This is a genomic window from Leptolyngbya sp. FACHB-261 (assembly GCF_014696065.1).
Taxonomy (GTDB): domain Bacteria; phylum Cyanobacteriota; class Cyanobacteriia; order FACHB-261; family FACHB-261; genus FACHB-261.
In genome coordinates this window covers 1-115343 of record NZ_JACJPL010000027.1, presented here as the reverse complement: position 1 = coordinate 115343, position 115343 = coordinate 1, and the positions used below count along the sequence as shown (strand labels likewise).

Genomic DNA, 115343 nt, shown 5'->3' with positions numbered 1-115343 from the left:
ACGACTGGCAGATCGGCGGTGTTAGCACACAGGCGCACGACTGGATTGCAAAGGTCGCTCTGTTGCAGGTCTGTGGCCATGCCCAGCATTTGCAAATAGTCATTCACGACCCAAACTGCCAGGGTGTTCAGACGAACCTGCTCTGCTTTTTCCGATGTGGGTTGCTGTGCCGCAAATTGCTGAGCTGTACGACGAGCTGTCTGTGTAATCGGCAAGGATATTCCGTCAAGATTTCCATTTGTCCTGTTAGCCATACTGGGCCTACCACTCTGCTATAGATATCCTTGCAATTCACCAAATTTACGCAGACGCGGCAAACATTGCCGTTGATAAAAGCTGCTCAACGTGGGAATTGGCAAGTTGAATTCTATAGATAGATCCTTCCAACTGGTTTCTGGAGGCAAGCGCCGTAGGATCAAGACTTGGCAATTCACTCGAGGGTGCCCCTGAATGTGGGTGCGGCGTAGTTCATCAGTGGCATCGTACTCAGCCCAGCGCTGGGTCGCTTCCAGAATCGGTGGAATATCAGCAGGCGCCTCTAACAGATCCAACGGATCGAGCAGATCGTCAGCGTCACCGTGACTACTCGCTTGCGTTCTGCGGGCTTGCTCAGTCTGGATCCGGTAATCTTGCAGCCGACGTTTGAGGTAAGCGTTCAGCCAGGTGCTAATACTGCTGCGGTTGGGGTCATAGGCTTCGCCAGTGGTGGCCTCACAGAGGTTGCGGCAGAAGTATAACCAGGTTTGTTGCAAGGCATCTTCGTAGTAGGGGGCGTACTCCTTCCAGAGCTTGCCCGACCGGAGCACAAGCCGAATGAGCTGGGTTAAACCTCGGCTGCGCTTCAGGCTGCCTGGTTTTTCTTGACAGGTTGTGATTACGAGTTGATGGAGTCGTGCCTCTAATTCATCCATAGCTGCCCGATGCCCCTAGGTGGTAATGTCGCTTCCCTGCGATCCGCGAGTGTTCAAGAACTTTAAAGCTCTGTGGGCTACTGCGCAAATCTCTCGCAAATCTTTGGGGCGAACCCATAAGTTGCTGATTTTGCGCTGGTCCTTCAGGCACTTCAGCAAGCAGCTTTGTCTTACTTTGTCTTAAAAGCTGCCAGCTCCCGAACCCTTATTCTTAAATTCTTATTGTTGAACCTTTAGATGAATTCGTGGATAAGTTTTTAGATAAGTTATTGGTTCTTTTCTCGGATAGCCTCTACACTTCAGGACACTTTTCAGGAAACGCTTCAGCACGGATCTAGCCCTGATAGGGTGCTAGATATGCGGTGTCTAAATTACGCCAGACTTGGGCCAGAATTAGGCCAGAATCCGACCCGCTTGTACATGCATCACTTGGGCGCTGGTTAGCCACTGGGCGTCAAAAGAACCGAGGTGTGTAGTTGTAATAATCGTTTGCACCCGGTCTTGAATGGCATCCAGCAGTTGGTTCTGACGGCGCAGATCAAGTTCTGCCAGCACATCATCAAGCAGCAACAAAGGTGGTTCACCAACTACTGCTTCAATCAGTTCCAGCTCTGCTAATTTCAACGCTAAAACCAGAGTTCGCTGTTGGCCTTGGGAGCCATAGGCCCGTGCAGGCGTTTCATTAATCGTCAGCGTGACCTCATCGCGGTGAGGACCAACTAAGCTAGTGCCCCTAGCCCATTCAGCCTCGGCTTTGGATTGCATCTCGTCCAGAAAAGCCTGTTGCACAACGACAGGATCGTCCAAGTTGAGCTCCGGTTGGCTGTGCAAGATCCGGGGTGTATATTGCACGGTTAGGGCTTCGCTTTGGCCACTGATCGAAGCATGCCAACGACAGGCCAGCGGCGCCAGGCGGGTCAGTAAGCGGGCCCGACGGCGGGTAACACGAGCCCCTGTTGTTGCCAACTGTGCATCCCATAACACGAGCTGTGAGCGGTCGGTTTCGCCCTGTCGTAGCAGGGCGTTGCGCTGGCGTAAGGCCTGAGCATACTGCTGCAAAATGTGCGCGTAGATGGGCTCCAGTTGCACCAAAACTGTATCTAACCAAACGCGACGACCCTCAGGGCCACCGCGCACCAAGTCGAGGTCCAGGCTAGAGAACAAAACCGCATTCAGATTGCCGAGAAAGTCGAGCTGACGGCGTAAGGTTTCACCATTGAGACGGGCTGTGCGCCGCCCATTGCTGCGCAAGATCAGCCCTAACTCCATGGCACTGCCCAAACGCTCAAGCTCTGCCTGTAGTTGTGCAGCTTCCTCTTCCTGACGCACCAAATCCCGATCCCGGGTGCAACGGTGGGAGCGCAAGGTCGCCAGCAATTCCACTGCCTCTAAGAGGTTGGACTTGCCCTGGGCATTGTCACCTACCAAAACCGTCTTGGGTGCAAAGAAGCGCACTGCCTGGTCTTGGTAGTTGCGAAACTGTCTCAGATGCAGCGACTTAAGGTACACCCAACTGCTGGATACTCGCTAGAACTGAGGCCAATTGATCATCCCCTGAACGACAAGTGGCTGCTTAAGACACTGGTACCAACACATGACACCGACACAGACCGTGATTTTACCAGTGTTGGAGTGGCCGCGTTGAGATGCAGGCAGGGTGGGTGACTCTGCTGCTATTTGCGTAGTTGTACTGAAACCGCTGTCATTAATGTCGCGCTAACTTTAGGCTCTGTTCTCATCAAGATATTGTGAAAGCTGTGGTTCTACGGATAAGACCTCCGTGCAATCACTGTAGCCTGGGTTTATAAGACACATGAAACAGTTCCGTATGTGTCTCGGTAATGACTACCCTTTGTGCACGATTAGAGGCCAAATGTACACTCACCGTGAGAGGTCTGCAGGATTCACGCTGATCGAGTTGCTGGTGGTTATTCTAATAACCGGGATTTTGGGGGCGCTAGTTCTACCAACCCTTCTAGGGCAGGTAACTCGGGCTCGTACCGCTGAGGCTCTAACGATTATGGGGGCTGTGCGTAAGGGACAAGAAATCCATTGGACTGAGAACTCCACTTACATTGCCGCTGGTGGTGTGCTTGCCAATGGCGAAACTCAGGTGGAGGACGGCAACTCCCAGGGTATTGTTCTGCAAGATGGCTGTAGCCAAACGGGGTTGTCACGGTTAGAAACTGGCCCCCGTGCTATGTGTGAGCGCTGGAAAATTGCTACCCATCCGACTGCTGACCCCACCAAGCTCAAGATCGCAATTGAAGGCAGAGCTGGAATGCCCACTGAGTTCTTGGGAGTCTACTTCGATGGCGGGTTAACCAGCAGTGACCTGTACATCGATCGCAATCCTAATCGCTAGGATTAAGCCTCAGGTCTCAGGCAACGAGTGCCGCAAACACGGTGAGTTATGCTCCCTGAACTGAGGCAGAACTTGGGCGTTGCAGTGGCGTTGCAGTGGCGTTGCAGAGGTGTCCGAAATCAGACTGTTTGAGCGTAGACTTCCAGTGACTGACCCGGACTCCAGTAATAAAACTTAGCGCTGAGTGATTAGGCTTAGCTGCACTAGGGGGGATCCCAGCGAGAGTTATCAAGCCCAGGCTATCTCTGTAGATGGATAGGACTGTTGTGCCTATAGGTAGACAGCAGACCCAGGTGAGGTCAATAGGATAGGGGCATAGCGATTTTGTTTAGGAGTATTAAGCAATGGCTACTGAATCCCCGATAAAGTCGGCTACCCCTACCACCGACGCCGCCAATATCGTTTCCTACGACCGCAACGCTTTCCTGTTTGGCTGGACTCCCCAAGCTGAAATCTGGAATGGCCGTTTCGCCATGATTGGCTTTGTTGCCTATCTGCTGTGGGATATTGCCGGTTACAGCGTAGTTCAGGATGTGTTGAACGTTGCTGATCAGCCCATCGCCATCCCTCCCGCTTTAATCATCGGTATTGTGGGTCTTCTGGCTGGTATTGGCGTCGCTATTCGTCTGAAGTTTGCAGCGGAAAACGCCTAAGACATAGCCAAAACAGCCTGAGCTGATTTAGCTTCTAATTCAACTTTCTAGGCTTGGCGTCTTTTGCCTTCAGCGTGCTTCAAACGTTTAAATTCTACATTTGCGTGTTGGCGCTGGAACTCAACCCTGAAATTCAGCAACTGGCTTCGCCGTACGGTGGTGACTTCTATTAACTAACGACGGTCAACCAACCAAGCAACCAACAAAACATTATTTAGAGGAACTGGGACATGACTCTCAAAACTGCTGACGTTACTCCTGCAATTGATCCCCTAGATCCAACTCATAGCCGCAACGAGTGGCGCTGGGGCTGGACACCTCAAACTGAAATTTGGAACTCTCGCTTTGCCATGGTTGGCTTTGTAGCCTACCTGCTGTGGGATTTGGCTGGTTATAGTGTTGTGCGCGATGTGCTCAACCTGATGAGCTACTCTTCCCCAGTTAGCTAAGCCCCAATTAGCTAAGCTAACTTTGCTCGGTTGAATTTGCTTGATTGAACTAGCCTCTTGAACTAGTTCGTGAACTCATTAATCTATTGAGACATTTTGAATAAGCGGCCTTGGAGATTTCCAGGGTCGCTTGTTTTTATGGTCTGCGTTCTTTGTCGCCTTTAAGGTTTGCCTGTGTTGGCCTGGGAGCTGGCGCCGACTGCCGTAAAATCCAAACAGTCAAAGTGGGGGAGCCATGAGTCATTCAAGTGATTGGAGCCACTCCTGGGGGAGAGAAGAGAGTCGGCCGCTGCTTTTTTGGTCACTGCTTTTTTGGCCACTGCTTTTGCTGGGCTTATCTGGTTGCCGTTCTGCTACTGCTCCGGATGCCCCAAACTCTGCCGCTGTAAGTTCTGCCACCCCTGGAATGACTGCAGCACCCACCGCTGTTATTCAGATCGCCAAAGACTATTTGCAAAAAGAAGAGGGGTTAGTCCAGGTGCCTGAGGTGGTTGAAAGTAACGCCGCTGCCTGGAATACTGCCGATCTTTGCCAAACACCAACTCCCACAGAGCCCGGCTACGCGATTCGGTTCAAAGCGGAAGCCAGCACCTATCAGGTCCACACCAACCAGGACGGCAGTCAGATTCAGATTTGTCAGGCGGAGCTCGATAGCCTCAGCAGCGCTGCCTACACTGGGCCGGGCTACAAGGTTGATTATCCTGTGGGCTGGCAGGTATTGGATGAGGGATTAGCGCCAGGCCAGCTCAGCCGAGTACGCTTTTTGCCTGGAGACGCTCCTGCTGACCCCTCGGCGGCAAGTTTATTTTTTCTGATTGAGCGGCAAGCCCAGGCTGAGCCTGAGGCAGCAGCACAGGCGACTTTAACGGCTCTAAAGAAAACGGCTGACTCTGTGCAAGATGTTCAGCTAGAAACCCCCAAGGCGGATACCAAGGGGCCAAGGGTAATTCAGACGCTAGTTTTAACGCAATCAGGACAGTCCTACCGTGTGCGCAGTGTTTATGTCAGGGGTGGCAGCAAGTCTTACCGGTTGACCTATCAAGCCCCAAGCAACGACCAGCGCTTTGACGAAGCGTTTGACCAGTTCGTTAATAGCTTTGCACCGATCAGCAAGCCGTAGAGGCAATAATGCTCTATCCCAAAAGACTGTCTCAACAAGTCTGTCCCAGCAAGCGGCTAAATCTTTCTGAAGCGGGGTGAATTCAATTGCGGATCCTCCTAAGGACACTTGCTTGGGTTAGCACTTCCTGATTTCTACTAAGAGAGATACAGCGCAAGACACAGCCAAAGAAGTGGCCAACGATTGAATATGCTCAGACTGATCCGCTCTCAGCTACTGCAATCCGGTATTGCAGTGCTGACCGTTGGGCTAGCGCTGTTGCTGACGCTGCTGCTCCAACGCCTGCTGGACCTGACCACATTTGCTCTGTTCTATACAGCTGTTGCGGTCTCGACTGGGTACGGCGGCTTAAGATCGGCCTTGCTAGCAATTGGGTTGTCAACGCTGGCAACGCTTTGTTTTGTCGTTGCCCCTGATGCCGGGCTAGCTGGCCTCAGCCAGTTGCGTTTGACTGACTGGGTTCGTTTGGGCTTATTTGTGCTGGTGACGTTGCTGCTGAGCTTGCTCAATGCCCGGGCTCGCAGGGGCCAACAGCGCTCACAGGCCAGTTTGAAATCACTGCAGTTAAGTGAAGAACGCTATCGCCGCATTATTGACACTGCTTATGAAGGAATCTGGGCTTTTGACGCTCAGGGATACACCGAGTATGTCAATCAACGCTTGGCTCAGATGTTGGGCTACCGCGTCGAAGAAATGCTGGGCCGCTCGATCTTTGACTTTATGGATGAGGCAGTTCAGCCTCAAGCACAACGCAATCTAAAACGCCGTCAGCAGGGCATCAGGGAGCAATTTGATTTTCGCTATCGTCACAAAGACGGCTCTGATTTTTGGGCGATTGTTTCTTCCAATCCGATCCTCAGCAGTAGCGGTGAGTTTTTAGGCGTACTGGCCATGCTCACTGATGTCACCGAGCGTAAGCAGGCTGAGGATGCGCTAAGGGCTAGTGAAGCCCGTTTTCGGTGCGTAGTGGAGTCCAACATTATTGGCATCAACTTTTCGGATTCTAAGGGTTATATCACTGACGCCAACGACGCCTTCCTCGCCATCGTGGGCTATAGCCGTGCAGAACTGTGTTCTGGCAAAGTGCAGTGGGCCGCAATCACGCCCCAAGAACATCTGCAACTAGATGAGCGAGCCCAACGAGAAATAGAGCGCACGGGGGCATTCAGACCCTTTGAGAAAGAGTTTGTCCGTAAGGATGGTAGCCGGGTACCGGTGCTAATTGGCGGTGCCCGTTTAGAAACCTCATCGAGCCTCACAGTTTGCTTTACTTTGAACCTGACCGAACGCAAACGGGCTGAAACTGCTTTGCGGGAAAGTCAGAAACTATTCCAGAACTTCATGAGCAATATCCCTGCTACCGCTTTCATCAAGGATGAAGCAGGGCGTTATCTCTATGTCAATCGTCTGGCTGAGCATTTGTTCAACCGACCGGCAGGAGAATGGCTGGGCAAAACAGATTTTGACTTTTTTCCGAGTGAAACCGCACAGCAAGTTCGGGACAACGACCTAGCAGCCCTGGCTGGAGAACAAGCGATTGAGCGCTTAGAAACTTCGCGCAGTGAGGACGGTGAGCATTACTGGCTGTCTTTCAAATTTCCAATGCAAGATGCTCTAGGGCGGCGCTTGCTGGCCGGTACCTCGATCAACATCACCCAACAAAAGCGGGCCGAAGCCGAACGCGAGCACTTACTGAAGCAATGGCAAGACGAACGCCGTTTACTGCAAGCGGTGTTGCAGCAGATGCCAGCTGGCGTGATGCTTGCTGAAGCCCCCTCGGGCAGGCTGATTTTGGGTAATGACCAGGTCGAGCAGATTTGGCGACGTTCGTTTCTAGCCGCCACAGGGGTCGAGCAATATTCGGTCTACCCGGGCTTTCATGACGATGGGCAGCCCTATCACCCCGACGAGTGGCCACTGAGCCGTTCCATTCAGAGAGGCGAGGTGGTGCTTGGCGAGGAGATCACGATTCTGCGTGGGGACGGCACCTACGCAACCCTGCATGTGAATTCAGCTCCCATCCGGGACCAGGAAGGGCAAATCGTTGCAGGGGTCGTGACGTTCTACGACATCAGCGAACGCAAGCAGATTGAGCAAGCCTTGCAACGGGTGCAGGCCGAGTTAGAACAGCGAGTCGAAGCGCGAACGGCTGAGCTGCAGACCGTTAACACCAGCCTGGAGCAGCGAATTGCCGAGCAAATACGAGCAGAGCAAGCCCTGCGCCGCAGTGAAGAACGCTTCCGCAGTTACTTTGAACTGCCGCTGATTGGCATTGCAATCACCTCCCTGGAGAAGGGCTGGATCGAGGTGAATGACAAACTGTGCGAGTTTTTCGGTTATTCCCGCTCCGAACTCATGCGGATGACCTGGGTGGAACTGACGCATCCTGAAGACATGGAAGCCGATGTCGCCCAGTTCAATCGGGTTTTGAGCGGCGAGCAGGAAGGCTACTCAATCGATAAACGATTCATTCGCAAAGATGGCACCGCGGTTTACGCCAGCATCTCTACGCGCTGTCTGCGCAATCTTGACGGTTCCATTGATTACTTCGTTGCCCTAGTTCAAGATATTACCCAGCGCAAAGCGGCTGAGGCTGAAATTCAAACCCTCAACGCCCAATTGGAGCAACGCATCAACGAGCGCACCGCCCAACTTGAAGCCGCCAATCAGCAAAAAGATCAACTACTGGTGCGTGAGCAAGCCGCCCGTCGAGAAGCAGAAGCCGCCAATCGCTTGAAGGATGAATTTCTCTCGGTGCTCTCCCACGAAATTCGCACGCCTCTGAATGGCATGTTGGGCTGGGCGCAACTGTTGCGTCGCGGCAGGCTGAATCCTGATACCACTGCCCGCGCGCTGGAAACGATCGAACGCAATGCTCGGGCGCAAGCTCAATTGATCGACGACTTGCTCGACGTCTCACGCATTATTCAGGGCCAGCTCCGCTTGGAGATTCAGCCCTGCAATTTAAGTTCGGTTTTAGAAACAGCCATTGAAACCATTCGCCCCACAGCAGAAGCCAAACAAATTACCCTGAGTTATCAACGTCAAGCAGAAGTCCTTCTGGTCCGAGGCGACGCTAGCCGCTTACAACAGGTCGTGTGGAATCTGCTCTCTAATGCCGTAAAGTTCACGCCCCAAGGTGGGTGGGTTGAGGTCCGGTTAGGGCGTTTGGCCTCGCAAGTGCAGATTCAGGTTCAAGACACTGGCATTGGCATCCCAAGCGAGTTCTTGCCGTTCGTCTTCGACCGCTTTCGACAGGCGGATAGTGCCACAACTCGTAACCACGGCGGTTTGGGCTTGGGGTTAGCAATTGTCCGCCACTTGGTCGAACTTCACGGCGGTACCGTTGCGGTCGATAGCGCAGGGCCGGGTCAGGGGACAACTTTTAGCGTACAACTGCCATGCCTGGCCACAACACAGCCAGCGCAGCTAGCTCAACCTGAGCCTGAGCTTAGTCTTAGCTATGACAAAGCCCCTTCCTTGAGCGGCTTGCGAGTATTAGTAGTCGACGATGAAGCCGATGCCCGAGACTTGCTGGTTACAGCCTTAACGGTGAATGGCGCTGAGGTGATAGCTGCTGCTTCTGTCGTTGAAGCGCTATCTGCTCTGAAGCGAGTTCCCCCTGACATCTTACTTAGCGATATTGGCATGCCCAATGAAGATGGCTATGCCCTAATTCACAAGGTACGGGCTCTGGAGTTGGGCCAGGGCGGTAAAATCCCAGCAGTAGCTCTAACTGCTTACACCCGTAAACAAGATCGAGAACGCGCTTTGCAGGCTGGTTTTCAAAGTCATTTGGCCAAACCCGTCAACCCTACTGAGCTCGTTGAGCTAATCGCCAGTCTGACCGGACGTGCAACTAGCCAACATTGAGCGGGTTGTCAGCATCCATCACAAAGCCGTGGACTAGAACACTTCTCCAGGGGGAAGGCAAACGGTAGAATGACGAAAAACAGTAGCGTCAGCGCTTTAGGGATTTCTTGTAGATCATTCTACGACCCGCGTACCTTCTGCTATCTCAAGAGGCATTGTCGATAGTCATGAGTGTAGTTAGCCAAATTCTTCTTCAAGCAGACGATGAACTCCGTTATCCGACGCTGGATGAACTCCAGAACATCCGGGACTTCCTAGTCACTGGCAGTCAGCGCATTCGCATTGCGTCTACTCTGGCTGAAAACGAGAGCAAGATTGTCAAGCAGGCTAGCGGTGAACTCTGGAAAAAACGCCCAGATTTCATCTCGCCAGGTGGCAACGCCTACGGCGAACGGCAGCGAGCTCTCTGCTTGCGCGACTACGGTTGGTACATGCGCCTGATCACCTACGGCGTGCTGGCTGGCGACAAGGGACCGATTGAAAAGATCGGTTTGATCGGCGTACGCGAAATGTACAACTCTCTGGGTGTACCAGTACCCGGTATGGTTGAAGCGATTCGCTGTCTAAAACAGGCGTCATTGGCGCTGTTGAGCGAAGAAGATGCGGTCGCAACAGCTCCCTACTTCGACTACATTATTCAGTCGATGTCTTAGGGCTGACGTCTTAAGGCAACTGTGCTCTGAGGCAGTTCCAACCCTGTTTCCTGGCGTAGTTCTCGGCCCCACTGGCTGGAGTGCCATTGACAGACTTTGAGTTTGTTAGGGTGCTTCGGGTGAGTGGGGCTATTCCGTGTTTATTCCCTGACTCAAGTTCATAAACCGAATCCACAGCTCAAATTTAAGCGCAACTTCAGAGGCTTCACTTTTGCCCGCAGTTGCGCTTGCGCTTGCGATTGAGCGTGATAGACTGACTGCAAAAATTGCACAAAACCAATACGCAATTTGTGGGGAGATGTGTCATGGCCAGAAATTGGCAGACTGCAACGATATCAGCAGCAACCATGCTGCCTTTGGCATTAGCTCCCCTGCTGTTATCCAGCGCGACTGAGCCACTTCTAGCGCAAACCACCTTTTATCCTGGCACTGAGAATCTAGCGCCGCCTGCTTCTGCTTCTCCCTACAGCACGCCCTACGCACCTCTGCCCAGCGTCGTGGGAGCCTATCGAGTTTTTGTCTCTGGCTCTGACCCGTTAACGCTACAACAGGTTCGGCAAATCCGGCCAGATGCTTTCATTGACCGCCGCAGCTTTCCTGCCGTGATTCAAGCAGGGCGTTTTGCGCAGCAATCCAATGCCTTTGTTTTGCGTGACCAGTTGCAGCGGCAGGGGCTCACAGCTCAGATCGACAACGCTAGCGCCGCCACCACAACTCTGTCGGTGCCCTCCCTGCCACTTGAAACTCTGCCCAACGATCCTGGCCCTGGCATCCCGATAGGCCCTAGCGGGAATACCGCCAACACGAGCATTCCCGCTACACCCTTAGCCTTGGGTAGCTCCGATTCCAGCTTTGCGCCACTGACGTCAGGCAACGAAATAGAAATCAGCCGCCTGGGTGCCGGCGCTGGCGCTGGCGCTGGGGTTGCTACTCCTAGCAGTTTGTATTCGACCAACCCGCCCCTATCCAGTAACGTCCTGCCCACCGAAGCCTACTATTCTTCCACACGCGCTCCTGGTCCTTCGCCCACGTCTGTGAGCCTGCCCGTGCTCAGTGAGCCTTCAACACCGCCGCCTCGCTCTCCCAATCGCTACGTTACGGCAGTTCCGACAGGCTCGGTTGATACCCTGGCACGGGTGCGACGCGCCTATCCTCGGGCTTGCTTCCAAACTTCTCGGTTGGGCACCTTCATCCAGGTTGCAGATTCCGGTAGTCGTCGGGATGTCGAATTGGTCAAAGACTACTTACGTGCCCAAAATGTCGATGCCCGAGTAATCTACTACCGGCAAGAATCTGCACCGCCTCCGCTTACAGGTCCCCAGGCTGACAATGCCTGTCCGGGTGCCGTGGTCCGCCGCTCTCGCTAGCTAGTTTCTAGTTAGAGGCTTCTAATACTTCTTCTAAGCCTGTTCTAAGCCTAAGGCGCCTAATACTCGCCTAATGATGGTGTTTAATACTGGGGCACTGAAGCATCAACCCGTTGGGAGTAGGCAGCAATGCCCCCAGCCAGGTTTTGCACGTTAGTAAAGCCCTGGCTGGCTAGCCAGTAGCACATCTGAGCAGAGCGCATACCGTGATGGCACATCACAATCGTCTCGCGCGCTGGGTCCAGATGGTTTTGAATCTGACCTGACCACTCAGCAAACTGACTCAGCGGCAGATTAATGAAGCCGTCCAGTTGGGCCAGCTCTAACTCTCCAGGCTCCCGCACATCAACTAACTGAGGTAGTTGGGACTCCTGCCCAGTAGCAGAGCTATCGGCAGCATAACGCTGGGCAAATTCTTCGACACTGATTTCACGAATGGAATCGGCAGACATGGGGGCACCAGGGCTTAAGACAAGCTAGAGACAAGACAATCAAGAACTATTAAAAACTACGCTAGCTCGAATCCCTGTCCAATCCTTGGTTGGCTCCCTGCTTGACTTGGGCTAATGCTGGTTAGGTAGGTTCTCGCCCTGCGCGTCAAGCTGAGCGCTGGCTGGCTCAGAGTAGCTGGGCTCAGACTGCTCAGGCTCGTGCGTACCTGGCTCCGGAATGTCTGCTGGACGCGATTTTTGATCTAGAAATTGCTTGAGTCCCGCTTGCCGATTGTGCATAAAACGGTTCCAGAAGCCCGGAGTTGAATTATCGGTGGTCTTGAGCAGAGACCAAATCTCCAACGCCATCTGGTTGTATAGGGACTGGTCCGCCTGCCGTAGGGCTCCCACTGCTTCATCGGTTGGCTTGACCATTCGTGTTGACCCGGAAGAGACGTTGGGGAGCTGTGTATTGACCTGTAGATTGGCCTGTGGGCTGGCCTCAGGCCTGCTTGTGCTGGGTTGCTGCGTCATACATAAAGGGCGGCAGACAAAGAGCCAAGTGGAACCCTCAAGCGGAGTCCACTCCAAGATTGTGACCGCTTCAGGCTGCTTTCGCACGCTGACTTGGCAAATTGTCCGGCTGGCACTTTATCCGATTGACATCAGTCGCGGCTAGTTGATGACTGGCTCGAACCTGTTTCAGCTGAGGTTGAGCTGCTAAGCGCCAAAGATGACGACAGGAGCCCTAGAAAAACCAATTCTGCTCGTTTTTCAGATAGGCTCTAGGTTGGCATCCGTTCTCCGTGGGCCAACCTCTGTGCTGTCTTGAGCTTGCCGCGATGAAGTTAAGCGCCCCTAATCGTCGCACCATTTACCTAGCAATTGCTGCTGTTGTCTTGGTGCTGCTGCTGATCAGTAGCAGTGGTATCTACTGGCTGCTCAACCGCAGCCCTCTAGCCCTGCGCACCGGGGTAAAAACCGCTCCCCTAGCAGCCAGTTTGGTGTCTCGTCAGGCTCCTGCGGTGGTTTCGCTCTTGGTGAATCCTGACCGACTGCAACAACTGCGCCAGTTCTCAATCAAGCCCAGCGAACGCAGCCGCAGCCAACGGGAATGGCAACGTTTACGAGCCCAGCTGATTGGTCCCAAGCTGAACTATGACCGCGATGTCCGCCCCTGGCTGGGTGATGAGCTAACAGTCGCGGTGACGACCCCAGATATCGACCGTGACACTAACAATGGCAAACAGCCTGGTTATCTGTTGGCCTTGACCACTCAAGCCGCAGATCGCAGCCGTGAGTTTTTGCAATTGTTCTGGCAGCAACGGGCCGTAGGCGGTTCTGAACTGGTATTTGAGCAGTATCAGGGCGTACCGGTAATCTATGAGCAGACTGGCACCGAGCTTGAGCCTGGCTTAACTACCGCAGTTGTGGGTGAGCGCTTCGTGCTATTCGCCAACCATCCCAAGGTGCTGCGGGCCGCGATCAACAACCTGCAGGTTCCTGAGTTGGCACTCACTGGTCTAGAAAGCTACCAGCAGGCGGTGAACAATCTGGAGCGGGGGCGTGTTGCTCTGGCCTTTTTAAACCTGCCAGAGTTAGCAGGCTGGGCGAGCAACAACGGCATTCTGCCTAGTCTTGAGGAGGCCTCGCTGAAAGATTGGGCCGGTGGCATTGGCGTGGGCTTGGGGATCGAAGCTCCGGGCCTTCTGGCTGAAAGCGTGCTAGTTGCCCCTGGACTCAAGGACACTCTGGTGAGTGCAACGCCCAAACTGTCTGAGCCGCCGCCTGTACTAAATTACCTGCCCTCCAATAGCTTGCTTGCCCTGGCCGGCAGCGACCTCAATCAGCTCTGGCAATCGGTTTCGACGGAGCTGGCTCCGGTTCAAGGAGATGACGTACTCAACCGTTGGGTGACGAATTTAGAAGAGAGAACGGGGCTGGACCTGCCTCAAGACATTTTTGCCTGGGTCACGTCAGACTATGCTCTGGGACTGCTGCCGAGCCGTGCTGATAACCAGCCGGACTTTGTGTTTGCTGCTCGTCGAACTGACCCGGTTGCGGTGCAAGAAGCCCTAACTCGCTTAGACGGTCTAGCGCTTAATCGAGCTAAGCTCACTGTCGGTCAACTGGAACTGGGAGATCAGAACGTTACAGTCTGGACGCGCCTAGTGAGTGTGCCAGTGCCGCAGAAGAACAGCAAGCGTAAGGACAACAGTGAGCCCCTCTCCGACCCGGTCGTGCTACAGGCTCCTGTGGTCGGTGTTCACGCTGAACTGGGAGACTATGTTCTATTTAGTAGCTCTGTGGAGGCAATGGATCTGGCTCTGCGGGCGTCTCAATTCGCCTTGGTCAGCACGCCTGCGTTCCGAGAAGCTGTTGCTGCCTTGCCCCAACCCAATGACGGCTACTTGTACGTGAACTGGCAGGCCGATTTACCATTGCTGGAGTCTCGCTTTCCCGTGGTTGCTGCCCTCCATAAGGTCGTTGCTCCCCTGCTAGACCCTCTGCAAACGCTGGCATTGTCGAGTTATGGGGGACCTGCTGGTGTTCGCCGAGCCCAGACTTTCATTGCCCTAGATTAAGCGCAAGGTTAAGAGTGGCTGACTGCGACAGTGCTGTAGGAGATTGCCGTTGTCAGCAGAAGCCGTGAGAAAAGCTAGGTTTTAACGAAAACAGGCGGGTAAACCAAGTTTGCTGGTAATACCCGCCTCATTTATTGCATCCGTTTTGGACCCGTTTGGATTGAATGACCGAGGCTGGGCCTAGGAGTGCGTTTTGGCTACTCTTCAGTTACTCGGTCTACTAGATTTCGTACTTTGCTCACCGTTGATTCTAAGGCGCTGGTTTTAGGAACTTCTTTACCGTCGAGACTAGTGATGCGCTTGTAAGGCTCGGGGAGCTTTTCAGGATCCTGACCTGCATCTACTTTTTGTAGGTAAGTCTCTTCTCGCACACCTGAGTTTTGGCTGTAGCCATCGTAGGCTCGCTCCACCTTTTCACCCGCACTCAAGGACTGACCCGGAGTTTCTGCTGCATAGCCAGGCTGCAAGAATAGAAATAGACCAGATAGTTGGATGAGGCTGATCAGAGCAATCATCAAAACCTTCTGGCGGAAAATTTGTTCAAAGGTCAGTAAAAGCTGTTGCATTAGGTTGACTCCTAGGTTCACCATTCTTGCCACGAAATCTTTAGCTAAGAGCAAGTAGTAGGATGCTCTGTGGGTGGTCTGTTATGGATAACAAACTGCAAGCATCCTACGGGTCTAGGTTTGGTGACACCTCTGTCAGAGGAAATATTCGACCAGTCCTGAAGGTTCACCTCGTAATCAAGAGTCAAGAGCCAAAATCCTAGATTGATAACCAGACTGGTTAGTGAGATGCCTAACCGGGTGATGCCTGTCTTTGCCAAACTTTTGAAATTTGGATGCTAGCCGTCCTGATGGGAGTTGTCCTCCTAGAAGGAAGGAATGGTAGATGCACCCTGATTCACCCCCAGAGTCCTTGGACTTTCGGGGGGTTTTTATTTTTTGGCGCTGATATTGGGCACTTTAAGTGGGTTGGCCGCTGTAGGAGACATGGACTCCTGTTGTGCCACCGTCGCGTCCCCTAGAAACTGAGGCGCAACCGGTCCTCAAAGAAATCGGCCTGCCGTTGTTGAGTTTCCGGACGAGATGGTCCTTCCTAGAAGGAATGAGTGGTAGATGCACCCTGATTCACCCCCAGAAACCCTTCCCGGGTCTCCGGGGGGTTTTTGTTTCTGCGGTTAACTATCATGGGAGTAGTAACAGAAGACACAGTTGACACACCAGGGTACTCAGGCAAAGATGAGGACAAGTAACAATTTATTAATGCCCCCATCATTTCAAAGGCAGGCGCCCTGAATGTCCTTCGAGTTTTTGACTTTAGAAACCATCCAGGAACTTGCTCAGCAATATGGCTACTGGACTGTCTTCTGCGGCATTCTACTAGAAAATGCTGGAATTCCCGTTCCTGGCGAAACAATTACGCTAGTGGGTGGCTTCCTAGCCGGTAACGGTGATCTCAATTACTGGCTGGTGATGCTTAGCGCCACGGCTGGTGCCATTCTGGGTGATAACGTCGGCTACTGGTTGGGAGCCTGGGGCGGCTGGCCGCTGCTGGTCAAAGTTGGTCGGGTCTTTAAGTTGGGGCCTGAAGAACTGGAAAAAGCCCGCACTAAATTCAACGAAAATGCCGACCAAGCCGTCTTCTTTGGTCGGTTTGTTGCGTTACTGCGGATTTTTGCTGGACCGATGGCCGGCATTGCCCAGATGCCCTACCGTCGCTTCCTCGTGTTTAACGCCGCTGGTGCGTTGGTGTGGGGAGCACTAACGGTAAGTCTGGCTTACTTCGTGGGCGCACTGGTGCCCTTAGAGAAGCTGGTGGCTTGGAGTGCGCAACTTGGTGGCTTGATTCTGTTGCTGGTGGTCGGTTGGCTCGCTGTTTCGCGCTGGCGCCAGCACCTAGCTCAGACAGGTTCCGGAGAACCTTTGCCTTGATATGTCTGCTCTAATGTGGCTGAAAGCCCTGCCCAGCTTCAAACACGCCTGCTAAAATGAGGAATGACTCAAATCACCGTAGGCGAAAACGAAGGAATTGAATCTGCCCTCCGCAGGTTCAAGCGCAAAATCCTCAAAGCGGGCTTGTTTGCTGATATCAAGCGCACCCGTCACTTTGAAACCCCTGCTGAGAAGCGCAGACGCAAGGCCAAAAACGCCCAGCGACGAAGTAGAGCAGGTCGCGGCTAGCTACATGCAGCCACCCAAAACTGAATACCCAGGCGCAGGTGGTCCGCGAGTCATTCGGTTGGGCCACTTCTTTGCGCTGTCTTGACTGCCTGTGTCAGGTTTGACCTAGAAGCTTCGGGGTCTGTTTGACACAGCGTCGTTATCCTCCGCTCAGGTAATCAAGATGGCCCAGAACACTTCGATTTCAGTCTAAAAAACTGTTTTGAAAACCTTCCTTGGATGTGCAAATCGGTGACTTGGGCCAGGTGAATTGCCAGATGAATTTGGCCGGTTGAGATTGAGAAGTTCGTGGCTAAAAACCAGAAGCTAATTTCGGTAAGACTGTGTAGAAACGCAATAGTCAATCTGTTAGGATGTGATGCTTCAAAATTAGGGATCGTCGGACTTTGACGCTCCTGCCTAGAGAAGTTTCTCGTCGAAGTAGAGTTCTAGAAAGAGGTCTGATTCCGAGGGTTTGGACCTCCTAGAATGCCTGCTCGGCTTCTGGAGATTAGCTTTAGGAAAAATTTGAAGACTCCAGTTGTCTTTGCTCACCCAATGCTGCTGCGCATTGGCGCTCAGGGAGCGCTAGGGTGATGGGTAGGGTAGACGCAGACAAGCGAGCTGACGCATGACACTGATGCAAGTCTGGGGGGCGCTGGTTTTACTAATTGGCTGTCCCCTTCTAGGGGGGATCCCTGCAGCAGCCTGGGCCGTGAGACTGTGTAGCGGCAAGAAGTTGCGCAAATTAGGCACGGGTAACGTCAGTGTGTCGGCAGCTTTCTACCACGGCGGCACCTTGCCTGGAGTCCTGACCGTCTTAGCAGAGGCATTTAAGGGAGTGGGTGCCGTGCTCCTAGCTCGGGCTTTCGGGCTTGACCCCACCTGGGAGTTGCTGGCTTTAATTGCCTTAGTCATGGGGCGCTACTGGCTGGGTCAGGGGGGAGGCATCACTAATGTGGTTTGGGGTTATGTGGCTTATGACTGGCGAGTAGCCCTACTCACGACCGTGATTGGCGGCATCGGCTTCACCTTAGTGCGTGAGCGCACCTCAGGACGTCTGCTGGTGCTGGTACTATTTCCGTTGCTAACGGCTTTGCTGGCTCACCCTAGCTCGGAAGTTCTGGCAGCGGCGGCTCTAGCAGGCTTAATCTATTGGCTTTATCAACGTCTTCCTGACGATCTGGACTTGCAAGCAAACAACAGTCAGCCCGACTCTAGCCGGATCTTTCGTTTCTTCCAGGCTAGCCGCGCTCTACAGACCTTGGATCAGCCTCTAGAGGCCAAGAAGGTAGGAGCAAAAGCGGCTCGATTATCTGAGCTGAAGCGTCAGGGCTATGCCGTGCCGATGGGCTGGGTGCTTGCTCCTGGTGATGACGTGGAAATGTTGGTGGAGTACTTGCAGCCCACCGTACAGTCACCCCTGGTGGTGCGCTCCTCAGCGGTTGGTGAAGACTCTGAATCTGCCTCGGCAGCTGGTCAGTACGAAAGCATCCTCAACGTCACCAACCGGCAGGAATTGCGGGAAGCGGTGGCTCGTTGTTTAGCTTCTTACCACCAGCCTGAAGCCATGCGCTACCGCCAAGATCTCGGGGTTGCTGAGGAGAGCATGGCCCTGCTGGTGCAACAGCAGGTGCGCGGTCAGTTCTCCGGGGTCGCCTTCAGTCGCGATCCTGTAGATGGTAGGGACGGCGTAGCGATCGAGACTTTACCGGGTGGTGCAGCCCAGGTAGTTTCAGGCCAGGTAACTCCCCTGCGCTATCGAGTGTTTAAAGGCGAGGTCCAGAGCAGTCAAACCGCTACACCTCCAACAATTCAGGAACCTTCTACTGAGCTGTTGCAACAAGTAGCTCAGCTAGCCCAGGCATTAGAGTCTCAAGCCTCTGGTGTGCCGCAGGACATTGAGTGGACTTGGGATGGTCAGCAACTCTGGGTCTTACAAGCGCGCCCCGTGACGACACTGCTGCCGATCTGGACTCGTCGTATTGCCGCTGAAGTCATTCCAGGTCTGATCCGACCTCTAACCTGGTCTGTGAACCGACCCCTCACCTGTGGAGTTTGGGGCGAGCTATTCACGTTGGTTTTGGCAGAACGAGCGCAAGGACTGGATTTTAACGAAACGGCTACACTGCACCGCTCGCAGGCTTACTTCAACGTCACGCTCTTAGGGCAGTTGTTTCAGCGCATGGGGCTGCCAGCTGAGAGCCTGGAGTTTCTCACCCGCAGTTCGGGCTCCGCTTCCTTCGGCCGTCCACCTCTGGGTTCTACGCTCAGAAATGTACCAGGTCTGCTGCGTCTAGTGAGCCGCGAGCTGGCTCTAGTGCGTGACTTCAAGCGGGATGACCGCCGTTTATTCATACCCACTTTGGAGCAATTAGAGCAAGCTCGTCCGCAAACAGCTCAGGTCTGGCTAGCGCAAGTCGAGCAAATTCTGGTCGTGCTGCAGCGAGCCACTTACTACAGCATCCTGGCCCCCTTGAGTTTGGCGCTCCGCTGCAAGCTCCTGCGCATCCCTGATAACCAGCTGAGCGGTGACCAAACGCCAGAGGTCATGGCGTTGCGAGAGTTATCCCAGTTAGCCGCTGAGATTCGCAACTTGGCTGTGGTCTCTGAGGCGTTAACTGAGAATCTCAGTGCTCAGAAGCTCTGGGCTCGTTTGCAGCACAACCCCGAGGGACAAGCGGTTTTGCGCCAGTTTGATGCTTTTCTGAATCGCTATGGCTATCTCAGCGAAGTGGGCACTGATATCGCAGTACCTACTTGGCGTGAGCAGCCAGAACCCCTGCGTCAACTTCTCCTCAGCGCGGTTCGCAATCCAGCCCCTACACCCACTGGCTCTACATCTTCGCCAAAATCAGGCTCCTGGCTATGGCAAACGGGTCAGGTTCGTTCGCAGCTAAAGGGTCGGATCACTGAGGTTTATAGCCGTCTGCTGGCCCACCTGCGGGCCTGTTTCGTAGCCATAGAAGCTCAGTGGCTCAGCGAGGGGCGTTTGGCGCAAGCGGGGGACATTTTCTTCCTGACTCTAGAAGAAGTTCGAGCCGCAGTACGGGCGGCAGACTCAGATTTGACCGCACGGGTGGCGGAGCGCCGTCAGCAATTCAAGCAGGATGCCCATTTCACCCCACCCAATTTGGTCTATGGCAACACGGTTCCAATGCCCGACCTAGAGGCTTCGCGCCAACCCCTTGAGAGCCAGGGAACAGTGCTTCGGGGCATTGGGGCCAGCGCTGGACAGTTTACGGGCACAGTCCGAGTGCTGCGCAATCTAAGCGAGGCAATGGAAGTGAGCGTGAGTCGCGAAACCGTCCTTGTGGTGCCCTATACCGACTCCGGCTGGGCTCCTTTGCTGGCACAGGCAGGTGCCTTAATCGCAGAAGTGGGGGGGCGCCTCTCCCACGGTGCAATTGTGGCTCGCGAGTATCGCATTCCAGCCGTAATGGACATCGCCGGAGCAACGCAGCGCCTCCGAGATGGACAGCAAGTGCGCGTGGATGGCACCAGTGGCACTGTAGAGCTGCTCTAGGAAGAGGTTCTAGTTTTGAGGCTGACTCTGTTCTGCTGCCCTTAGATGCACTCAAACTTGCCTCCAGTCTTTAGAAGGCAAGTTTAGTTTTTGCAAAGTGTCTCAGACTAGGGCACAGGCACCTGGAGCAACTAGGGCTTCCAGATGATTTCGCCTTTCTCTGGGTTCACTAGATGGGCCAAGGACTGCTTGATTTGAGCATCGTAGACATCCCACTTCAAGCTGGCATATTTCGGATTGTCGTTACTCCCCGCCAAGAAGCCTGTCGGAATCTCAAAACCACCGGCTTGAGAACGGCCTCCTCCAAAGAAGCGGCCCTGTGTGTCTTGCCCGAACGCCTCTTTGATAAATTCGTCGGGGTCGAGCGTGATTTTATCAGTGCGCAGCGAGCCCATTACGACTTCCACAGCATCGCCCTCATCGTGGACAATGCCATAAACAACAGCTGTGTGGACGTTCTCCTCGGTGAGCAGGAAATCAGCGGCTTGGGGAATGGCATCCCGGTCGTCGTAGCGCAGGTAGCCTACGCCCGAAACTGAGAAGTTGTTGTGGAGTACCCGATTTTTCAATGCCCGCTCTATCACATCCATCACCCGCTTGGAGCGACGGGATTGCAGAACAGCGTTGAGCAGTTGGGCATCGTAGAAGCGACTGAGATAGGCAGCGGCAGCAAAATCAGCCTCTTGAGCCAACATCAGTTGGTTGGTTTCGGAGCGCAGACCGTGCATCAAGGCCGTTGCACACTTGGTGTGCTCACTGATGCTGCTGTTGAGGTCTAGTAAACCTAGCTGGAGGTACTGGGCGAAGATTGTAGCGGTTGCACGACTGCTTGGGCGAATGTCAGTGAACTCTGCTTCGACTTCGTTCTGGAGGGCATGGTGGTCAACAATCACCACTGCTGGCAGCCCTGCCTGTTTGATCAAAGGCGTAATTTGGCTGGTAGTGCCCTGGTTATCTAGGAACACACAACCTTGGTAGGTCGATAGGTCTCGGTTGCGGTTGACCTGAAGATTCCAGCGCTGAACGGGCAAGCCAGTCAGCTTGACTAGCGCGATGTTTTCCTGGTGGCTAACGGTACCAGCGTAAACCAGGTCGCACTTGATATCGAATTGCTCTGCAATCAGCTGGTAAGCCCAAGCACAGGAAAGCGCATCGGGGTCTGGAAAATCCTGTAACACAACTAGATGTCGGTCACCCTGGTGCTGCTCTAGCGTGCGGCGTAGCTGATCGACCCGCAAGTGTTCCTGCTTGACATCAGGCTTGCGAATTGCTCTGCCATTGCTCACGCTAGCGACTGTATCGTGAGTCGCTGTTGGCAGGGAATTCTCAAGAACTGAGCTTTGCAAGTCTACTTCAGGGTCGTGGATAAGCGTTGCAGTTTGAAATAAGTGATCAGAGGGCATATAGAAACAACAGGGAAACCGAAGGAGAATACCCTTGGTTATTCAATTCTCGCAAGAAAACCGATCGAAGTGTGTATCTGGAGGTGGAGAAGCTGACTGTAGCACTGCTGACCTCTAATTGCGTTAATTGCCTTAGAGAACATGCGTTAGAGAACGCCTGCACAAAGCACGGATTAGAACGCAAAACCCCCCGCGCTCATCCTGCTGCCGGGGGGTCCATACCAATCACGTACTTGCGCCACTCTTGATGCACACCGCTTCGTAAGTGTTTAGTCACCTCGAAGTAGAGACCACTATGCGGCCTTCGCGGCGACGTCAACAGAGGCATATTGGCCTCCTTGGGCGTGCGGCTGCCTTTCTTGACATTGCAGCGCACACAAGCCGTGACCACGTTCTCCCAGACATCGCCACCGCCACGTGAGCGGGGAATGACATGGTCTAGGGTCAAATCGTCCCCGGTATAGCTGCAATACTGACAGGTGTGGCTATCGCGGTGTAAAAGATTGCGCCGGGTTAGGGGAATTTCCTTGTAGGGCACCCGCACATAGGCGCGCAAGCGAATTACGGTCGGAATCGGAAACTCAGGGTAGACGTACTTGCCATTGTGCTCAACCTGCTCTGCCTTACCTTTAATCAGCAAGACCACGGCTCGACGCCAATTCGTGATGTTTAACGGTTCGTAAGAGGCGTTCAGAACCAGGACCTTGCCCATAAATACTTCACAGGTACTTTATTCAGGTCAGGCATTGCTACAGATGCTAGCACAGCACCTTCTGTACCTGGGATCTGTTTCTTTTTCTTTCATCCAAAACTGGCCCTTAAAACTGGCATCTTGGGCCGTATCACTTGGGCTCAAGCTGCTCAATGACTTGACGAATGCGGCTGGCTTCAGCGGTCCGCTTTTGCTTACTCAATAAGACATAAGCTCTGGCGTAGGCTTGTCGTGCCCGAGGCCGATCCTGGAGCGACAGGCTCACTGTCCCCAGTAGAGTTAAAGCTGCAGCAGATTCAGGCTGTACTCTGGTTAGAGTTTCCAGCAGTCTAGCGGCTTGAGCGAACTGTCCCTGACGGCTCAGAACTACGCTGTAGCCCAGCAGCAAGCCTGGATGTTTCGGGGAGCGGGCCAAACCTGCTTGCAATAACTTGCTGGCTTCGTCGAGCTGGTTACGGCTGTACAAAATACTGGCTCGGCGAGCAGTCAGATTAATCCAATCGTCAAGGTCTTTGTCCTCTAGAGGCGGCGTAGTCAGGTCCGGCGCAGCTTCCAGGTCTTCGGCGACTTTGTAATCCGTTTTGTCTTTTGTGATGTCTAGCTGCTGCAACCGTTGTTGTTCGTGCAGCGCTTGCACCAATACTTCTTTGCTGACCCAGTGATGGTTATGAATAATCGTTGCCAAATGCTGCTGGGTCTCCTGCTGTTCTTGAAGAGCCAGACGCAATTGAGCAAAGCTCAAATAGCCACTAGAAACCAAAATTTGGCCCAGCAAATGCTGAGGACGGTCCAGGACCAACAGCAAATCCGCATAAGAAAGCCATCCGGCGTAGATACACACTTCACCCAGCTTGAGACCCAGGATTTTTTGCTCCTGTAGCGCCATTGCTAGTTGCTCTTCGGTGATCAATTTGCGGTTGACTAAACGAGCGCCAATTTTTTGGGATTCATCATTGGGTAAAGTCTCCACATCGCCTTCGCGTTTGCGAATGGGACGTTGCAGAGCTTCGACCATGCTGGAGAACCAGGTGAGCAAGCGCTTTCCCTGTCCTGGCCTGTTTGGTTCTAGCAGCGCAGGAGTTGGATCGTCCGTTTTTCCTTCGCTTTTCTGAGCTTCGCTTTCAGGGGCTGACTCATTAACTGGATTGGGAGGCTGAATCAAGACCTCAATGCGTTCAACCAGTCGCCCAATGTGAGCCTCGTCTCGACTGACCATGTCCAGAGCACCGAAGCGCAGAGCCATCAATCGCCGTGCATCTTTGGGATTAGTCAGCTGATCGACTAGCAGCAGAATATTCAGTGATGGATGAAGTGCTAGACACTCCTTGCAAAAAATGTAGGGGTTGGCTACTCCTGCCAGCCGGTCGAGGATTAACAATCGCGATGGATACACCTGAAGAAGTCCCAGCAGTTGGTCGGCCCTGCTGACCAAAATGGGCCGGTAACCGCGACGAACCAGTTCGCTCTCTAGGGTCCGCTGAATTGCTCCTGGTGGCATGGCCAACAAGATATTGACCGTGCGATCGACTGAAGGAATCGGCAGGTTGTAGTTTAGCGGTCGCTTGACTGCTTCAGCAAACCAGTCGCCCTCTGGCACAAAATTCGGATCGGGTGCACCTGAATACTTCATACTCAGCTAGGCTTAAAAGCAGGATTTCCAAGGCTCAAACACCTTGTTTGAAAAGCTTCTAGATTACTAAAGCTCTTAGAACACAGGGGGCCATCACCCAAACGCATCAGAAGGGAACCAATATGGAGCCTGATGCGTGGGAGTCTGGCACAAGAAACGGGTGATGGACAACGGGTAGAGCACTTACAGCCAAGCCGAGCAACCGATCAGTGCGGCTGATGCTCTTAGGTAGTCAATGAACGCTCCAGTTCGCATTTACCGTGGGGTCCCTGCTCCGCAGTGGTGTTAGCTGAGACTTAACTAACAGATGGCGTAGCGAATCTGAGATGCACCTCTGTTTGGCCATTGGCCTGCTTCCAGACCCAGCGAGCAATGCAGCCACCCGCCCGCTTCAAAAAGTAAACCGGGCCGGCTAATTGCTTTCAAGCCTACGTGTTTTATACGTGATTTTTAGAGTTTTGCATACTAGTAGGTCGTTAATGACACAGCCTACGGCCAAAATCAACCAGTGCTGACACAGTGAAACTCCTAAGTCGGTTTCCGAGTGTCACAATAGACGGTGCCTTCTGGTGCTGAACGCCTGCCTCAATTCTTTCCTCTATTGCTATGCCGCGTAGAACTGACATCCACAAAATCCTGCTGCTCGGCTCTGGCCCGATTGTGATCGGCCAGGCTTGCGAATTTGACTACTCTGGCAATCAGGCGTGCAAGGCTCTGCGCGAAGAAGGCTATGAGGTGGTTTTAATCAACTCGAATCCGGCCACGATCATGACCGATCCGGCCACCGCTGACCGTACCTATATTGAACCGCTCACACCCGAGATGGTGGCCAAGGTGATTGAGCTGGAGCGTCCAGATGCTCTCTTGCCCACGATGGGCGGACAGACTGCTCTGAATCTGGCAGTTGCCTTGGCTAAGAATGGCACGTTGGAGCGCTACGGCGTGGAACTGATCGGTGCCAAGCTCTCAGCCATTGAAATGGGCGAGGACCGCAAGCTGTTCAAGGAAGCAATGGAGCGCATTGGCGTGGGGGTCTGTCCCTCAGGGCTCGCCAGCACCATGGCGGAGGCGCAAGAGGTCGCTCAAACTATCGGCACTTATCCCCTGATCATCCGCCCTGCTTTCACGATGGGTGGAACCGGCGGCGGCATTGCCTATAACCGCTCTGAGTTTGAGGAAATCGCTGCTGCTGGCTTAGATGCCAGCCCGATGAGCCAAATTCTGGTCGAACAGTCCCTACTAGGTTGGAAAGAATACGAGCTGGAGGTGATGCGCGATCTTGCGGACAATGTCGTGATCGTTTGCTCAATCGAAAACCTAGATCCGATGGGAGTGCACACCGGCGACTCGATCACCGTTGCCCCGGCTCAGACTCTGACCGATAAGGAATATCAGCGTCTGCGCGATTACTCGATCCGCATCATCCGTGAAATCGGTGTGGAAACCGGGGGCTCCAACATTCAGTTCGCTGTGAACCCAGTCGATGGTGAAGTGATCGTCATCGAGATGAATCCTCGGGTGTCGCGCAGCTCGGCCTTAGCGTCCAAAGCAACCGGCTTCCCGATTGCCAAGTTTGCGGCCAAGCTAGCCGTAGGCTATACCCTGGACGAGATTCCTAACGACATTACTAAGAAGACGCCTGCTAGCTTCGAACCCAGCATCGACTACGTCGTCACCAAGATTCCGCGCTTTGCCTTTGAGAAATTCCCCGGCTCGGAAGCAGTATTGACCACCCAAATGAAATCGGTGGGCGAGGCGATGGCAATTGGGCGTACCTTCTGTGAGTCCTTCCAAAAAGCCTTGCGTTCGCTAGAAACTGGGCGCTTTGGTTTTGGCTGTGACCGTAGCGAGAAAATCCCCAGCTTGGAGCAGTTACGCTCCGGTTTGCGCACGCCCAATCCTGAACGCATCTTCATCGTGCGCCACGCCTTAATGATGGGCATGGATCCATCGGACATTTATGAGCTGACTGGCATTGACCCCTGGTTCTTAGACAAGTTTCAGGAAATTATCGCCACTGAGAAATCGCTGAAGAAAAGCCTTCAAGAAATCGATTTCGACCAGATGCGCGAAGTCAAACGCCTCGGCTTTAGTGACCGTCAGATCGCCTTTGCCACTAAGTCCAGCGAAGATGAAGTGCGGCAATACCGCAAGAGCCTGGGCGTGATACCCAGCTACAAGACGGTTGACACTTGCGCTGCTGAGTTTGAAGCGTTAACCCCCTACCACTATTCCACCTACGAAGATGAGTCCGAGGTTCGGCCCTCGACCAAGCGCAAGGTGATGATTCTGGGAGGTGGTCCCAACCGCATTGGGCAAGGCATTGAGTTTGACTACTGCTGCTGCCATGCGTCCTACGCCTTGCGCGAGGATGGCTTCGAAACCATCATGGTCAATTCCAACCCAGAAACGGTTTCTACTGACTACGACACTAGCGACCGGCTGTACTTTGAACCGCTGACCAAAGAAGACGTTCTCAACATCATTGAGGCGGAGCAGCCTGAGGGGCTGATTGTGCAGTTCGGCGGTCAAACTCCGCTCAAACTGGCCCTGCCCTTGCAGAGATACTTGGACGCCAAGAAACAGGGGCAGGAGAACGATGACTCTAACCCTCAATCCTCCACCCCCGAAACCCGGATCTGGGGTACCTCGCCTGACTCGATTGACATTGCCGAAGACCGAGAGCGCTTTGAGGCGATTCTACGCGAGCTAGAGATTGTGCAGCCTGCCAATGGCCTGGCTCGTACCTACGATGAAGCTCTGCGAGTAGCCCAACGCATTGGCTATCCCGTAGTGGTGCGCCCGAGCTATGTGTTGGGGGGCCGTGCGATGGAGATTGTCTACTCTGATGCTGAGTTAGATCGCTACATGACCTATGCGGTTCAGGTGGAGCCAGAGCACCCAATCCTGATTGACAAATTCCTGGAAAACGCGATCGAGGTGGATGTTGACGCGATTGCCGATGCAACTGGGCAAGTAGTGATCGGCGGCGTTATGGAGCACATCGAGCAGGCTGGCATCCACTCGGGAGATTCAGCCTGTGCTCTACCTGCCTACTCACTGACTCAGCCGGTCCTAGATACGATTCGCGAATGGACGGTGCGGCTGGCGAAGCGCTTGAAGGTGTTGGGGCTGATGAACATCCAATTCGCTGTGCAGGGTGACCAGGTGTATATCCTGGAGGCCAACCCTCGCGCCTCGCGTACCGTGCCGTTTGTCAGCAAAGCGATTGGGCTGCCCTTAGCCCGTCTGGCAGCACTGATTATGTCGGGTAAAACCCTGGCTGAGCTGAACTTTACTCAAGAGATTATCCCGGCTCATATTGCAGTCAAAGAAGCAGTTTTGCCCTTTGCCAAATTTCCAGGTACCGACACTTTATTAGGGCCGGAGATGCGCTCGACTGGGGAAGTCATGGGCATCGATAGCGATTTCGGACGGGCTTTTGCCAAATCTCAGCTGGGTGCGGGCCAAACGCTACCGGTAGAAGGTACGGTTTTTGTCTCAGTCAACGACCGAGATAAACCGCTGGCAGTTGGTGTAGTCAAAGACTTTCTAGAACTGGGTTTTCGGGTGGTGTGCACGGAGGGAACCCAGAAGTATTTGCAGAGCCAGGGGTTAGAGGTCTTGCAAGTGCTCAAGCTGCATGAGGGACGGCCCCACGTGCTCGACTGGATGAAGAACGCCTGGATTCAGTTGATTATCAACACCCCCTCTGGTGAAGAGGCGCGGCTGGATGGCCGGTTGATTCGTCGTACGGCGCTTACCTATAAGATCCCAATTGTGACCACTATGGCTGGAGCTAGGGCAACGGCGGCAGGAATTCGAGCCATTCAAAGTGGCGAACTGGAGGTCAAAGCACTGCAAGATTATGCTGTTAAAGGCTCTTAGAAGGGCTCAGAAAGCTAACCCTGCGTAATTCTTTGACACTTAACTGGCAATTAAAGCATAGGGGATGAGCTGAGATGACGATTGATCGTTAGCTCTAATTCAACTAAGTCGTAGGGCTTGCTGAGATAGTCATCAAAGCCAGCCCTTAGAATCCGCTCTCGGTCACCGACCATAGCCATTGCTGTCAAAGCGATGACAGGGATAGTGGCCGTTTGCGGGTTTTGTTTTAAACGATCGACCACTGCCAAGCCGTCCATGCCTGGCATGGCAACGTCTAGCAGGATCAAAGCAGGCCGATGCTGCTGGCTCAATTCCAGCGCTGTATGGCCATTGTCAGCACTGATGCAGATGTAGCCCAACAATTCCAAAATGTGGATGCTCAGCAGCCGATTGTCCTCGTCATCATCCACTACTAAGACCAACGACTGCTCACTCACAGTTTGTTTAGGGATAGTGACAAGAGATTGGAAGTCCATGCGCGGCTCATGCTCTACTCGGGAAATCAACGGTTGGTGGAGGCAACCTTGAGGCAACGAGGCATTCCCTGAGCGGCAAAGTGTGGCGCTGTCAGCGGACGGGCTCGACTTATTCTGCTTCAACCTATTTCGGCTTCCGATTACACTCTCAGGAAGACACTCTACCCAAACTGGTGAAGCAACTATCGATGCGGCTGTAAAGTCCTTGCAGTGTAACAATACTGCCAGATTACAATAGCTTTTGCAACAGTTTTGCAATGAAATGTGGTAGTTAATTCATAATACATTCACCTGATCCATTGAGCCATTGAGATGACTCGGTAGCGCTGCTTGGGGTGTCACCCGCATCATAATCTCCTATCAAACAAGTATTTAATGACACAGTTTCAGGAGAGATTTCTAAACAGGTAAGGTCGCAGAGTCATACAGAAGCTACGTGCTTAAGCCTGGGTCTTAACCATTAGGTCCGAGGTTAAGCGGGCTGTCAGGCAATTACGAAAGTAATTATTAGAAACTAAGGCTTACCCCTCTGAGTTTAGGCTCAGCGCTGTATGCGTCTGCCTTTGAGCTATTACTCTAATAGAATTGCCACCACCTAGCGATAACTTTGGCTACGCTGCGTTAACTCTTCTGTCGGTCAGAAGTAACCACTACTACATAACTTTAGGCTGATTAATAGCTAAGGTCGGTAAGCCCGCTAAGCCCGTTGGGCTCCTAGCACTTAGGCTGGTATCAGGCTTGGTATTAGGCTCATAGCGACAATGACCTGAAATTGACTTTCACTAAGATCGCGATATAATACTTTACAAATGGATGTACATATGTTTCTCTGGTGAGATGCAGTCCTCTGCTTAAATGCATATGCAACCCCTTCCGCCTCCGGTGCCATAGCCTATGCAACCGCCCCCTACCCGTGGCCAACTTGAACGGGCCCTAACCCAACGCATCCAGGCACTCTATCGCAGCCAGCTAGAGCACACTCCCAGTAAAGTGATCTGCAATATTTTTGATGAGAAAATTGCGATCATTCTCGAAGACTCACTAACTAAGCCTGAGCAGATCTTGGCTAGTGCAGGCAAAGAGCAACTAGCGGAGCAGGTTCACGAAGACTTGGATGAAGCATTGCAACCGGAGCTAAAGTTGCTGATTGAGGAAGTCGTTGGTGTATCGGTTGTTGATCTTCTCAGCAAGGCAACTTTAGAGACAGGACGCACAGGAACAATCGCCATTCTTTCGGCTCCTCCCCAAGTGCGAGGCAGTTGATTCATTAGTCGCGAATGAAGTCTAACTTGTGGTTGAGGTAAGTTTCAGACAACTCTTCCTCATCCTTCAATAGAGGTAATTTCTGTATAACTGATTACTACCTCTAGTAAGAGCTTACGATTCTCAAAAAAGACTTAAGATTCTAGGGATCTGTCTCGTTTGAATGTATTTGATTGAACCCCCAGAAGGAAGGACGCTCAGGAGCACCCCGTGGGAAACTATGTCATCTTTGCCAACCCGAGAGCAACTAGAAAGTCTCCTAGCACAGCGTGTTCAGATCTTTTACCAAAAGTATCTGGAGCATTGCCCTAGCAATGTGTTCTGCAATCTCTTTGAGGACAAAGTTGCAATTGTTCTAGAAAACTCACTGACGCCATCGACTCAGTTATTAGCTGATGCAGGTCAACAGGAACTAGCCAAAAAGGTTCGCAATGATGTGCAAAAAGCATTGGAGCCTCAATTTAAAGCAGTCATTGAAGAGGTCTTGGGAGTACCCGTCATCGATTTGCTGAGCAACGCCACATTGGAGACAGGGCGCACCGCTACAATTGTGGTTCTAGCTCAGCCCCCTCAAGTTCAATTGGGTTAGCCTTGACCTCTATTTGAGCGCGCTATTTGAGAGTCAAGTAGCCTTGACGACCTGAGTGTATTGGCTGGAGTTGGCAGTTGATGACTGCCTCCAAATCGTCCAGGCTATAAGGCTTACTGAGATAGTCACTACACCCCGCTTTGAGGGCTTTCTCCCGATCGCCAACCATTGCCATTGCAGTCAACGCGACAACGGGGAGGTGAGCTGTCTTCGGGTTGTGCCGCAGCCGTTGCACTACCTCTAATCCATGTAGGTCAGGCAAAATCAGATCCAGCAGAATTAGAGCCGGCTGATACTGCTGGGTTAGCGATAGAGCTGCTTGTCCAGTTGTGACGCCAATGTAGGAATAACCAAAGACCTCTAGTGCCTGAGTGCTTAACAGCAGGTTATCTTCCTCATCTTCCACCACTAGAATCAACGGCTGTCCTGCAACAATCTGCCGGATGGACTTAGAGACATGCAGATTCATGTTGCGTTCCTCTTAGGAAGTCCTAGGTGGTCAAAAACATGCTTCAAGCAGTCAACGAGGCGGTTCGCTGGCGGTCGGACAAGCACCAGCGAGATTCGGCTCGTGTCCCCTGCTGCTGAGTTAGCCTCTCGATCTCGCCTTGTGGCAAACCCGGAGAGGACCAACGAGCCAGTGGCAGTTGAGCTGCTCGATGCTACTCGAACTTCTCAGAACTTTAACAAAAATTTTAGATTTGAGGCAAGAGCTGAAGGCTTGAAGCCCTAAAAGCCGGTGCTGGTGGAGAGGGTAGGCCTCAGATACTATCGGTGATACTGGTGAAATTGAAAGCTTTGACCCGTACACCGGGCACGACATTGTTGTCAAACCGCTGAGCTTGACTAACGGCATCTACTGCTTGCAACATCTCGGGCAAGCTCTGGTTGAAACGCAGATTCTTGATTGGGTAAACAATCTTGCCATTTTCGATCCAGAAGGTGCCATCACGGGTCATTCCTGTGACGACCAGGGTGCGGGGATTGACGTAGCGTACATACCAAGCCCGGCTGATCAGAATTGCCCGCTCTGTCTGGGCAATCAAGTCGTTTAGGCTCTGATCACTCCCCGTCATAACCAGGGGTGCCAAAGGACCGGTGGCTTCAACGCCTTGTTGCTGTGCCCAGTAGCGGCTGTAGGCCAAAGTGACTGGTACGCCAGCCTCAATAAACGCCAGACGGTCAGCTTTGAGACCATCATCCTGTAAGAAGAAGTGACCGAGCTGAAGTAAGGGGTGAGCAGGGTCGCGATAAACCTGGACCAAAGGGCTGAATAAAGGCTCCCTGACCCGGCTACCCACGGGTTTTCCCTGGTCATCGGTTCGGGACATAAACGAGCGCCCCTCGTCTGCTGCTCGCCCATCTAGATTCCAAGCCACCCAAGGTAGCAAGGAGCTAAAGGCTGCTGGATCAAGAATGACTGGGTATTGACCCGGCGACAATTCGCGAGGTTGACGCGATTGTAGGGAGCGCTCAATCAGTTGTTCGGTTAACTCGGTGATTGGTAACTGGTCGAGTGCAAAAGCGGTTCGAGTTCCCCAACTGGAGCCGGAGCCGGTTGCTGTGCGTGCTGTAAAGCTAAACTCAGCCAGCGTTGTTCGATCGCAGGCGCGTAAACCGCGGCTATTACCAATTGCACGCAAACGGGCTTCTGTACTCAGGGTTCCAGAACCGTCAACCCCAGCTTGATTGCTTAAAGCGGTGACCTGTTGCACCCATTCGCCGCGTACTAGAGGCGAAGAACTAGCAGTAGCTGCATCGAAAGCTGGCACTGCGGCATTGTAGGTTTGCGGTTCTAACAACGGCACAAACTCTGGATCTTCGGGAGCCACTTGAGCCAGCTCTTCAGACCGCCTCAAGGTTGCTCGAAGGGTATCCGGATCTAAATCTGTGGTAGAAGCTGTAGCGCTGCGATGACCAAAGAGGCTGGTAACGCTAAGAGTTAGCTTGGTTTCGCTAATATTTTGGGTCATTTGATTGCTGGAGAAGCGACTGAGGGCCGAATCGCCGCCCGTCAACTTCACCACTACTGCCTCGGCTTGTGATTGGGCAATAACTGCTTCGATTAGGGACAGTGCTTGATCTTCTGTCGGTAAGCTCTGAGCGGAATCAATTGCAATAACCATTGCTGTGTTCTCCCCCTTCAAACTGGGCCAGGTCCAGATAGAAATTTATAGAAAATAGCTTGATGAATTTTTCTAGAAAATTTTTGCTTAAACTAACGAGCATTTTGAGCGCAAAAAAGCATCATCTTATCTAAGAGTGGCTAACTAGTTTGAGCTGAAACTTATGCAAATAATCACCCGAATATCATAGACCCTTCAGATAAAGGGCACAGCTCTTCACCGGTTTAATCCTCAGTAGTCTGTGTGAAATTTAAGGGTGTAAACGTTAGAAAAAGTGTAGAAAATTCATCTAATTTAATAGAATATTCTGCTTCTAGGCCAATGTTAATGCTGGATATCAGACATCCCCTCTGCGATGGATGTTTAAGCCGCAGACAAGGGATAGCCTCCTAACGAAACCGAGCGCCTCATTGCAGCTTTGCGGAGGAGTCATTTGCATATCGCCTCTGCACTTTCTGCTGACCATTCCTTGAGCGAAACTATTGTTGCCCCTGGTATTGCCCCCCAGTTGCGCGCAGAGACGAAGCTGCACCGTTGGTTTGAATCCTGGGTAGAACAAGCACCCGAAGCTGTGGCCGTGCGGTTTGAAGGTGGGCCCTTTGATCATGAGCAACTCAGCTATCAGGAATTAAATAGGCGCGCCAATCAACTAGCCCATTACCTACAACAGCTAGGAGTTGGACCAGAGGTACTCGTTGGTCTCTGCCTTGAACCGTCTGTCCAGATGATCGTGGCTTTACTAGCCATTCTCAAAGCAGGGGGTGCCTATGTACCGCTCGATCCCAGCTACCCTCAAGAGCGTTTGAAATTCATGCTTGAGGATGCGCGAGTGCCTCTCTTACTCACGCAGCAGCACTTGAAGCATTTACCAATATGTGAAGCGCAGGCAGCAGGCAGAGCGCAGGTTGTTTGTTTAGATTCTGACTGGCAGGCCATCGCGCAGCAGAGCAACCAAAACCTCACTTTCAATGAGGCTAACGAAACAACTGCCAATCTCGCCTATGTAATTTACACCTCGGGTTCAACGGGTAAACCCAAGGGTGTTCTGGTGCAGCATCAGGGTTTGAGCAATTTGATTCAAGCTCAGGCGAAAACTTTTCAGGTGCAACCGGGTGACCGGGTTCTGCAATTCGCCTCTCTGAGCTTTGACGCCTCAATCTTTGAAGTCGCAATGGCCCTGACCGCAGGCGCGGCACTTTACCTAGCGCCAAAACATACTCTGTTACCTGGGCCTGACTTGGCGCAGCGATTGCGAACTTGGGAGATCACCCATGTAACTCTGCCGCCCGCCGTCCTGTCGCGGCTCAGCGCAGCCGAGTTACCAGCTCTCAAAACCGTGATCGTGGCTGGAGAAGCCTGCTCTGAGGCAATCGCCGAGCGCTGGTCTATTGGACGTCGGCTGTTCAATGCTTATGGCCCGACCGAAGCAACTGTTTGGTCAACTGTTGCTGTTGTGCCAAATGGCGGCAAGCCACCGCTGGGGCAAGCTATCGCCAAGGTCAAAGTATATGTGCTGGATGAGCAGTTGCAGCCGGTACCGGTAGGCATGCCAGGGGAACTGTGCATCGCTGGAACCAGCCTCGCTCGCGGTTACCTCAACCGCCCTGACCTCACAGCAGAGCGCTTCGTTCCCCACCCCTTCAGCCAGGAGCCGGGCGACCGTCTGTATAGAACTGGTGATTTAGCTTGCTACCAGCCAGATGGCAGCCTGCAATTCCTCGGTCGGCTGGATCAGCAAGTGAAGCTGCGGGGCTATCGGATTGAGACGGGCGAGCTAGAGAGCCTTCTCCTGCAAAACTTAGGGGAGCAGGCAGGGCAAGGGGCAGGGCAACGGTCAGCCGTGCGAGAGGCCGCCGTGCTGCTGCGCGAAGACCAGCCCGGTCAGCCGCAGTTGGTGGCCTACTTGAGCTTGCACCTCGACCCGCTCAGCCAGAATCAGGACCAGAGCCAGGCGCAGCTACAGCAGTGGCAGCAGTTGTACGAGCAGGTCTACGAGCAGGCACAAGCCAGCCCCCTCACCCCAGCGACAGAATCAGAGCACAACTTCATCGGCTGGAACAGCAGCAGTGGCGAGGCCATTCCCCTGCCTCAGATGCAGCAGTGGCTGGAAGACCGAGTGGAGCGGTTGCGTCAGCACAAGCTGGAGCGAGTGTTGGAGCTCGGCTGCGGCACCGGTCTGCTGCTGTTCGAGCTAGCGCCGCAGAGCCGAGAGTATTGGGGGACGGACTTCTCGCAGCAGAGCCTGGAGTACGTGCAGCAGCGGTTGGGGCTGCGAGGGCTGAAGCAAGTGAAGTTGCTGAACCGGCTAGCGCACGAGTTCGAGGGGATAGAGGCAGGGCGCTTTGATGCTGTGATTCTCAACTCGGTGGTGCAGCACTTCCCCAGCCAGGAGTATCTGCTGGAGGTGCTGTCAGGAGCGGTGGCAGCGACAGCCGAGGGAGGGGTGGTGTTTGTGGGAGATGTGAGGAGCCTGCCACTGCTGGAGGCTTTTCAGTCGTGGGTGCAGTTGGAGCAAGCGCCAGCCTCAATGAGCCGAGAGCAGTTGCAGCAGCGAGTGGAACGGGAGGTGTTTGAGGAAGCGGAGCTGTTGGTAGACCCAGACTTGTTTAGTTGGTTGGGTGAGCAGTGGGAGCGGGTGGAGCGAGTGGAGGTGCAGCTAGAGCGGGGGTGGCATCACAACGAGCTGAGCCAGTTCCGCTACGATGTGCTGCTACACATTGGCAGCCGAAGGAATAGCTCTGTCGAAATCGAATGGCAGCAGTGGACTGAAGCAGGGCCCAGCCCATTGGCTGTGCGGCAGCAGTTAACCGAAGGACAGCTAACGCAGTTGGTCATCAGAGGTGTTGCTAACGCGCGCGTTGCCGCTGCTGTTCGGACGGCAGACTGGCTAGCTGCTAAAAAGGGACCCAGGACAGTTGGACAGATGCGAGAGACCCTGCAAAAGCTGCGCCAGTCTGGGGTGGAGCCGGAGGTTTGGTGGGAACTGGGCGAGGAGTTGGGCTACCAGGTGCAGGTGAGCTGGACAGCGGATCGAGTTGATGGCAGTTACGATGTGCTCTTTGTAAGCCAAGCGCTGGATCCGGTATGTATCTCAGCTCCAGCAAGAAGCGAGCAAAAGAGATACACAAACAATCCCTTGCAAGGCAAGCTGAGCCGCGAGGTCGTGCGGCAGTTGCAGCAGCGACTAGCAGAGCAAGTGCCAAAGTACATGCTGCCAAGTAGCTGGTTGGTACTGGCGACCCTGCCGCTGACGGCAAATGGCAAGATCGATCGCCGGGCTTTGCCTGCACCTGAGCGCTCAGAACTACCAGAGAAAGGGGCAGCCAGAGTCCCTGAGAGTGAATTAGAAGCTGTCCTGGTGCAGTTGTGGGCAGAGGTGCTAGGCCAAGGTCAAGTAGGCATCCACGACAATTTCTTTGCTCTGGGCGGACATTCGCTACTAGCAACACAGCTAATCTCGCGTCTGCGGGATGTGCTTCAGGTCGAGATACCGCTACAGGCTTTGTTTGAGGCTCCCAGTGCAGCGGCTTTGGCTGAACACATCGAAACAGTCGGGTGGGCCACCAACGGTTTATCACCCATGAGCTTCTCGTTGGCTGAGCGAGAGGAAGTGGAATTTTGAAACAGGAAAAGGGAAATGACCCAGTTTCTTTCTAAGCATTCCTTCTCAGCTTTAGGGAACGGTTCGGAGTTGCTCGACTCAGTTGAGCGTCAGGAAGAAGTATTTGTTTTTCCTGCTTCATTTGCTCAACAGCGCCTGTGGTTTCTCAATCAAGTTGCGCCTGGCAATCCCTTCTACAACATGCCTGCTGCACTGCGCTTGAGCGGTTCACTAAATGTTGCTGCCCTGCATCAGGTGTTCAATGAAATTGTGCGCCGTCATGAAGTGCTGCGCACAAGCTTTACTTTGGTAAACGAGCAATTGATGCAGGTGGTTGCGCCAGAGGTGAATCTACCCCTGCCAGTCATTGATTTACAATCGTTGAATTCCAACGAGCAAGAGGTCCAATGCCAAGAGCTAGCTGCGGCTGAAGCACAATCTTCCTTTGATCTCACTCAAGGCCCTTTGTTGCGCTTGAAGCTGTTGCGATTAGGAGAGACAGAACACCTACTTTTACTGACCCTGCATCATATTGTTTCCGATGAATGGTCAATTGGTGTGCTGGTTCAGGAGCTAGAAATTCTTTATACTGCCTTTGCGAATCAGCAAGCCTCGCCTCTACCCGAATTACCTCTGCAATACGCTGATTTTGCCTGCTGGCAACGGCAGTGGTTGCAGGGCGAAATCCTGGACGATCAGCTGACCTATTGGCGACAACAACTCAGCGGTCTTTCGGCCCTCAACCTGCCTACCGATCGGCCCCGTCCGGCTACACAGACCCATCGTGGGGCTTCAGAAATCTTAGATTTGCCTCAGGATTTAACAGCGGCTTTAGAAGCGCTATCACAGAAGGGTGGGGTGACCCTGTTCATGACCCTGCTGGCTGCATTTCAGATCCTGCTATATCGCTACACGCAACAGAGTGACGTAGCTGTCGGCTGCCCCATTGCTAATCGCAATCGCAGTGAGATTGAAGGACTCATTGGCTTCTTCGTCAATAGCCTAGTGCTGCGAGTAGACCTTGCGGGTAATCCTAGCTTTGAGGCGTTGTTGGAGCGAGTGCGGGAGGTAGCATTAGGGGCCTATGCCCACCAGGACTTACCGTTTGAGAAGCTAGTGGAGGAGTTGCAGCCGGAGCGGGATCTAAGCCGTAACCCGCTGTTTCAAGTGGTATTTGCGCTGCAGAATGCGCCCATGCAAGCCCTGAAATTGCCAGGTTTAACTCTAAGTCCTCTACCGCTAGAAGTGAGGACAGTTCGCTTCGATCTAGAGTTTCTTTGGGAAGGCTCAGAGGCGCTAAGCGGGCTTTGGGGTAGACCCTCAGAGGGGCTGAGGGGCATGTTGATTTACAGCACTGATCTCTTCGACGCCAGCACTATCCGCCGCTTATTACAAAACTTTAAAACTCTGCTGGAGAGTATCGTTGCTAATCCGCAACAACGCTTGCTGGAATTATCACTACTGACACTAGCTGAACAGCAACAAATTCTAATTGAATGGAATAACACACAGACTGATTATCCCCAAGAAAGTTGTGTTCATCATTTATTCGAAGCCCAGGTTGCACGCACTCCTGACGCAGTAGCTGTTGCTTTTGAGGATGGACAACTTACCTACCAAGAACTGAATTGTAGGGTTAACCAATTAGCTCACTACCTACAACGTCTAGGCGTTGCTCCAGAAGTGCCAGTTGGCCTTTGCCTAGAGCAATCAATGCAGATGGTGATTGGGTTATTGGCCATCCTCAAAGCAGGTGGTACCTATTTGCCCTTGGATCCTAGCTATCCGCAAGAGCGCTTGAAGTTTATGCTTCAAGATGCTCGGCCGTCTGTACTACTCACCCAAAACCGCTGGCTTGAATATCTGGGCAGACCTGAGGCTTTAGTCATCTGCTTAGACAACTGCACAGCGATCGCCCAACAGGATAATGGCAACCTGCTCAGCTCTGTTACGGCTCACAATCTTGCCTACATTCTCTACACTTCTGGCTCCACAGGACAGCCTAAAGGAGTGGCGATTGCTCATCAGGCGATCACTCGTCTGGTGTTGAATAGCAATTACATTCAGCTCAAAGCTTCTGACAGGGTAGTTCAAGCTGCGAATACCTCTTTTGATGCAGCAATTTTCGAGATTTGGGCTGCGTTGCTGCATGGAGCTCAGCTCATTGGTTTGCGTAGGGAAACGCTTCTCTCACCTCAAACTTTTGCAGCTCAAATTCGTCAACGGCAAATCAGTGTCCTGTTCTTGACAACCGCTTTATTTAAGCAGCTTGCAAGTATCGTGCCTGAGGCTTTTGCTTCGGTCCGCTGTTTGCTTTTTGGCGGTGAGGTGACTGATTCTAGCTGGATGCAGTCAGTATTAGAGAGTGGCTCACCTCAGCAGCTATTGCATCTTTACGGGCCAACCGAAGGCACAACTTTTTCGTCCTGGTACAAGCTGCCTGAGTCCTTATCAGGCGCTAGCTCCATACCCATTGGTCAGCCTGTTGCCAACACCCAAATTTATATTCTCGATACTCAACTGCAACTGGTTCCTATTGGAATTCCAGGAGAAGTTTACATCGGGGGTGATGGCCTGGCTCGTGGCTATCTGAATCAACCTGAGCTGACGGCCGCCTGTTTTATTCCCAATCCGTTTAGCTCAGTGCCGGGAGCCCGTCTCTACAGAACTGGCGATTTGGCCCGCTGCCAACCAGATGGCAATCTGGAGTTTCTAGGTCGCCTGGACACCCAGGTTAAGGTGCGGGGATTCCGCGTAGAGCCAGCAGAAATTGAGGCAGTTTTAGCTCAACATCCAGAGGTACAGGCGGTGGTTGTCATGCTTCGCGGAGACACCTCTAAAAGCAAACAACTAGTTGCTTATCTTGTGCCAAATACTGTGTCAAAACAGGGACAGACTTTAACCTACCCAAACCTACGTCATTGGCTCAAGGAAAAACTGCCGGAATACATGCTTCCCTCAGCCTTAGTGGTGCTGGAGGCGTTGCCGCTAACACCGAATGGCAAAGTAGACCGTCGTGTTCTACCAGCACCTGCATCTCGCCAGGAAAGGCAGAGCGAGTATGTTGCCCCTCGCACGGCAATTGAGGTGATATTAGTCAACCTCTGGGCAGAAGTTTTAGAACAGAAACAAATTGGTATCTATGACAATTTTTTCGAGTTAGGGGGGCATTCACTGCTAGCAACTCAACTGATCTCGCGGGTGCGCAATGCGCTTGGCGTAGAAGTGCCGGTTCTCACTTTATTCGAGGCACCCAGTGTTGCCGGTCTAGCGAATTATGTCGAGACAGTGGGATGGGCCTTCAGAGGAGGTCAGCCTGATGAGGCAGTGGCAAAGACTGCGACCGAGGCTCGGGAGGAGATAGAGTTTTGAAGACCGTTGAATTTTTAACTTACCTGCGCAGTTTAGATGTGCAAATTCTGGTTGAGGGCGAGCGGTTACGTTGCAATGCGCCTGAGGGTGTTCTCACGCCACAGCTTCGAGCTGAGTTAGGTGCTCGCAAAGCTGAAATCATTGCATTTATTAGTAATGCTAGCGTTGATTTAAATGCGACCTCTCTTAGCTCGAAGGTTGACCGGCGTGGCAAAAATCTGCCGCTTTCTTTTGCGCAACAACGGCTGTGGTTCCTCAACCAGTTAGCACCAGGCAATGCCTTTTACAATATGCCTGCCGCTGTGCGTTTAACTGGCTTACTGAACCGCTCTGCATTAGCAAAAACATTTAGCGAAATCGCGCGTCGCCACGAGTCTTTGCGGACTACCTTTGCGTTGCAAGCGGGGCAACCCATTCAAGTCATTTCTGATAACTGGAATGTGCCTTTACCGGTGATCGATTTGCAGCAATTACCGGCTCTTGAGCAGGAAACTGAGGTCCAAAAATTAGCTGCCGCAGACGCACAACGCCCATTTGATTTGGTTCAGGGACCACTGTTTCGAGCCGCCCTGTTACAGCTCAAGGCAACAGAGCATGTGCTGTTGCTGAACATGCATCATATTGTCTCGGATGGCTGGTCATTCGGGGTGCTTATCCGTGAGTTGGCGACCTTATATCCAGCCTTTGCGGACCAGCAAGCCTCACCTTTACCGGAATTACCCCTTCAATATGCTGACTTTGCCTGTTGGCAACGGCAGTGGTTGCACGGTGAAGTTCTAGACAATCAGTTGGCCTATTGGCGACAACAATTAGATAATCTGCCTGCCCTGAATCTACCGGCCGATCGGCCACGTCCAGCTGTTCAGAGTTATCAAGGCGCAACTCAGGCGATAGAACTATCCCAGAGCTTAACTATTGCTTTAGAGGCGCTATCGCAGAAAGCGGGGGTGACTCTGTTCATGACCCTGCTGGCTGCATTTCAGATCCTGCTATATCGCTACACGCAACAGAGTGACGTTGCTGTCGGTTGCCCCATTGCTAATCGCAATCGCAGTGAGATTGAAGGACTCATTGGCTTCTTCGTCAATAGCCTAGTGCTGCGAGTGGACCTTGCGGGTAATCCTAGCTTTGAGGCGTTGTTGGAGCGAGTGCGGGAGGTAGCATTAGGGGCCTATGCCCACCAGGACTTACCGTTTGAGAAGTTGGTGGAGGAGTTGCAGCCGGAGCGGGATCTAAGCCGTAACCCGCTGTTTCAAGTGGTATTTGCGCTACAGAATGCGCCCATGCAAGCTCTGAAATTGCCAGGTCTAACCCTCAGTCCAATTCAGCCCCAGACAGATACAACTCGCTTCGATTTAGAACTGCATTTGTGGGAGCGCTCCGAGGGATTCAATGGCTTATGGGGAGAGGATTGGCAAGGGCTAAGGGGCATGTTGGTCTACAGTACCGATCTGTTCGATGCCAGCACTATTACTCGGCTAATCGGCCACTTTCAAACCTTATTGCTGGGTATTGTCACCGATCCGCAACAACGTCTTTTGGATCTGCCTCTGTTAACGGCCACCGAGCGGCAGCAACTGCTGGTCGAATGGAACAATACACAGAAAAACTATCTCCAAAATGACTGCGTTCACTGCTTATTCGAGGCGCAGGCTAGGCGCACTCCTGAAGCAATTGCAGTTGCCAGTCAAAATCGCTCTCTAACCTATCAGCAACTCAATAATCAGAGTAATCAAATTGCCCATTATCTACAGGGCTTGGGCGTTGGTCCAGAGAGCTTAGTGGGCATCTGTATGGATCGCTCCTTAGAAATGGTTGCTGTCTGGCTCGGGGTTCTCAAAGCAGGTGGGGCCTATGTGCCTCTTGACCCAACTCATCCTGAAAAGCGTCTAAATTCTATGCTTCAGGATGCCCAGGTTGCTGTCTTGCTCACGCAGGATCGCTGGGCTGAAACCTTCGCCAAACTATTGACTGAACCGGCTAAACAGCCGGTAAAAGTGATTAATTTGGATCTAGATTGGAGCATGATCACACAGCAGAGTGAAGCAAATCCTGCGAGTTCTATCACTCTCGATAATCTTGCTTACGTCATCTACACTTCTGGCTCAACGGGTCAGCCTAAAGGGGTTGAGGTTTGCCACCAAGGCTTGTTAAATCTAGTCTCTTGGCACCAGCAAACTTTTGCTGTTTCGCCTCACGACCGAGCCACTCAGTTAGCTGGAACAGCGTTTGATGCCTGCGCCTGGGAAATCTGGCCTTATCTTGCAGCTGGAGCCAGCATTTACTTGCCGGATCAGGAAACTCGTCTGTCACCAGAGAAATTGCGCGATTGGCTACTAGATAATGCCATTACCATTAGCTTCTTGCCGACTCCTTTGGCAGAACAAATGCTGACTTTAGCTTGGCCTGAGCAAGCTGCTTTGCGAACGTTGCTAACCGGCGGCGACAAACTGCATCAATATCCTCAAGTTCGCCAACCTTTTGCCTTGATCAATAACTACGGCCCTACTGAAAATACCGTAGTGACAACCTCGGGTTTAGTTCCTGTTAGTGAGATGGCCTCTGCCAACCCTTCGCTAAGCCCTTCATTAGGTCATCCCATTAGCAATGTTGAGGTGTATGTGCTGGATGAGCAGTTGCAGCCAGTCCCCATAGGCGTGCCAGGAGAATTGTGCATCGCAGGGTCTGGCCTCGCTCGTGGCTACCTTAACCGCCCCGACCTCACAGCAGAGCGCTTTGTCCCTCACCCCTTCAGCCGCTCACCCGGCGCTCGCCTCTATCGCAGCGGCGACTGCTGTTGCTACCAGCCAGATGGCAGCCTGCAATTCCTCGGTCGGCTGGATCAGCAAGTGAAGCTGCGGGGCTATCGGATTGAGACGGGTGAACTGGAGAGCCTTCTCCTGCAAAATTTAGGGGAGCAGGCAGGGCAAGGGGCAGGGCAAGGGTCAGCCGTGCGAGAGGCCGCTGTACTGCTGCGCGAAGACCAGCCCGGTCAGCCGCAGTTGGTGGCCTACTTGAGCTTGCACCTCGACCCGCTCAACCAGAATCAGGACCAGAGCCAGGCGCAACTCCAGCAGTGGCAGCAGTTGTACGAGCAGGTCTACGAGCAGGCACAAGCCAGCCCCCTCACCCCAGCGACAGAATCAGAGCACAACTTCATCGGCTGGAACAGCAGCAGTGGCGAGACCATTCCCCTGGCTCAGATGCAGCAGTGGCTGGAAGACCGAGTGGAGCGGTTGCGTCAGCACAAGCTGGAGCGAGTGTTGGAGCTCGGCTGCGGCACCGGTCTGCTGCTGTTCGAGCTAGCGCCGCAGAGCCGAGAGTATTGGGGGACGGACTTCTCGCAGCAGAGCCTGGAGTACGTGCAGCAGCGGTTGGAGCTGCGAGGGCTGGAGCAAGTGAAGTTGCTGAACCGGCTAGCGCACGAGTTCGAGGGGATAGAGGCAGGGCGCTTTGATGCTGTGATTCTCAACTCCGTAGTGCAGTATTTCCCCAGCCAGGAGTATCTGCTGGAGGTGCTGTCAGGAGCAGTGGCAGCGACAGCCGAGGGAGGGATAGTGTTTGTGGGCGATGTGAGGAGCCTGCCACTGCTGGAGGCTTTTCAGTCGTGGGTGCAGTTGGAGCAAGCGCCAGCCTCAATGAGCCGAGAGCAGTTGCAGCAGCGAGTGGAACGGGAGGTGTTTGAGGAAGCGGAGCTGTTGGTAGACCCAGACTTGTTTAGTTGGTTGGGTGAGCAGTGGGAGCGGGTGGAGCGAGTGGAGGTGCAGCTAGAGCGGGGATGGCATCACAACGAGCTGAGCCAGTTCCGCTATGATGTGCTGCTGCATATCGGCACTCCGGCTAAGGCAAGTCCCCCTGCTGACGCAGGCCCCATATGGCAAGAGTGGGCGCAGCAGCAGTTGACTCTGGAGCAAGTGCGTCAGCAGTTGGTGCAGTCACTGCCCCAAGTTGCAATTCGAGGGGTGCCGAACGCCCGAGTCTTGGCAGCGGTGCAGGTGGCTACCTGGCTAGCGAGTGCCCAGGGACCGGCAACTGCTGGGCAGATGCGCGAGGCCGTGCAGAGATTGCGGGGGCAAGGCATAGAGCCGCAGGTCTGGTGGGATTTGGGCAAGGAACTGGGCTACGAGGTACAGGTGAGCTGGGCGGCTGGGCAAGATGGCAGTTATGACGTGATCTTGGTGAAGCAGGGCGTGAATCCGGTTTGGCCCACGCTAGTATCTACAGCTTTAGGGCCGCAAAGGAGATACACGAACAATCCTTTGCAAGGCAAACTGAGCCGGGCAGTGGTGCGTCAGGTGCAGCAGCAATTGGCCGAGCGCGTGCCGGAGTACATGCTGCCGACCGAGTGGGTGGTGCTGAAGAAGCTACCGTTGAACGCCAATGGCAAAGTGAACCGGGCAGCTTTGCCTAGGCCGGAAAGTGGGCTGACAGGCAGAGCTGGGACAGCGCAAGGGCCAAGAAGCGAACTGGAAACAGTGTTAGTTCAGTTGTGGGCAGAGGTTTTGGGGCGAGGACAGGTGGGCATCCACGACAATTTCTTTGCGCTGGGAGGGCATTCGCTACTAGCAACACAGTTAGTGTCTCGGTTGCGGGATGCTCTACAGGTGGAGCTTCCTCTGCTCACGTTATTTGAGGCTCCAACCATCGCACAGTTATCCCAGGAAATCGAGTCTCTTAAAAACAGTGCTGTGATCAGCCAAACGCCAGCTCTAGTGCCTGTTTCTCGGGAGGCTCGTCGTATGAAACTGTCCTCCCTGCAAGAAAGCAAACATCAATGATTGGGGATAGCTTGGCAGTTTCTGAGTCAGAAGCGGAGGTTTTCGTATTTCCAGCCTCATTTGCACAACAACGGTTGTGGTTTCTTGATCAACTAGTTCCCAATCATCCCTTTTATAATGTCCCTGCTGCAATTCGTCTGGTAGGCACCCTAAATCAAAGGGCCTTGAAGCAAACCTTTAACGAAATCGTGCGTCGGCATGAAGTGCTGCGCACAACTTTCGTGCCGGTAAAGGGCCAGTTGATGCAAGTAATTGCGCCCAGCTTGAGCCTGCCCTTGCCAGTGATTGATCTGCGGCGGTTGCCAAGAGCTGAACGCGAGGTAGAAGCTCAACATTTAGCCACACAGGAAGGCCAACGACCCTTTCAGCTAGCTCAAGGCCCCTTGTTACGAGTCACCCTATTGCAACTCGACGAGGCCGATCAGGTGCTGCTGCTGAACATGCACCACATTGTTGCTGATGGCTGGTCCAGTGGCATTTTAATCCGAGAACTAACGGCTCTCTATACAGCCTTTGTGCGTGGGCAATCGTCGCCTTTGCCGGAGCTACCCCTGCAATATGCTGACTTCGCCGATTGGCAACACCAATGGTTACAAGGTGAGATTTTAGAGCAACAGCTAGTCTACTGGCGCCAGCAATTGCAGGGTGTTTCCAGGTTGAACCTGCCGACTGATCGACCTCGGCCATCGGCCCCCAGTTATCAGGGTGAACAGCAGTGGCTGATTCTGCCCAAGTCGTTGAGCCAAGCCTTAGAAGCCCTTTCCCAGAGGATGGGCGTGACACTGTTCATGACTCTGCTGGCTGCATTCCAGGTTTTGCTCTGCCGCTATTCAGGGCAGGAAGATATTGCAGTTGGTTCACCAATTGCCAACCGCAATCGCAGTGAAATTGAGGGGTTGATTGGCTTCTTTGCCAACAGTTTAGTGCTACGGCTTCACCTTGCTGGCAATCCTAGTTTTGAGGAATTGTTGGGACGTGTGCGAGAAGTCACTTTAGGGGCCTACACGCACCAAGATTTGCCATTTGAAAAGCTGGTAGAAGCATTGCAGCCAGAGCGCGATCTGAGCAGCAACCCCTTGTTTCAGGTGGTGTTTGCTCTGCAAAACGCACCCCTGGAAGGTTTAGATTTACTGGATCTCAAGCTAAGTCCCTTCTCGTTTGAGAATAAGACAGCACGATTTGACTTGGAATTGCATTTGTGGGATTACCCTGAGGGGCTGAGGGGTAAAATTGTTTACAGCACTGACCTGTTTGAAGCCAGCACAATCAGCAGACTTCTGGGCCATTTTCAAGTCCTGTTGGAAGGGATTGTTCGCGACCCTAAACAGCGCTTATTGAGTTTGCCGATTCTGACACTAGCTGAACAACAAATCCTACTGGGCTGGAATCAGACTCAGGCAAATTACCATAAGGAAACCTGTGTTCGTTGCTGTATTCATCAGGTGTTTGAGGCCCAAGTAGACCGAGCACCTAATGCCACAGCTTTGCTGTCTAAAAATGGGCCGTTGACCTATCGAGAATTGAACCACCGTGCTAACCGATTGGCTCACTATTTGCAGCAGCTTGGCGTTGGGCCTGATGTTCTGGTTGGCCTATATCTGGAACGTTCTGTACAGGCTGTCGTGGCGCTGCTTGCCATTCTTAAGGCTGGAGGAGCCTATGTTCCCCTTGACCCCACTTATCCTCAAGCGCGTTTGGAATTCATGCTCCAGGATGCAGAAGTGTCTATCCTGCTCACACAGGAACACTTACTGAGACGATTGCCAGAGTATTCGGGCCAGGCGGTCTGTTTGGATCTTCTGGAGTCAAAACTTACTCTGCAGATTCAGGAAAATCCGACCAGCCCAGTGACAGGCAACAACCTGGCTTACCTCATTTACACCTCTGGTTCGACCGGCAGACCCAAGGGAGTTTTGATTCAACACCAGGGGCTTTGTAATCTAGCAAAAGCGCAAATTCAATTCAATCTACAACCCCACCATCGGATTCTACAGTTTGCTTCCCTCAGCTTTGACGCCTCTGTTTTTGAGCTGGTAATGGCTCTATGCTCAGGGGCAACATTGTGTTTGCCTGCACCAGAAACCCTGAGGGACATTGCTGGTTTAACGGAATGCTTGCAAGCCTGGCGAATTACCAACCTGACGGCACCACCAGCACTGTTGTCAGTGCTACCAGCCGAAGACTTACCGATGCTTCAGACTGTAGTATCTGCTGGTGAAGCCTGTTCTGCTCAATTGGCGCAACAATGGTCCCTCGGTCGTGAGTTTTTCAATGCCTATGGACCAACTGAGGCGACGGTTTGGGCTGCAATTGAGCAATTCAATGACCAATCCAATAATCAACTGAGTAATGACACTACCCCTACTCTAGGGCGACCGATTGCTAACACAGAAATCTATGTTCTGAATGCTCAATTGCAGCCTGTACCCATTGGCGTGACTGGTGATCTATACATTGGTGGCGAGGGGCTGGCCCGTGGCTATCTCAATCGGCCTGATTTGACGGCTGAACGATTCCTACCTCATCCCTTCAGCTCAAAACCAGGTGCACGGCTCTACAAGACAGGTGATTTGGCTCGCTATCAAGCCGATGGCCGTTTGGTGTTTTTGGGGCGAGTGGATCAGCAGGTCAAACTGCGAGGATATCGAATTGAGCTAGGGGAGATTGAAACTCGGCTCAACCAGCATCCGAAGGTACAACAGGCTATTGTGGTTGCCTGTGAAGAAAATTCAGGTAGACGCTTAATAGCCTATATTGTCTTGCAACCTGGACAAGAACTGAACAAGGCAGAGTTGCAGGCTTGGTCAAGAAAGATGCTGCCAGTTTACATGCTGCCATCTGCGTTTGTGTTCCTATCAACATTGCCTCTAACATCTGCTGGCAAAATAGACCGTCAGGCGTTGAGCGTAGCGAATCCGGCTCGGTTTGAATCAGAAAAAAACTGGGTTGCTCCTCGCACGCCAACCGAAGCAAAACTCACACAGATTTGGGCTGAAGTCCTTAAAATTGAGCGGATTAGCGTTCGAGATAACTTCTTTGAGTTAGGGGGAGATTCCCTCACGGCAATGCGCTTGATCGCGCAAGTGAATCAACAATTTGAGCAGCCGCTTTCTCTATCGACGTTTTTTCTAAAACCAACGGTTGAAGAGCTAGCAAAGGCCGTCACTCAAGCTGGCCCATCAACTTGGTCGCCGCTTGTTCCTCTGCAAGCTGAGGGTGCGCAATCTGAAGGTGCCAAGCCGCCCTTCTTCTGTGTGCATCCAGTACTAGGGATGATTTTTCCTTACTACGAACTATCGCTTCATCTAGGCAAAAAACAGCCCTTCTATGGTTTGCAACCCCTCGGTCTAAGCGGGGAGACGCCGCAGTCCCGGATTGAGGATATGGCAAGCTATTACATCGAAGCCTTGCGTAAAATTCAGCCCCAGGGCCCCTATTATCTGGGAGGATACTCGTTTGGTGGCTTGGTTGCTTTTGAAATGGCTCAACAGTTTTGGAGGCAGGGGCAGCAAGTTGCTCTGCTCGCTCTGTTAGATACGCCAGTACCAGCAAAACGGAATCAACCGGGTGTTTTTCAGGTTTTCAAATTCTTGTTCGCCACAGTAGCGCCCTTTGCCTGGCGGTTTCTTCTAGACTATTTGCACCTGATCAGGGCACCCGGCAAAAAGCAAAAATCTAAGGCCAACCTCATACCCAATGAGTCCAAGCGTCGTATCCTGAACGAGCTGACTATTGCCCCGATGCTGAAGGTGTTTCGGGCAAATAGTCAAGCTGCGCTCGCTTACCAACCCCAGGTCTATCCAGGCCGAATCGCTTTATTTAGAACCAGTGACCAAGACCCACAAGCAAGGCGGGATCCTACCCTGGGGTGGGGGCAATTAGCCTTGGAAGGTGTGAAAGTTTATTCAGTCCCAGGCAACCACCTGTCTCTGTTGAGAAAGCCTCAGGTTCAGGTTCTGGCTCAACAGCTCCAGGAATGCCTTGAGAAGGCTCAGCTAGAGCCTTGAATGAGAATTTGCTAAATAAGTTTGTTAGGTAAAGTTTTCTATGGCTGAGCCATTACTGGTAGTTGATGTTCAATCCGGTTTCATCAACGACTTTACACACCACATTCCACAGCGGATTGCCTGTTTGCTAGAGCGGCATCAGCATGAGCCCGTTCTGTTTACGCGGTTCGTCAACCGGGTTGATGGCCCTTACTACCGCCTGCTGAATTGGCAGGGTTGCGAATCTGAGCCGGAGACGCGTTTGGCTACAGAGCTTGAACCTTTTATCAAACCAGATTTTGTCTTTGCTAAATCCGGAGTTTGTGGCATTCCAGACGAGCTTTGCCGCTATCTGCAAGAACAGCATTTTGAGCGAATCTTTGTCGCTGGGATCGACACAGATATGTGTGTGCTAAAGATCGCGATGGATTTGTTTGATATTGGCATTGAGCCCGTTGTCTTGACTGATTGCTGCGCCAGTACTGCTGGTTTACAAGCCCATCTTGCCGGTTTAGCCGTGTTGAGCCGCAACATAGGGGCTAAACGGCTGCGGGAGGCTGGGGTTGGTGATGGCACCCTAGCTGCTCCTGATTAATTAAATGTTGGCTCACTCAGAAACACAGGTTTGAAGATATAGATTTAACAGGGTAAATTCAGAGATACAGATTTAGAGGCAAGGAGTCAAAGGAGAACGAATGAGCTTGAACGATCAGGAAGACAACACGGTTTACAAAGTGGTAGTCAATCACGAAGAACAATACTCGATTTGGCCAGTTGAACGGAAAAACCCACTGGGTTGGCGAGATGTCGGCAAGCGTGGCTTAAAGGCCGAGTGTTTGGCTCACATCAAAGAAGTCTGGACTGACATGCGGCCTCTGAGTTTGCGCAAACAGATGGAAGAAACATCTCAAGGCTAAAATCTAGCCTTGAGATGGACCTTGCGGTTTCTACATTCCTTCTAGCCTGTAGCTCCCAGGATGTGGCCTGCTCGTTAGGAAAAGGTTCATGTCAAGTTCAGGCTCTGACTCTAATTTCACCGCTAATTCTGTTTGGCATTCGCCACCTGCCAAGCTAACGCTGTCGGCATCTGAGGTTCATGTTTGGTGTGCTTCGCTGGAACAATCCGCCTCGCAGATCCAGCGATTCAAGCAAACCCTTTCCGTTGACGAGTTAAAGAGAGCTGAGCGCTTTCATTTTGAGCAGCATCGACAGCACTTCATTGCTGGACGGGGTTTGCTCAGAACGATTTTGAGCCGCTATCTGGCACTTGAACCAGGTCAGTTGCAATTCACCTACGGTCCTCGTGGTAAACCGGCTTTAACGGCTCACAGTGAAGAGATTCAGTTCAACCTATCCCATGCCCAAGGGTTGGCTTTGTATGCGATAACCCGGCAGCGTGAACTGGGCATTGACCTCGAAGGTGCGCGTCCCATTGCTCAGGTGGTGCAACTGGCTCAACGCTTCTTTTCGCCGCAGGAATATGCCGTTATTCAGTCTCTTCCAGGGGAGCAACAACAGGCAGCATTTCTGCGCGGTTGGACTTGCAAAGAAGCTTATCTCAAGGCAATCGGGGATGGTTTGGCTTTTCCCTTGGACCAAGTGGAAGTCAATTTGTGGCCTCAAGAACCAGCAGAGCTAGTCCGAATTGCAGGCAGCGTGGAAGCGGCTCAGAACTGGTCGCTGCAAGAATTGCCTATGCCAACTGGTTATGCTGCTGCTCTGGTAGTGAAAGGAGATGGCTGCTCTCTAACTTGCTGGAGATGGCCAGAAGCAGCAGATCTGTAATGGTGGGATCGCTGGGCTAGATGGCTCAACATTCGCCAGTAGAGATGTCAGTTGATGCCACTTATTCGCAACTCTGAAACCAAGGTAGAAACGATAGCGGTAGGTTTCGAATTTGCAGAAGGCCCAGTTTGGCATCCGGACGGTTTTTTGCTATTCAGTGATACGTCTGCTGACACAATCTATCGCTGGCTTCCCGAGGGCAAAATAGAGATCTTTCGCTGTCCTGCGGGTTATCCCAATGGCAATACCTGGGACCGTCAGGGGCGATTAGTGACTGCGCAGCATGACCGCAGACTAACGCGCACTGAACCAGATGGCATGGTTGTTACTTTAGCCTCGCATTACGAGGGCAAGAAGCTCAATAGCCCCAATGACGTTTTGGTGAAATCGGATGGCAGCATTTATTTCACCGATCCACCCTATGGCATTCTTGAAGGCTCAGCGGTGGAGCCGCAACCTGAAGAGCTTGGCTTTTATGGCGTTTACCATTTGGCAGATGATGGAACTCTGACTCTGCTGATTGCCGATTTGATGCGTCCTAATGGACTGGTCTTTACGCCTGATGAACAAAAGTTGTATGTGAGTGATTCACAGGAGGGCAATGTCTGGGTCTTTGAAGTTAGGCCGGATGGTACTGTGACTAATGGCAGTATTTTTGCCGACCTGAAACTGCCCGATCAGGAGCCGCTTGCCGATGGTTTGGCAGTAGATTCTCAAGGCAATCTTTACGCTACTGGACCTGAGGGAATTTGGATTTTTTCGCCTGCTGGTGAGCTGCTGGATAAGATTCTCTTACCTGAGAATTGCAGCAATGTAGCTTGGGGAGATAGCGATTACAAGACGCTCTATATCACCACCTACTCTAGTCTCTATCGCATTCGGCTTAATATTCCAGGTCTACCGGTATGGCCAATGGCTAATTAACAATTTCCAGCTCTCTCAAGCAGTGAGCGTTGTGCTAGATGCTAAAAGATAGGATGGCTACACCCACAGAGCTTGTTTTCGCAGCTTGGTACCTGTTGGTATTAAATTTGCGCAGGCAAACTCTGCCAGTGTAGCCCAGTGGTGTTAGGTAACTAGTGGTGTTGGGTAGTTAATACCCTCGACCTCTTATTCTGCTTGAGCTTTTTCGATTGACTTACCGGCTTTGGCTAAAGCTTTGCCAATCTTTTGCAGTTCGCCTTTGCTACCCCGTTGAGCATCAGAGGCGGCTTCTACTGTTTGCTCACCGATCTGCTTGAGCACTTCGGCAATGGCAGAGGCATCAGACTTTTTGGGCTTCAACAGTTTCTTGAGTTCTTTGAGGCCGTTAGCGATTTCTTTGAGGTTTTCGTCTTCTGACTTGTGCAGAGCAGAATGCCACTGGTCAATAACATTGATGGCTGCCTCGGCTTCTAAGCTAGTTAAGTCGCCTTCAACAGCTTCTAGTAGCTCATCGAGGTTTGGACCACTATGATCTTGCTCTTTGCCTTTGCTGGCGGCTGAGTCCTTATGGTCTGCATGGTCTGCTTTTTTATGGGTCGCTGGATGAGCTTCTTCTTTGTGAGGCGCTTCTGATTTGTGGAGCGATTGACCGGCTTTAGTGAGGGCCTTGCCCACTTTCTGGAGCTGGTCTTGGGTGCCTTCTTCGGCTTCTGAAGCGGCGCCTGCGGTTTCCTGACCTAGTTGTGAGAGGACATCGCCAATATCAGCAGCTTCGGCCTCGCCACTGCTCAGCAGTTTTTTGAGTTCTTTGAGACCGTTGGCGATCTGCTTCAAGTCTTTGTCTTTGAACTGACTGAGGACTTCGGTCCACTGGTCAATACTGGCAATCGCGGTGTCTGCATCTACATCAGTGAGGTTGCCTTGGACGGTCTTCAGCAGAGTGTCGAGGTCTGGAATCTCAGAAATCTCTAGCTGGTGGTTGTCCTGCTTGGATGCTGTTTTGTGGTCGTTTTTATGGTCGTTGGCGGCAGTGTTGTGCTTCTTCTTTTCGTTTTCAGTTGTCATGGGTTAATCCTTTTTTGCGCTTTGTAACGGGCACGGCTGTTAGATTAGAAAACTAAAAATGGTTTTTCCTCTGCCACAGGCTAGAGGGAAAATATTGATAAGTTTGCAACAAGATTTGAGCTGTGTGTTTAAACACAGCCGCGCTGGTACTTAGTCAAGCTAGCTCAAAAAAGCATCGGCAAGAATTCCTATCGTTGTCTTTTGCTTAGCAGCATCGGAACTTGAATTCTGAGAGGGATTTGTGTCGATGTTTATCGTGTTTGGCTAGCTGTTCTGGGTTAACTAGTTGGAACTGACTGCAAGGCTCGCTGAATCAGTTGAGGCGTCAAGTTGCAGAGGGTGACGGAGCGTCCAGCGTCGGTGAGCACACGCTGGCGTTCGGTGTAGTGGCAGCCTTCAGGAGGCAGCAGTAGGCGGGTAACTTCAGGCTCTTTGAGGTTGCACTGAAGGACAAGCAGGGAGAGTGGGACGCTGGCTTTGAGGCTGCGAGGGTCGATGTAGTTGGCGATGACGAGGAGCAGGAGTTTGGAGGGTGAGGAGAGATTGAGGCTGCGAGTGATGTAGTCCCAGAATATTAGTCGGGTTTATGACGGGTTCATTGCAGGTAAGCGATGGTGTCGGCAGCGTAGGTGAAGCGTTGGGTTTCGGCTTTGAGGAGTTGGCCGAGTTCTTTCAGGGTTTGATGGGTTGGGCTGTTGCGAATGGCTTGGACGTAGGCTTCAAGCCAGTGGATGAGGTTGCGGTAACTAATGAACTGGCCGCCGCGATCTTTGCGATGGACAAAGAGGACGTTGGCCCATTGTTCGAAGCGCAAAATACAGTCTTGGATAATGCCTAAATAGGTGGCGAGATAGCTGAGGGAGATCTCGAATTGGCGGAGATTGATTAGGTGCAGAAGATGGCGCATGGGAGAGGAGAATTGGCAAAGGAATTGCTTATGTTTGCGGGTATGCTGCACCGGGCAGGGAGACCCTGCCCCTACGAAATTGATCGTTGAAATTGGGGACCTCAAAATGCAGTGTGTGGGTAGGGGCAGGGTTTCCCCGCCCTGATGGGAGAATGGGAATTGTTAGGGGCTAATTGCTTGTGTTTGCGGGTATGTTGCATTGGGCAGGGAAACCCTGCCCCTACGGAATTGGTCATTGAAAATTGAGGGGTTTACAATTCACGGTCGTGGGTAGGGGCAGGGTTTCCCTGCCCTACCTTCGGGCCGCCAAAGAGTTAGCCACCCCGGAGAGGTTTGCATAGCAAGCCGGGGTGGCTAAGTAGGTGTTAAAATCACCTGTCAGCCGCCGGACTGCCTCTGTCGCAGTTTGGGGGTTAGCTATCTAGAAGTTGGTTTAGCTTCTAGGTAGCGCTTAAGTTGTTCGGGGCTTTTTGAATAAGCAAGTCCTCCTAAGTTGTTGATTGAATCAAGGTATCAGAAGCAATGGCGCTGTGCAATACCTAAAGAAATAGCATAACAAGCAGCCTCTAACTTTAATGGAAGATTGGGCATGAGCAGAGCTATTGCTACTCGCCCCGCTCAAGCCTCCCAGTCTTCGATTCGCAGCTGTGAAATACGGCTGAATTCGCGTGTGTTGTGAGTGACCAGAGTTACGTTGTGGGCAAGTGCAATTGCAGCAATCTGCAAATCTAGTGGGCCAATGGGCAGACCCAATGCCTCCAAGTGTGAGCGGACACGACCATACTCTTGGGCTGCTTCCTGGTTAAAAGGCAGGCTAACAAAGCGACTGAAGAATTCGTCCAGCACTGCTAAATTGCTTTCTAGACGTGAGCCTTTGTAGGCTCCATAGTAAAGTTCTGCCTTCACAATCTCGCAGAGAACAATATCCTGGGGCGTCAGCAACGCTAACTTTTGCACAATCGGTGAGCTGCGACGGGTGAGATAGCCAATGCAAGCATTGGTGTCTAACAGGTAGGTCACACAAGCTCATCCCGTTGCTCAAACTCCCCCTGCTCACCACGAGTTAGAGGTTCCCCTTGCCAAGCGCCTGCGGTTCTTTCAAAGAAACCCGGGGGCCAACCTCGGTCTTCAGGTGTCTCAGTTTGTGGGGCAGAAGTGGGGGAATCTAGAAGCACAATGACCTCTGCGGTTGCCCCAGCTGGAAGTTCTAGCGAACGAATCTCGATGACGCCGCCGGGCTGTATGACAACCTTTTGCCGCAATCCATTTAGCATGGCGTTTCCTTTTCCCTGGATACCTCTGTTCCAGTATCAGTCACACGCAGCAGCTCATGAATCTTCTGCTGGCTTAGGCTTACCCAGTTCGCAATGCGCACAGCTTCGCCTAAAACTTTGGCCGATAGCCCTGGCTCAAGCTTTTCAAATGCAGGTGTCCAAGTCTCTACAGTAGACAGAAAAACATTAAGCTCTCGTGGCCTCATTGTGGCGAACGCTTCCGCGAATCTCATCGCTTGGGCCAGCGCTGTAGCGATGTCACTAAATACCCCTGCGCTGTTACTGGGCTCAATGCCTAGAGCGACTTGCTGAGCTTGGCGAACCTGCCCCACTTGAGCCATTGCCGTAGCAAGCTCCCTTAATGCCTCTGCCCGCCTGTAACTGCGTTTAATACCTCGAGCCACTTGCCGAGCTTGGTTGAAGACATCTGCCGCCTGCTGCGGTTGCCCAGCTTGAGCCATTGCTACAGCGACCCGACTTAATGCCCGTGCCCGGTCGGTACTGACCTCAATGCCTAGAGCGACTTGCTGAGCTTGGCTAAACTGTCCAGCTTGAGCCATTGCTGTAGCCAGCTGACTTAATACCCCTGCCCGGGATTTACCGGACTTAATGCCTAAAGCGACTTGCTGAGCTTGGCTAAAGACATCTGCTGCCTGCTGTGGTTGCCCAGCTTGAGCTAGTGCTGTAGCGAGGTCCCTTAATGCCCCTGCCTGGTCTTCACTGCGCTTAATGCCTAGAGCGACTTGCTGAGCTTGGCTAAACAGCCCGGCTTGAGCCATTGCTGTAGCCAGCTGACTTAATACCCCTGCCTGGTTGTGATTGGGCTCAATGCCTAGAGCGACTTGCTGAGCTTGGCTAAAGACATCTGCTGCCTGCTGCGGTTGCCCAGCTTGAGCCATTGCTGTAGCGAGATCCCTTAATGCCCATCCCCGGTGGGTACTGTCCTTAATGGCTAGAGCTACTGGTTCTGCTTCTTTTAGCAGGTTAGGGTTGTGCGCTCCTTTCTGCCAAAGCCCCTGGTAAACCGTCATCAAGCTCACAAATCTGCTTTTTGCATCTGGTCGCAGCCGGGCATGGCTGAGGGCCTCTGCTTCTCGTCCCAGCCAGACCAGCGTTTTTAAAGCAGCATCTGTGTGAGGGCTGACGCGTTGCTGTACCGCCTGCCGTGCCGTGTACAGTTGGCTGAGCGTTAGGAGTTGATCGGGCTCTAGTGGATCAGTAAAGCTGCTAATTGCCAGTTCCAGGTCAGCAACATAAGCACTCTCTCCAGCGCAAGCTACGAGCTTAGCCTCCATCCAATCAGCTGACTCAGTGAGCAACCGGTAAAGCTCCTCGTTTCGTCCTGCTGCTTTAAGGTGAGCGGCCAGATGCTCAAAGAAATAACCATCATTGGGGCCAGAAGACCAGCTATCCTCACACTTTGCCCAATAAGCATTTAGTAAACGGTTATGCAATGCAAGCAAGTCACTCACTTGCTTACGCACATAATTCCGTTGAAGGTTTTGCAGGCTTAATTTCCCTTGCTCGTTTCTCTGTAACAGTGACCGCTTCACCAGTCGGTTTATGACAGCCTGAGTGCCATGCTGATCCAGCCCTTCGGGTGCCCAAAACGTCTGCAAGACTGCTTCAGGAATCAACGTGTCTTCAGGAAAGACGGCAAAGTCTAAATAGCGTGCCCTGTCTTCTGGCTCTAGTGCGTCAACGCTAACTTGAATGCTCATCTACTGGCAGGACCCGGTGGCTTAAGCGTCAGTGTACTCACTGACCACCTGTCCATCCCTAGCCCAACAGATCAGGGCCTTTTTTGCACCCAAAGGCATCAACGCCTGTTGCTCAGAGGAGCGCCCTTCCCAATTAGACATCGACATTTCTTGATCAGGCTCTGCCCTTTCCTAAACAGGCATTGACCCTTATTTTTATGGGTCGTACCCCTCCACGGAGGGGTCACACCCTTCCGAGCTATGGGTCGCACCCTTCCACGGAGGGGTTGCACCCTTCCCGGTTAAGCACCTAACCCTTCCGCGGAGGGGTCAAGCCCTAGTTTGCCTAGCACCCAACCCCTTGCCGGAGGGGTACGACCCTTTCCCGGAGGGGTCTGGTGCATCCGGCAGAAGGGTCTGCCCCTTCCTCGCTAAGCATCTGCGCTTCCAGACCAGCCCTCGGCCCTCAGTCTGCCTGACCTGCTGCCCACTGACTCAGCTCTGCTGCCGTTCGTTTACCTGCCAGCGTTTCCGCCAGCGCCAAGCCCAACACTGAGGCAAACTTGAAGCCGTGGCCGGAGAAGCCAGTCATCAACCAAGCGTTGCCTACGGGCTCAAGAATAAACTGCTCGTTCGCCTCCACCGTGTAGAAGCAGGTGCGGGTGCTCTGGAGGCGATAGCGGTCAAAGTCTTTGAGCCGATGCCGACCCTGCTCAAACATGGCTTGGGCTTCCGCCGCAGTCGGTATGCGTTCGCAATCTGGGTCGCCAGCCAGCGTAAAGCAGTGGTTGCCCAGCTTCAGCCCTGTCCCCAAAACCGGCGGCACCAGATAGAGCCCAGACTGGGGGTCAATATCCAGCACCATTGGCATTGCAGCCCAGGCAGAAGCCAGCTCCGCCGGTGGCTCCAGGTAAACCACCACTTGGCGCGAAGGCGTCACCCGCTTAGCTAGATCCGGTAGCAGCCGACTGACCCAAGGCCCTGCCGCAATCACCAGCCTGTCGGCTCCCACCACTGAGCCATCCGCTAGAACCAGCCGCGCCCGCTCCGGGTCCAACTCCCACACTGCCTGATGCGAATGCAGAGCTACGCCCTGCCGCGCTAAGTGCTGAGCCAGCGCCGCAACAATCCGTTCTGCCAGCAGCACCCCGCCACTCTGAAGATGAAAAGCACGGCTCACACCATCCAGCTCTAGCAGCGGAAAGGCCTGTCTCACCTGGTCAGGGCTGAGCCAGGACACCGGCAGACCTAGTTGCTCCATCGTGGCGGCGGACTCTGCTGCCCACTGCTCAGCATTGCTCACCAGAACCAGCGTGCCCGTGGTTGCATAGAGCCCCTTGCCTGGATCCCTTTCGCCTAGGTCGTTTGCACCTTCTAGATCAGCCCACAGCTGCTCCCAAGCCTGGTAAGCCTCAGCCACCATACGCGTATAGCCCCGCTCGCTGCCGTAGGGAAAGCGGATCAGGCGGTGCTGGTCAACTGAGGAGCCCAAAGGGTTAGGAATCGAGCCTTGCTCATAAACCTCAACTTGGTGCCCGTGGCAATGTAGAGCCCAGGCTGCTGCCAGACCCATGATGCCAGCCCCAACAACAATGACCTTCACTACACCTCTCCCTTCACTGGCCCGCTCCCTTTAGGGCCGCTCAAAGACTCCAGATAGATTCCAGCCCTGTTCTGATTAGACTACTCTCAGCTCGAACCCGCTCACTTGCCAATCAGCTCCGCTCGAATCTAGCCCTGTCCCAATGATTTGGCCCACTCGTCTGCAAACCGTCTGCCTATGACCAGCACTTCTTACCCCCAGTTCGCGGCTGAATTGCGGCAAACCATCCGTCACCAAGAAGATGAGCAGTCCTTAAACGAGGGCTGCCGTTCGCGCTTCTGGTTGCAGGACCGCAAGACAGAGCGGGTGGTGCTGTTCTTTCATGGCTTCACCGCCTGCCCTGAGCAATTCGATTCTGTGGGACCAGCCTTGTACGACCTGGGCTACAACGTGGTTGCACCCTTGCAGCCTGGTCACGGTTGCCAGGGCGATTGGGGAGCCGACCAGCCACCGCCTTTGTCCGATCTCATTGAGCCCTATCTGGAGTTTGCAGAGCACTGGCTCCGGCAGGCCCAGGCCTTGGGCGAGCAGGTGATTGTGTCGGGCCTCTCCAGTGGCGGTACGCTAGCAGCCTGGCTCGCCTTCACCCACGCGGCTGAGGTGGAGCGGGCCATGCTCTACGCGCCCTATCTGGGCTCCAGCCCCAAGGTGCTCAATTGGGCGATCGAAGCCGCCAAACCCCTAGATCATCTGATTTACCTGCCCTGGCTTAAGGCTCCAGATACAGTCACTCAGCATGGTTACCCCGGCTTTCGCCTCTCGGCTCTGCAAATCTTTCTAGATTTAGGCCGTGAAGTGTTGCAATTGGCCCAGACCCAACGCGGTGCCCCCTTGCTGCTAGTCTCCAGTGAAAGCGACTGGTCCGCCAGCAATAGCGAGCATCAGGCTTTGTTTGAGAATGCAGTGCAAGCACAGCCCCACAGTTGGTATGCCTGCTTCGACCAGAAGCTCAAAGTGCCGCACACAATGATGCGCGAAGTCGATGGCAATGACTATGAGTACTTGCTGATTAGCCTGACACGCGCCTACCTGCAAAGCGATTTCACCAGCCAGGAATTACAGCAATTAGCAGCCGAAGTGAAGCAGGGACGCAGCCTTGAGCAAGTGCTTGCAGAGCGAGGTTGGCTAAAGCGTTTGACCCCAGATTTGCCAGTTGTTCTACAGCAGTTATCTCTTGATCCACAAGCACAGTCATAGCCCGGCGAGAGACAAAACAACTCAAGGCTGTGATACCGCTAACAGCAATAGAGTTGAGCCTTGAGTTAATCATTTCTACTGCAAACTCAACAGCCAAAATAGGGTCATTAAAAGTAGCTACTAAAAGCTAGTTCCCCTGCACAGCCAACCCTAAAGATCCGCAATTCAATCTACCCAAAATAAACGCAAAACCCCTGTAGGGACAAGGTCTTGCCTTGTCCCTACCCCAATAGAATCTTGCCTTGTCCTTCTAATTGGCTAGCACAGAAATCAAACTCCAATCCTGCTAACAGGTGAGGGCGATCTTTAACCCCCCTTCCTATCGTGGAAGCAGATGACCCAAAAGCTAACCTTCAAGTCCCAGGAGAAACTCCTGCGGCTTGCCAAAAGCCAAGGCTGGGACATTTGCTGCGGTTGCGCTGGGTGCATTTTATTCTTGCGAGATTTATTACCATGACTTCGCACACGGGGACTGACACACTAGAGGCGCTGGAGCAGCGTCTAGGTCAACTGGTTGACGATTGCCACTGTCGCCAAATGCAAGCAATCAGCGCGACCCGCCAGGAGATGCTGATGCAACTCACAGCCTTAAGTAGCGACATCCGCAAACTCAACGCAACCCTCAGTACCCTGACGTTTCTGTTGAGTGAGTCTAGTAAGCCAGATGGCTAACAGGCGCTACCCATTGACCCCTCCCGACCTCCCCTTAACAAGGGGAGGTCGGGAGGGGTAGGGTTTTGGTTGAGCGGGTCTAGTCGGGTTGCCTCCTCGACTCTTCCAACGCTCGCCGCAGCTCCTCCTCGGAATTGGGCATCCAGTTCTGACCACGCAGACGCCGCAACATCTCTAGCGCCTCTAACCGTGATTGCCCAGTATTGGCTTCATGACGACGCCAGAAGGCATCCCACCAGCCGCGCGGCTCTTGCTTCGGGCCTTCGTACTCGGTGGGGCGGCTTGTCTCCCCGCCCGTGACCAAACTGCCCACATAGTCAGCATCGGCATAGACTCGCGCAATCTGCCGCTGAATCTCCCGCATATCCTGCTCAGCCACCACACCATTGCTGGTGGCCTTATAAAACTGCACCGTTACCCGCACCGGGAACTGAGGATCCCGCTCGATCTCCAAGTTGTCAATCTCAGTGAATGGCCCCTCTACTGCACCGTGACCAATCACGGCTGCTTCCACATCGCTGCGTCGCCGTTGGGGTGCCATCTCGGCAGTAGCGGCGCCCATGGGTGCGGCCATCGGCATCGGCGTTCGCATCGGCTGTTTCTGCTTCAGAGGCACCTGAATTAGCATCACCATATTCAAGCCCTCCTGCCCTGCAGCAGTCACTACCGGTGATTGAGGCGTCGGACGGTTGCCCGCTCCGGTCGTGCTAAAGTCGCTCTCGCGCTGCCCCGTCAAACTGGCCCGTTCGCCGTTCTGATTGAAGAACAAGCGCTGTCCCCAGGTTCGCCCCGCCTCAAAGTTGTCGCGCTGATTGTCGATCACTGTGACGCTGGTGCCTTCCCGCGTTGCCAAAATTGTTAAGACCGCTGGGTCCCCTGAATAAGACTGGTAGTTGAACAGGACCGGGTTAAACTGCGCCTTGCCGCCACTGGGAATCGGCAGAAAACAAGCCTGAGCACTGACCAACGCGTGCGTATCTCGCTCCGCCAGCAGCGAATTCCGTGACCCCCGCCAGGAGTTTGGCTGACTCAAATAGCGCCGGGGATTGCCCAAGAACTGCCGCAGCGACACCCGCTCCAGCGACCGGCCTTTCTCATTACCCACCAGCAGAAAGAAGCGATCTAAGGGCACATCCGCCGACTCATCCGAGAAGTTGGGATGACGAATCACCGGCATCAGGCTCAGCTCGTATTGCCCCGTCTGCGGATTGCGCTGCTGCACCTGAATCGTCATATCGCTGATATTTGGCCCCACCGCCGAGTTCTTATAGCGCCCAGTATCCTCCCAGGTGAGGTCTAGAACACGCAGACCAAAGCTCTGGGCTAGCTTCTGCGCCGCCTGGTCCCGGACCATACCAACGGTTTGGCTAACCACCTGCTGGTAGCGCCGATAGGCTTCAGGCGTCAAGGGCTGCTCGCGAGCCGGTTGTGAGCTTGGCATGGGTTCAGGGGTTACAGGAACAGCAATAGCCTCGGGAGTTCGAAAAGTTAACAGGGTATAAGCCGCCAGCAAGCCTAGAGGCATAACGCAAGCCAAGACTGGCACAACCGTTCGCATGTTTCCTACTCCCAAAGCTTCAAAGGCCAACATAGAAGGCGTTCAGCAACCTTCACTTGGTTAGACCGTAGCGCCTGGGAAGAGTTCTACACCCTAAGGTTTCAGTTTTTGTAACGGTTCCAGAGCCCTTGATAGAGCCCTTCCCCCTTGCCTGCAACCCAATGCACGTAGGGGCTTGGCATTGCCAAGCCCCCAGCACCTCTCAAGGTAGTCACTAGGCGAAGCTAGCGAGTCGCCTCAGCTTTCTGCAAGCGCCGCCGTCTAGACCAGGCAACTCCCAAGCCAACTAAGCCCGGAGCCAACCCCGGTACTGGAATCGCAGGAACATCAGAGCCAGCAACGATGTTATCTGACTCGACATAGCCGAAGAAGTCACCACGGCCCGATGCAAGAGAAAGAAACCCATTCCCGTTGACTGGAGAAGCAAAAAGGCTGCCAAAGCTGGTCGGTTCCTGATCTACACCAAAGATAAACTGCGAAACTGCGTCACCTCGGAAAAATGCCCGTACCAGATCCGTACCGCCAGTCCCCGCACCTATATCCACTGAAGAACTAGGATCAAGAGTGCTTAGGTCAAAGTTGAAGGGGTTATCGCCGATAGATAAATTAAAGGCTGTGATGACCTTACTTTGGGGTATTCCATCTAAAAGCTGGTCAGTATCGTAGCTATAGGTTCCTTGAATCAGGCTACCCAGCTTGATTCCCTCAGGGAGTTGGGGAAGTCCTTCAACCCGAGTCACTGTTCCTGAAATCCTGCCGCTGATGAGCGCAGCTTGAGCCGGAATTCCAACTGCCGCTGCTAGCACTAGGCTGCTAACAGCAACCTGCAATGCGTGATTGAAAGAGAACATCTTGCCTCTGTTAAGTCCGATTTAAGCAGGTGAAACTAAGAAACCTTGGTAGTGCCCTGCTCTTGGCGTTGCTGTTTACGCCAACCTGCGATTGCCAAGCCAATTAAGCCCGTTGCTAAGCCCGGTGCAGGGATTGCGGGGACATCAGGGACATCTGGAACATTCGGGCCAGCAACTATGTTGTTTGACTCGATATAGCCAAAAAGCTCGAACAGCTCAGGGATTCGCGGACCTGACTCGAGGTAAAGAAATCCGCTTTCCCTAGATGCAGATGCAGTCAGGCCGCCAAAACCAATGAGACCAGGATAGTAAAAGAAAGCCCCCGCTTCGAGTAGTCCAAAAGTTACTCTGAGCAGATCGCTTCCGTCATGCCCTGCCCCTGGGTCCACAGAACCTTCCCCACCGTAGGAAAAGCCATCCATGCTAAAGCGGAACGGATTATCGCCAATGGATAGGTCAAACGCTGTGATTCGCTTACCAGAGGAGTCAGCGAGAATTTCCGTGTCGTAGCTGTAGCTGCCTCTGATTGGGCTACCGAGCTTAACCGTTTCGGGAACATAACCTCCGATCAAGCGAGTTACTGTCCCCGAAATCTTGCCACTGATAATGGCTGCCTGAGCTGGGACACCAGCCGTTGCTACCAGTAAGAAACTGCCAACAGCAGCTAGTAGGACAGGTTTTAAAGAAAACATTTTGGCTTCCACTGCTGTTGGTTCAAGAAACTTTGATAATGCCTTGGTTGCTTGGCGTTGTTTACGCCAAGCAACCATTCCCTGTTGGTTTAGGAAACTTCGATAGTGTCTTGATTCTGGCGTTGTTTACGCCAAGCAGCCATGCCCAAGCCAACTAAACCGGGCATTAAGGCAGGTGCAGGGATGGCAGGCGTAGAACCATCAGGGCGAGCAACTATGTTGTCCGACTCGATATAGCCATAGTATTCAAGGTCATCATATCGACCTGCCATGAGAGAAAAAATTCCGTCACCCTCAGTTGCAGATGCTCTCAGGGAGCCATAACCAATAGGACCAGGAAACCCAAAGAAGGTCCCAGCTTCGTCGTTTCGAAAATCTACGCTGAGCAGATCGCTTCCACCAGACCCTGCGCCTAGAAGGACCACTCCCATCACGCTGCTCAAGTCAAAGCGGAAGGGATTATCGCCAATGGATAGGTCAAACGCTGTGAGTGATGCGCGACCCCATGCTCCAGCTGATTCAGAGTCGTAACTATAGCTGCCTCTGATCGGGCTACCGAGCTGAACCGTTTGGGGAACATAACCTCCGATCAGCTGAGTCACGGTTCCCGAAATCTTGCCGCTGATGATTGCAGCTTGAGCCGGAATTCCAGCCGTTACAGTCAACAAAACGCTAACGGCCGCAGCCTGGGCTGCGTGCTTGAGATTAAACATTTTTGTGTGCCTCTAGTGGTTCAGAAAATCCTGGCTGAGTTTGCGGTATGAAGCGCCGCTTGAGCCAGAGCTGTAACCGTAGATGCTGAATTTAATTGGATCTAGATTGGATCTAGACACTAGGGTTTGCAGCCCTAGCTTGAGGTTGTCCGGAAAAGTGCGCCTAAAACCTCGCTTCCCCTAGCTTGGAGTTGAGCGACTCCAAGCCAGGAAAAGCTAACAACTGTTTCTGAAAAGAGACGAGCCATAGGCCGCTAAAACGATTCAGGATTTCTCTGCTGACCGCAAGTGCTCTCAACGCTTTCCGGTCGCCAGCCCTCCCAGAAGTTCATCCACCTCAAGGTGAGCTTGCCTTCACAAGGTGTATTGCTGCCTGTGCGCTGATAGCGAATGGGATAAGTGATGCTGCCCCTGCCTCGACTAGGCTTACCCAAGTTGTAGGAAGTGGGTCTGTAGGAACTAGGCTTACCTAAGCTATATGGGTCCACGCGCTCTCTGAACAAGAATTGGCCCGTATTGGCCCAGCTTCGAATCAGCAAAGGCGGACGGCCATAGTACGAGAAACCCGCACAGAAGCCAGTAAACAGCAGCATCAGCACCAGCAGCGCTATGCGGTTGCGGCGAACCTCTGCGCGTGGACAAAGACCCTGAGGCACTGAGTCTGCATCCACGACCAAGGTACTTGCGAGATAATCACCCAGGCGCTGACGTTTAGGCGAGCGTGCCATCACCAGAGCCCCTAGAGCAAACCAATAATCGACTGGGCGCAGCAGATTCCGTCCCAAAGCCCCCAGCCAACGGACGCGCCGACCCGACAGATCAACCACCCGTAAGCGCACAGCCCACTTGCCTAAGGTCGCGCCAAAGAGCGCCTCCTGCAACATGAAGTAGGTCACTAACAGCAATAGCTGCCAGGGCCAGTCCAGCTGAACCGAACTGGAAAACCAAGCAGCACCGCCGACTGTAGCTGCCCAGGGCGAACCCTGGGTGAACCGTTCAACACCAAAGACATTCCCCACCACGATTCGCAGCAAGTTGAGAACTGCGGCATCAATGACAAACGCACCGAACCGCCGACCGAGAACCTGCACATTGGGCTGCACCCTTGTTTGTGTCTGCATCACCCACCATTCCCTGAACTGGGCTACCTGCTGATCCGTTGCGCTGGGGCAAGCTCACAAAACAAGCGAGGGCTGATAAGAGACCGGCAACAGACTGACACTAGAAGGCCCGCTAGAGCTATCTGACCTCTTTATCTAGGCGGCAGTGAGCAATGCCCCTAATCCAATTCCCGTCGTCCCTCCAAAGCCCGTATGAGGGTCACTTCGTCGGCATATTCCAAATCGCCGCCCATTGGTACACCAGAAGCAATGCGGGTGACGCGAGTGAAAGGCTTAATCAACTTGCCGACATAGAGAGTGGTAGTGTCGCCTTCAACGCTAGGACTAATTGCCAGAATGACCTCTTCAACCGAGTTCTTGCTGACTCGATGCACGAGTTCGTTGATATGCAACTGTTCAGGACCAATGCCATCCATTGGCGACAGCACCCCGCCCAGCACGTGGTATTGCCCTCGGAACTCGCGGGTGCGTTCAATGGCAATCAAATCCCGGGAGTCGGCGACCACACAGAGCACGTGCGAGTCCCGGTTACTGGCGCGGCAGATTTCGCAGGGGTTCTGGGCAGATAAGTGAAAGCAGGTGGTACATAAGCCCACTTGCTCACGGGCTTCTAACAAAGCCTGAGCCAGAGTTTCGACTTCAGCCGCTGGGCGTTTCAATAGATGTAAGGCCAAGCGCTGAGCCGTCTTGGGACCAATGCCAGGCAGACGTTGGAGCTGTTCGATCAGGCGGGCTAGAGGGCGAGTGTAAACCATGAATCGCAAAAGGACTGGTTGAGAGTCTATCGCAGCGGGCTAGGGTTGTGAGGAGAAAACAGAAACGGGGTGCCCTTTAATCTCTGCCGCAGTCAGCTGGGTGTCTGCCGCAATGAAGTGGGCAGGCTAGGCCCAGGCAAACCCCTTTGATCTCAGAAGCAAAGGCCAGCCAGAAGCAAAGGTCATAAGTAGAAGAAGATGAGGGCAATGCTCCATTGCCGAAGGCCTATGAGCGACCATCTACCGACTCAAGATCAGACTGCTCCGCACCACACAGACCAGTTGACAGAAGGCGATAGCGGTTTGGACTCGCTTCAAGCAGGTTTCCAAGCCGATGGGGATGTATCTCTAGCTCAGACAGAACAGCCTGCCCCAGAGCTGTGGGCGAAACGGGATCTTGATCCTAGCTCACTGCTGTCTGGAGCGAAGCGCCGTCTAGCTTGGCTCGACAGCTTCAAGCGCCGCAGCCGTTTGCTGATTGCGGTGATTGAACCGGGCACCTGGGCCGTTCGCTATGCCAATGACTACTTCTGTCAGTTTACGGGATTGGAAGTTCTGGCTCCCAGTCAGGGTGTAAAAACCCGCTTAGTCGATCTGTTGCATGAGTTAGATGGTCGCCCCGCGCATGATCTTTATCTGCGGCACATTCTCTATCTGATTCTGCGGGATGTGTATCAGGTAGAGCTGTCGGAGTTGCGCCCCTTCGAGGAGCCCCTAGTCGCCTCTGTCTCCAGTCCCCTCTACCCCGAGCCGCGTCTAGTAGAGTTTTGGCTGCACCCGGACGAGCTGAAGATTTCCCAGTCAGAGGCGCCTGTGCCGGAGTTGGGCGCTTGGGATCCTAAACGCATGCCCCTGGGTGAACTAGAGGAAAAGCTGCGGGATCCGGAGCAACTGCATGCCTTTGCGCGTCACCTGCATCTAGAGCGCTATCGGTTTGGGCGCATTCAGGGATCGATTTTGTTTGAAGGATCCGATGTGACGGTGCGCGAAACGATTCGGCGCATCAACCAGTTGTTGATTGACCGGGATTCGATTCTGCACCCCGAAAAGTTTCAGCAGCTCAACCAGTTGATGCGTGCGTTGTTTCGCGCCAGCAACAGCATTATTCTCAGTGCCGAAGGCGATCAGGCAAAGCTGTTCAGGCACGCCGATCAGCAATTAGAGGTTACCGCCCACTCCATGCGAGCTTTGCAGGGCTCTCAGTTCGTGCGCGCCCTAGAAGCCAATCAGGTTTGGACTGTGACCGACTTGGCGTTGGATTGCCAGACTGACTGCGAGCGGCAACTGCTAGAGCAGGGGGTGCATTCGCTGCTGTTGATTCCGCTGGTTGTGCCTGCGGCGGAGTCGGGGACAGGGCATCGACAGGTTCTGGGCTTGGTAGGTCTGACCAGTGACCGGCCTAACCACTTCGACCGGGTCGATTGTCGCCATGCCAAACAGCTGATTCCTTCGTTTATCACAGCAGTCAGTCAAGCGATTCGGCAGCGCTTCAGCAACATTCACCCGGCTGTAGAGTGGCGCTTTTTACAGGAGTCAGAGCGACGCACCTGGGGGCTGCCACCGGAGCCGATTGTCTTCTCCAATGTCTATCCGCTTTACGGCATCTCCGATATCCGGGGCTCTTCGCAGGAGCGCAACCGGGCGATCCAGGCCGACTTGCTGCACCAATTCAAGTTGGGGCTTAAGGTTCTAGATACAGTGTGTGCAGCTCAAGAAACGGCGTTTGGCGAACAACTACGCCTAGACCTGCTAGACCATCTGGAGAAGCTGCGGGCTGGCGTCACAGTTGATGTTGAGGTCACTGCTGCCCATTACTTAAGCCACCAGCTAGAAGCCCATTTCGACTACTTCAGTCGCTGTAGCGCTGCGGCCCGCACTGCGGTCGAGACTTACCGCTCAGCCTGTGCCAATGAGCATCAGGCGGTTTATGTAGCGCGGGCTCACTACGACCAAGCAGTTAACGAGATCAATCATTTGCTGCGGGACGTTTGGGAGCGTTGGCAGCAACGCATGCAGCACATTACGCCCCATTACTGTGATGTCCAGATCACAGATGGCATCGACCACATGATCTATGCCGGGGCTGCAATTGACCAGCAGTTCTGTCAGTTCCATTTGCATAGTCTGCGCTACGAGCAATTGCGAGCCATGTGCGACTGTGCGCGGGCGACTTTGGAGATCCGCAATACTAATGCCGAGATGGGGGTAGCCCATTTGGTGCTGGTGCAAGATTCAACGGTAGAGATTTACCACAACGAAAAAGCCGAGCGTCTGTTCGATGTGCGTGGCACCCACGATACGCGCTACGAAATTGTCAAAAAGCGCATCGAAAAAGCCGTAGCTGAACACACACAGATGCGAATTACGCAGCCGGGAATGCTGACCCTGGTTTACTCCACGGATGAAGAGCAGCAGGAGTACCAGGGATATCTGCGTTATCTCATGCGCGAAGGCTGGATTGAGCCTTTGATTGAGTCTGGTAATATCGAGCCCCTCCAAGGCGTTAGCGGTTTAAGATTTGCGCGTGCCAAGGTATTACCGGCGCCTTAACGTCTGTTTTCGCGTCTCCAGCCAACGCTTGTGCTCACACCTTGTGCTTAAAGGTACAAACCCAGACCCGAGAGCGGTGTTCAATCGTTGCCTGTAGTTGGGGTACACGGGGCTTGCAGCATGAGCGGCTTGGGTGGCTTAAATAAATCGCCGGATGGCGTCGTGATTGGTTTAGTGCAGTTGCAGTTGCCAGTAGTGGCAACGCCAGAGGATCTGGTCACTCAAACCGGGCGTATCTGCGACATGGTCGCCAAGGCGCGGCGTAACCTACCGAGCATGGACCTGGTGGTGTTTCCAGAGTATTCGCTGCACGGGCTGTCGATGGACACCAACCCAGAGAGTATGTGTCGGCTGGACGGGCCTGAGGTTGCTGCTTTTCAAGCCGCCTGCCGCCAGCACAAGATCTGGGGCTGCTTTTCGCTGATGGAATATAACCCCAACGGCAATCCCTACAACAGCGGCATCATTATTGACGACACGGGCGAAATCCAGCTCTACTACCGCAAACTGCATCCCTGGGTGCCAGTTGAGCCCTGGGAGCCCGGAAACCTGGGCATTCCAGTCTGCAAAGGTCCCAATGGCAGCACCTTGGCCCTGATCATCTGCCACGACGGCATGTTCCCAGAGATGGCACGGGAATGTGCCTACAAAGGAGCAGACATCATGCTCCGCACCGCCGGTTACACTGCCCCTATCCGTCACGCCTGGAATATTACCAACCAGGCCAATGCCTTCTGCAATTTGATCTATACCGCCTCGGTTTGCATGTGCGGCAGTGATGGCACCTTTAACTCGATGGGCGAGGGCACAATCATCAACTTTGATGGCACACCCCTAGTCACGGGCAATAGTTTGGCCGACGAAATCATCACTGGGGAAGTACGGCCCAAACTGGTGCAGGAGGCGCGGCGTCTGTGGGGCGTCGAGAACAATCCTTACCAGTTCGGACACCGGGGCTATGTCGCTGTCCAGGGTGGCGCGCAGGATTGCCCCTATACCTACATGCAAGATCTAGTCAAAGGAGAATATCGTTTGCCTTGGGAAGAGGAAGTTCTACACAAGGACGGTACATCCTGTGGCTTCCCTGCCCCCACTCGCACCTATAAGGGTTAAGGGTGGGCTAGTAGAGGCTAGTAGCTACCCATTTCCAGCAACTGTTGGCGGCGGACTAAGGGGGAGATCAGGGCATGGAAGCGCCAAGTGAGAATGGTTCCAGCTGAAGCAAGCCCAAGGACTAAACCCCACCAGAAACCAACGCCGCCAAGGTTGAATTGGATGCCTAGCAGGTAACCACTAGTAAGACCCACGCACCAGTAGGTGAAGATGGCAATCACCATGGGGATGTGAGTATCTTTCAGACCTCGTAAGGCGCCAGTGGCAATGATTTGCACCGCATCAAATATCTGAAAGACTGCCCCCACTCTGAGTAGGGCAATCGCAATTTGCGTGACCTGAAAGTTATCGGGATTGCCAATATCAAGATACAGACCAACAATGTTGGCAGGGCAAAGCCAGAACAATAGGGTCATACAGCCCATAAACGCTATGCCCATGCCCAAGGCAACATAGCCTGCCAAACGACTGCGGCTGGCATCACCGCCACCTAAGGTTTGACTCACTCGTACGGCTGTAGCCCGAGCGATGCCGCTGGGAACCATGAACGTCACTGCTGCGGTTTGCAGGGCAATTTGGTGGGCCGCCAAGACATCGGTGCCCAAGTAGCCCATAAAGAAACCGGTAATCGTAAACAGACCTGTTTCTGCCGCTGTCACTACACCGCTGGGCCAGCCCAACCGCAGAATTTCGCGCAGCATCGGCCACCGCAACCGTTGCAGATGTTGAAACAAGCCATAGGCTTTTAAGTCTGGTCGGCGCATCACGTAAATGGCTAGAGTGGCAAACATAGCCCAGTAAGACAGGGTACTGCCCCAACCAATGCCTGCCAGACCCAAGGCGGGCAAACCGAATTTGCCAAACATCAAGACATAGTTAGCGGCAACATTAAGCAGCACGCCAGCAACTGTGATGATCAGAATCGATTGAGGCCGTGATAGGGCCGCCACAATATTGCTCAAGATTGCAAAGGCAATTGCAGGCAAAAAGCCGCAGGCAATCGCCTGCAAATAGGTTTCCGCCAAGGCCACAATCTTGGCATCTTGACCCAATAGCCGTAGCACTGGCCCCATGTTCCAGAGCAGCAGGATGGCCGGAATCGCCAGAACTAGCAGAAGCCACAAAGACTGGGAAGCCACTCGACCAACCTCTGCTGGCTGCTGAGCCCCGTGCGCCTCGGCTACCAAAGGGGTCACGGCTGTCGTCACACCCACACAGGCATACAGCAGCCAGGTAAAGACAATGGAGCCCAGAGCTCCCCCCGCCAAAACCTCGCTGCCTAACAATCCCATCATGACTGTGTCCGTGAAGCCTGTGGCGACTTCGGCCAGTCTGGCTCCAACCAAGGGAACTGCGAGTGTGAGGCAGGCCTGCACCTCAGCGGTTAATTGTAGTTTTGAGATAGCACGACCCATAGAAATTCTCGACTTCGAGGCTGAAACAGGAAATACAGATTATCAGGCCAGGCTCAACCTGTATTGGGAAGCCTTATTGAGAAACTGATTGGGAGAGGCACTGAGAGAGGCCAGTTCTAGCTCCCAGAGGGTAGGAGGTGAACTTATTATTCTGCTGACCTAAAGCCTGATCTACCTGAGCTAGTCCGATCTGAAAGTGCAGAGCGTTCAGCTAAACAGCTTGCGGCGAATCTGTCGCCAGGCCAAGAATGCTGCAACTACCATCAACACTAACAGCCAAAGAATTTGCAGTGGCCAAAGCAACGCCAGACCGTAGGGCCAACGCATTAGATCGACTACTGGTGAAAGTGGCAGCAGGGATGCGATTGTGCGCAATACCCAGGGCAGATTTTCGCGAGGAAAATAGGTGCCACACAGCGTAAACATGGGCACAATCAGCATGAAAATCGGCACATTAACCTGGTCAATAGTTTGCACCAACCCTGCTGTTAACAATCCCATCGCGCTAAATAGAAGTGCGCCCAGCATCAACAACGGCAGCGCAACCAGCAGCCCTGACCAAGGATAAAACCCCAACAGGACCGTTACGACACCGGTGATCAAAGCAGCAATCATGCCCCGCGTTGCGGCCCACAGCCAGTCCCCCACAAAGACATCACTAAAGCTCAGTGGAGCCGTCAGCAATGCCTGCCAAGTTCGTTGGAAGTTGAGCCGAATAAAACTGCCATAGGCACCTTCAAAGAAGGCTTGAAATAAAACCCCAACCGCAATCATGCCAGGGGCAATAAATTGCAGATAGGTCAAAGATTGACCGTGATAATTTAGCTTACCGACAATCGGCGTCAGGCCGTAGCCAAAGGCGATGAGATACAGCAATGGTTCAGAAACTGGCGGCAGAAAATTGACCAGCCAGGTATTTTGATAAACCTTGGCATGTCGCCGCCAAACTGAATAAACTCCCCAGGGAGAAATGGACCATTTCATTACAGTAGTGCCCCTGTGAGTCGTAAAAAAACGTCTTCTAAGTTGGCCCGGCGACGATTCAAGCGCGTTGGTTGCTCCTGATCAATCTGGTTAAGCAAGGCTTGAGCATTTCTCTCTGGCAGCACAATGAGATAACCATTACTGAAGGGCCGGGACCAACTGCCTGCTGCCTCTGCGAGCTGTTTGAGGAGTTCTATAGAAACTCCCTCAACTTCCACCACTTCACGCCCAATAATGCGATCAATCAATTCTTGTGGTGTTCCTTGGTCCACGACTTCACCCTGTTGGACGAGCATGAGGTGATCGCACAGGCGTTCAGCCTCGTCCATGTAGTGCGTGGTCAACAGTAAACCGCAACCTGATAGCTTGAGTTGCGTGACCAGTTTCCAAAAGTCTTGCCGGGCATCTGGGTCCAGCCCTGTGGTCGGTTCATCGAGAAACACGATTTCCGGTTGGTTGAGCAGGGCTCTAGCCAGAACCAGGCGTCGCTTGAGGCCTCCAGACAATTCCTCGACGCGGCTTTGTTCTCGCCCCTCCAAGCCCACTAGATGCAAGACCTCTGCCGCTCGGCGTCGGGCAGGTAGCCCAGTCAGCCGGTAGTGGCGGGCGAAGTAAATCAAATTGTCCAGAACACTGAAATCCGGATCAAGGTTGTCGTCCTGCGTGACAATGCCCATATGCTGCCGTGCTTGTGGTCCTTGGGTTTGCACATCCCAATTGCCCAATCGCACAAACCCACTGCTGGGGATGACCATGCCATACAGCATCCCCAACGTGGTGCTTTTACCGGCTCCGTTGGGTCCTAACAACCCCAGCACTTGACCTGGCTCTAGGACGAGGTTGATGTCTCGCACCACCTCGGACGTGCCGTATCTTTTTGATAAGCTGTGAGCCCTTAGTTGCATGTACCGTTCAACTCCTGTCCACCCCGATAACTCCAGCTTGGCATGAGGTCCTGTTCTGACCCAACTCAGACACCGAGTTTGAGGCCGTCGGGTTTGTAGTATTGAAATACTACATTGGGGTTACAGGAGCGTCAAGCCCACCATTGGTTCAGTCCCGACTAAGTTGTTCAGTCCTGACTAGGCATTTGTAAGCATTTGCAAGGCAGGCTCACGGCCTGGATCCCGCAGAGAAGTCAGTAAAAGAAAAATCCAGCAAAAAAGAGACGTGGTTCACCACGTCTCTCGCTCCAATGACTATCAAGATTTATAGAACTTACGTCAATATCTAGAGCTTATAAAGTTATTGATTTGCTCGTTGAAATTGCTGAGGTTCCACCACATCTGCCACATCTGTTCTCTTACCGTCACGCTTCATCGCTTTATCAAACACTGTTTTAAGGCCATAGCCTGCTAGGCCAACGACGGCGCCAGCGGAGACTATTGAAGCGGCCCCGTAGCTAACTACAATTCCTGCAGCTGCCAGGGAAACTCCGCCGACCGTTGCTGATACCCCAGCGCCACTAACAGCGCCTGCTGCGGTTGCACCTAAGCCAGAAAGCTTACCTTTTTGCAAGTCAGCCATGACTTGCTTTGCACCGTAGACACTGAGCCCCACAACGGCGCCAGCGATGGCTAGAGGAGTCATGCTTAAGCCAACAGCTGTGGTCGCGGTTACAAGGCTGATACTGCCGACTGTGATGGTAGAAAGTCCTGCACCTGCAACGGCTCCAACGCCAGCAGCTACTGCGACATCTTGGACATCTTGAAGAGAATTGGTTTGATTGGCTGGCTGTTGGTTGTTCATGATCTTTAGGAGCGAATGTGGCGCTAAAACTTGCTTGTTATTCATTGCTACCACAGCCTTAAAAACGAAGTCAGCGGTTTTTTGCTGTCTTCATTGAATTATTATTGATGACCCTGCTACGCCCCTGTTTTCGCGAATAATGATGTTGGTATTGTGAGGCGAATTCAAACTTGGTGAAAGGTTAAAAAACGACAGACAAATTGCACGTAATTCTACGGAATTCAAGACAGTATGTTGAAATTACGGCCGCAAAAATTAGGCTATAGGTATGAGATTTAGACGCTGGAATTCAGTGCTTTTGCGCTTGGTTGTCCTAGCAAAGGCTGAGGTTTGCTAGGTTCAGTCCGTACTGCTGCGGATGATGGTCTTTAGAAACCTCAGAAACAGGAGATACTAGAGAGAAAGCAACTTAACTGTCCGAGCCATGGCACCCGACACAAACTCTACCCCAGCCCCCACAGCAGTGGTCTCCAAGATGGAGGCTCCCAAGAGTGGCCTGCCGGTCACGATCATTACTGGCTTCCTAGGCAGTGGTAAGACAACACTGCTCAACCACATCCTCACCAACCAGGAGGGGTTGAAGACGGCTGTGCTGGTTAATGAGTTTGGTGAGATCGGCATCGACAACGAGCTGCTAGTGACAACTGGCGATGACATGGTAGAGCTGAACAACGGCTGCGTCTGCTGCACGATCAACAATGACCTGCGAGAAGCGGTCTATAAGGTGCTTGAACGTGAGGAGCGCGTAGATTATCTGGTGGTGGAAACCACAGGCCTAGCGGATCCACTCCCGGTGGCAATGACTTTCTTAGGAACTGAGCTGCGGGATCTGACTCGGTTGGACTCGATTGTGACCGTGGTTGATGCGGCCAACTTCAGCCTAGATTTGTTCAATAGTGAGGCGGCCCTGAGTCAGATCAACTACGGCGATATCCTGCTACTGAACAAAGCAGACCTCGTGGATGAGGCAGACCTCGACCTGCTGGAAGTGCGGGTTCGTGAAATGAAGCCAGGAGCGCGAATCTTGCGCACCACCAACTCTGAAGTTCCTCTGCCTCTCATCCTAAGTGTGGGGCTGTTTCAGTCAGATCAATATTTTGATGACCAGGCTAATACGCAGACCAACAGCCAGGCTGAGGAGCATGGTCACGACCATGACCATGGGCACGAACACGAACATGCCCATGACCACGCGCACTGCGACCATGAACACGGACATTGCGATCACGACGATCATGACCATCATCACCATTCCAATCACTTAGAGAATGATGGTTTTACCTCGCTCTCATTCGAGACTGATAAGCCGTTGGGTGTTAAGCAGTTCCAGACTTTTCTGGATCGACAGTTACCAGATAGTGTCTTCCGTGCTAAGGGGATTCTTTGGTTTGCAGAAAGCCCTCACCGCCACGTTTTTCACCTCAGTGGCAAGCGGTTCTCGCTAGATGACACGGAATGGAAAGGACCCAGGAAAAATCAGCTGGTTTTAATTGGTCAGAACTTGGATCACGATGCGTTACGCGAACAGCTCAATGCTTGCATTAGTGAGGTTGCGCCTGTTCGCCCCAAAGCTAAAGGCTTTGGGCGCTAGAAATCAAGCGCAGTTAGGTTGACAAGTCTTGGCTAATTGATAGTGGGGCAGGAGTTTCTGCCCCGCTTTTTCGGCTGATTTTTTGCTCTGGTTACTTGCTCGAGATTCGGCAGTTGTCTCAGCTTTTAAGGCAGGTCAGTAGCGAATACGTCTCTCCTTAGCATGGCTTAGCATCTCTGTCTTGAGTCAGGTTCAGCCCCATCTGTTCGCTACTAACTTTTTAACCAGGTAGCAGTAGTTGCTGGCGTCATTTAAGACGGTATGTAACTGCTGAACCCGTTTGAAATTTGGCCTGACTTTGGAGCTTTTTATGACATTCACCAATGCCTCTGAAAACCTTGACCCAACTGTAGAAAGCATTCAGCGTCTCAACGCAGATGATCAACTAGCCCTACTATGGTTTTTCTACACCGATATTAAGGACAAGCTAAGACCAGGAAATGCTATTGATACGGGGATGGATCTGGCTAATGCCTTGATCCACCAAGTGCAGCAGTTATCTGCTGATGAACAGCTTCAAGCCCAGCGGGATGTTGTAAACCGCACCGACAACCAAATTAGCCGTACCTATGGTTCTTTCAGTGCCAGTGCTAAGTTAGCATTCTGGTATCGGCTCAGCCAAGAAATTGAGCAAGGGACTGTGGTGCCAGTGCCAGCTAATTACAAGTTACCTGATGAGGCTCAGAACCTATTCGATACTTTCAAGTCTCTAGACTTTGAAGAACAAATTGCTTTGGTGCGTAAGGCTGTATTTCCAATGGGAACTCAGCCTCGCGAGGGGGTTATATAGCTAGGTTAGTCACTAACGCTTAACGTTCTGCAAGAGCTAGGAAAAAGGATAAGTTGTGCCGTGTCTGTAGAGAGCAGTCACGGTCTTTATTTGGCTAAAATTAGCTTTGAAAATGGAGCTTCTGCAAGTGCTGTTTCTAATGAGGACACGGCTAGGATAGACAGTTAGTTAAACTGTTGAACTTGAATTGCTGTCTCTACAGTTCTAGAACTAGCACTTAACGACAGAAGTTGACGAAGAACGCCCTTCTTTTCTACTAGAAAAGAAGGGCGATAGTTTCTTAAGGAATACTTATATTGAGTTCAGGAACCTACCACTTAATTGTTCAGCAAATGCCACGCCTGAAGATTGCGTTGGTCGACATCACTAACATCAGTAGATTCAGATGTCTCTTCAATCGTTCGACTGGAAGCCATAATTAATTTGTTTGAGCTTATGAAATAGGTTACAGCCTGAGCCACCTTGACAAAGAGATTGGCGTCGCTGGCATTACGCTCTACTTTTGATTCAATTGCGATGAACACAGGCGGGGTTTGAACTCGTATGTCCTTAGCTTAGAGCACTGCACGATAAACCACAGTGCTAAAACTACTGAATGAGTTCGATTTCTGCTCAGTATTACTACGTAGCTTGTGAGACTAAACTCTTGCTTGGTTTTTATACCTCTACCGCTATCTGTGTCCCTAAGGCTCAGGTTTTAGGTTGGAGGGGAGTTGGTTGATATAAGCTGTGGTTTCGAGGGTGAGCTGGCCCTGAGTGACCGTCATAGCGTGAAGATTGAGTACCATGTCGTCTAAGTGGATGGTGCGCAGGTTGAGCAATTCGTCGATTTTGTCCAGTAGAGCTCCGGTCAGATTCAGGGGTAAATTCTGACCCTTAAGGGACTGAATCTGCTCGACTTGGGTACTTTGTCCCTGAGGCGTTAACTTTAGAAGACCCTTGAAAGCCAAGAAGTGAGACTGCTCAGCCCCACAAAGCCGAACAGCGGCCTCAACGGCCATGCGGTTTTCCGCCAGTAGCTGCATTTGGACCTGTTCTATTTCTAGAGTTAGATCTTGGTCTTGAAGGGTGAGGGGGAAATTCTGTAACTGCTCGCGTAGATAGGCAGAGTTTAGAGCGTGGTTGAGGTCTGCTTCCGTTATAACGACGTGACCCACAGCAGCCGTTGCATGTCGCAGTTCCAGCTTGCCCAGCAGTGCTGAGAGCGGGTTAATGGCAACTTCGCCAGTTTGGAAGTCTATTTTTTCTATGCGTAGGTCTTGTGATGTTACCAAGCCTTCGCCACTAATTGACACTGAGGCAACTTGTCCTTGGACAGCCTTGAGCAGGTCGGTCCGGACTTCGACATCTAAGTGCTCAGCGTCGTTTAGCTGATTGGCAAGGCCCAACTCCACAGCCTTGCTAATCGCTTGCTCCTCTGGTTTTGGCTGATCTTGAGACACCCTAACCATCCTAAAATTTGTATCCAGAATCACTTTAGCGAGAGTGGTTGGGCCTGGAATCCTCAGGATGATAGAGGTAGCGAATAGCGACTTAACAGTGCCATAGATGGTGAATTGCCTAGGCACTCGATCAGGCCAGCATAGGGCGGGTAGTGCTCCTAGGATGAGATTCAACCTGATAGTGATAGTGTTCAGTCGCTGCACTGAGTTTGCGGCTTCCACGGTATCGTCTAAGTTGTTCCTGTTGTGTTGGCGGGTGAGGGGGGGGAGCTTGAGCGGTGAAAGTAGTGAGATCTTGAAGATTCTTGATCAGTACGAAGCAGAACTCATAGCAGATTGGCTGCAGCAACAACCGGTTCGCAGACAGCGTAATCTGATGTCCGTAGGAGAGATACGGGAGCAATGTACAGAGTTTCTCACCCTGCTGCGTGAGACCTTGCGTCGCAGCAATCACCCTGACCCTCAGTCCGCCGAGTGGCAGGGTATTCGTACCTTGTTAGAAAGTATTTCGAGAACCTGGAGTCAACAGGGCTGCACGTCCGCCGAGACAATCGCTTTCGTGTTCTCTCTCAAGAAGCCTCTGCTTGCTCGTTTGCATCAGGAATTAGAGTCCAACCCTGAGACCTTACTGGCTGAAACTTGGGCTATCGATGAGCTTCTCGATCAGTTCGGACTTTGGGCTGCTGAAGTTCATCAGAAGGTGCGTGAGGCAGTTATCAGTCGTCAGCAGGAGGAGTTGCTGGAACTCTCAACGCCAGTCGTAAAACTATGGGATGGGGTTTTAGCCCTGCCAGTGATCGGCACCCTAGATAGCACGCGGACTCAGAGCGTGATGGAGTCCCTCTTGCAGACCATCGTGGAGACTGGTTCCCAGGTTGCGATTATTGACATCACAGGGGTTCCCACCGTGGATACACTCACCGCTCAAAATCTGCTTAAGACAGTCGCGGCAGCCCGCTTAATGGGAGCCGAGTGCATTCTCAGTGGAATCCGGCCTCAAATCGCTCAAACCATCGTTTATCTGGGGATTGACTTGACCGATGTGGTGACCAAAGCCACCCTGGCAGATGCCTTTGAGCTAGCCCTACAGCGTCTGGGGCTCAAGGTGAGTAGTGCCCAGATTAAGTCTTGAGCTGAGAGGATGTCATGGAACGGATTCCCATACTTGAGATGGGCGAGTTTCTCCTGGTCACCATCCAGGTAGACATGCACGATCAACTAGCAACTACGCTACAGGATGACTTAACCGATCGAATTGTCCAAGCTAGCGCCCGAGGTGTGCTGATTGATATTACTAGTCTGGACATTGTTGATTCCTTTATCGGCCGCATCTTAAGCAACATTGCCCTGATGTCACGGGTTCTGGATGCTCAAACGGTGGTCGTAGGTATGCAGCCCGCTGTTGCCATTACCTTAGTGGAGTTAGGTCTTTCCTTAACTGGGGTTCGAACTGCCTTAAATGTCGAAAAGGGAATAGCCCTCTTACGGGCGTCATTGGGGCCGCTCTAAAGAGCGTGTCGACGAGCATGTATGAGCCTGGGACTATCAGTATTCGCTCCACTGCAGACATTGTTCTAGTGCGCCAAACTGTGCGCGCTTGCACAGTGAAGTTGGGGCTTAAGCTGGTAGACCAAACTAAAATAGTGACAGCGGCCAGCGAGTTAGCCCGTAACACACTAGAGCATGGCGGCGGCGGTAGCCTACACCTAGAAACCCTAGAAGAAGGGACCCGACGAGGTCTGCGACTGACCTTCATCGATCAGGGACCAGGCATTGCCAATGTCGAGTTAGCGCTACAGGACGGTTACACCACTGGCCACGGTATGGGCATGGGGTTAGGGGGGGCTAGACGGCTAGCGAGCGAGTTTGAAATTGACTCTAAGCCCGGTAAAGGCACGCGGGTGTCAATCACAAAATGGAAGTGATGATGAGCCAGACGATTGCGCTGCCGATCACGGAATCTAGCCAAACTAGCGCTGCCCGGCGAACAGCGCTGGCTCTGGCTACCAGCCTGGGCTTCGATGCCACTGAACGGGAGAGAGTGGCGATTGTTGCAACTGAGATGGCTCAGAATTTAGTGAAGTTTGCCACTCATGGGGAATTGCTCTTGCAGCCCTTGAGCCGCGATAAGACTACGGGTCTGGAACTCTTAGCGTTGGACCGGGGGCCAGGCATGCGAGATCTCACTGAGTGTTTGCAAGATGGCTTCTCCACAGTGGGAACCTCGGGCAATGGTTTGGGAGCAATCAATCGCCTCTCAACTTTTTTTGATTGGTATTCCCTCCCTCAAGTTGGCACGGCTCTGCTATCTCAGTTCTGGCCCAAGCCATTACTGGGACAGCAGTTGGCAGGTTTAGAATGTAGCGCGGTCTGCTTGCCGATGGCCGGTGAGGAGAGCAGCGGCGATGCTTGGGCAGTGGAGCACCGCTTAGGTCGTAGCCTGTTCCTGGTTGTGGATGGCTTAGGGCATGGCTTAGCAGCAGCTCAAGCGGCTACCGCCGCAGTCAAGCTGTTTCACGAGCAGACGGACTTGAGCCCGAAGGCATTTCTGGAAGCCGCTCATCCGGTATTGCGCAGCACCCGGGGTGCCGCTATCGCCGTAGCTGAGGTGGATCTGCAGGAGCGAGTAGTACGCTTTGCGGGGGTTGGCAATATTGCCGGTACAATCCTCTCACCCCATAAAAACTGCGGTCTAGTCTCCCACCACGGGACCGTAGGATACGAGATGCACAGGGTTCAGGAATTCGTCTATCCCTGGCCAGCAGGGGCACTTTTAGTGATGCATTCTGATGGGCTAACCGCTCGTTGGCAGCTCGAGCGTTATGTAGGCCTAGTCGCTCGCCACCCTAGCTTGGTAGCTGGCGTGTTATATCGAGATTTCAGCCGGGGCCGCGATGATGTAGCTGTTCTGGTAGCCCGAGCAATGGCTAATGAGGAGCTTGCACCGTGGAACCTGTGATTCTCACGCTCAAGGTGCGCTGTGAACAGGATGTCGTGCTGGCCCGTCAGCGGGCGCGTCAGCTCGCTCAACTGTTGGGGTTCGCGCTTCAAGATCAAACCCGTATTGCGACTGCTGTCTCTGAGATCGCTCGCAATGCCTTCCAGTATGCGGGCACTGGCAAAGTGGAGTTTCAGGTGCGGGACGGCTCCCCAGCCAGCTTTGTGACCACGGTGCAAGACCAAGGACCTGGTATTGTTGATGTGCAGGCAATTCTGGAGGGGCGTTTTGCTTCTCCGGCAAGCGTAGGGGCAGGGGCAGGTTTAGGGATTAGCGGCACTCAGCGGTTAATGGATCAGTTCCAGATTGAATCTGCGCCTGGCCAGGGGACAACTGTGCGCTTCGGGAAAGCCTTGCCCCAACCAGGGACCTATCCCAGCAGGCAGCAACTCGCCCGTATCACTGAGGCGTTGGCTCGTTGTGCGCCAGAGAGCCCCTTGGAGGAGATCCAGCGGCAGAACCGGGAGCTCTTGCACACGCTGGAGGAGCTACAACGGCAGCAGACCGAGCTAGCTCAGCTCAACCGCGAGCTGGAAGATACCAACCGTGGTGTGGTTGCCCTCTACGCTGAATTAGACGATCGAGCTGATTATTTGCAGCGGGCGAGTGAGCTGAAGTCTCACTTCCTCTCCAATATGAGTCATGAGTTCCGCACGCCCCTAAACGCGATTCTGAGTTTGTCGCAGCTATTGCTGGAGCGTAGCGATGGTGAACTGACGTCTGAACAAGAGAAGCAAGTTACCTTCGTTAGCCAGTCGGCCCAGTCATTGTCTGATTTGGTCAATGACCTTTTGGACTTAGCCAAAGTTGAGGCAGGCAAGATCACGATTCGCCCCAGTGAATTTGAAGTGGCTGATTTGTTTAGTGTGCTGAGAGGCATGCTACGTCCCTTGCTCAGTCAAAATGCAGCTATCAATCTGATTTTTGAAGAACCAAGCGATTTACCAGCGCTTTATACGGACGAAAGCCGTGTGTCTCAGATCTTGAGAAACTTTATCTCGAATGCCTTGAAGTTTACTGAGCAAGGCGAAATCAGAATTAGCGCAACCTTAGGTCCAGACCAGATGATTGTATTTGCGGTGGCGGATACTGGCATTGGCATTGAGCCTGAGGATCAGAGGCGTATCTTTGAAGAATTCACCCAAATCGAGAGTCCTGTTCAAGCCAAACTGAAGGGTACTGGTCTGGGTCTACCGCTCTCGCGCCGGTTAGCGGAACTTTTGGGCGGAACGGTTTGGGTCAAGAGTGAGTTGGGGGTGGGCTCTAGCTTTTTTGCTGCTATTCCCAGCCACTACGCAGGTTTGGCTGAAGTGTATTACCGTCCAGAAATCCTGCAATCCTTGGATGAGGGCCGGGCTACAGTTCTGATTGTTGAAGACAATCGTGAAACGCTATTTCTGTACGAAAAATACTTGCAAGGATCAGACTTTCAAATCATCGCAGCTGCCACCCTTAAAGAAGCTCGGGCTTTATTGCCGCGATTGCGGCCCGCTGTGGTGATTCTTGATATCCTGCTTCAGGGTGAGAACTCTTGGGGCTTTATGAGCGAACTCAAGGAGAACGAGGCGACCCGAGGCATTCCTGTCTTAGTTGCAACTTTAGTTGACAACCAAGCCAAAGCTTTGTCCTTGGGAGCGGATGCCTTTTGTATCAAACCAGTCGAGCGCACCTGGCTGCTCGAGAAGCTCCAGCAGCTAACCCAGATCCAAAACCCAGCTCAAGACCCAGTGTAAGACCAGCCCCACGCTCTAGCTTTCTGCCGTCGCTTCTACCGCAGACTCGCACGTAGAAGAGCGCTACCAGACAAACACGCTAGTATTACGGGAACCCTAGCAAAACGTAGGTTAGAACCAGGTGTGCCTGGTCATACAGAGCATGTCTGAGCTGCAAACCCTCATTCTGAATGTGGACGACGATGCTGCTAATCGTTACGCCGTCACTCGAGTGCTCAAAAGAGCAGGGTTTGCGGTACAAGAGGCTGCTAGTGGCTCAGAAGCCCTACAGCTACTGAAAACCGTCCAGGCTAGCCTAGTCATTCTTGACATTAACCTGCCCGACATCAGCGGCTTCGAGGTTTGCCGCAGCATCAAAGTTAATCCGACCACCGCTTCGATCCCGGTCCTGCATTTGTCCGCTAGCTCGACCTCGAGTGAAGACAAGGTACAGGGCTTGGAAGGGGGAGCAGACAGCTACTTAACCCAACCCGTAGAACCCCGAGAACTGGTGGCTACGGTTAGAGCCCTGCTACGGATTCGGCAGGCAGAAGAGTCAGCGCGGGTTTTAGCTTGGGAATGGCAGACCACCTTCGATGCCATTGGAGATGGTGTCTGTCTCCTCAACGCAGAGGGTCGGATTCTGCGTTGTAACCGAGCAATGGCGCAGTTGCTCAACAAACCTCTGAGCGAGATTCAAGGTTGCCTGCATCACAAGCTGGTGCAAAACACGCTGGGGCCCATTGAGGTTCCTGTGTTGCCTCCCTTTGATCAGCTTCAGCAACGCCAAAGGGTTGAGCTGCGGGTGGGGGAGCGTTGGTTCCGTGTCAGTGCTGACCCGGTGCTGGATGACCAAGCTCAGCTGGTTAGCGTTGCTTATGTCTGGTCAGATATCACTGAGCGTAAGCTGGCAGAAGCAGAACGGACGGCGCTACTGAAGCGGGAGCAGGCCGCTCGCAGTGCCGCTGAACAGGCCCGAAAAGAGGCTGAGGCTGCCAATCGTGCCAAGGACGAATTTCTGGCGACGGTGTCCCACGAGTTGCGCTCGCCGCTCAATGCCATGTTGGGCTGGACGCAGTTATTGCGTCGGGGCAAGCTAGATGAGGCCACTACAGTCCGCGCCTTAGAGACAATCGAGCGCAATACCCGCGCTCAAACTAAGCTGATCGAGGATTTGCTCGACGTTTCGCGCATCATCACCGGCAAGCTCTCCCTTCAAGTTGGCCCTGTCGATCTAGTCACGGTAATCGAGGCAGCGCTGGATACGGTGCGCCCGAGTGCTGAGGCTAAGGCCATTCGTCTTGAGGCGAGCTTAGAGCCTTTGGTTGGCTCAGTTCTTGGTGACTCCGACCGTCTCCAACAAGTGGTCTGGAACCTGTTGGCGAATGCGATCAAATTCACGCCTGAGGGTGGGCAGATCGAGGTAAGCCTTACCAAGCTTGGCCCTCAGGCACAAATTTGTGTAAGTGACACAGGCAAGGGCATCAGCTCCGACTTTCTGCCCTATGTGTTCGACCGTTTCCGTCAGGCAGATGGCACGATGACACGCCTACATGGAGGGCTTGGCCTAGGGCTGGCGATTGTCCGTCACCTGGTAGAGCTTCAGGGTGGAACTGTGGAGGCCACTAGCCGTGGAGAGTCACAGGGAGCGGCCTTCACTGTAAAGTTACCTCTGCTAGAGGCTGGGCAAGCCGTTCCCAGTGCTTACTCCCCCCCCTCGTCGCAAGCGCCAGTGCTGGATGGGGTGCTGGTTCTGGTGGTAGACGATGAGGCAGACGCCCGACTGCTGCTCACAACAGCACTAGAGCAGTGGGGCGCTAAGGTCACGGCAGTTGCTTCGGCGCATGAGGCCTTGCGGCAGCTTGAACAGGTCAAGCCAGATGTGTTGCTCAGTGACATCAGCATGCCAGATGAGGACGGCTACAGCTTGATTCAGCGGGTGAGAGACTTGCCCCTGGAGCGAGGGGGCAACGTTCCTGCTGCTGCCCTGACGGCTCACGCGCGCGAAGAAGATCGTGCTAGAGCAATTTCAGCAGGCTTTCAAGTGCACGTCTCTAAACCAGTCGAACCCTTGAATCTAGCTGCGGTGATTGCCCGCTTGGTCGGTCGTAATTTGGTCTGACCTGATCTGTTCAGTCTGACTATGAGTCTGGCTTGAATAGGTGTGTGACCTGACCACGAAATAACCCCCCTGACAAGCCAATGTCAGGGGGGCAAAGTTTAGCGCTTTAGAGCGCTATGCCGTGCACTTACGCGGTGCGCTAGGCCCTTGCCAGGGGAAGCAACTCTCGCTGCTCAGTGGGATGTACAACAATCTGATTGTCGTCATCCACGTCCACGAGCGCGGTGTCTCCGCTCCGGATGCGACCGGTCAACATCGCCTCAGCCAAGCTGTCCTCTAGGAGGCGCATAATCGCTCGGCGCAAGGGGCGAGCACCGTAGCTGGGGTTGTAGCCTTCTTGAACCAGGCGGTCCTTGAAGCGTTGGCTGACCTCTAGGGTCATGCCCTGTTCTGCTAGACGCCCAAAGACTTCTTGCAGCATGATGTCAGCGATTTGAGTGACTTCTTCACGAGTCAACTGACGGAAGACGATAATCTCGTCAAGTCGGTTGATGAACTCAGGCCGGAAGGCGCCTTTCAGCTCTTCATTCACCAGAGAGCGAATGCGGCTGTACTGGGCATCACCGGCATGGCTGGCGAACTCGAAGCCTAAACCACCGCCACCTTTTTCGATCACCTTCGAGCCAATGTTCGAGGTCATGATTAGCAGAGTGTTCTTAAAGCTCACTGTGCGTCCCTTGGCATCGGTCAGGCGACCATCCTCCAAGATTTGCAGGAGCATATTGAACACGTCGGGGTGGGCCTTCTCGATTTCGTCGAACAGAACCACGGTATAGGGCTTGCGCCGCACTGCTTCGGTGAGCTGTCCACCTTCGTCGTACCCGACATAGCCAGGGGGCGAGCCAATCAGCTTGGAAACGGTATGACGCTCCATGAACTCCGACATATCCAGGCGGATCATAGCTTCTTCTGAGCCGAAGAAGTAAGCAGCTAGGGACTTGGCCAACTCAGTCTTACCTACACCCGTAGGACCGGAGAAGACGAAGCTGGCAATTGGACGGTTGGGATTCTTGAGGCCAACACGGGCCCGACGAATGGCGCGTGAAACCGCTTGTACAGCCTCGTGCTGACCAATCAGTCGCTCGTGCAGCGTGGTCTCCATGTGCAGGAGTTTCTCTGACTCAGATTCGGTTAGCTTCTGCACGGGAACACCAGTCCAGGACGCCACAATCTGAGCAATGTCCTCAGGATCAACCACCGGGGTTTCAGTCGGTTTGTTCTGGGCAATCTGCTTGAGCTCGGCCTGAATTGCTAACTCGCGGTCGCGCAATTGGCCTGCCTGGTCGAAGTCCTGAGTCCGCAGGGCATCATCCTTCTGCCGCAGAACTTGGCGTAGCTCTAGCTCTAGCTGACGGGCTTCAGGTGAGGGCTGGGAGTGCCGCAACCGCACTCGCGAACCCGCCTCATCGATCAAGTCAATGGCCTTGTCGGGTAAGTAGCGGTCGGCAATATAACGGTCAGACAACCGCGCTGCTGCCTCAATCGCTTCATCGGCGATCTTGAGTTTGTGGTGTTGCTCGTAGCGCTCGCGCAGACCGTAGAGGATCGCAATGGTGTCCTCGACATTGGGTGCACCTACCGTCACGGGTTGGAAACGCCGCTCTAGAGCAGCATCACGCTCGATATGCTTGCGGTACTCGTCCAGAGTGGTAGCGCCAATGCACTGGAAGTCACCCCGAGCCAGGGCCGGCTTAAGCATGTTGGCTGCATCCATACTGCCCTCGACTGCACCTGCACCCAATAAGGTATGCACTTCGTCGATGACCAAAATGACATTGCCAGCCGCTTGAACCTCAGCCATGATGCCTTTGAGCCGCTCTTCAAAGTCGCCCCGGAATTTAGTGCCCGCAACCAGTGAGCCCATATCTAGGCTAACCACTCGCTTGTCGAACAAAAAGTCAGGCACTTCGCGAGCAACAATGCGCTGAGCTAGGCCTTCAGCAATAGCGGTTTTACCTACGCCGGGTTCGCCAACCAGCACTGGATTGTTCTTAGTGCGTCGAGCCAAAATTTGGATTACCCGCTCAATTTCAGCTTGGCGTCCAACTACAGGATCGAGTTTGCCGTCCGCCGCCTGTTTCGCTAAATCAGTACTGAACTCGTCAAGAGTTGCTGTTTTGCTGCGGCCTTGACGACTGCCTGCTGTCGCTTTGGGTTTGCTGTCTAGATCTTGAGCTAGCTCAGTACGAACTTGGGCCGGATCAACGCCCAGATTCTCCAAAACCTTGACGGCAACGCCTTCACCAGAGCGGATCAGAGCCAGAACTAAGTGTTCGGGACTGACCGCTGCTTGCCCGAGCTGATTGGCTTCTGCGACGGACAACTCCAGAACTTGCTTGGCCCTTGGGGTAACCGGAATTTCAGGTGGCACAGAGCCAAAACCCCGACCAATAATCTTCTCAACTTCAATGCGGGCGTTTTTAAGGTTAACGCCCATCGTTTTTAAAACCTTGGCAGCCACACTGGTTCCTTCGCCAATTACACCCAGCAGGATTTGCTCAGTGCCGACGAAGTTATGCCCCAGGCGACGAGCTTCCTCCTGGGCCAGCATGATTGCTTTGATAGATTGTTCGGTGAAGCGTTCAAACATTATAAATTCCTCTCACTAGAGGGGGGAACGCCAGTTGTGCAATGGTTGGAGTTGAGAGTCGTTTCAAGTAGCAGCCAACCAGGGACCAACGAGGCAAGCGAAACCACACAACCCTTCACTGAACAGCGACTTCCTGTGGTTTCATGTTTACTAATTTAACTTTGTTAATTTGATTTAACAGTGAGGGGATCCGTAACCGGGAAGCCGAGCTGTCCCCCTAGTGCTTTGTTGAAACTTCTGGTACCTCTTCAACAAGATCGGCAAGCAGTTAGTGAGTAATATTACTTACTAGTATGAGGCTATGTTTTGAGCTGACATCCTGAAGAGATTTGCGACGTTCCAGACCCAGCGCTCAATTCAGCCTAGTGTTATCACCATCACCTTCAGGGTAACTTCAAAGACTACTCCTGGGGGAGTAGCCAAAAACAAAGTTTTCAGATTTCGTAAAGAAGTGTAAAGTTTATGGGACGGCACCTGGCCGGGTTCGCCGTCCCATCCCCCAAAGACCGAGGTTCCCCCATCATGACACTGAAAGACCCATACATGGTTGGCTGGCACTATGGTAGGCAGGGTGTAGATTTGCCCGATGAAGCGTTCTCGTTATTCTCCTGGATTGGCTGGCTAGAGGGGTTGCAAGCGCGGGATAGCAAGTCTACTCGCTTCCAGAAACAGACCGTGACCTGTGAATTGAGTGTGGCTTAAACCAGTGCGGCAGTATCGAAAGTTCGGGTCCGGAGCAAAGCTTTAGAGCTTGCATAACTCGGGTTGTACTTGAACCCCTTACAGTTGCTTCTACACTATCAGCTACAGAATTAGCCACGAGCCTAGTCTGGGCATGCCCAACTAGCTTGTGCGTTTACCAATGCATCTACAAGCTACTAATTAATCTTGGAATTCACAGCATGGAAGGCCCTCTAGAAGTTTTAGAGAAGATTAACTTGACGCCTTATTGCATTACGCAACGAGGCGTTGAATTCTGTCCAGGAGCCAAAACTCCTGAGGGCTATCATCGACCCGACTGGTGGGAAGAAGCCTTCATGCCCCAAAACTGGTGGGAGGAGGCAGACGAAGAGCAGCAGGTGTTTGCCGCTTTAGTATTCTTTGCCGTGAAGCATCGCTCGTTTGAGGACTTCTATCAGCTGTCTTGGGAAGCTCATATCTACTGCAAGGCCGTTGGCCTCCCCCTTAACTATTTGTATCTGCTAGTAGACGATTACATGGATGATCAGGACCTGCCGACCTTGGCCGACTACTACTGTCGCGCCTATGTGATTGCTCAAGAGTGGTTGCTCTAAGCTTGTCGCTTCAAGCCTTAAAACTTCAGAAAACCTCCGCTTTTAAAAGGGCAGATCGTCTTCGTCCTCGTCCTCAGCATAAATCTCAGAGGCTGTTTTAGAAGTCTGCAGATACCAGGGCAAGCTGTCTTCATCACTGTCCAAATTCACAACTGCGCCGTTGAAGAATTCGGCTAGTCGTTTGGCTGCCACTGCAACCTCATCAAGATCATCAGAACGGGAAACGATAGGAGCTTGTCCAGGTGCTTCTGATCGGGAGGTAGGCGCAGAGCTGGAAGGGCTTAGAACACTAGCTGAGCTGCCATTGCTTGGGGCAATTGGTCCTGGCTGAGGTGACCGAGTGAAAGGGGGCGGCACGCGAGGCACAACCGGAGCTGGTGCAGGCTCGACAAGAGCCGTCACGTTGCTTTCTGGGCGGTGAAGCTTAGGTGCAATCGTGAGCCTCACCTCGATTGGATAGCCCAAAACCGCACTCAACACCTCCCGCACGTTTGCCAGGTGTTGCGGCTTGGACAGGATAATGTTCAGCCCAGGCGGAACCCCGACGATTGCCTTGGTACTTGAGACCTCAGATAGGTAACCATCCTTAGAGAGCAGCCCTTTCACAAAGCGCATGAGCTTGGGATGGCCTAGGAAGTTTTGCCAATGACGGTCTAAGTTGCCAGAGATCGCTTCCCTAATCTCTGCTGCCACAGGGTCGACCGCTAGAGGCAATGGCGCATCTGCCTGCGCTTTGGGCTGCATGGGAACCTGCACAGGAACGGGGTCCGCTATCTGCGGCAGTGAGTCCTCTTCCTCATCCGGCAGTCGCTCGGGCGGCAGTTCTATGTGGGGTTGGGCTTGAGGTTGAGGTTGGGCTTGAACACCTGGGTTCTGAGCTGTGGCTGCATTGGGGACTGCCGATTGGGATTGGGATTGGGACTGGGAGTTGGGGGCAGGAAGCTGGAGGCTGGGGCTAGTGGCTAGTGATGCGGCGCGGGGTACGGTTAAGACCTGTGGCGCTGGAGTATCTGCCAGAGCTGGGCTGAGCGCTGAGGGCAACAAGCCCAGCAGGGTCACCTCTAGCCACAGACGCGGCTGAGTTGTGTTTTTGATTTGGAGTTCGCTGTCTTTGAGATGCTTTTGGCTAGCCAGGATGGCGCTGGTACTGAGGGGAGCCGCATGGGCACACAGTTGCTCCCAGGTCGGTGGCGTGATCACAACTAAATCGCGACGTTCTGGAGCCGTCTTGGCAATCAACAGATCACGGTAGAAACTGGTGAGATTTTGCAGAACAATTAATGGCTCTCGGCCTCGATCGAGCAAGTGACGGGCACTGGTCAGGACGGCTTCTGGTTGGTCGCTGCCAATCGCCTGCAAAAGCGCCAATAGATCCCGCTCAGGCACCGCACCTACTAAGTCCCACACAGCTTCAGCCGTGATCTCGCCTTCTAGCAAGCTCAACTGGTCTAGCAAGCTCTCAGCATCGCGCAGACCCCCCTGTGCTACCTGCGCTACCAGTTGCAGGGCCTCGTCTGTAATTGCAATCTTCTCCAGTCTGGCAATGTGGCTTAAATGTGCCACCATCGCATCTAAACGAATGCGGCGAAAATCGAACCGTTGACAGCGAGAAATAATCGTAGGCAAAACTCGCTGCGGATCGGTGGTCGCTAGGACAAAAACGACTTGCGCGGGGGGCTCTTCTAACGTCTTAAGCAACGCATTAAACGCTGCGACGCTGAGCATATGAACTTCGTCAATGATGTAGACCTTGTAACGAGCCTGAACGGGCGAGAATTGCGCTCGTTCGATGAGTTCACGGATGTTATCAACGCCAGTATTGCTGGCAGCATCAATTTCGACAATATCTAACGCTGAGCCGCCAGCAATCCCCCGGCATAGCTCACAAGTGCCACAGGGAGCAGTCGTAGGAACCTGGCTGCTCAGGCAATTGAGGGAGCGAGCCAGAATGCGGGCCGAGCTAGTTTTGCCTGTACCTCGAGGGCCACAAAACAGATAAGCGGGAGCAATGCGCTGGGTGCGTAGGGCGTTGCTGAGCGTGGTCGTAATGGCCTCTTGCCCGACCAAGTCCGCAAACACCTGCGGGCGATATTTGTGGTGGAGCGGTTCGAACTTCACCGATACCTAGCCAATTGAGGAGGACTCTGCCCCTGACAATTCTAAACTACGGAGCGTCTTGTCATCGAGGCGCAGATCTCACTGCGATTGTGTTACTTGGCTCTATTTGCGGCAATTTAGGATAGCCGATAAGCTGATTCGAGCCTGGTAAATCAGCTTTCTACTAGAGCAAGAATTGACCTTTTGACAATTTGGCAGGTTTGCAATACTTGGAGCTTTTAAAATGACCAGGATTTGCTTTTTAGCCTGATTATCTCCAGCTTGAGCATTATGAACGAGCTCGCAGATTTCACCAGCTAGGGCTACCGCATTCAGAGGGAGCTAGGTCACAACCGCGGTGGTGGTCGCATAACCTACCTGGCTGAAGATCTGAAGCTACAAGAATCCGTTGTGATCAAGCAATTTCAATTTGTGAAATCCAACTCCGACTAGTCTGGATATGTCGCCTATGAACGGGAGATTCAAGTGCTTCGGGGCCTTAACCATCCTGGTATTCCCCGCTATCTGCACTCCTTTCACACTGATGATGGGTTTTGTGTGGTTCAGGAATACAAATATACACCTTCTCTAGCCGTTTTACGCAGCTTCGACCCGGATGAGATTAAGCAGATTGCAATTGCAGTCCTGGAAATTCTGGTTTATCTACAGAACCGTATTCCTGTCATTGTCCATCGCGATATTAAACCTGAAAATATTTTGGTGGATGACCAGATTCGAGTTTATCTAATTGATTTCGGCTTTGCCCGTATCGGTGATGGTGAAGTTGCTGTGAGTAGTGTGGTTCAGGGCACTTTGGGTTTTATGCCACCCGAGCAGTTGCTCAATCGTCAACTGACAGAGGCTTCAGATTTATATGGCTTGGGAGCCACCCTCATTCGTCTGCTCACTCGTACTAAATCTGTCGATGTTGGCAACTTAGTCGATCACAACTATCGCTTCCAGTTTCGATCTCTACTGCCTAAACTCAATCCCCGTTGGGCAGATTGGCTGGAAAAAATGGTACAGCCCCGGCCTAAAGATCGCTATGCTGACGCCACCACTGCCCTCGAAGCGCTTAAGCCGCTCTCCACCTATCGCCTTCCAGAGGCCAAGATTAGTTTGGCCTGCCTGGAATTTAGGGCGACCAAACTGGGTGAAGAACTGCGTCAAACAGTAACCATTAGCAACCCCACACCAACCAAAAGCGTGCTGACGGGAACCTAGGTGGTGGCTCCCCACTTCAGCGACCCACCCCACACCCCTGACTCTCACACCTGGATCGCCTTTGACCCGCCGCAGTTTGTGAGCGATCAAGCAGAATGCACAATCACTGTGGACACGGTCCAGCTGATGGCGGACAAGACCTATGTTCGCAAACTGCTGTTGCATACCAACTCAGCACTAGAAACGCACTCGCTCGTGCTCAAAGTGCAAACTGCCCCGGTTCCGGTTCCAATAGTGCAACTTCCCTATCTGTTCTGGGGCTTACTGCTTACCGGTTCGGGGGCAATGGCTTGGGTGACAGCGCTTGCTGTGGCGATGGCAGGCGCAGGACTCGGCGTGGCGGTCGCAGCTAGTGCTGCTGTCAGCTTTGGCGCAGCTGCAGGGGCTCTGGCTACAGCTGGTGCTGAGGTCGGTGCAGCGACCTCTGTGGTTGCTGGTCTAGGTGCCATCTCGGCAGCAGCGATGCTGGCCTTGGTCACAGGTGTATCCACAGTCGGAGGGACCCTCACAGCCATGGGCGCGGGAACTGGAGCCGTGATAGGTGGCCTGACAGGCGCAGGTCTAGGACTAGTTGGTGAGCAGTTAGTAGAGCGAGGCTTTAGTCATGCTCTCGCCATTAGCATTGCCCTACTAACAGCTCTGTTGGGTATTGGCTTGGGGATTAGCCTTGCTCCCGGTTATCTCAGCATCCAAGTTGGGGTTGCGCTGTTGCTGACTGGCCTGCCCTTGGCAGCTCTGGTGCTCCAGCCGTTGCTACGACGCACTAGCCTCCTCGTGGACCATCGTCGCCGCGAGCGGCATCTGATCCAGCCCTAGCCGGATGGAGGCAGGCCAAGGGCTTGAGCTGATTAGGCTTGTTTTTTATTAGGCTGTACTGGGCTCAGCCACCATTCCACTGGCTCTCGGCATCTTTGAGGGCCTGATCAACGCTTTTCTGCCCCAACATTGCGGCCTGCAAATTGTCGTAAACCGTTTTTTCCAGGCGGGCCAGATCTTTGATTGGGGGTACTAGTACCCGCGCTGCTTTGAGTTGTGAGGCACTGACCAGACGAGCCTGGTCCATTGGGCCTGCCCCACCTGGCAACTGCGTAAAGAACTTGTCTTGAGCTGCTTTGACGGTCGAGGGCAGCGTATTGGCTTGCCGCGAGAACTCAAGCTGGTTGGCGTCGTTAGTTAGGAATAGGGCAAATTTGAGGGCACTGTCCTGCTGGTCAGAACTGGCTGGAATCACGATGTTCATGACGCTGACATTTTTGAGCCCAGTGTCTCCCGTAATCGCAGGTGCAGTGGTCGAGACTTTGGCAATATCAGGCGCGTTCTGAGCCACGATGCGCAAAAACTGGGCACCGGAAGTCAGCATTGCTAGCTCACCAGCCTGATACATTTCGATGGCGCGGCGGTGGCCTTCAGTCAGGGAGTCGCGGGGAATCAGCCCATTTTTGTAGAGAGCAACCCAGTATTCAAAAGCCGCCCGACCCGCTGGGGTATTGAAAGCAGCACGGCCTTGGTCGTCGGTGAGGGTTACGCCCATCTGCACCAGCGATTCTAAAATCTGAGCGCCATCGAAGGCAGGCATGAACGCGTATTTGCCCGTCTTGTCCTTAATCTGACGGGCTGTAGTGGCTAACTCGGCGTAGGTTGTGGGCGGCCGGGTAAGCCCCGCTTTCTTGAACAGATCTGCGTTGTAGATTGTGACGGCGGTGGAGAGATACCAGGGAATGCCAAAGGTCTTTTGGTTTAGAGAACTGGCACTCCAGATGTTGGGAAAGTAGAGCGCTTTCTCGCCGCCAGGCACCGCCTTATCCATATCGAGTAAGGTGTTACGCTCTGCCAACTTGATTGCGAATGGCGGATTGAGATTCACGACATCGGGGGCTGTACCGGCTGCGACTGCTGCCAGGATTTTGCGCTCCATATCGGCCCAAGGTACGTCAACCCAACGGACCTCAACGTTGGGATTTTGAGCTTCAAACTCCTGAATCACCTTAGTCATGTAGGGATCCAGATCTGGCTTGAGTTGCATCGTCCAAAATTCAACCTCAGCCTTGCCGGTGCTACCGGGCTGACCCGCTGAGCCGGAGCGGCATCCAGCCAGCGCAATGGTACAGCACAACAGACTTACGAGAAAACGGCGACGGGCAGCGAGGAACGGCAAGGAGGCCATAAAGTTAACTGGCAGGGAAATGAGCGCACGGATTTCAGGATGCCATAGGTCGGGACGAAGTCGCCTGCATTCCAGTCCCAACTGAACTGCCACACACGAATAGCTGAATTGTCCCTCTAGTGGGCCTGATGCCTATCGTTGGTTCGGCGTAGCAGCCAATAGCTGACGGCAAGCGATAGAATCGCTACCGCTAGACCTATCAAGTCGATTCCCGTCGCTTTGCTGAAATCGAAAATGATAATCTTACGCGCAACTGCGGTTAGAGAAGTCACAACCACGAGTTCAACCTGGACGACGTGCTTACGAAGATAGGCCGTGATATTTTCTAAGATTTCAAGAGCAATTAGGACATTCAGAAAAAGCCCGAAGACCTCGATTAAAGTGCGGTTAAAGAAGCCTAAGGGGGGCGAAAATAGTTCCTGACCTAACAATAAGATCAAGTCAAAAATCGCAACTAGAATCACAGCAATCATCGCAAGGGAGAGAACTTTAGAGACAAAGCCCTCTATCTTCTTAATGACGCTGAGAAAATTGTCATCGCTAAAGGCAAGCGCCAATTTTCTACTAAATCCCTGCTTTAACGACATGCTGCGCGACCCAGTGCTACCTTTGACCAAGAATTGAGAAGTAGACCAACTGAAGCAGGCCAACTAAGTTAGGCCGGTTGACAAATATCAAAGAGAATATTATGTGAGAACGAGAACCATCCGTGCTGTAGTCATCCTTCTGAGAGGTGCGTGTGGACAGGCTGCCAGCACTATACCTCACAATTTAGAACTCAGATAGAAAATCGATAAGCACTTACGCAGTTCATAGTGCTCATGATCTTTACATTATGCAACTGGTATTGTTTCTATCTGCAACCGCAGGGTGCGGATGAGTGGACAGCCTGGCTAGCTGCACTTCTCAAGGGTTGGGCTCTGGCACGGCGTAGCTCAGTCTGAGAGTACCGCCTAACCAATCCATCCCGATATTGTCAAGTTGCTAATTTGTCGCTCTGGAAGCTATGCGTACTATTCAATGCCGATTTGTGTAATCATTCGGGTGCCCCGTGGTTCTTGAGAAATTTTACAATCTCACTGAAATTAGCCTTTCGAGCTAAACGCGCTGGCGTGTTACCCTCTTTGTCTCTGGCCTGAAGATTAGCGCCATTTTTTACCAGTAATTCAAGCGCTTCTTGCGTATTATAGGGACTGGCAACGGCTGCGGTGTGAAGTGGCGTTCTACCTTTTTTATCCTGGGCATTGATATTGGCTCCTTTGTCCAGCAGCAGTTTGATCACACCGGGATTGGGAGCCCGAGCAGCCCAGTGCAACAGGGTCATGCCGTAGGCATCTTGAGCATTGACATCTGCGCCCTGTGAAAGCAACAATTCGACTGCATTTGGGTAGGCATATTGCGCCGCCAGCGATAGCGGTGTTCTGCCATCTCTGCGCCTGGCCTGAGCGTCCGCACCCTTGTCAAGCAGTAAGGCAATGATATCTTGCCGGAATGCGCCGTGTAGGGGCGTATTACCTTCTTTATCTTTGGCAGTTGCCTCCGCGCCGTTGGCTAATAACAGCCGGACAGTTTCTGTATTCTGAGGACTTGAGGTTGCTAGGTGTAGTGGGGTTTTCCCCTGACGATCTCTGGCGTTTACAGTTGCACCTTTGGCTAAGAGTAGTTTGACGATATTGCGGTTGGTTGAGTATGCGGCAGCAGTGTGTAAGGGGGTTTGCCCTTCTTGATCCAGAGCATTGATCTCGGCTCCATTGGTAACCAGTAATTGACCAATGCCTATTGTGCTAACAAGGTGCAGCGGTGTTTTGCCGTCTGGAAACTGATGATTGACATCGGCACCGCGCTTGAGCAACTTCTCAACATTGGCTTGATTGTTATAGGTTGAAATTGCCTCAAATAAAGCTGTGTAAATATCCAAATCGGACCGAGCCAGAAGCAACTTTGCAACTTCTGGCTTGGCACATTGCAGCAAAGACATTTTACCTGCGGCGGTACCAATGCCGACCTGAATCGAGCTATTGGGGTTGCCACCAACGCTCAGGTAATTGCCCATGCCAGCCGCGTCTTGGCAGAGGCTAGGATCAGCCTGAAACCCCAAGCGGCTTAAGAGGGCTGAGCGGTAACTGGGCACACCAGCGGCAGCCACAGTGGTAGCTCCTAGACTAGCAACCAGCCACAACACAGGGGCGACGAGCTTCATCGTCTACGCCTTGAACTATAGATGGTTGACCTAATCTAGGCGCTGTCTAGCTGCTTTGCCCTCCTGACTGTTGAGGAGGCTGAGTCAGGTTTGAACCTATCTTTATCTATAACCCTATTCAGAAATCCTGTTCAGAAATTTTATTCAGGCCCAAGCTTCTTTGTTAACTTTTTTAACAGTGCAATTGTAGTTGGGGAGACTTGCTTTCCGTAAGGGAACATGTGACTATGCCTGCTTGGTAGATGAAGTTGATCTACTGAAGTATTCACTGGCTGGCTTTGTAAAAACAATGACAAGAGCTAAGCCAGTTTCTAAAGAACTAGTTCAGGCCGGCTAGTTCGAGCAATCCCATAGCTTTGTCCAACCTCCACTAGGTGTGGCAGATGGTTCATTGGGACTATCTGCCACTTTTTTGAAGAATTACATAGTAAGCCTAATAATCACGATTTGGCTCATTGAACTGTCTGTTCGGTGAGCCTCAAAGAAAGCAAGCAAAAAATGTAGTAGAAGTTACTTGCTTTCCAAAAAGTGCCGTGTTAAGTTACCTCCCAGCTGAAAAACACATTATCTTGATTGACTTTTCGTGGATTGCTCTGTCTCTAAATAGAATTCCATCGGCATACCTAACTGTTTTGGGTGGAATTCTTAAGGATCAGAAATAAATCCGAGAATCATCAGTCGGTTTATAACGTGGAGGATGGGTCATGGTAGATGTCAAGTTTGCCTATTGGGTTCCTAATGTCAGTGGTGGGTTGGTAGTCAGCAAAATTCCTCAGAATACTGATTGGACTTATGACTACAACACCTGGTTGGCGCAAACTGCTGAGGAAGTGGGCTTTGACTATGCCCTGGCACAAGCCCGATTTATTGCTAGTTACGGCGCAGAGTACCAGTTGGAAGCTCTGACAACCGTGGCGGCGCTAGCATCAGTGACGAAGAAGCTGAAGTTGATTGCTGCTGTTCACCCTGGGCTGTGGCATCCGGGTGTCGTTGCCAAGATGGGGGCCACGATTGATTACATTTCTAAAGGGCGATTTGCCCTAAATGTGGTCAGTGGCTGGTTCAAGGGTGAATTCACGATCTATGGTGAACCCTGGCTCGATCACGATGAGCGCTATCGGCGTTCGGAAGAATTTATTCGGGTTCTCAAAGGCTTGTGGACTGAAGATGAGTTCCACTTTAAAGGTGATTTCTATCGCATTAATGGCGGCTGGGTGAAACCCAGGCCCGTGAATCAGAATCCGCACCCGGAAATCTTTCAAGGGGGCAATTCTAAGGCAGCGCGACGGATGGCCGGTCGGGTCTCCGATTGGTATTTCATGAACGGCAATACAATCGATGGTGTGCGGGAGCAAGTTGCAGAAGTTTCTGCTTTGGCCCGTGAGGAAGGACGTCAGATTAAATTTGGCCTGAATGCCTTTGTTTTGGTGCGGGATACTGAGCAGGAAGCTCATGAAGTACTCCGCGAAATCATTGCTAAAGCTGATAAGGAAGCAGTCGAAGGATTTGGTGAAGCCGTAAAACAGGCTGGCTCTTCGACTCGCGAGAAAGTGGGCATGTGGGCCAACTCCAACTTCGAAGATCTGGTGCAGTACAACGATGGTTTCCGATCTGGATTAATTGGCACCAAAGAACAGGTGGCTGAACGGATTCAGAAATTCCATGAAGCGGGTGTGGATCTAATTTTGGGCGGCTTCCTGCACTACTCCGATGACTTGTCAGCTTTTGGCCGCGATGTGATTCCATTAGTCCGGCAGTTAGAATCCCGTCGCCGTCCTGCTGAAGAGTTAGTGTCTGTCTAAATCGCTGCAATGACTAGTGCTGCAATGAATACCCAATGAGCGCAAACGGCCAGTGAGTGCAAACGGCCAGTGAGTGCAAACGGTCAGCAGCAAACAAATAATCAAGCAATCCACAATACAGGGAAGTACCAGGATGACGACTCTAGTCAATATTGGGGTTGAGCCCAAGGCCCATGTCGTTCAGAGTGACGAAGAGGCAATCACGATTGCCAGGGAACTTGCGGCTGAGTTTCTGAAGGGTGATTCTGAGCGAGATCGCACGCGACGCCTGCCTTTAGAAGAGGTGAAAAAGTTCTCGCAAAGTGGGCTGTGGGGCATCATTGTGCCCAAAGAATACGGTGGTGCAGGCGTATCAAATGCCACGCTAGCGGAAATGATCAAAATCGTTTCTGAGGCTGACCCCAGCTTGGGACAAATTCCTCAGAACCACCTGTACATGGTGGAAGCGATTCGCCTGGATGGGACAGAAGAGCAGAAGCGCTTTTTCTTCGATCTGGTGCTGCAAGGTAAGCGATTTGGCAATGCCTTTTCAGAAATTGGCACGAAATCTGTCACTGATGTGCAGACGAAGCTAACCCGTTCCAGCGATGGCTACGTACTCAATGGGCGCAAATATTATTCTGCCGGAGCCCTGTTAGCCCATTGGATTCCGACTATTGCGGCTGATGAAGAGGGTCGCACAGTGGTTGCCTTTATCGAGCGGGATGCCGAAGGCTTGACCCTGTTGGATGACTGGACAAGCTTTGGCCAACGCACCACAGCCAGCGGCACCACAATTTTGGAGAACGTCAAGGTAAAACCAGACCATGTGATTCCCCACTATCTGGCCTTTGAACGGGCGACGCCAATGGGTGCTGTTGCTCAGATTATCCAGGCCGCTGTAGATGTGGGCATTGCCAAAGCAGCCCTGCGCGATACTTTGTATTTTGTGCGCAATTACACTCGCCCCTGGGTGGACAGCAATCAGGAGCATGGCTACGAAGACCCGCTCACCCTCTATAACCTGGGCAACATCGTGATTCAGGTGCATGCAGCGGAGGGACTGCTGCGCCGGGCAGGTGAATTTATTGATCTCGCCTATGCCCCTGGCTTGGAGGAAGCCAAGGTTGTAGAAGCCTCTATTGCCGTAGCCGAAGCTAAAGCGCTAGCCACAGAAGCCGCTTTATTAGCAACGAATAAGCTGTTTGAATTGGCGGGTACTAAATCGACTTTGCAGGAGTACAACTACGACCGTCACTGGCGCAATGCCCGCGCTCATACGCTGCACGATCCGGTGCGTTGGAAATACTACGCGGTTGGTAATTACTTCCTCAATGGCGTGAATCCGCCTCGTCATCCCTGGCTTTAGGAGCCGCACTTCCTTCACTGATCAATCTATAAATTGAGCGCTCAATTTTGAATTGATACTAATCACCCAACACTCGTAAGAAGAATTAGCCATGTCACAACTCAAACGGCCAGCTTCTGAGACTACCCCACTCAGCACTAATGGCACTCAGAAATTGGCAACCCCTTTGCCTGAACTCCATCCGCAATGGCAGAGCCTGGATCTGGCTGCGATTTTGGCGGAGCCAACTGCCTTTCTTTCAATCAGCCAGAACAATAGTCTCTACAGCCCTAAAGGGGCTCAGGCTCGGGAAAAACAATGGGAACGCCCGAGCTTGGAAAACACAATCAAAGTCGCTGAGGCTGCACGAAGCGCAGACGCGAAGTTCTTCTGGATTGGTTACGACGTGTTTCGGCAAAGCTACCCTAAAACTGTCTTTGATGAAGCTCAATATCGCACCTGGTACGAGCCCTACCGTGACTGGAGCGAGGAGCAAAAACGCTGGGACGGGGAATTGGTAGATGAGTTGAAATCGCTCAAACGACCGGATGATGTTGAGTTTTTTGAGACTGCCCATCAGTCCTCGTTTATTGGCACTACTCTGCCGCTTTATCTAAGTCGGTGGGGCATTCGGAACCTTCTAATCACGGGCATTCATCTCGATTGGTGCATTGAAGGCAATGCGCGAGCGGCGCGGGACCACGGTTTCTTACCCATCGTGATTGGGGATGCCTGTGCCTGCCAGAACCAGGAAGATGAACCTGCCGCACTGCGACGGATTAACACGTTCTTTGCGCCGGTAATCTCAGCGGAGACTGCTGTTGAGTTGTTGGGGCGGTCGGTTGAACTGCGGACAGCCAATCGCAGACTAGCCTCAGCCGCTCATTAAAGGAACGCATTAAGCGGGCAGGAGAAAATCAATGAGTGTTAGCAATTCCGCCCTCAGGCAATCCCTTTGGAAAAGTCAGCCGTTTAAAGGGATTCTGTTTATCGCTGTAATTGGTGCGGTTAGTCTGATCTTTGATGTCGTGCTGGGTCCCATTTTGCGGCTCGATGTCACGTCGAAGTTGCTCTATATCACCATCTTTTTTGTTTGGTGGTGGCACTTGGGATTCTCGTTGAACGGTTATCCTGGAGACCGCTTTTCAACGACTCGTTGGGGACGGGGAAGCGTTAACTTGACAGTGCTGTTGGTTCTGTCGTACCTGACGGGAGAAGTTTGGAAATACATTTCTGGTCAGGGCAATCTGGCGGATACGCCTGCGGGGCTGTGGGGACAGACGGCGATCATTGCGGTGGCTGCCAGTCTGTTCTTTTTTGACAATACGATTGTCACCACCGATAAAGTGCGTAACTGGCACCCGGTCAGCGGCTTTCTCAATATCTTTTTCGCCGTATTTTTCATTGCGCCAGCGCTCACTTTCTTGCCTCAAATCTGGGGTCTCCAGCCGTTTTACATCCCCTGGTATTGGTATCCAACTTCAACGGTTTTCGGCAGTTTCTTTGAGCGCTGGCCGCTCAGTAAGCTAGATCTGGAGCAACCTCGTTTAGGGCTAATCCACACGGGTGCGGTAATTTTGCTCACCCTGATTATGGCGCTGTTCCTGAAGCAAGCTGGGTTGGATTTATTTACAACCACAACAGGGCCAACTTTTGCGGCAATTTGGACAACGGTGGGGCTAGGGTTGCTCTGGCAGTTCAATATGTGGCCTTTCGCGCAGTTAGCTCAGCCGCTTAAAGGCATTGTTTCAACGGTTGCCAGTTTGGTTCTGACAATTGTGCTCTACGCTTTGACGGTGTCCATATTCGGTCAAGACAATATCATTCAAGGTCTTTACTGGTGGTTCAATATTCTCTGGGTCCAAGTGTTTTTGATGGCTCCGGGATTGTATGACGGGATTGGACTTTGGCAGGATGAGCATTAAGCAACAAAGTTGAAACTTGCTGCCTCTGTGTAGAGTTCTAGAACAGTTGCCCTAGCGAAATGCTAAACTTCGCCGTATAGGTGGTGAGGTTTTGATGGGTAGCTCTCATTTGGAGAATTGGTGTTACCAGAGTGTTTTTCCTGATCTCTGAGGATTGCTCAAGCTTAGGCTTTGCCTCTATCGCATCACCATCAAGCATTAAGGCATCAAGCATCAAGGTTTAGTTGATGATCTAGGTCAACTGGGTATTTCTCTCCTGAAACCATTAGAGACCTTAACCTAGGTCACGAAGCCGTTTGATATTCGGGCAAAGGCTTACAAGTCATTTGCTACTGGATTATGCTGAGCGCAAGTGTGAACCCTTCCTCCTCCTACCCTTGCCCTCAATGCGGACCAGCGAGCAAATTCAGGCGGAAATTAAGGCTCGATCTGGCTTTGTCCCCCCTTTCTTCGAGCCAGCCTTTCAAAACCCTGAGGTGCTGGAAAATCTCTGGCAACAAACGCTGTTTGCCTATTTGAACAACCCTCTGCCTGCCCTGTTTAAGGAAAAGCTCTTTGCCTACCTCTCGCGCTATTGCACAGTTCCATACTGTGTGGTCTGCCACAGTTGCGTCCTGCGCCCTTTGAGTATGAAGGCTCAAGAGGTGCTAGCTCTCCTGGAAGCACCGCCACCAACAGAAACAGATATTGAGCAACATCTGCAAGTGCTGGAGTGCAAATCGGACATCCTATCGCTTTGGCCAGCAGCGAATTCAGAACTTGAAGCAAGCTTACTGGCTTGTGCCATCTGGATCTGGCTGGAGCGAGAGGAAGCTGAGCGCTGTCGAAGAGAATTGGGACGCTTGCTCGGGTCTCTAAACTACCAGCACTTGGTGGTATTCATCACCTATGTCAAGATGTGCCATGGCTGGGTGGAGGCTCACCCCCAATTGGTCTATGAAGCCGACCAGCGAGTGAAAGATCATCTAGGAGCCTTGGTGGCTGATGAACCAGGTCTAGCTGAGTTTTTTGCGCATTACCAAGAGCGAGTCCGGCGGGAGTTGCAGAGTAGGGCTGAACGACGAGCAGAGCTGGCGGAGCGTCGGCGCAATGAAGCACTGTTGCTAGCCGCAAATCAGCAAATTACTGACATTCTCGAAAGCATTACCGATGCTTTCTTTGCTCTTGATGATGAGTGGAGATTTACTTATCTCAACCCGCAAGCAGAGCAATTGTTGCAGAGAAGCCAGAACGAATTGATGGGCAAGAATATCTGGGAAACATTTCCTGAGGCAATGGGGCTGTCTGTTTATCAGCAGTATGAGCGGGTAGTTTCACAACGGATCAGCGTTGCCTTTGAGGAGTTCTACACTCCCCTTAACCGTTGGTTTGAAGTCCATGCCTACCCGGCCCGTCAAGGTTTGTCTGTCTATTTTCAAGACATTACTCAGCGTAAACAAGCAGAACAGGCTCTCCACAGCAATGTGGCAGAACTTAGAAAGCTTAATCAACTCAAAGATGACTTTCTGAGCACGGTTTCTCACGAGCTACGCACTCCCATCACCAACATGAGAATGGCTATTGAGATGCTCAAGGCCACCCTAGAGCGGAAAGGCTCAGCTTCTTCTGGGACAGATCAGACAGAGGTAGACAAGCACAAAGTAAGTAGGTACCTCGAAGTTTTGCAAGATGAGTGTAAGCGAGAAATAAACCTTATCAACACCCTCCTCGACCTGCAACGATTGGAGTCAGACTCTGAACCTTTAGTTCTGGCCCCAATTCAGCTTCAGAACTGGTTGCGCCAAATAATTTTCCCCTTCGAGGAGCGAGTCCAAAAGCGCCAGCAGGCTCTGCTCGTTGATTTACCTGACCACCTTCCACCACTGATCTGTGACTCCTCGTCCCTAGAGCGAATTCTGACCGAGTTATTGAATAATGCCTGCAAGTACACGCCCCCAGGAGAACGAATCACTCTTCGAGTCCGGCTTAGCTCAAGCAACATTCAGATCCAGGTGATTAACTCAGGGGTAGAGATTCCTGCCTCTGAACTAGGTCATATCTGGGAGAAGTTCTATCGCGTTCCTAGCACTGACCCTTGGCGACAAGGGGGAACTGGGCTGGGGCTGGCACTGGTCCAGAAACTCGTCCACCGTCTCAACGGCTCTATCCGAGTGAGGAGCAGCGCGAGTCAAACTTGTTTCACCCTAGAGCTACCTCTCTCCGCACGGTGACAGCTTGACGAATAAAAACTTACCTCACCGCCTACGGCACCTCTCCTGCTTAGTTAGCAAGGGGAAGTTGGGAGAGGTCAAATGGGTAGCGATTAAACAGTGAGTAGGTATCAGTTTCGCTCCAGCTTGTCTCTAGATTTTGTGCCTTTGGCTCACCCAGTCGGGTGATTCAGTGTTTGAGAGCTTCCTGACAGGATTAGAACGGATCCAGTACTCAGGTAGCTTTATGGCTGGCAAACACGCGAAAGAGCCCAAAGATGTTCGGCTTGCTGCTACCCAAAAGATTTGGGCCTATGGAACCGGAATGCTGGCTCTGAGTCTAATCTTCGGGCCTGTTAAGAACAGTGTGGCGTTGCCTTCCACGATTGTGGTTGGCACAGCAATCAGTACAGCTTTAGTCTGGCGTTCTACTAATAAGCGTTCTGAAAGTAGTTTGGCTTTGCCTGAAGCCTTAGAGCAGCGAGTTGCCAACTTAGAAGAGATTGTGAGTAGTGAGGAGCTGGAACTGCGAGAGCGGCTCCGCAAGCTGGAATCGACGCGATAGGCGCTAGCCTGATTCTTGAGCCTGCGCAGTCTGCAACCAGTTCACTAAGTCGGTAGCATCGGCAAAATCTAGCAGTGGCTCAGCTAAATCTTCTAGCTGAGCCACTGCTAGATTTTGCTCTATCCTTTAGCCATTCTCTCAAGAAGCTTGTTCAAAAAAGCTTCTGCTTCTTGCAGTAGACGCAAATTTAAATGGCGAAAGTGATCTGCATCAATAGGAGATTTCATTAGGCCAAGCCAGTTTAGCTCGACTTGGATTTTGCTCCAGTCGCTCTGAATTTTTGCCTCTTTTCCATGATCAGGATCGTGGCGCAACCACTTATTTCTGAGGTACTTAATGCACCAGATGAATTCGCAATCAGTTTTATCAAGGGAACCCCCGTTCTCCTGCAAGAAACGTAAATTATCTTTTCCTGCGCCCTCGTAAAAAATAAAATAAAGATCGTCTACAAGAACTGCAAAAGACATTTTATCTTCACAAAATTTCTGTAACCTTTCAACCGGTTCAAGACTATTTCTCGTTGTCGGTTTAAAGATCTCCGGTCCACCAGAAATTCTAGAAGCCTCGTTGCATTTAGCCCTTAGGGACCATATAGCGGTAAAGATTCGCGATAAGGCTTTCTCATCTACAGAATTAAGATACGTGACAGGAGTTTCTCCACTCCTGTTCTCTTCCACCTTTAAATGACCAGGGACAGAGCGTACCTGTACCCTTCTCCCTGGGGAAGAAAAAATCTGCTCGGTCCTGATAGGCTTAGCAAGTGCCGCTAGAGTCCGTTCCAAACCAGGCATCGAGAGCACTTCCTCAATGCCTGGGATATCAAACCTTGCTAAAGCTCGTTCAGGATTAGGCATATCAGAAGCCTTTGTAAAACCTCTACATATAGCTAAGGACATCGAAGCGCGATCGAGAAGCTGGACCGTATTTTTGATCACAGAGCTAGCCTTTGCTACCTCAAGAACTCGCGTTGCTCCGAGGATTTGAGATCTAGTCTCAGCTAGCTCAAGAACTGGTTTTTTTTCTTTAGCCAGCTCAACAAAGTTCCGCCTTGCTCCAGACAGTTCAGAATCCACTTTGGCAAGCTTCGTACACTGAGCTGTAGCAGAAGCTTTCGTCAAACCCTGAATGCTCTGAGCTATCCTCCCTAATTCGGAACTCGCTCTGACAAATTCAACGCCTCTTGCTTTAGCCAGTTCAATGCCCTGTGTGGCTCTAATTGCTCCGGTGCCAAATTTGGCAAACTCGATCCCCTTGCATGGAGCATAAGCTTGCACAAATTCTTGAGGCACAGCCTCAATGTACTTGGCAAATTCTGGTACCTTCCCGTAAGACCCGTGCTGATGGTTCAAAAAATCTCCCCCCTTCAACGCTGTCTATTAGATCTCAATTCTTGGCTTATTGCCAATTGCTTTCCGCGAGTCTAACATACGTCATTTAAACTGACCTACAGAGTGAGGTAATCCAGCAAGCATAGCTTCTTAAAAAATTGAGCCTCTTAGCTACAGACAGCCCCAAAAAGGCTCTTAACGGATAACCTGCTTAAGGTTTGCTTTATGATTTGTCCCTTAGAGACTCACTGCTGGCTCCTCGATATTAGTAATCCAGAACTTGGAGATCACCTTTGTGACTTCTGAATGCTCCGGTGACCTCGCACCTGGGCCAACCCTGAGCTTGGACAGCCGTGTCCCCCATCCTTCTCGCCATTGGCTAAAAATCGATATTTGCCAGCAATGTCGTAGCGTTTGCCACCAACGCCGTAACATTTGCCACTAATGTTGTAGCGTTTGCCAGTAACGTCGTAACATTTGCCACTAATGTCGTAGCGTTTGCCACTAATGTCGTAACGTTTGCCACTAATTTATTTGCGAAGGTAGCTCTCAAATTATTTTCTCAGGAAAACTACTGAAGAAACCCCTAGGACAAGCCTGCCATAGACAAAAGTTCCGAAATTATCCAGAGATGGCGCTTGAGGAAGCTGGGAAATATAAAATCAGCGACCCCAGTAGGAGGTAAATAAAAATGCCACGTAAGACCCGTAGCTCCAAAGTGTTGGAAAAAGCCGAGCAACGTTCGGCTGGACTAAAAGCCATTGGTTTGGGCCTCACCCTTAGCGGCTCACGGACTCTCAGCGAGTTCACCACCGCAATTGATGAACTGCGGATCAAGCAAATCGCTTACAACATCAATTTAGCAATCGTTAATTCAGCTCAGACAGAGCTTGTGGAACTAGAGAAATCCCTAGCAACCCTGAGTTCGCAAATCCTGCTTGACATCGCCTCACACTATGGTCAAGACAGCCGCGAATACGAAATGGCGGGTGGTGTTCGCAAGAGTGAGCGTGCCCGCCGACAGGCCAAAGGCAGAATCAAAACTGGGGCTGAAGCTCAAACGAGCTAAGCAAGTGTTACCTGGTGAGTGACTCCTAGATAATCCTCGTGTGAACAGCGCGCCTCCCAAGCCATAGTGGGAGGCGCTTTTTTTGCAAACAAAATGATTTCAGCCAAGTATGGGCCAAAGCAGCTATCTACACTACTCTTCGTGTCTACTGGCAAATCTGCGCTCACTGGCAAAGTTGACGGTCAGACGCAGACACATTGGGATTGGTTTGCAAATAGTCGTGTAGCCAAGCACAGCTGTGCTCCAGCAGCTTCTCCAGCTCGAACTCCTGCCAGTGCCACAGCAGCACCCTATCATCTGAACTGGCAGAGGCAAGAATTGCCCCATCAGGGCTAAAACTCAGGCTAGCAACATTAGCGCTGTGCCCCTTGAGCGTGGCAACTAAACTGCCATCAGCAGGTCGCCAGAGCTTGATCAAATTGTCCTGCCCAGCCGAGGCCAAGGTCTTACCATCCAGGCTGAACCGCGCACTATAAACCTCAGCACTGTGCCCCTTGAGCGTATTCACGAGAGTGCCGTCTGGTTGCCAAAGCTTGACGGTATGGTCCGCTCCCGCCGAGGCCACAGTTTTGCCATCAGGGCTAAAGCTAGCCCGGTAGACAATGCCCTCATGCCCCTTTAAGCTAGCCAGGACCGTTCCATCCAAGCGCCAGAGCTTCACAGTTGAATCGAGACCGGCAGAAGCCAGGGTTTGCCCATCGGGACTGAAATTGACATCAAACACATCGCCCTGATGCCCTCTCAAAACAGTCAATGGTGTGCCATCGGACCGCCAGAGCCTTACTGTGCCATCCTCGCTAGCAGAGGCCAGCCTTTGCCCATCACGGCTGAAAGCGATGCTGTTGATCCAACTCTGATGACCGCCCAAACTTCTCGACAGGGTGCCATCCAAGTTCCAGAGTTTCACTGTATTGTCCTCGTCGCCCGAAGCAATCCGCCGACCATCCGGGCTGAAACCTGCACTGATAACCCAACCGTGTCCGCTGCCAAAGCTTCGGATCAGCTTGCCATTGCGTTGCCACAGTCTAATGGTTTGGTCTGTGCTGGCCGAGACTAGCGTTTGCCCATCTGGGCTGAAGCTGACACTGTTAATGTCATCTCCGTGCCCAGCCAGCACAGTCAGCAAGGGGTTATCCAGCTTCCAAAGCTTCACCGTACTGTCCCGACTGCTGGAAGCTAGAAATTGGCCGTCGGCGCTGAAATTGAGCGATTGAACCTCGCCATCGTGCCCTCTAAGGATTGTGATTGGTGTGCCATCCAGCTTCCAAAGCCGTATGGTTTTATCCGCTGCCGCAGAAGCCAGGGTTTGCCCATCGGGGCTAAAGCGCATGTCATAAACCCGATCGGTGTGCCCACTAAGGCTGGCGCGTAGTTTGCCGTCCCGCTGCCAAAGTTTGACCGTCCCGTCCTGCCCTGCAGAAGCCAGGGTTTGCCCATCGGGGCTAAAGCTAACTGCGTGGACAATGCCCTGGTGCCCACGCAGGGTATTGATCAGCCTGCCGTTTTTCTGCCAAAGCTTGACGGTGCTATCTGCACTGGCCGAAGTAAGGGTTTGTCTGTCTGGGCTAAAGCTGACTGCATAGACAATGCCCTGGTGCCCACGCAGAGTATTGATCAGCTTGCCGTCTTTCTGCCACAGTTTGACCGTGCCGTCTGCACTGGTCGAAGCCAACATTTGCCCATCGGGACTAAAAGCCGTGGCCCAAACCTCAGCTCCGTGCCCGCGCAGGGTATTGATCAGCTTGCCGTCCCGTTGCCAGAGCTTCACTGTTTTGTCCCGACTGGCGGAGGCCAGCATTTGCCCATCAGGGCTAAAGCTCACGCCATTGACATGGTCTGTGTGACCGCGCAGGGTTTGGAGCAACTGGCCGTTTTGTTGCCAGAGTCGCACTGTTTTGTCAAAGCTAGCAGCGGCAACCAGTTGTCCATCAGGGCTGACACTTACCCCAGAAACCCAGTCGTCTGCGCCAACCAAACTGTTTGCTTCTTGGATCTGAGACACCGCCTGCCCCAGCGTCGCTACAACTGAATCGCGGGTTTCCGCTTTAGCCCAAGTCGCTCGTTGGAGCTGACGGCCCGCTCGGAGTACCTGGATTAGCGCCTGAAACTTGCGGCCAGATGCAAACAACGCCTCTGAGGAAAACCCTAGCGCTTCGATTTCCCGAACCACTGCCTCTTGACGGTGGGCTTCGGCAATCTGGTACTGCCGAAAAGCCACCAGGCCTAAAGCGGTTGAGAGGATGAGTGCTGCGGTTACACTGCCCAACATGAGCTTCTGCCGCTTGGTTTCAATTAGCCGACCGGCAATAACGTATTCCCGTTGCAGAGGCGTAGGCTTAGGATTTTTGGCGGTTTCTTGAGCCAGCCAGCGTTCCACTTGTTCTAAGTCATGACCCCGCAGTAAGAAGCAGTCATTGCGAGCTTTTTGGTCCCACTCCTGAGCCCGCAACAACAGACGAGTGTGCGTGTGCACATAAGCCAAGTCTGTATCTAGCCCATTCAGCAAGGTCTGAAGCGCAAGCTGCCAATCATTCCCATCCCGGAAGACAACCCAGTTTAGCGCTGCCAACACTGGATGGACAGTGCTGTCATTGACGTCTCGATAGACCACTGGAATTAAGCGCTTGTTGTGTTGGATGGCATACTCAAGCTCAGCAAGACATTCCTTAGACACTACCGAATCCGGGCTCAGTACAAACAGACAGGTATCGGCTGCGATGATTCCTGAACCGATTGACTCGCGCCAGTCCGCTCCTGGTGGAATATCTTCCCAATCAACCCAAACCCGTCGGTTGTGCTGTTTAAGCGCTTCGCATAAATTCCAAACAAACTCCTTGTCTTTACGGGAGTAAGACACAAAAACATCAAGCTTAGTTTTTGCTTGATCGGGGTCAGAGGCTAGAGAACTAGATGTAGTCATGCCGGTTTAAAATTAGCTCTGTTCAGCCCTAGCTTCTTTTCGGCCAGCCAATATGTTGCCTCCAGTCAGAAAGTGAGGTCAGCTCAAACTGCTTACCCTCATTCTGCTTGGCCTTCAGAAAGGACCACCAATCCGCAGTCAGGGGTTCTCCCTGCCAATCTTTCAGGACGTAATCGTAGGGGAGCCAACCGTAGCCCTTTACTCCCCAGTCTTCGCCCCAAGAGTTTCTAACCAACAAAGCCCCTGGCGAAGTCTTGCCGATCTGTTTGGCATCATCATAACCGACCGCAAGCAAGGCATGGCCTTTGTCTTTGGCAAGCTCAAGGGTGCTATCTGGATATAAAAGGTATCCCGTTGCTTTTGAGGATTCAGGCACCGAATCGTGGAGTCTGACCCCAAATAGACAAGGGCAACCTGCAGTTAACGAAACTTTGATTTGAGCCAATAATTCTTCTTTAGACAGCCTGGGACGGTCCAGACGGAAGTAAGCCTCTGCTTTGTAGTTCTGCGCTTGTTTGGTGACGGAGGAGGGAGGTGATTCCTGAAAGTTCTCTACTGTCGAAGCCCAAGCTTGCTCTGGCGGAACACCAAACTCTGACAAAGCTTTCATCGTGGCTTGAATCGAGGCGCCAACACCCTCAGGCAATAAATTGTTGGTGGTTTTATAGAGAAAAGCTTTAGAGGCAATAAAGGGCCTAAAGCTGGCAGTTCCCGGCTGCTCCTTAGGTGCCTTCTTATTTTGGAAATACTCCATCAACGCTGTACCAGCGTAGGCTGCGCAAGCGTCGGGGGGGTTTGAGGGTTGCTCTGAAACTGGATGCGTACACCAGCTGCTGAGATCAATGAAACTCGGTAGAGCTAAAAAGTCTTGTGCCTTTAATTTGATTGGTTTGATTGGTTCGATTAATCCGATTAATCCGGTGTATGGGACTTGTAGATAATTGTGCTCAAGTCCCTCTGCACCAGGGTTAGCTGCAATTTGAAGTATGGTCTTCGGAATCGGACCTGCCTTTTCAGTAGACGGCTTAGAAAATAAATTCACAATATTTCCCTCTGCCGGGCTTGCGGAGATCATCTCAGCTCCCGTTATTTTCCTAGCCATAAAGTCCTTAAAGAGATCCTCCTTAATCCAATATTCGATTAATTTCTCGAGGTTTCTAATGAGGTCTCTAATATATTTTCTGATTTCCTCGTCCTGTTTTTCTGCATTAACCTGTTTTCTTGCATTAAGGAAATTCTCCAGATCGCTCTTGATAATGTTTTTGAGGCAACCAACACAGACGCTGACATCCTCTTCGAGTTCTCTAATCTTTGTTTTTGCCCCTTCACGCGCTTCTCCATCGGGAGTTCTCATCGGTGAAATCAGTCGAGCCACACTACTCGCGATGAAAATAATCAGCTCCCGAGAAGCTGCAGATTCTTCTACTCGACTGAAGTGCTGACCGAATGCTTTTGTGAGAGCGTCTAGAAAGGGCTGTGGGGGAAGCGAGGGCTGACAATAGAAGCAATTGTCTAGTTCAGGTAAAGCGTTGTTCTGAACTAATGTTGCTGCGACTGAAACTGGTTTTTTGCTCTCATCCTTGACATCTGCCAGCTTCGAATCATCCTGCTTAGGTGAAGTCAGACTTGTCCCTGTCGTAGCTATCATCATCTTAAATTCCTTGACTTCTTCCTGGGAAATATCTTGTGTGCTTGTTCGCTCAAAAGCCGTTATGACTTTGAGCCTGCTTGATTCTGAGAAGCTACTTGAGAATTGAATCGAGAGCTGTTAGATGAATCTGGTTAGTCTTTCGAAAAGAATTGTATTCCATTAAGTCTCTCAAGGTAGTCAAATGCACCATTAGATCAACCCTAGTGAGCTGCAAGCTGTGCCTCCTTATAACTCAAGGAATAAGTGAGCGCTCTGCCAGTTAACAAAAATACTGAATCACCGGGCTGGATCAGGGACTAACATGGCAGGTTTGTTCGTTGAGCAGATCTGGTTTTTTCTGTCTCCGCTTGCTGCCTCTAAAGTCACCCATTGGAGTGATTCTGCTGGTAATTGCTGGCGCGATGAAGCAAAAAGCCCGGATCGTGAAGCTTTTGTGTTGAACTCTTAGAGCATCAGGGCAAATCGAGACGCCTCCCTGAAGGCGAAAAGGCGTATTAACGCTGATTGTGTAAGCACGAATTTGGGGTCCCATGAACTTCACAGTCGAGCTAGTACAGGAATCAGACGGGCGTTGGCTAGCAGAAGTCGCTGAAATGCCTGACGTGCTGGCCTATGGTCAAAGCCAAGGCCAAGCCACTACCAGAGTCCAAGCCCTAGCGTTGCGTAAAGTTGCCGAGCAACTCGAAGACACCGAATCCGAGCTGCAACTGTTGACGATTGCTTTCGTCAAACCAGTCAAGCAACCGATTTGGGAAATCTTTGACCAGATTATGGCAGGTATGCCAGAGGAGGAGTTGAGCCAACTGCCGGCAGACGCCTCGATTCAGCACGACCATTACCTCTACGGTCTACCCGTACGCGAGGCATGAAAGCTGTCTTTGCCGATACCTTTTACTGGGTCGCACTTGCCAATCCCAGAGACCAATATCACCGGAAAGCCAAAACCGTCAGCCAGTCCCTCTACCAGCACCAACTCATCACTACAGATGAAGTCCTGGTCGAGTTTCTTAGCCTCTTTGCCTCCTACGGCATTGAGATGAAACAGCGGGCCGTTTTGATGGTGCAAAGCATCCTCGACAATCCTTCGATTCAGGTCTTGCCGCAAACCCGTGCCTCATTTCTGTCGGGCCTTAAACTCTATGAACAGCGCCTCAGTAAGGGCTATAGCCTGACTGACTGCATCACAATGGAGACAATGCGCAGCCATCAGCTAACCGATGTCCTGACGGCGGACAATCATTTTGTCCAAGAGGGGTTTAATGCTCTCCTCAAAGATCAGACCTCTAGCAAAACTGAGTCCAGAAGCGAGCAAGCTTCCGAAAATCACCACTTCGCCCCTTACCTCGAAAGCTGAACCTGGACCTAAACCTGGACTGTTGTTGAATTGGGCAAGTGCAATAGAGAGTGTCCCCGAAAGGTTCTAAGACAGAAGGAATAACACCAACTCACTTTTTAACTGCTGAATCAAACCCCTCTCAACCTCCTGTCACCAAGGAGATGTTGGGAGGGGTTTTGATTTAGCTCTCATTGAGAAAATTTGTATAGTTTGTTTATAACGACTATTCATAACGGCTATTCATAACGACCGAATAGATTCTCCAGGCGCTCTCTGGTCTTATTGACGATGGAGCGTTCCATTGAATCAGCGACTAATTGAGCAATATAGACTAACGTAACCAAAAAATTACAGAGGGCTTCTAAACCGACGATCCAACGGGAGAGATCCGTAGGCACCTGGTCGCCATAACCAATGCGAAAAAAGGTGCCCATACTGAAGTAGAGAAGCTCAGCAAATGCAGTTTCTCGTTTGCCTTCTCGGGTTAATACATGACCCCAATCAAGATGCTCAGCAAGCCAGTAACAAAACGCGAAGCCTATAACAATCGCCAAAGAAATGAGTGCTATTTGCATTAAATAGCTACGCCAGCGAGCTATCGATCTAAAATTCATAGGCTTGGCTAAATCAAAGGTGACTGCATTGTATCTCTTCTCGCAACTGTAGCTGCGTGGAGGGATACTGTATTGGAATTTGAACCCTTGAAATGGCCTCAAAAGTTGCGGGGCTGCCTGAACCCGGTATCCTGGAACCTGGTCTGACCTGTAACGTTCATCTAGATTGAGACTCATGATGCAGCCTCTGGAACCATTGCTTCTAGCAAGCCCTACTGTCTCCGTCAGCGACGGCCAGGGAGATGTTTCTGGGCTAGTGATCATTCTGATTATTTTGTTACTAGTTGCTACGGGCGTTGCCCTGCTGACTCAACGGCTGCGAGTCCCTTACGTGACCGGTTTGGTATTGGCAGGATTGGCGATTACTGAACTCTTACCGCGTCGAATTGGTTTGGATTCTTCACTAATTCTGAACCTCTTTTTACCGATTCTGATTTTTGAAGCGTCGATCAATACCGATATCAGCCGTCTGCGCAGCACCATCAAACCAATCGGAATTTTGGCAGGGCCGGGAGTTGTACTGGCCTCGGGGGTTACTGCAGTTTTAATCAAGTTCAGTTTAGGTCTGGCTTGGCTACCTGCTTTGTTTGTCGGTGTGATTCTAGCGATCACTGATACTGTTTCCGTGATTGCTGTTTTTAAAGAAGTGTCGGTTCCCTCTAGGCTATCAACGATTGTTGAGGGCGAAAGTTTACTCAACGATGGCATTGCGCTAGTTCTATTTGCCCTACTCACCAATGTTCACGTCACTGGCTCAATAACCTTTTTAGGTGGATTACAAGAGCTGTTTGTGGTGATTATGGGAGGGACTTTAGTCGGGCTGGGTTTGGGCTATCTCAGTGTTGGTTTGTTTCGGCAATCGGAAGATCCCCTCAGTGATATTTTGCTGACGGTGGCGGTGGCCTTAGGTGCATTTCAAGTCGGTCATCTCTTGGGAGTATCAGGTGCCGTTGCGGTGGTTGTGGCGGGGCTAGTCGTGGGCAATCTTGGCCTATCGCAATCGGCTTCAGCCTCTACTCAAGTCACCCTGTATAGCTTCTGGCAATATGCGGGCTTCGGGGTGAATACGTTTATCTTTCTGCTGATTGGCTTAGAAGTTGATCTGATTACCCTGTGGCAAACCTTGCCTGCAGTACTGTTGGCGGTTCTGATCTATCAGGTGGGGCGGGCGCTCTCTGTCTACCCGTTGCTGGCGCTGCTGCGCTTCTTTGACCGTCCGATTCCCCTGGTTTGGCAGCATGTTCTGTTTTTGGGCAACATCAAGGGCTCGCTGTCGATGGCTCTGGCACTGAGCTTGCCGGCAACTTTACCGGGGCGGGAGCAACTGATCGCCCTGGTGTTTGGTACGGTGTTAGTTTCGCTGGTGGGCCAGGGGATCAGCCTGCCCTGGTTAGTGAAACGCTTGAAGTTAGCGAGTCTCTCCAGTGTGCGTCAGCAGGTCGATGAGCTTCAGGTGCGACTGATTACGGCTAAAGCGGCTCAGGATGAGCTGGATAGTCTTTTGAAAGCAGGCATTTTACCGAAAGCAATTTACGAAGAAATGCGAGCGGCTTACCAGTCCCGCGTGGCGACTTCTGAACGAATTTTGCGGGACTTGTATAACCAACGGTCGGAACAGTCGCTAGCGGTTCCTGGTGACCGCTCTAAACTCGATGCCATTCGGCGGCGGTTGCTTCTGGCTGAAAAGGGGGCGGTCAGTGATGCTCTGCGCAAGCGCATTGTCTCTGAGGAAATCGTGCAAGCTTATCTCAAAGACCTCAACGAGCAACTGCTGGGGCTGGAAGACGATTAGTGTCGATGCCCATGAAGTCGATCATCTGGTGGACGAGCTCAGGCTTGGTGACGACCAGGATTGTGGAGCCCTGCTCCAGGACGGTGCTGCCGTTGGGGATGATCAGATCTGCACAAGCGTGGCATTGATAGCCAATAATCAAAGACCCTTGGGGAAAACGGGGATCCTGGGCGATGCGAGCCACGGTGCGTCCGACCACGTAGCAGTGGGCTGGGACTGGCAGTTTTAGAACCTCTACCTGCCCTTGCTCGAAGTGCATCATCGATTCGACTTGGGGGTATTCGATGGCGTTGGCCATAGTGTTGACGGCCAGTTCCATGGTGCTGATTACGTGGCTGGCGCCAGCAATGCGATAAGGCTCTTCGAAGTCGGAGTCGCTCATGCGCGCAACGATGTGAGGCACGCCGTAGTGTCTGGCCAGGGTGACTAGGGCCAGGTTCATGGCGTCGCTGCCCAGGGTTGCGGCGATGGAATCGGCTCTGCGGATGCCTGCTTCGATCAAGACACTGGTGCTGACGGCACTGCCTTCAAAGGCCATGACGCCGACTTTCTCACGGGCATAACGACAGGCCAGGGGATCGGTATCGAGAACCGCAACGGTATGCCCCATTTCCATCAGCTTCTGGGCGAGATGGAGTCCCATCATGCCTGCGCCGCCGATCAACACGTACATGGCTTACCTCTTACACAGCTACGGTTGTGCTCTTTTGTAATCATGCCTCAATAGGTCTAGAGCCGTCTTGTTGTGGATCAGTTGAGGGGTTTGACCTCTACTAGAATCTTTTGGGGTTTTTTGTGTGGCATGTCTTGCCATGTTGTAGGTTGGCTCTTCTTTAAGAGGCATCTTTAAAAAAATCCTTCAAGAAAACCTGCCTCCTCAACTTTAATTAAGCCTTCGCACGGTAGCTTTGGGGGCAGGTTTTTTGGGTGAGGTTTTTAATGGTTGAGTTGGATTAAAGCTTTGGTCAAAATGCTGGCGTCTTCTCGCCATTCGCGGATGGTTTCTCGGCTTTGCTGTGTGGTTTCGAAGCGTTCGGCTTGGCGTAGGCAAATGCGACTGAGGGCGGCAAGGACGGTGGAGAGGGTATAGCGCTCGACTAGGATTAGCAGGATGTTGAAGTCGCTTTCGTTAAAGGTTGCGGCTGGGGTTTGGGTCATTAGTAAAAATCCTTGGCTTGGAGCCATTGCAGGGGCTAATTGTTGAGCCAGTTTTTAAAGGGGTAATTCTGTTATGGAATTACCCCTTCGCTTCAGGTTCAAGGCTCCCCTGCCTGACCGGCTTTCAATGAATGGGGTTGGCCCCGGACGGAGTGCTAAACTCCACCGTAGCTTCCTGGTTGGCTCAACACCAACTTGGAGGTCAGTCGCCTAGGGCTGTTGCATCGGCCTCTAGGCGGCGCTTTGAAGACTGAACTGATATGAAACAGTAGAGCAAAGTAAGCGCTTTGGCAAGTAGTTTTTTTGACTCAGTGATTAAATCTTGTCAGGGCTTAGTGAATGCGGGTTCTCTAACTAATGAGCCTGCTTTTGGCAAACCTTTAGTGTTTCCAAATCTTCGGGACTGGCAATCAAGTAACCTTCAAGCCATTGGCAGCCCCGCGTTAGCAGTCTATCCAAGTTGTCATAAGGCCACACGCGAGCAGTGCCATCAGCAGAAGCGGTGAGAATAGTCTGGCCATCCGGGCTGAAGCTGGCACTGTTGGCACCTTTGATCTCGGCTAACAGCTTGCCGGAGCGGTCCCAGAGACGAGCAGTGTTGTCAGCGGAAGCGGTAACAATGGTCTGCCCATCTGGGCTGAAGCTGGCACTGTTGACAGAGCCCTGATGTCCCTTGAGTTCAGCGAGCTGGTTGCCGGAGCGGTCCCAGAGGCGGGCCGTTTTGTCCCAAGAAGCGGTAACAATCGTCTGGCCATCTGGGCTGAAGCTGGCACTGGTGACATTGCCCTGATGCTTGAGTTCAGCGAGCTGGTTGCCGGAGCGGTCCCAGAGGCGGGCCGTTCTGTCCCAAGAAGCGGTAACAATCGTCTGGCCATCTGGGCTGAAGCTGGCACTG

The 115343-nt window shown here is 52.5% G+C and carries 92 protein-coding genes (1 of these 92 running past the window's edge); 48 read left to right on the top strand and 44 right to left on the bottom strand.

All coding sequences use genetic code 11. The annotated features are described in order from the left end of the window. The 3 genes from H6F94_RS20195 to recF form a co-directional block, all read right to left on the bottom strand. On the bottom strand, positions 1-215 hold the start of the coding sequence (locus H6F94_RS20195; RefSeq protein ID WP_199320560.1) for a DUF1822 family protein. Its footprint begins 772 nt before the window's first position; the window shows 215 of its 987 coding nt (coding positions 1-215); the start codon lies at positions 213-215; its stop codon lies off the left edge, out of view. A 57-nt stretch (positions 216-272) separates the two neighbouring features. Next, the gene (locus H6F94_RS20190) at positions 273-911 is read right to left on the bottom strand and encodes a sigma-70 family RNA polymerase sigma factor (protein ID WP_190804059.1); all 639 of its coding nucleotides are present in this window, start codon (positions 909-911) and stop codon (positions 273-275) included. Between the two features lie 393 nt (positions 912-1304). After that, positions 1305-2420 (bottom strand): DNA replication/repair protein RecF, encoded by a 1116-nt coding sequence (gene recF, locus H6F94_RS20185; protein ID WP_190804058.1) that lies wholly within the window; start codon positions 2418-2420, stop codon positions 1305-1307. A gap of 364 nt (positions 2421-2784) precedes the next feature. Here recF and H6F94_RS20180 point away from each other — a divergent pair, with 364 nt between their 5' ends. The 7 genes from H6F94_RS20180 (at position 2785) to H6F94_RS20150 (ending at position 11391) form a co-directional block, all read left to right on the top strand. Further along, the gene (locus H6F94_RS20180; protein WP_190804057.1) at positions 2785-3276 is read left to right on the top strand and encodes a type IV pilin protein; all 492 of its coding nucleotides are present in this window, start codon (positions 2785-2787) and stop codon (positions 3274-3276) included. Between the two features lie 344 nt (positions 3277-3620). Next, the gene (locus H6F94_RS20175) at positions 3621-3929 is read left to right on the top strand and encodes a chlorophyll a/b-binding protein (RefSeq protein WP_190804056.1); all 309 of its coding nucleotides are present in this window, start codon (positions 3621-3623) and stop codon (positions 3927-3929) included. 230 nt (positions 3930-4159) lie between these two features. Then, entirely contained in the window at positions 4160-4378 is a 219-nt protein-coding gene (locus H6F94_RS20170; RefSeq protein WP_190804055.1) for a high light inducible protein, read from the top strand. A 406-nt stretch (positions 4379-4784) separates the two neighbouring features. Further along, positions 4785-5498: a hypothetical protein gene (locus H6F94_RS20165; protein WP_190804054.1), complete on the top strand. Its 714-nt coding sequence runs from the start codon at positions 4785-4787 to the stop codon at positions 5496-5498. A 189-nt stretch (positions 5499-5687) separates the two neighbouring features. After that, positions 5688-9371 (top strand): PAS domain-containing hybrid sensor histidine kinase/response regulator, encoded by a 3684-nt coding sequence (locus tag H6F94_RS20160; protein ID WP_190804053.1) that lies wholly within the window; start codon positions 5688-5690, stop codon positions 9369-9371. Between the two features lie 167 nt (positions 9372-9538). Continuing rightward, positions 9539-10024: an allophycocyanin subunit alpha-B gene (locus H6F94_RS20155; protein ID WP_190804052.1), complete on the top strand. Its 486-nt coding sequence runs from the start codon at positions 9539-9541 to the stop codon at positions 10022-10024. A gap of 305 nt (positions 10025-10329) precedes the next feature. Further along, a complete protein-coding gene (locus H6F94_RS20150; RefSeq protein ID WP_190804051.1) occupies positions 10330-11391 on the top strand; it encodes a hypothetical protein in 1062 nt (353 codons plus the stop codon). Between the two features lie 83 nt (positions 11392-11474). Here H6F94_RS20150 and H6F94_RS20145 read toward each other — a convergent pair whose 3' ends face one another. Then, entirely contained in the window at positions 11475-11843 is a 369-nt protein-coding gene (locus tag H6F94_RS20145; protein ID WP_190804050.1) for a rhodanese-like domain-containing protein, read from the bottom strand. A gap of 111 nt (positions 11844-11954) precedes the next feature. After that, positions 11955-12356: a hypothetical protein gene (locus H6F94_RS20140; protein ID WP_190804049.1), complete on the bottom strand. Its 402-nt coding sequence runs from the start codon at positions 12354-12356 to the stop codon at positions 11955-11957. A 308-nt stretch (positions 12357-12664) separates the two neighbouring features. On the opposite strand from H6F94_RS20140, the gene H6F94_RS20135 reads away from it, so the two are divergent. Then, a complete protein-coding gene (locus H6F94_RS20135) occupies positions 12665-14407 on the top strand; it encodes a DUF3352 domain-containing protein (protein WP_190804048.1) in 1743 nt (580 codons plus the stop codon). A 197-nt stretch (positions 14408-14604) separates the two neighbouring features. Here H6F94_RS20135 and H6F94_RS20130 read toward each other — a convergent pair whose 3' ends face one another. Further along, positions 14605-14973: a hypothetical protein gene (locus H6F94_RS20130; protein WP_190804047.1), complete on the bottom strand. Its 369-nt coding sequence runs from the start codon at positions 14971-14973 to the stop codon at positions 14605-14607. Between the two features lie 732 nt (positions 14974-15705). Here H6F94_RS20130 and H6F94_RS20125 point away from each other — a divergent pair. From H6F94_RS20125 to H6F94_RS20115, 3 genes are all read left to right on the top strand, one after another. After that, the gene (locus tag H6F94_RS20125) at positions 15706-16341 is read left to right on the top strand and encodes a DedA family protein (protein WP_190804046.1); all 636 of its coding nucleotides are present in this window, start codon (positions 15706-15708) and stop codon (positions 16339-16341) included. A 63-nt stretch (positions 16342-16404) separates the two neighbouring features. Beyond that, a complete protein-coding gene (gene rpsU, locus H6F94_RS20120; RefSeq protein WP_190804045.1) occupies positions 16405-16590 on the top strand; it encodes a 30S ribosomal protein S21 in 186 nt (61 codons plus the stop codon). A gap of 610 nt (positions 16591-17200) precedes the next feature. Then, positions 17201-20095 carry a glycerol-3-phosphate acyltransferase gene (locus H6F94_RS20115; RefSeq protein WP_190804044.1) on the top strand — a complete coding sequence of 965 codons (2895 nt, stop codon included), beginning with the start codon at positions 17201-17203 and terminating at the stop codon, positions 20093-20095. Positions 20096-20226: 131 nt separating this feature from the next. Here H6F94_RS20115 and H6F94_RS20110 read toward each other — a convergent pair whose 3' ends face one another. The 3 genes from H6F94_RS20110 to H6F94_RS20100 form a co-directional block, all read right to left on the bottom strand. Then, positions 20227-21498, bottom strand: a complete 1272-nt coding sequence (locus tag H6F94_RS20110) for a DHH family phosphoesterase (RefSeq protein ID WP_190804043.1) — start codon at positions 21496-21498, stop codon at positions 20227-20229. A gap of 196 nt (positions 21499-21694) precedes the next feature. Then, positions 21695-22210: an HNH endonuclease gene (locus tag H6F94_RS20105; protein WP_190804042.1), complete on the bottom strand. Its 516-nt coding sequence runs from the start codon at positions 22208-22210 to the stop codon at positions 21695-21697. 130 nt (positions 22211-22340) lie between these two features. After that, positions 22341-23840, bottom strand: coding sequence for a cyclic di-GMP-binding domain-containing protein, MshE-related (locus tag H6F94_RS20100; RefSeq protein ID WP_190804041.1), 1500 nt, complete (start codon positions 23838-23840; stop codon positions 22341-22343). A gap of 606 nt (positions 23841-24446) precedes the next feature. On the opposite strand from H6F94_RS20100, the gene carB reads away from it, so the two are divergent. After that, complete coding sequence (gene carB / locus H6F94_RS20095) at positions 24447-27728, top strand: carbamoyl-phosphate synthase large subunit (protein ID WP_190804040.1); 3282 nt, start codon at positions 24447-24449, stop codon at positions 27726-27728. A 50-nt stretch (positions 27729-27778) separates the two neighbouring features. Here carB and H6F94_RS20090 read toward each other — a convergent pair whose 3' ends face one another. Further along, positions 27779-28204, bottom strand: a complete 426-nt coding sequence (locus H6F94_RS20090; protein ID WP_190804039.1) for a response regulator — start codon at positions 28202-28204, stop codon at positions 27779-27781. 894 nt (positions 28205-29098) lie between these two features. Between H6F94_RS20090 and H6F94_RS20085 the strand changes: the two genes are divergently transcribed. Continuing rightward, a complete protein-coding gene (locus H6F94_RS20085) occupies positions 29099-29467 on the top strand; it encodes a Na-translocating system protein MpsC family protein (protein WP_190804038.1) in 369 nt (122 codons plus the stop codon). Between the two features lie 220 nt (positions 29468-29687). Beyond that, positions 29688-30056 (top strand): Na-translocating system protein MpsC family protein, encoded by a 369-nt coding sequence (locus tag H6F94_RS20080; protein WP_190804037.1) that lies wholly within the window; start codon positions 29688-29690, stop codon positions 30054-30056. A 22-nt stretch (positions 30057-30078) separates the two neighbouring features. Here H6F94_RS20080 and H6F94_RS20075 read toward each other — a convergent pair whose 3' ends face one another. Further along, positions 30079-30525, bottom strand: a complete 447-nt coding sequence (locus tag H6F94_RS20075) for a response regulator (protein ID WP_190804036.1) — start codon at positions 30523-30525, stop codon at positions 30079-30081. A 292-nt stretch (positions 30526-30817) separates the two neighbouring features. After that, a complete protein-coding gene (locus H6F94_RS20070) occupies positions 30818-32182 on the bottom strand; it encodes a TldD/PmbA family protein (RefSeq protein ID WP_190804035.1) in 1365 nt (454 codons plus the stop codon). Positions 32183-32615: 433 nt separating this feature from the next. On the opposite strand from H6F94_RS20070, the gene H6F94_RS20065 reads away from it, so the two are divergent. The 8 genes from H6F94_RS20065 to H6F94_RS20030 all read left to right on the top strand — a co-directional run bounded on the left by H6F94_RS20065 (position 32616) and on the right by H6F94_RS20030 (position 50628). Then, entirely contained in the window at positions 32616-35804 is a 3189-nt protein-coding gene (locus H6F94_RS20065) for a non-ribosomal peptide synthetase (RefSeq protein ID WP_190804034.1), read from the top strand. 15 nt (positions 35805-35819) lie between these two features. Beyond that, positions 35820-39155, top strand: coding sequence for a non-ribosomal peptide synthetase (locus H6F94_RS20060; RefSeq protein WP_190804033.1), 3336 nt, complete (start codon positions 35820-35822; stop codon positions 39153-39155). Next, entirely contained in the window at positions 39152-43933 is a 4782-nt protein-coding gene (locus H6F94_RS20055; protein ID WP_190804032.1) for a non-ribosomal peptide synthetase, read from the top strand. The genes H6F94_RS20060 and H6F94_RS20055 overlap by 4 nt, the downstream gene beginning before the upstream one ends. Continuing rightward, on the top strand, positions 43930-47940 hold the full coding sequence (locus tag H6F94_RS20050) for a non-ribosomal peptide synthetase (RefSeq protein WP_190804031.1): 4011 nt from the start codon (positions 43930-43932) through the stop codon (positions 47938-47940). Before H6F94_RS20055 ends, H6F94_RS20050 begins: the two co-directional genes overlap by 4 nt. A gap of 40 nt (positions 47941-47980) precedes the next feature. Then, on the top strand, positions 47981-48514 hold the full coding sequence (locus H6F94_RS20045) for a cysteine hydrolase family protein (RefSeq protein WP_190804030.1): 534 nt from the start codon (positions 47981-47983) through the stop codon (positions 48512-48514). Between the two features lie 100 nt (positions 48515-48614). After that, complete coding sequence (locus tag H6F94_RS20040; protein WP_190804029.1) at positions 48615-48836, top strand: MbtH family protein; 222 nt, start codon at positions 48615-48617, stop codon at positions 48834-48836. An 88-nt stretch (positions 48837-48924) separates the two neighbouring features. Further along, positions 48925-49704, top strand: a complete 780-nt coding sequence (locus H6F94_RS20035) for a 4'-phosphopantetheinyl transferase family protein (protein WP_190804028.1) — start codon at positions 48925-48927, stop codon at positions 49702-49704. Between the two features lie 54 nt (positions 49705-49758). After that, on the top strand, positions 49759-50628 hold the full coding sequence (locus H6F94_RS20030; protein WP_190804027.1) for an SMP-30/gluconolactonase/LRE family protein: 870 nt from the start codon (positions 49759-49761) through the stop codon (positions 50626-50628). Between the two features lie 186 nt (positions 50629-50814). On the opposite strand, the gene H6F94_RS20025 is transcribed toward H6F94_RS20030, so the two are convergent. From H6F94_RS20025 to H6F94_RS20000, 7 genes are all read right to left on the bottom strand, one after another. Next, positions 50815-51693 (bottom strand): hypothetical protein, encoded by an 879-nt coding sequence (locus tag H6F94_RS20025; protein WP_190804026.1) that lies wholly within the window; start codon positions 51691-51693, stop codon positions 50815-50817. A gap of 595 nt (positions 51694-52288) precedes the next feature. After that, positions 52289-52600: a hypothetical protein gene (locus tag H6F94_RS20020; protein ID WP_190804025.1), complete on the bottom strand. Its 312-nt coding sequence runs from the start codon at positions 52598-52600 to the stop codon at positions 52289-52291. 618 nt (positions 52601-53218) lie between these two features. After that, positions 53219-53620, bottom strand: a complete 402-nt coding sequence (gene vapC, locus H6F94_RS20015) for a type II toxin-antitoxin system tRNA(fMet)-specific endonuclease VapC (protein WP_190804024.1) — start codon at positions 53618-53620, stop codon at positions 53219-53221. Continuing rightward, positions 53617-53874: a hypothetical protein gene (locus H6F94_RS20010; RefSeq protein WP_190804023.1), complete on the bottom strand. Its 258-nt coding sequence runs from the start codon at positions 53872-53874 to the stop codon at positions 53617-53619. The genes vapC and H6F94_RS20010 overlap by 4 nt, the downstream gene beginning before the upstream one ends. Next, positions 53868-55595 (bottom strand): hypothetical protein, encoded by a 1728-nt coding sequence (locus H6F94_RS20005; RefSeq protein ID WP_190804022.1) that lies wholly within the window; start codon positions 55593-55595, stop codon positions 53868-53870. Before H6F94_RS20005 ends, H6F94_RS20010 begins: the two co-directional genes overlap by 7 nt. 21 nt (positions 55596-55616) lie before the next feature. After that, the gene (locus H6F94_RS33045; protein ID WP_277878135.1) at positions 55617-55742 is read right to left on the bottom strand and encodes a hypothetical protein; all 126 of its coding nucleotides are present in this window, start codon (positions 55740-55742) and stop codon (positions 55617-55619) included. A gap of 298 nt (positions 55743-56040) precedes the next feature. Then, entirely contained in the window at positions 56041-57177 is a 1137-nt protein-coding gene (locus tag H6F94_RS20000; RefSeq protein WP_190804021.1) for an NAD(P)/FAD-dependent oxidoreductase, read from the bottom strand. A gap of 177 nt (positions 57178-57354) precedes the next feature. Here H6F94_RS20000 and H6F94_RS19995 point away from each other — a divergent pair, with 177 nt between their 5' ends. Both H6F94_RS19995 and H6F94_RS19990 read left to right on the top strand, forming a co-directional pair. Continuing rightward, on the top strand, positions 57355-58374 hold the full coding sequence (locus H6F94_RS19995) for an alpha/beta hydrolase (RefSeq protein WP_190804020.1): 1020 nt from the start codon (positions 57355-57357) through the stop codon (positions 58372-58374). A gap of 453 nt (positions 58375-58827) precedes the next feature. Continuing rightward, positions 58828-59046 (top strand): hypothetical protein, encoded by a 219-nt coding sequence (locus tag H6F94_RS19990; protein WP_190804019.1) that lies wholly within the window; start codon positions 58828-58830, stop codon positions 59044-59046. Positions 59047-59125: 79 nt separating this feature from the next. On the opposite strand, the gene H6F94_RS19985 is transcribed toward H6F94_RS19990, so the two are convergent. The 6 genes from H6F94_RS19985 to recR all read right to left on the bottom strand — a co-directional run bounded on the left by H6F94_RS19985 (position 59126) and on the right by recR (position 64736). Beyond that, on the bottom strand, positions 59126-60604 hold the full coding sequence (locus tag H6F94_RS19985; RefSeq protein WP_190804018.1) for a hypothetical protein: 1479 nt from the start codon (positions 60602-60604) through the stop codon (positions 59126-59128). A 224-nt stretch (positions 60605-60828) separates the two neighbouring features. Then, on the bottom strand, positions 60829-61455 hold the full coding sequence (locus tag H6F94_RS19980; RefSeq protein ID WP_190804017.1) for a hypothetical protein: 627 nt from the start codon (positions 61453-61455) through the stop codon (positions 60829-60831). 35 nt (positions 61456-61490) lie between these two features. Then, a complete protein-coding gene (locus tag H6F94_RS19975; RefSeq protein ID WP_190804016.1) occupies positions 61491-62147 on the bottom strand; it encodes a hypothetical protein in 657 nt (218 codons plus the stop codon). Positions 62148-62236: 89 nt separating this feature from the next. Continuing rightward, positions 62237-62860, bottom strand: coding sequence for a PTPA-CTERM sorting domain-containing protein (locus H6F94_RS19970; protein WP_190804015.1), 624 nt, complete (start codon positions 62858-62860; stop codon positions 62237-62239). Positions 62861-63114: 254 nt separating this feature from the next. Continuing rightward, a complete protein-coding gene (locus tag H6F94_RS19965; protein WP_190804014.1) occupies positions 63115-63981 on the bottom strand; it encodes an RDD family protein in 867 nt (288 codons plus the stop codon). Positions 63982-64139: 158 nt separating this feature from the next. Further along, positions 64140-64736 (bottom strand): recombination mediator RecR, encoded by a 597-nt coding sequence (gene recR / locus H6F94_RS19960; RefSeq protein WP_190804013.1) that lies wholly within the window; start codon positions 64734-64736, stop codon positions 64140-64142. Positions 64737-64964: 228 nt separating this feature from the next. Between recR and H6F94_RS19955 the strand changes: the two genes are divergently transcribed. Together H6F94_RS19955 and H6F94_RS19950 are read left to right on the top strand one after the other, a co-directional pair. Beyond that, complete coding sequence (locus tag H6F94_RS19955; protein WP_190804012.1) at positions 64965-67286, top strand: GAF domain-containing protein; 2322 nt, start codon at positions 64965-64967, stop codon at positions 67284-67286. A gap of 120 nt (positions 67287-67406) precedes the next feature. Further along, positions 67407-68399 (top strand): formamidase, encoded by a 993-nt coding sequence (locus H6F94_RS19950; protein ID WP_190804011.1) that lies wholly within the window; start codon positions 67407-67409, stop codon positions 68397-68399. A 17-nt stretch (positions 68400-68416) separates the two neighbouring features. Here H6F94_RS19950 and H6F94_RS19945 read toward each other — a convergent pair whose 3' ends face one another. The 4 genes from H6F94_RS19945 to H6F94_RS19930 form a co-directional block, all read right to left on the bottom strand. Continuing rightward, positions 68417-69814, bottom strand: a complete 1398-nt coding sequence (locus tag H6F94_RS19945) for an MATE family efflux transporter (RefSeq protein WP_190804010.1) — start codon at positions 69812-69814, stop codon at positions 68417-68419. A 207-nt stretch (positions 69815-70021) separates the two neighbouring features. Further along, the gene (locus H6F94_RS19940; RefSeq protein ID WP_190804009.1) at positions 70022-70798 is read right to left on the bottom strand and encodes an ABC transporter permease; all 777 of its coding nucleotides are present in this window, start codon (positions 70796-70798) and stop codon (positions 70022-70024) included. Further along, a complete protein-coding gene (locus H6F94_RS19935) occupies positions 70798-71703 on the bottom strand; it encodes an ABC transporter ATP-binding protein (protein ID WP_190804008.1) in 906 nt (301 codons plus the stop codon). Before H6F94_RS19935 ends, H6F94_RS19940 begins: the two co-directional genes overlap by 1 nt. 340 nt (positions 71704-72043) lie before the next feature. Beyond that, positions 72044-72547, bottom strand: a complete 504-nt coding sequence (locus H6F94_RS19930) for a hypothetical protein (RefSeq protein ID WP_190804007.1) — start codon at positions 72545-72547, stop codon at positions 72044-72046. 424 nt (positions 72548-72971) lie between these two features. Between H6F94_RS19930 and H6F94_RS19925 the strand changes: the two genes are divergently transcribed. Beyond that, positions 72972-74138 (top strand): CobW family GTP-binding protein, encoded by a 1167-nt coding sequence (locus tag H6F94_RS19925; protein WP_313949339.1) that lies wholly within the window; start codon positions 72972-72974, stop codon positions 74136-74138. Between the two features lie 310 nt (positions 74139-74448). Then, the gene (locus tag H6F94_RS19920) at positions 74449-74928 is read left to right on the top strand and encodes an orange carotenoid protein N-terminal domain-containing protein (RefSeq protein WP_190804006.1); all 480 of its coding nucleotides are present in this window, start codon (positions 74449-74451) and stop codon (positions 74926-74928) included. Between the two features lie 317 nt (positions 74929-75245). Here the strand turns inward: H6F94_RS19920 and H6F94_RS19915 are convergent, their stop codons facing one another. Together H6F94_RS19915 and H6F94_RS19910 are read right to left on the bottom strand one after the other, a co-directional pair. Further along, positions 75246-75452, bottom strand: coding sequence for a hypothetical protein (locus tag H6F94_RS19915; RefSeq protein ID WP_190804005.1), 207 nt, complete (start codon positions 75450-75452; stop codon positions 75246-75248). Between the two features lie 159 nt (positions 75453-75611). Then, a complete protein-coding gene (locus H6F94_RS19910; protein ID WP_190804004.1) occupies positions 75612-76370 on the bottom strand; it encodes an LmeA family phospholipid-binding protein in 759 nt (252 codons plus the stop codon). A 295-nt stretch (positions 76371-76665) separates the two neighbouring features. On the opposite strand from H6F94_RS19910, the gene H6F94_RS19905 reads away from it, so the two are divergent. The 6 genes from H6F94_RS19905 (at position 76666) to H6F94_RS19880 (ending at position 83202) form a co-directional block, all read left to right on the top strand. After that, complete coding sequence (locus tag H6F94_RS19905) at positions 76666-77502, top strand: STAS domain-containing protein (RefSeq protein ID WP_199320559.1); 837 nt, start codon at positions 76666-76668, stop codon at positions 77500-77502. 14 nt (positions 77503-77516) lie between these two features. Next, on the top strand, positions 77517-77879 hold the full coding sequence (locus H6F94_RS19900; RefSeq protein WP_190804002.1) for an STAS domain-containing protein: 363 nt from the start codon (positions 77517-77519) through the stop codon (positions 77877-77879). A 5-nt stretch (positions 77880-77884) separates the two neighbouring features. Next, positions 77885-78295 (top strand): anti-sigma regulatory factor, encoded by a 411-nt coding sequence (locus H6F94_RS19895; RefSeq protein ID WP_313949338.1) that lies wholly within the window; start codon positions 77885-77887, stop codon positions 78293-78295. Further along, positions 78286-79329, top strand: a complete 1044-nt coding sequence (locus H6F94_RS19890) for a SpoIIE family protein phosphatase (protein ID WP_199320558.1) — start codon at positions 78286-78288, stop codon at positions 79327-79329. Before H6F94_RS19895 ends, H6F94_RS19890 begins: the two co-directional genes overlap by 10 nt. Then, complete coding sequence (locus H6F94_RS19885) at positions 79317-81101, top strand: ATP-binding protein (RefSeq protein ID WP_199320557.1); 1785 nt, start codon at positions 79317-79319, stop codon at positions 81099-81101. The genes H6F94_RS19890 and H6F94_RS19885 overlap by 13 nt, the downstream gene beginning before the upstream one ends. A gap of 142 nt (positions 81102-81243) precedes the next feature. Beyond that, entirely contained in the window at positions 81244-83202 is a 1959-nt protein-coding gene (locus H6F94_RS19880) for a hybrid sensor histidine kinase/response regulator (protein WP_190804001.1), read from the top strand. Positions 83203-83341: 139 nt separating this feature from the next. Here H6F94_RS19880 and H6F94_RS19875 read toward each other — a convergent pair whose 3' ends face one another. After that, positions 83342-85792: an ATP-dependent Clp protease ATP-binding subunit gene (locus H6F94_RS19875; RefSeq protein ID WP_190804000.1), complete on the bottom strand. Its 2451-nt coding sequence runs from the start codon at positions 85790-85792 to the stop codon at positions 83342-83344. 522 nt (positions 85793-86314) lie between these two features. On the opposite strand from H6F94_RS19875, the gene H6F94_RS19870 reads away from it, so the two are divergent. Both H6F94_RS19870 and H6F94_RS19865 read left to right on the top strand, forming a co-directional pair. After that, on the top strand, positions 86315-86494 hold the full coding sequence (locus tag H6F94_RS19870) for a hypothetical protein (protein ID WP_190803999.1): 180 nt from the start codon (positions 86315-86317) through the stop codon (positions 86492-86494). Between the two features lie 200 nt (positions 86495-86694). After that, positions 86695-87087: a hypothetical protein gene (locus H6F94_RS19865; RefSeq protein ID WP_190803998.1), complete on the top strand. Its 393-nt coding sequence runs from the start codon at positions 86695-86697 to the stop codon at positions 87085-87087. A 42-nt stretch (positions 87088-87129) separates the two neighbouring features. Here H6F94_RS19865 and H6F94_RS19860 read toward each other — a convergent pair whose 3' ends face one another. Further along, positions 87130-89205: a DNA polymerase III subunit gamma/tau gene (locus H6F94_RS19860; protein ID WP_190803997.1), complete on the bottom strand. Its 2076-nt coding sequence runs from the start codon at positions 89203-89205 to the stop codon at positions 87130-87132. Positions 89206-89664: 459 nt separating this feature from the next. On the opposite strand from H6F94_RS19860, the gene H6F94_RS19855 reads away from it, so the two are divergent. Continuing rightward, a complete protein-coding gene (locus tag H6F94_RS19855) occupies positions 89665-90408 on the top strand; it encodes a serine/threonine protein kinase (RefSeq protein WP_313949363.1) in 744 nt (247 codons plus the stop codon). Positions 90409-90411: 3 nt separating this feature from the next. Then, complete coding sequence (locus H6F94_RS19850) at positions 90412-91224, top strand: phosphatidylglycerol lysyltransferase domain-containing protein (RefSeq protein ID WP_190803996.1); 813 nt, start codon at positions 90412-90414, stop codon at positions 91222-91224. Positions 91225-91288: 64 nt separating this feature from the next. Here H6F94_RS19850 and H6F94_RS19845 read toward each other — a convergent pair whose 3' ends face one another. The 3 genes from H6F94_RS19845 to H6F94_RS19835 all read right to left on the bottom strand — a co-directional run bounded on the left by H6F94_RS19845 (position 91289) and on the right by H6F94_RS19835 (position 94772). Beyond that, the gene (locus tag H6F94_RS19845; RefSeq protein WP_313949337.1) at positions 91289-92665 is read right to left on the bottom strand and encodes an ABC transporter substrate-binding protein; all 1377 of its coding nucleotides are present in this window, start codon (positions 92663-92665) and stop codon (positions 91289-91291) included. Positions 92666-92688: 23 nt separating this feature from the next. Then, positions 92689-93159, bottom strand: a complete 471-nt coding sequence (locus H6F94_RS19840; RefSeq protein ID WP_190803995.1) for a phosphate-starvation-inducible PsiE family protein — start codon at positions 93157-93159, stop codon at positions 92689-92691. 449 nt (positions 93160-93608) lie between these two features. After that, positions 93609-94772: an ankyrin repeat domain-containing protein gene (locus H6F94_RS19835; protein ID WP_190803994.1), complete on the bottom strand. Its 1164-nt coding sequence runs from the start codon at positions 94770-94772 to the stop codon at positions 93609-93611. Between the two features lie 704 nt (positions 94773-95476). Here H6F94_RS19835 and sfnG point away from each other — a divergent pair. The 6 genes from sfnG (at position 95477) to H6F94_RS19805 (ending at position 102580) form a co-directional block, all read left to right on the top strand. Next, positions 95477-96574 carry a dimethylsulfone monooxygenase SfnG gene (gene sfnG, locus H6F94_RS19830; RefSeq protein WP_190803993.1) on the top strand — a complete coding sequence of 366 codons (1098 nt, stop codon included), beginning with the start codon at positions 95477-95479 and terminating at the stop codon, positions 96572-96574. Positions 96575-96707: 133 nt separating this feature from the next. Then, positions 96708-97922 (top strand): SfnB family sulfur acquisition oxidoreductase, encoded by a 1215-nt coding sequence (locus H6F94_RS19825; RefSeq protein WP_190803992.1) that lies wholly within the window; start codon positions 96708-96710, stop codon positions 97920-97922. Positions 97923-98013: 91 nt separating this feature from the next. Then, positions 98014-98790: a cysteine hydrolase family protein gene (locus tag H6F94_RS19820; RefSeq protein ID WP_190803991.1), complete on the top strand. Its 777-nt coding sequence runs from the start codon at positions 98014-98016 to the stop codon at positions 98788-98790. A gap of 31 nt (positions 98791-98821) precedes the next feature. Then, complete coding sequence (locus tag H6F94_RS19815) at positions 98822-99826, top strand: hypothetical protein (RefSeq protein WP_190803990.1); 1005 nt, start codon at positions 98822-98824, stop codon at positions 99824-99826. Between the two features lie 386 nt (positions 99827-100212). Further along, on the top strand, positions 100213-102036 hold the full coding sequence (locus H6F94_RS19810) for a PAS domain-containing sensor histidine kinase (RefSeq protein WP_190803989.1): 1824 nt from the start codon (positions 100213-100215) through the stop codon (positions 102034-102036). 226 nt (positions 102037-102262) lie between these two features. Continuing rightward, positions 102263-102580, top strand: a complete 318-nt coding sequence (locus H6F94_RS19805) for a hypothetical protein (RefSeq protein WP_190803988.1) — start codon at positions 102263-102265, stop codon at positions 102578-102580. Between the two features lie 3 nt (positions 102581-102583). Here the strand turns inward: H6F94_RS19805 and H6F94_RS19800 are convergent, their stop codons facing one another. Together H6F94_RS19800 and H6F94_RS19795 are read right to left on the bottom strand one after the other, a co-directional pair. After that, positions 102584-102685, bottom strand: coding sequence for a DUF4351 domain-containing protein (locus H6F94_RS19800; RefSeq protein WP_313949336.1), 102 nt, complete (start codon positions 102683-102685; stop codon positions 102584-102586). A gap of 14 nt (positions 102686-102699) precedes the next feature. Next, positions 102700-103929: a hypothetical protein gene (locus H6F94_RS19795; protein ID WP_190803987.1), complete on the bottom strand. Its 1230-nt coding sequence runs from the start codon at positions 103927-103929 to the stop codon at positions 102700-102702. A gap of 670 nt (positions 103930-104599) precedes the next feature. Between H6F94_RS19795 and H6F94_RS19790 the strand changes: the two genes are divergently transcribed. Continuing rightward, positions 104600-104977 carry a hypothetical protein gene (locus tag H6F94_RS19790; protein WP_190803986.1) on the top strand — a complete coding sequence of 126 codons (378 nt, stop codon included), beginning with the start codon at positions 104600-104602 and terminating at the stop codon, positions 104975-104977. 163 nt (positions 104978-105140) lie between these two features. Here H6F94_RS19790 and H6F94_RS19785 read toward each other — a convergent pair whose 3' ends face one another. Both H6F94_RS19785 and H6F94_RS19780 read right to left on the bottom strand, forming a co-directional pair. Then, a complete protein-coding gene (locus H6F94_RS19785; protein WP_190803985.1) occupies positions 105141-107897 on the bottom strand; it encodes a WD40 domain-containing protein in 2757 nt (918 codons plus the stop codon). 28 nt (positions 107898-107925) lie between these two features. Beyond that, positions 107926-109548 carry a C1 family peptidase gene (locus H6F94_RS19780; protein ID WP_190803984.1) on the bottom strand — a complete coding sequence of 541 codons (1623 nt, stop codon included), beginning with the start codon at positions 109546-109548 and terminating at the stop codon, positions 107926-107928. Between the two features lie 530 nt (positions 109549-110078). On the opposite strand from H6F94_RS19780, the gene H6F94_RS31775 reads away from it, so the two are divergent. Together H6F94_RS31775 and H6F94_RS19770 are read left to right on the top strand one after the other, a co-directional pair. Then, on the top strand, positions 110079-110417 hold the full coding sequence (locus H6F94_RS31775; protein WP_199320556.1) for a hypothetical protein: 339 nt from the start codon (positions 110079-110081) through the stop codon (positions 110415-110417). Next, positions 110414-110902 carry a type II toxin-antitoxin system VapC family toxin gene (locus H6F94_RS19770; RefSeq protein WP_190803983.1) on the top strand — a complete coding sequence of 163 codons (489 nt, stop codon included), beginning with the start codon at positions 110414-110416 and terminating at the stop codon, positions 110900-110902. Before H6F94_RS31775 ends, H6F94_RS19770 begins: the two co-directional genes overlap by 4 nt. A gap of 218 nt (positions 110903-111120) precedes the next feature. Here the strand turns inward: H6F94_RS19770 and H6F94_RS19765 are convergent, their stop codons facing one another. Further along, positions 111121-111459 (bottom strand): ion channel, encoded by a 339-nt coding sequence (locus H6F94_RS19765; protein ID WP_190803982.1) that lies wholly within the window; start codon positions 111457-111459, stop codon positions 111121-111123. A 214-nt stretch (positions 111460-111673) separates the two neighbouring features. Here H6F94_RS19765 and H6F94_RS19760 point away from each other — a divergent pair, with 214 nt between their 5' ends. Further along, positions 111674-113290 carry a cation:proton antiporter gene (locus H6F94_RS19760; protein ID WP_190803981.1) on the top strand — a complete coding sequence of 539 codons (1617 nt, stop codon included), beginning with the start codon at positions 111674-111676 and terminating at the stop codon, positions 113288-113290. Here H6F94_RS19760 and H6F94_RS19755 read toward each other — a convergent pair. The 3 genes from H6F94_RS19755 to H6F94_RS19745 form a co-directional block, all read right to left on the bottom strand. Continuing rightward, a complete protein-coding gene (locus H6F94_RS19755) occupies positions 113256-113963 on the bottom strand; it encodes a potassium channel family protein (protein WP_190803980.1) in 708 nt (235 codons plus the stop codon). The two genes, H6F94_RS19760 and H6F94_RS19755, sit on opposite strands and share 35 nt — an antisense overlap. Positions 113964-114226: 263 nt before the next feature. Further along, complete coding sequence (locus H6F94_RS19750; protein WP_190803979.1) at positions 114227-114448, bottom strand: hypothetical protein; 222 nt, start codon at positions 114446-114448, stop codon at positions 114227-114229. Between the two features lie 354 nt (positions 114449-114802). Next, positions 114803-115343, bottom strand: a 541-nt coding sequence (locus H6F94_RS19745) for a WD40 repeat domain-containing protein (protein WP_190803978.1), incomplete at its 5' end; no start/stop codon positions are given.

Excerpts from the sequence above, each read along its gene's own strand:
- H6F94_RS20190 (WP_190804059.1), bottom strand. The coding sequence starts at position 911 with ATGGATGAATTAGAGGCACGACTCCATCAACTCGTAATCACAACCTGT.
- H6F94_RS20180 (WP_190804057.1), top strand. The coding sequence starts at position 2,785 with ATGTACACTCACCGTGAGAGGTCTGCAGGATTCACGCTGATCGAGTTG.
- H6F94_RS20175 (WP_190804056.1), top strand. The coding sequence starts at position 3,621 with ATGGCTACTGAATCCCCGATAAAGTCGGCTACCCCTACCACCGACGCC.
- H6F94_RS20170 (WP_190804055.1), top strand. The coding sequence starts at position 4,160 with ATGACTCTCAAAACTGCTGACGTTACTCCTGCAATTGATCCCCTAGAT.
- H6F94_RS20165 (WP_190804054.1), top strand. The coding sequence starts at position 4,785 with ATGACTGCAGCACCCACCGCTGTTATTCAGATCGCCAAAGACTATTTG.
- H6F94_RS20160 (WP_190804053.1), top strand. The coding sequence starts at position 5,688 with ATGCTCAGACTGATCCGCTCTCAGCTACTGCAATCCGGTATTGCAGTG.
- H6F94_RS20155 (WP_190804052.1), top strand. The coding sequence starts at position 9,539 with ATGAGTGTAGTTAGCCAAATTCTTCTTCAAGCAGACGATGAACTCCGT.
- H6F94_RS20150 (WP_190804051.1), top strand. The coding sequence starts at position 10,330 with ATGGCCAGAAATTGGCAGACTGCAACGATATCAGCAGCAACCATGCTG.
- H6F94_RS20145 (WP_190804050.1), bottom strand. The coding sequence starts at position 11,843 with ATGTCTGCCGATTCCATTCGTGAAATCAGTGTCGAAGAATTTGCCCAG.
- H6F94_RS20140 (WP_190804049.1), bottom strand. The coding sequence starts at position 12,356 with ATGACGCAGCAACCCAGCACAAGCAGGCCTGAGGCCAGCCCACAGGCC.
- H6F94_RS20135 (WP_190804048.1), top strand. The coding sequence starts at position 12,665 with ATGAAGTTAAGCGCCCCTAATCGTCGCACCATTTACCTAGCAATTGCT.
- H6F94_RS20130 (WP_190804047.1), bottom strand. The coding sequence starts at position 14,973 with ATGCAACAGCTTTTACTGACCTTTGAACAAATTTTCCGCCAGAAGGTT.
- H6F94_RS20125 (WP_190804046.1), top strand. The coding sequence starts at position 15,706 with ATGTCCTTCGAGTTTTTGACTTTAGAAACCATCCAGGAACTTGCTCAG.
- rpsU (WP_190804045.1), top strand. The coding sequence starts at position 16,405 with ATGACTCAAATCACCGTAGGCGAAAACGAAGGAATTGAATCTGCCCTC.
- H6F94_RS20115 (WP_190804044.1), top strand. The coding sequence starts at position 17,201 with ATGACACTGATGCAAGTCTGGGGGGCGCTGGTTTTACTAATTGGCTGT.
- H6F94_RS20110 (WP_190804043.1), bottom strand. The coding sequence starts at position 21,498 with ATGCCCTCTGATCACTTATTTCAAACTGCAACGCTTATCCACGACCCT.
- H6F94_RS20105 (WP_190804042.1), bottom strand. The coding sequence starts at position 22,210 with ATGGGCAAGGTCCTGGTTCTGAACGCCTCTTACGAACCGTTAAACATC.
- H6F94_RS20100 (WP_190804041.1), bottom strand. The coding sequence starts at position 23,840 with ATGAAGTATTCAGGTGCACCCGATCCGAATTTTGTGCCAGAGGGCGAC.
- carB (WP_190804040.1), top strand. The coding sequence starts at position 24,447 with ATGCCGCGTAGAACTGACATCCACAAAATCCTGCTGCTCGGCTCTGGC.
- H6F94_RS20090 (WP_190804039.1), bottom strand. The coding sequence starts at position 28,204 with ATGGACTTCCAATCTCTTGTCACTATCCCTAAACAAACTGTGAGTGAG.
- H6F94_RS20085 (WP_190804038.1), top strand. The coding sequence starts at position 29,099 with ATGCAACCGCCCCCTACCCGTGGCCAACTTGAACGGGCCCTAACCCAA.
- H6F94_RS20080 (WP_190804037.1), top strand. The coding sequence starts at position 29,688 with ATGTCATCTTTGCCAACCCGAGAGCAACTAGAAAGTCTCCTAGCACAG.
- H6F94_RS20075 (WP_190804036.1), bottom strand. The coding sequence starts at position 30,525 with ATGAATCTGCATGTCTCTAAGTCCATCCGGCAGATTGTTGCAGGACAG.
- H6F94_RS20070 (WP_190804035.1), bottom strand. The coding sequence starts at position 32,182 with ATGGTTATTGCAATTGATTCCGCTCAGAGCTTACCGACAGAAGATCAA.
- H6F94_RS20060 (WP_190804033.1), top strand. The coding sequence starts at position 35,820 with ATGACCCAGTTTCTTTCTAAGCATTCCTTCTCAGCTTTAGGGAACGGT.
- H6F94_RS20050 (WP_190804031.1), top strand. The coding sequence starts at position 43,930 with ATGATTGGGGATAGCTTGGCAGTTTCTGAGTCAGAAGCGGAGGTTTTC.
- H6F94_RS20045 (WP_190804030.1), top strand. The coding sequence starts at position 47,981 with ATGGCTGAGCCATTACTGGTAGTTGATGTTCAATCCGGTTTCATCAAC.
- H6F94_RS20040 (WP_190804029.1), top strand. The coding sequence starts at position 48,615 with ATGAGCTTGAACGATCAGGAAGACAACACGGTTTACAAAGTGGTAGTC.
- H6F94_RS20035 (WP_190804028.1), top strand. The coding sequence starts at position 48,925 with ATGTCAAGTTCAGGCTCTGACTCTAATTTCACCGCTAATTCTGTTTGG.
- H6F94_RS20030 (WP_190804027.1), top strand. The coding sequence starts at position 49,759 with ATGCCACTTATTCGCAACTCTGAAACCAAGGTAGAAACGATAGCGGTA.
- H6F94_RS20025 (WP_190804026.1), bottom strand. The coding sequence starts at position 51,693 with ATGACAACTGAAAACGAAAAGAAGAAGCACAACACTGCCGCCAACGAC.
- H6F94_RS20020 (WP_190804025.1), bottom strand. The coding sequence starts at position 52,600 with ATGCGCCATCTTCTGCACCTAATCAATCTCCGCCAATTCGAGATCTCC.
- H6F94_RS20010 (WP_190804023.1), bottom strand. The coding sequence starts at position 53,874 with ATGCTAAATGGATTGCGGCAAAAGGTTGTCATACAGCCCGGCGGCGTC.
- H6F94_RS20005 (WP_190804022.1), bottom strand. The coding sequence starts at position 55,595 with ATGAGCATTCAAGTTAGCGTTGACGCACTAGAGCCAGAAGACAGGGCA.
- H6F94_RS33045 (WP_277878135.1), bottom strand. The coding sequence starts at position 55,742 with ATGTCGATGTCTAATTGGGAAGGGCGCTCCTCTGAGCAACAGGCGTTG.
- H6F94_RS19995 (WP_190804020.1), top strand. The coding sequence starts at position 57,355 with ATGACCAGCACTTCTTACCCCCAGTTCGCGGCTGAATTGCGGCAAACC.
- H6F94_RS19990 (WP_190804019.1), top strand. The coding sequence starts at position 58,828 with ATGACTTCGCACACGGGGACTGACACACTAGAGGCGCTGGAGCAGCGT.
- H6F94_RS19985 (WP_190804018.1), bottom strand. The coding sequence starts at position 60,604 with ATGCGAACGGTTGTGCCAGTCTTGGCTTGCGTTATGCCTCTAGGCTTG.
- H6F94_RS19980 (WP_190804017.1), bottom strand. The coding sequence starts at position 61,455 with ATGTTCTCTTTCAATCACGCATTGCAGGTTGCTGTTAGCAGCCTAGTG.
- H6F94_RS19975 (WP_190804016.1), bottom strand. The coding sequence starts at position 62,147 with ATGTTTTCTTTAAAACCTGTCCTACTAGCTGCTGTTGGCAGTTTCTTA.
- H6F94_RS19970 (WP_190804015.1), bottom strand. The coding sequence starts at position 62,860 with ATGTTTAATCTCAAGCACGCAGCCCAGGCTGCGGCCGTTAGCGTTTTG.
- H6F94_RS19965 (WP_190804014.1), bottom strand. The coding sequence starts at position 63,981 with ATGCAGACACAAACAAGGGTGCAGCCCAATGTGCAGGTTCTCGGTCGG.
- recR (WP_190804013.1), bottom strand. The coding sequence starts at position 64,736 with ATGGTTTACACTCGCCCTCTAGCCCGCCTGATCGAACAGCTCCAACGT.
- H6F94_RS19955 (WP_190804012.1), top strand. The coding sequence starts at position 64,965 with ATGAGCGACCATCTACCGACTCAAGATCAGACTGCTCCGCACCACACA.
- H6F94_RS19950 (WP_190804011.1), top strand. The coding sequence starts at position 67,407 with ATGAGCGGCTTGGGTGGCTTAAATAAATCGCCGGATGGCGTCGTGATT.
- H6F94_RS19945 (WP_190804010.1), bottom strand. The coding sequence starts at position 69,814 with ATGGGTCGTGCTATCTCAAAACTACAATTAACCGCTGAGGTGCAGGCC.
- H6F94_RS19940 (WP_190804009.1), bottom strand. The coding sequence starts at position 70,798 with ATGAAATGGTCCATTTCTCCCTGGGGAGTTTATTCAGTTTGGCGGCGA.
- H6F94_RS19935 (WP_190804008.1), bottom strand. The coding sequence starts at position 71,703 with ATGCAACTAAGGGCTCACAGCTTATCAAAAAGATACGGCACGTCCGAG.
- H6F94_RS19930 (WP_190804007.1), bottom strand. The coding sequence starts at position 72,547 with ATGAACAACCAACAGCCAGCCAATCAAACCAATTCTCTTCAAGATGTC.
- H6F94_RS19925 (WP_313949339.1), top strand. The coding sequence starts at position 72,972 with ATGGCACCCGACACAAACTCTACCCCAGCCCCCACAGCAGTGGTCTCC.
- H6F94_RS19920 (WP_190804006.1), top strand. The coding sequence starts at position 74,449 with ATGACATTCACCAATGCCTCTGAAAACCTTGACCCAACTGTAGAAAGC.
- H6F94_RS19900 (WP_190804002.1), top strand. The coding sequence starts at position 77,517 with ATGGAACGGATTCCCATACTTGAGATGGGCGAGTTTCTCCTGGTCACC.
- H6F94_RS19890 (WP_199320558.1), top strand. The coding sequence starts at position 78,286 with ATGGAAGTGATGATGAGCCAGACGATTGCGCTGCCGATCACGGAATCT.
- H6F94_RS19880 (WP_190804001.1), top strand. The coding sequence starts at position 81,244 with ATGTCTGAGCTGCAAACCCTCATTCTGAATGTGGACGACGATGCTGCT.
- H6F94_RS19875 (WP_190804000.1), bottom strand. The coding sequence starts at position 85,792 with ATGTTTGAACGCTTCACCGAACAATCTATCAAAGCAATCATGCTGGCC.
- H6F94_RS19870 (WP_190803999.1), top strand. The coding sequence starts at position 86,315 with ATGACACTGAAAGACCCATACATGGTTGGCTGGCACTATGGTAGGCAG.
- H6F94_RS19865 (WP_190803998.1), top strand. The coding sequence starts at position 86,695 with ATGGAAGGCCCTCTAGAAGTTTTAGAGAAGATTAACTTGACGCCTTAT.
- H6F94_RS19840 (WP_190803995.1), bottom strand. The coding sequence starts at position 93,159 with ATGTCGTTAAAGCAGGGATTTAGTAGAAAATTGGCGCTTGCCTTTAGC.
- H6F94_RS19835 (WP_190803994.1), bottom strand. The coding sequence starts at position 94,772 with ATGAAGCTCGTCGCCCCTGTGTTGTGGCTGGTTGCTAGTCTAGGAGCT.
- sfnG (WP_190803993.1), top strand. The coding sequence starts at position 95,477 with ATGGTAGATGTCAAGTTTGCCTATTGGGTTCCTAATGTCAGTGGTGGG.
- H6F94_RS19825 (WP_190803992.1), top strand. The coding sequence starts at position 96,708 with ATGACGACTCTAGTCAATATTGGGGTTGAGCCCAAGGCCCATGTCGTT.
- H6F94_RS19820 (WP_190803991.1), top strand. The coding sequence starts at position 98,014 with ATGTCACAACTCAAACGGCCAGCTTCTGAGACTACCCCACTCAGCACT.
- H6F94_RS19815 (WP_190803990.1), top strand. The coding sequence starts at position 98,822 with ATGAGTGTTAGCAATTCCGCCCTCAGGCAATCCCTTTGGAAAAGTCAG.
- H6F94_RS19810 (WP_190803989.1), top strand. The coding sequence starts at position 100,213 with ATGCGGACCAGCGAGCAAATTCAGGCGGAAATTAAGGCTCGATCTGGC.
- H6F94_RS19805 (WP_190803988.1), top strand. The coding sequence starts at position 102,263 with ATGGCTGGCAAACACGCGAAAGAGCCCAAAGATGTTCGGCTTGCTGCT.
- H6F94_RS19790 (WP_190803986.1), top strand. The coding sequence starts at position 104,600 with ATGCCACGTAAGACCCGTAGCTCCAAAGTGTTGGAAAAAGCCGAGCAA.
- H6F94_RS19785 (WP_190803985.1), bottom strand. The coding sequence starts at position 107,897 with ATGACTACATCTAGTTCTCTAGCCTCTGACCCCGATCAAGCAAAAACT.
- H6F94_RS19780 (WP_190803984.1), bottom strand. The coding sequence starts at position 109,548 with ATGATGATAGCTACGACAGGGACAAGTCTGACTTCACCTAAGCAGGAT.
- H6F94_RS31775 (WP_199320556.1), top strand. The coding sequence starts at position 110,079 with ATGAACTTCACAGTCGAGCTAGTACAGGAATCAGACGGGCGTTGGCTA.
- H6F94_RS19770 (WP_190803983.1), top strand. The coding sequence starts at position 110,414 with ATGAAAGCTGTCTTTGCCGATACCTTTTACTGGGTCGCACTTGCCAAT.
- H6F94_RS19765 (WP_190803982.1), bottom strand. The coding sequence starts at position 111,459 with ATGCAAATAGCACTCATTTCTTTGGCGATTGTTATAGGCTTCGCGTTT.
- H6F94_RS19760 (WP_190803981.1), top strand. The coding sequence starts at position 111,674 with ATGATGCAGCCTCTGGAACCATTGCTTCTAGCAAGCCCTACTGTCTCC.
- H6F94_RS19755 (WP_190803980.1), bottom strand. The coding sequence starts at position 113,963 with ATGTACGTGTTGATCGGCGGCGCAGGCATGATGGGACTCCATCTCGCC.
- H6F94_RS19750 (WP_190803979.1), bottom strand. The coding sequence starts at position 114,448 with ATGACCCAAACCCCAGCCGCAACCTTTAACGAAAGCGACTTCAACATC.